The organism is Vogesella urethralis (assembly GCF_007644045.2).
In the GTDB taxonomy this organism is placed as follows: domain Bacteria; phylum Pseudomonadota; class Gammaproteobacteria; order Burkholderiales; family Chromobacteriaceae; genus Vogesella; species Vogesella urethralis.
Genome location: NZ_VMDW02000076.1, coordinates 1 through 113,227 on the forward strand (window position 1 = coordinate 1; position 113,227 = coordinate 113,227).

At 64.5% G+C, this 113,227-nt stretch carries 102 protein-coding genes, 1 tRNA gene and 1 riboswitch (1 of these 104 cut by a window edge); of the genes, 42 read left to right on the top strand and 61 right to left on the bottom strand.

What is annotated here, in order from left to right:
* Positions 1-272 precede the first annotated feature (272 nt).
* From FLQ03_RS08030 to FLQ03_RS08075, 10 genes are all read right to left on the bottom strand, one after another.
* Positions 273-2,615: a heavy metal translocating P-type ATPase gene (locus FLQ03_RS08030; RefSeq protein WP_144372367.1), complete on the bottom strand. Its 2,343-nt coding sequence runs from the start codon at positions 2,613-2,615 to the stop codon at positions 273-275.
* A 61-nt stretch (positions 2,616-2,676) separates the two neighbouring features.
* Positions 2,677-3,690, bottom strand: coding sequence for a magnesium/cobalt transporter CorA (gene corA / locus FLQ03_RS08035; RefSeq protein WP_144372368.1), 1,014 nt, complete (start codon positions 3,688-3,690; stop codon positions 2,677-2,679).
* Between the two features lie 184 nt (positions 3,691-3,874).
* Positions 3,875-5,368 carry an exopolyphosphatase gene (gene ppx, locus FLQ03_RS08040; protein WP_276607763.1) on the bottom strand — a complete coding sequence of 498 codons (1,494 nt, stop codon included), beginning with the start codon at positions 5,366-5,368 and terminating at the stop codon, positions 3,875-3,877.
* A gap of 219 nt (positions 5,369-5,587) precedes the next feature.
* The gene (phoU, locus tag FLQ03_RS08045) at positions 5,588-6,304 is read right to left on the bottom strand and encodes a phosphate signaling complex protein PhoU (protein WP_144372369.1); all 717 of its coding nucleotides are present in this window, start codon (positions 6,302-6,304) and stop codon (positions 5,588-5,590) included.
* A gap of 179 nt (positions 6,305-6,483) precedes the next feature.
* Positions 6,484-7,146 (bottom strand): ribose-5-phosphate isomerase RpiA, encoded by a 663-nt coding sequence (gene rpiA, locus FLQ03_RS08050; RefSeq protein WP_144372370.1) that lies wholly within the window; start codon positions 7,144-7,146, stop codon positions 6,484-6,486.
* A gap of 23 nt (positions 7,147-7,169) precedes the next feature.
* A complete protein-coding gene (ispF, locus tag FLQ03_RS08055; protein WP_144372371.1) occupies positions 7,170-7,655 on the bottom strand; it encodes a 2-C-methyl-D-erythritol 2,4-cyclodiphosphate synthase in 486 nt (161 codons plus the stop codon).
* Entirely contained in the window at positions 7,652-8,338 is a 687-nt protein-coding gene (gene ispD / locus FLQ03_RS08060) for a 2-C-methyl-D-erythritol 4-phosphate cytidylyltransferase (protein ID WP_144372372.1), read from the bottom strand. Before ispD ends, ispF begins: the two co-directional genes overlap by 4 nt.
* Positions 8,335-9,066, bottom strand: a complete 732-nt coding sequence (gene dnaQ / locus FLQ03_RS08065; RefSeq protein WP_144372373.1) for a DNA polymerase III subunit epsilon — start codon at positions 9,064-9,066, stop codon at positions 8,335-8,337. The genes ispD and dnaQ overlap by 4 nt, the downstream gene beginning before the upstream one ends.
* Positions 9,067-9,076: 10 nt before the next feature.
* The gene (gene rnhA, locus FLQ03_RS08070) at positions 9,077-9,526 is read right to left on the bottom strand and encodes a ribonuclease HI (protein ID WP_144372374.1); all 450 of its coding nucleotides are present in this window, start codon (positions 9,524-9,526) and stop codon (positions 9,077-9,079) included.
* Positions 9,519-10,277 (bottom strand): class I SAM-dependent methyltransferase, encoded by a 759-nt coding sequence (locus tag FLQ03_RS08075; protein WP_144372375.1) that lies wholly within the window; start codon positions 10,275-10,277, stop codon positions 9,519-9,521. Before FLQ03_RS08075 ends, rnhA begins: the two co-directional genes overlap by 8 nt.
* Between FLQ03_RS08075 and gloB the strand changes: the two genes are divergently transcribed.
* The 3 genes from gloB to FLQ03_RS08090 all read left to right on the top strand — a co-directional run bounded on the left by gloB (position 10,276) and on the right by FLQ03_RS08090 (position 13,699).
* Complete coding sequence (gene gloB / locus FLQ03_RS08080; RefSeq protein WP_338116358.1) at positions 10,276-11,040, top strand: hydroxyacylglutathione hydrolase; 765 nt, start codon at positions 10,276-10,278, stop codon at positions 11,038-11,040. The two genes, FLQ03_RS08075 and gloB, sit on opposite strands and share 2 nt — an antisense overlap.
* Before the next feature lie 152 nt (positions 11,041-11,192).
* Entirely contained in the window at positions 11,193-13,169 is a 1,977-nt protein-coding gene (locus FLQ03_RS08085; protein WP_144372376.1) for a lytic transglycosylase, read from the top strand.
* Positions 13,169-13,699: a GNAT family N-acetyltransferase gene (locus tag FLQ03_RS08090; protein WP_144372377.1), complete on the top strand. Its 531-nt coding sequence runs from the start codon at positions 13,169-13,171 to the stop codon at positions 13,697-13,699. The genes FLQ03_RS08085 and FLQ03_RS08090 overlap by 1 nt, the downstream gene beginning before the upstream one ends.
* A gap of 104 nt (positions 13,700-13,803) precedes the next feature.
* Here the strand turns inward: FLQ03_RS08090 and FLQ03_RS08095 are convergent, their stop codons facing one another.
* The 15 genes from FLQ03_RS08095 to ndk all read right to left on the bottom strand — a co-directional run bounded on the left by FLQ03_RS08095 (position 13,804) and on the right by ndk (position 29,007).
* On the bottom strand, positions 13,804-15,099 hold the full coding sequence (locus FLQ03_RS08095) for an adenylosuccinate synthase (RefSeq protein ID WP_144372378.1): 1,296 nt from the start codon (positions 15,097-15,099) through the stop codon (positions 13,804-13,806).
* 28 nt (positions 15,100-15,127) lie between these two features.
* Positions 15,128-16,279, bottom strand: a complete 1,152-nt coding sequence (locus tag FLQ03_RS08100; RefSeq protein WP_144372379.1) for an ATP phosphoribosyltransferase regulatory subunit — start codon at positions 16,277-16,279, stop codon at positions 15,128-15,130.
* 96 nt (positions 16,280-16,375) lie between these two features.
* Positions 16,376-17,251, bottom strand: coding sequence for a protease modulator HflC (gene hflC, locus FLQ03_RS08105; protein ID WP_144372380.1), 876 nt, complete (start codon positions 17,249-17,251; stop codon positions 16,376-16,378).
* Positions 17,252-17,263: 12 nt separating this feature from the next.
* Entirely contained in the window at positions 17,264-18,487 is a 1,224-nt protein-coding gene (hflK, locus tag FLQ03_RS08110) for an FtsH protease activity modulator HflK (RefSeq protein WP_144372381.1), read from the bottom strand.
* Positions 18,474-19,610, bottom strand: coding sequence for a GTPase HflX (gene hflX / locus FLQ03_RS08115; protein WP_144372382.1), 1,137 nt, complete (start codon positions 19,608-19,610; stop codon positions 18,474-18,476). The genes hflK and hflX overlap by 14 nt, the downstream gene beginning before the upstream one ends.
* 65 nt (positions 19,611-19,675) lie before the next feature.
* Positions 19,676-19,933, bottom strand: a complete 258-nt coding sequence (gene hfq / locus FLQ03_RS08120; protein ID WP_017508502.1) for an RNA chaperone Hfq — start codon at positions 19,931-19,933, stop codon at positions 19,676-19,678.
* Positions 19,934-20,021: 88 nt separating this feature from the next.
* Positions 20,022-21,386, bottom strand: a complete 1,365-nt coding sequence (gene der, locus FLQ03_RS08125) for a ribosome biogenesis GTPase Der (protein ID WP_144372383.1) — start codon at positions 21,384-21,386, stop codon at positions 20,022-20,024.
* 10 nt (positions 21,387-21,396) lie between these two features.
* Positions 21,397-22,536 carry an outer membrane protein assembly factor BamB gene (gene bamB / locus FLQ03_RS08130; protein ID WP_144372384.1) on the bottom strand — a complete coding sequence of 380 codons (1,140 nt, stop codon included), beginning with the start codon at positions 22,534-22,536 and terminating at the stop codon, positions 21,397-21,399.
* A 2-nt stretch (positions 22,537-22,538) separates the two neighbouring features.
* Positions 22,539-23,171: a YfgM family protein gene (locus FLQ03_RS08135; RefSeq protein ID WP_144372385.1), complete on the bottom strand. Its 633-nt coding sequence runs from the start codon at positions 23,169-23,171 to the stop codon at positions 22,539-22,541.
* A 15-nt stretch (positions 23,172-23,186) separates the two neighbouring features.
* Positions 23,187-24,458, bottom strand: coding sequence for a histidine--tRNA ligase (hisS, locus tag FLQ03_RS08140; RefSeq protein WP_144372386.1), 1,272 nt, complete (start codon positions 24,456-24,458; stop codon positions 23,187-23,189).
* Positions 24,459-24,515: 57 nt separating this feature from the next.
* A complete protein-coding gene (gene ispG, locus FLQ03_RS08145; RefSeq protein WP_144372387.1) occupies positions 24,516-25,790 on the bottom strand; it encodes a flavodoxin-dependent (E)-4-hydroxy-3-methylbut-2-enyl-diphosphate synthase in 1,275 nt (424 codons plus the stop codon).
* Between the two features lie 6 nt (positions 25,791-25,796).
* Entirely contained in the window at positions 25,797-26,639 is an 843-nt protein-coding gene (locus FLQ03_RS08150) for a helix-turn-helix domain-containing protein (RefSeq protein ID WP_144372388.1), read from the bottom strand.
* A gap of 22 nt (positions 26,640-26,661) precedes the next feature.
* Positions 26,662-27,402, bottom strand: coding sequence for a type IV pilus biogenesis/stability protein PilW (gene pilW / locus FLQ03_RS08155; protein WP_144372389.1), 741 nt, complete (start codon positions 27,400-27,402; stop codon positions 26,662-26,664).
* Positions 27,402-28,493, bottom strand: coding sequence for a dual-specificity RNA methyltransferase RlmN (gene rlmN, locus FLQ03_RS08160; RefSeq protein ID WP_144372390.1), 1,092 nt, complete (start codon positions 28,491-28,493; stop codon positions 27,402-27,404). Before rlmN ends, pilW begins: the two co-directional genes overlap by 1 nt.
* An 88-nt stretch (positions 28,494-28,581) precedes the next feature.
* A complete protein-coding gene (ndk, locus tag FLQ03_RS08165; RefSeq protein ID WP_144372391.1) occupies positions 28,582-29,007 on the bottom strand; it encodes a nucleoside-diphosphate kinase in 426 nt (141 codons plus the stop codon).
* 135 nt (positions 29,008-29,142) lie between these two features.
* Between ndk and FLQ03_RS08170 the strand changes: the two genes are divergently transcribed.
* On the top strand, positions 29,143-30,039 hold the full coding sequence (locus tag FLQ03_RS08170) for an SPOR domain-containing protein (protein WP_144372392.1): 897 nt from the start codon (positions 29,143-29,145) through the stop codon (positions 30,037-30,039).
* 68 nt (positions 30,040-30,107) lie between these two features.
* Here the strand turns inward: FLQ03_RS08170 and zapE are convergent, their stop codons facing one another.
* The 5 genes from zapE to FLQ03_RS08195 all read right to left on the bottom strand — a co-directional run bounded on the left by zapE (position 30,108) and on the right by FLQ03_RS08195 (position 36,430).
* Positions 30,108-31,265 carry a cell division protein ZapE gene (zapE, locus tag FLQ03_RS08175; protein ID WP_144372393.1) on the bottom strand — a complete coding sequence of 386 codons (1,158 nt, stop codon included), beginning with the start codon at positions 31,263-31,265 and terminating at the stop codon, positions 30,108-30,110.
* Positions 31,266-31,305: 40 nt separating this feature from the next.
* Positions 31,306-32,202 (bottom strand): cysteine synthase CysM, encoded by an 897-nt coding sequence (cysM, locus tag FLQ03_RS08180; protein ID WP_144372394.1) that lies wholly within the window; start codon positions 32,200-32,202, stop codon positions 31,306-31,308.
* 227 nt (positions 32,203-32,429) lie between these two features.
* The gene (locus FLQ03_RS08185; protein ID WP_170252349.1) at positions 32,430-33,803 is read right to left on the bottom strand and encodes an esterase-like activity of phytase family protein; all 1,374 of its coding nucleotides are present in this window, start codon (positions 33,801-33,803) and stop codon (positions 32,430-32,432) included.
* A gap of 151 nt (positions 33,804-33,954) precedes the next feature.
* Positions 33,955-35,199 (bottom strand): serine hydroxymethyltransferase, encoded by a 1,245-nt coding sequence (glyA, locus tag FLQ03_RS08190; RefSeq protein ID WP_144372396.1) that lies wholly within the window; start codon positions 35,197-35,199, stop codon positions 33,955-33,957.
* Between the two features lie 124 nt (positions 35,200-35,323).
* Positions 35,324-36,430, bottom strand: a complete 1,107-nt coding sequence (locus tag FLQ03_RS08195; protein ID WP_144372397.1) for a hypothetical protein — start codon at positions 36,428-36,430, stop codon at positions 35,324-35,326.
* A gap of 762 nt (positions 36,431-37,192) precedes the next feature.
* On the opposite strand from FLQ03_RS08195, the gene sbcB reads away from it, so the two are divergent.
* The 7 genes from sbcB (at position 37,193) to FLQ03_RS08230 (ending at position 45,455) form a co-directional block, all read left to right on the top strand.
* A complete protein-coding gene (gene sbcB / locus FLQ03_RS08200; RefSeq protein WP_144372398.1) occupies positions 37,193-38,623 on the top strand; it encodes an exodeoxyribonuclease I in 1,431 nt (476 codons plus the stop codon).
* A gap of 114 nt (positions 38,624-38,737) precedes the next feature.
* Positions 38,738-39,508, top strand: coding sequence for a sulfite exporter TauE/SafE family protein (locus FLQ03_RS08205; RefSeq protein WP_144372399.1), 771 nt, complete (start codon positions 38,738-38,740; stop codon positions 39,506-39,508).
* A gap of 97 nt (positions 39,509-39,605) precedes the next feature.
* Entirely contained in the window at positions 39,606-40,556 is a 951-nt protein-coding gene (miaA, locus tag FLQ03_RS08210) for a tRNA (adenosine(37)-N6)-dimethylallyltransferase MiaA (RefSeq protein ID WP_144372400.1), read from the top strand.
* A 22-nt stretch (positions 40,557-40,578) separates the two neighbouring features.
* Positions 40,579-41,091: a transcriptional repressor MprA gene (gene mprA / locus FLQ03_RS08215; protein ID WP_144372401.1), complete on the top strand. Its 513-nt coding sequence runs from the start codon at positions 40,579-40,581 to the stop codon at positions 41,089-41,091.
* Positions 41,092-41,205: 114 nt separating this feature from the next.
* Positions 41,206-42,609 (top strand): efflux transporter outer membrane subunit, encoded by a 1,404-nt coding sequence (locus tag FLQ03_RS08220; RefSeq protein ID WP_144372402.1) that lies wholly within the window; start codon positions 41,206-41,208, stop codon positions 42,607-42,609.
* Between the two features lie 98 nt (positions 42,610-42,707).
* Positions 42,708-43,901, top strand: a complete 1,194-nt coding sequence (locus FLQ03_RS08225; RefSeq protein WP_206210895.1) for an HlyD/EmrA/EmrK family protein — start codon at positions 42,708-42,710, stop codon at positions 43,899-43,901.
* A 9-nt stretch (positions 43,902-43,910) separates the two neighbouring features.
* Positions 43,911-45,455 (top strand): DHA2 family efflux MFS transporter permease subunit, encoded by a 1,545-nt coding sequence (locus FLQ03_RS08230; RefSeq protein WP_144372403.1) that lies wholly within the window; start codon positions 43,911-43,913, stop codon positions 45,453-45,455.
* A gap of 88 nt (positions 45,456-45,543) precedes the next feature.
* On the opposite strand, the gene FLQ03_RS08235 is transcribed toward FLQ03_RS08230, so the two are convergent.
* Entirely contained in the window at positions 45,544-45,888 is a 345-nt protein-coding gene (locus tag FLQ03_RS08235) for a RidA family protein (RefSeq protein ID WP_170252350.1), read from the bottom strand.
* A gap of 129 nt (positions 45,889-46,017) precedes the next feature.
* Positions 46,018-47,199: a DesA family fatty acid desaturase gene (locus FLQ03_RS08240; RefSeq protein ID WP_144372404.1), complete on the bottom strand. Its 1,182-nt coding sequence runs from the start codon at positions 47,197-47,199 to the stop codon at positions 46,018-46,020.
* Positions 47,200-47,398: 199 nt separating this feature from the next.
* Between FLQ03_RS08240 and FLQ03_RS08245 the strand changes: the two genes are divergently transcribed.
* Positions 47,399-48,979, top strand: a complete 1,581-nt coding sequence (locus FLQ03_RS08245; protein WP_144372405.1) for a YdgA family protein — start codon at positions 47,399-47,401, stop codon at positions 48,977-48,979.
* 113 nt (positions 48,980-49,092) lie between these two features.
* Here FLQ03_RS08245 and bfr read toward each other — a convergent pair whose 3' ends face one another.
* Positions 49,093-49,563, bottom strand: coding sequence for a bacterioferritin (gene bfr, locus FLQ03_RS08250; RefSeq protein ID WP_144372406.1), 471 nt, complete (start codon positions 49,561-49,563; stop codon positions 49,093-49,095).
* A 115-nt stretch (positions 49,564-49,678) separates the two neighbouring features.
* Complete coding sequence (locus tag FLQ03_RS08255) at positions 49,679-49,873, bottom strand: (2Fe-2S)-binding protein (RefSeq protein ID WP_144372407.1); 195 nt, start codon at positions 49,871-49,873, stop codon at positions 49,679-49,681.
* Between the two features lie 77 nt (positions 49,874-49,950).
* Here FLQ03_RS08255 and FLQ03_RS08260 point away from each other — a divergent pair, with 77 nt between their 5' ends.
* The 4 genes from FLQ03_RS08260 (at position 49,951) to FLQ03_RS08275 (ending at position 52,993) form a co-directional block, all read left to right on the top strand.
* The gene (locus tag FLQ03_RS08260) at positions 49,951-50,424 is read left to right on the top strand and encodes an NUDIX hydrolase (RefSeq protein WP_144372408.1); all 474 of its coding nucleotides are present in this window, start codon (positions 49,951-49,953) and stop codon (positions 50,422-50,424) included.
* A gap of 2 nt (positions 50,425-50,426) precedes the next feature.
* Positions 50,427-50,972 (top strand): hypothetical protein, encoded by a 546-nt coding sequence (locus tag FLQ03_RS08265; protein WP_144372409.1) that lies wholly within the window; start codon positions 50,427-50,429, stop codon positions 50,970-50,972.
* Positions 50,969-52,045 (top strand): tRNA 2-thiouridine(34) synthase MnmA, encoded by a 1,077-nt coding sequence (gene mnmA, locus FLQ03_RS08270; protein ID WP_144372410.1) that lies wholly within the window; start codon positions 50,969-50,971, stop codon positions 52,043-52,045. Before FLQ03_RS08265 ends, mnmA begins: the two co-directional genes overlap by 4 nt.
* A 102-nt stretch (positions 52,046-52,147) precedes the next feature.
* The gene (locus tag FLQ03_RS08275) at positions 52,148-52,993 is read left to right on the top strand and encodes a type 2 periplasmic-binding domain-containing protein (protein ID WP_206210896.1); all 846 of its coding nucleotides are present in this window, start codon (positions 52,148-52,150) and stop codon (positions 52,991-52,993) included.
* A gap of 89 nt (positions 52,994-53,082) precedes the next feature.
* Here the strand turns inward: FLQ03_RS08275 and FLQ03_RS08280 are convergent, their stop codons facing one another.
* From FLQ03_RS08280 to FLQ03_RS08290, 3 genes are all read right to left on the bottom strand, one after another.
* The gene (locus FLQ03_RS08280; protein WP_144372411.1) at positions 53,083-53,628 is read right to left on the bottom strand and encodes an NADPH-dependent FMN reductase; all 546 of its coding nucleotides are present in this window, start codon (positions 53,626-53,628) and stop codon (positions 53,083-53,085) included.
* A gap of 65 nt (positions 53,629-53,693) precedes the next feature.
* Positions 53,694-54,164: a RidA family protein gene (locus FLQ03_RS08285; RefSeq protein ID WP_144372412.1), complete on the bottom strand. Its 471-nt coding sequence runs from the start codon at positions 54,162-54,164 to the stop codon at positions 53,694-53,696.
* Positions 54,165-54,177: 13 nt separating this feature from the next.
* Positions 54,178-55,425: an MFS transporter gene (locus FLQ03_RS08290; RefSeq protein WP_206210897.1), complete on the bottom strand. Its 1,248-nt coding sequence runs from the start codon at positions 55,423-55,425 to the stop codon at positions 54,178-54,180.
* Positions 55,426-55,524: 99 nt separating this feature from the next.
* Between FLQ03_RS08290 and FLQ03_RS08295 the strand changes: the two genes are divergently transcribed.
* On the top strand, positions 55,525-56,424 hold the full coding sequence (locus FLQ03_RS08295) for a LysR substrate-binding domain-containing protein (protein ID WP_144372413.1): 900 nt from the start codon (positions 55,525-55,527) through the stop codon (positions 56,422-56,424).
* 69 nt (positions 56,425-56,493) lie between these two features.
* Here FLQ03_RS08295 and yiaY read toward each other — a convergent pair whose 3' ends face one another.
* The 6 genes from yiaY to FLQ03_RS08325 all read right to left on the bottom strand — a co-directional run bounded on the left by yiaY (position 56,494) and on the right by FLQ03_RS08325 (position 67,610).
* The gene (yiaY, locus tag FLQ03_RS08300; protein WP_144372414.1) at positions 56,494-57,624 is read right to left on the bottom strand and encodes an L-threonine dehydrogenase; all 1,131 of its coding nucleotides are present in this window, start codon (positions 57,622-57,624) and stop codon (positions 56,494-56,496) included.
* Positions 57,625-57,914: 290 nt separating this feature from the next.
* Positions 57,915-60,767: an adenosylcobalamin-dependent ribonucleoside-diphosphate reductase gene (locus FLQ03_RS08305; protein WP_240802229.1), complete on the bottom strand. Its 2,853-nt coding sequence runs from the start codon at positions 60,765-60,767 to the stop codon at positions 57,915-57,917.
* 107 nt (positions 60,768-60,874) lie between these two features.
* Positions 60,875-61,453: a substrate-binding periplasmic protein gene (locus FLQ03_RS08310; protein WP_170252351.1), complete on the bottom strand. Its 579-nt coding sequence runs from the start codon at positions 61,451-61,453 to the stop codon at positions 60,875-60,877.
* Between the two features lie 216 nt (positions 61,454-61,669).
* Positions 61,670-62,419 carry a substrate-binding periplasmic protein gene (locus tag FLQ03_RS08315; protein ID WP_144372417.1) on the bottom strand — a complete coding sequence of 250 codons (750 nt, stop codon included), beginning with the start codon at positions 62,417-62,419 and terminating at the stop codon, positions 61,670-61,672.
* Positions 62,416-64,026 (bottom strand): methyl-accepting chemotaxis protein, encoded by a 1,611-nt coding sequence (locus FLQ03_RS08320; RefSeq protein WP_144372418.1) that lies wholly within the window; start codon positions 64,024-64,026, stop codon positions 62,416-62,418. Before FLQ03_RS08320 ends, FLQ03_RS08315 begins: the two co-directional genes overlap by 4 nt.
* Positions 64,027-64,283: 257 nt before the next feature.
* Positions 64,284-67,610 (bottom strand): DUF748 domain-containing protein, encoded by a 3,327-nt coding sequence (locus FLQ03_RS08325; RefSeq protein ID WP_144372419.1) that lies wholly within the window; start codon positions 67,608-67,610, stop codon positions 64,284-64,286.
* Between the two features lie 143 nt (positions 67,611-67,753).
* On the opposite strand from FLQ03_RS08325, the gene FLQ03_RS08330 reads away from it, so the two are divergent.
* The 3 genes from FLQ03_RS08330 (at position 67,754) to FLQ03_RS08340 (ending at position 71,616) form a co-directional block, all read left to right on the top strand.
* Positions 67,754-69,094 carry a glutamine synthetase family protein gene (locus FLQ03_RS08330; protein WP_144372420.1) on the top strand — a complete coding sequence of 447 codons (1,341 nt, stop codon included), beginning with the start codon at positions 67,754-67,756 and terminating at the stop codon, positions 69,092-69,094.
* Between the two features lie 314 nt (positions 69,095-69,408).
* Complete coding sequence (locus FLQ03_RS08335; RefSeq protein ID WP_144372421.1) at positions 69,409-70,980, top strand: 2Fe-2S iron-sulfur cluster-binding protein; 1,572 nt, start codon at positions 69,409-69,411, stop codon at positions 70,978-70,980.
* Between the two features lie 12 nt (positions 70,981-70,992).
* Positions 70,993-71,616 (top strand): glutathione S-transferase family protein, encoded by a 624-nt coding sequence (locus FLQ03_RS08340; protein WP_206210898.1) that lies wholly within the window; start codon positions 70,993-70,995, stop codon positions 71,614-71,616.
* 45 nt (positions 71,617-71,661) lie between these two features.
* Here FLQ03_RS08340 and FLQ03_RS08345 read toward each other — a convergent pair whose 3' ends face one another.
* Positions 71,662-72,561 carry a LysR family transcriptional regulator gene (locus tag FLQ03_RS08345; protein WP_144372422.1) on the bottom strand — a complete coding sequence of 300 codons (900 nt, stop codon included), beginning with the start codon at positions 72,559-72,561 and terminating at the stop codon, positions 71,662-71,664.
* Between the two features lie 121 nt (positions 72,562-72,682).
* On the opposite strand from FLQ03_RS08345, the gene FLQ03_RS08350 reads away from it, so the two are divergent.
* From FLQ03_RS08350 to FLQ03_RS08360, 3 genes are all read left to right on the top strand, one after another.
* A complete protein-coding gene (locus tag FLQ03_RS08350; protein ID WP_144372423.1) occupies positions 72,683-73,222 on the top strand; it encodes a carboxymuconolactone decarboxylase family protein in 540 nt (179 codons plus the stop codon).
* A 36-nt stretch (positions 73,223-73,258) separates the two neighbouring features.
* On the top strand, positions 73,259-73,747 hold the full coding sequence (locus FLQ03_RS08355) for a YHS domain-containing (seleno)protein (protein ID WP_144372424.1): 489 nt from the start codon (positions 73,259-73,261) through the stop codon (positions 73,745-73,747).
* A 329-nt stretch (positions 73,748-74,076) separates the two neighbouring features.
* The gene (locus FLQ03_RS08360) at positions 74,077-74,637 is read left to right on the top strand and encodes a PEP-CTERM sorting domain-containing protein (protein ID WP_170252352.1); all 561 of its coding nucleotides are present in this window, start codon (positions 74,077-74,079) and stop codon (positions 74,635-74,637) included.
* A 68-nt stretch (positions 74,638-74,705) separates the two neighbouring features.
* Here FLQ03_RS08360 and FLQ03_RS08365 read toward each other — a convergent pair whose 3' ends face one another.
* The 5 genes from FLQ03_RS08365 to FLQ03_RS08385 all read right to left on the bottom strand — a co-directional run bounded on the left by FLQ03_RS08365 (position 74,706) and on the right by FLQ03_RS08385 (position 79,870).
* Complete coding sequence (locus FLQ03_RS08365; protein WP_144372426.1) at positions 74,706-75,896, bottom strand: glycoside hydrolase family 5 protein; 1,191 nt, start codon at positions 75,894-75,896, stop codon at positions 74,706-74,708.
* A gap of 67 nt (positions 75,897-75,963) precedes the next feature.
* Positions 75,964-76,977, bottom strand: a complete 1,014-nt coding sequence (locus FLQ03_RS08370; protein WP_144372427.1) for a transporter — start codon at positions 76,975-76,977, stop codon at positions 75,964-75,966.
* A gap of 99 nt (positions 76,978-77,076) precedes the next feature.
* Positions 77,077-77,850, bottom strand: coding sequence for a DUF2861 family protein (locus FLQ03_RS08375; protein ID WP_206210899.1), 774 nt, complete (start codon positions 77,848-77,850; stop codon positions 77,077-77,079).
* On the bottom strand, positions 77,847-78,491 hold the full coding sequence (locus tag FLQ03_RS08380) for a response regulator transcription factor (RefSeq protein ID WP_144372428.1): 645 nt from the start codon (positions 78,489-78,491) through the stop codon (positions 77,847-77,849). The genes FLQ03_RS08375 and FLQ03_RS08380 overlap by 4 nt, the downstream gene beginning before the upstream one ends.
* On the bottom strand, positions 78,488-79,870 hold the full coding sequence (locus tag FLQ03_RS08385; RefSeq protein WP_144372429.1) for an ATP-binding protein: 1,383 nt from the start codon (positions 79,868-79,870) through the stop codon (positions 78,488-78,490). Before FLQ03_RS08385 ends, FLQ03_RS08380 begins: the two co-directional genes overlap by 4 nt.
* A gap of 96 nt (positions 79,871-79,966) precedes the next feature.
* Here FLQ03_RS08385 and earP point away from each other — a divergent pair, with 96 nt between their 5' ends.
* The 3 genes from earP (at position 79,967) to FLQ03_RS08400 (ending at position 82,545) form a co-directional block, all read left to right on the top strand.
* Positions 79,967-81,109: an elongation factor P maturation arginine rhamnosyltransferase EarP gene (gene earP / locus FLQ03_RS08390; RefSeq protein WP_170252353.1), complete on the top strand. Its 1,143-nt coding sequence runs from the start codon at positions 79,967-79,969 to the stop codon at positions 81,107-81,109.
* Positions 81,110-81,165: 56 nt separating this feature from the next.
* Positions 81,166-81,729 (top strand): elongation factor P, encoded by a 564-nt coding sequence (gene efp / locus FLQ03_RS08395; protein WP_144372431.1) that lies wholly within the window; start codon positions 81,166-81,168, stop codon positions 81,727-81,729.
* Positions 81,730-81,814: 85 nt separating this feature from the next.
* Positions 81,815-81,983: riboswitch (yybP-ykoY riboswitch) on the top strand.
* Between the two features lies 1 nt (position 81,984).
* Entirely contained in the window at positions 81,985-82,545 is a 561-nt protein-coding gene (locus tag FLQ03_RS08400) for a TMEM165/GDT1 family protein (protein ID WP_144372432.1), read from the top strand.
* Between the two features lie 57 nt (positions 82,546-82,602).
* Here FLQ03_RS08400 and FLQ03_RS08405 read toward each other — a convergent pair whose 3' ends face one another.
* The 3 genes from FLQ03_RS08405 to rnr form a co-directional block, all read right to left on the bottom strand.
* Complete coding sequence (locus tag FLQ03_RS08405; protein WP_170252354.1) at positions 82,603-84,405, bottom strand: DUF3857 domain-containing protein; 1,803 nt, start codon at positions 84,403-84,405, stop codon at positions 82,603-82,605.
* Positions 84,406-84,722: 317 nt separating this feature from the next.
* Positions 84,723-86,573, bottom strand: a complete 1,851-nt coding sequence (locus FLQ03_RS08410) for a DUF3857 domain-containing protein (protein WP_170252355.1) — start codon at positions 86,571-86,573, stop codon at positions 84,723-84,725.
* A gap of 122 nt (positions 86,574-86,695) precedes the next feature.
* Entirely contained in the window at positions 86,696-89,698 is a 3,003-nt protein-coding gene (rnr, locus tag FLQ03_RS08415; protein WP_144372435.1) for a ribonuclease R, read from the bottom strand.
* Between the two features lie 89 nt (positions 89,699-89,787).
* On the opposite strand from rnr, the gene FLQ03_RS08420 reads away from it, so the two are divergent.
* A tRNA-Leu gene (locus FLQ03_RS08420) sits at positions 89,788-89,874 on the top strand.
* 123 nt (positions 89,875-89,997) lie between these two features.
* Here FLQ03_RS08420 and dtd read toward each other — a convergent pair.
* Positions 89,998-90,450, bottom strand: coding sequence for a D-aminoacyl-tRNA deacylase (gene dtd, locus FLQ03_RS08425; protein WP_144372436.1), 453 nt, complete (start codon positions 90,448-90,450; stop codon positions 89,998-90,000).
* Positions 90,451-90,532: 82 nt separating this feature from the next.
* Here dtd and yaaA point away from each other — a divergent pair, with 82 nt between their 5' ends.
* Complete coding sequence (gene yaaA / locus FLQ03_RS08430) at positions 90,533-91,312, top strand: peroxide stress protein YaaA (RefSeq protein ID WP_144372437.1); 780 nt, start codon at positions 90,533-90,535, stop codon at positions 91,310-91,312.
* A gap of 64 nt (positions 91,313-91,376) precedes the next feature.
* Here yaaA and FLQ03_RS08435 read toward each other — a convergent pair whose 3' ends face one another.
* The gene (locus FLQ03_RS08435; protein ID WP_144372438.1) at positions 91,377-92,375 is read right to left on the bottom strand and encodes a 2-hydroxyacid dehydrogenase; all 999 of its coding nucleotides are present in this window, start codon (positions 92,373-92,375) and stop codon (positions 91,377-91,379) included.
* Positions 92,376-92,433: 58 nt separating this feature from the next.
* Positions 92,434-94,023: an EAL domain-containing protein gene (locus FLQ03_RS08440; protein ID WP_206210900.1), complete on the bottom strand. Its 1,590-nt coding sequence runs from the start codon at positions 94,021-94,023 to the stop codon at positions 92,434-92,436.
* A 174-nt stretch (positions 94,024-94,197) separates the two neighbouring features.
* Here FLQ03_RS08440 and FLQ03_RS08445 point away from each other — a divergent pair, with 174 nt between their 5' ends.
* The 3 genes from FLQ03_RS08445 to FLQ03_RS08455 all read left to right on the top strand — a co-directional run bounded on the left by FLQ03_RS08445 (position 94,198) and on the right by FLQ03_RS08455 (position 97,717).
* On the top strand, positions 94,198-94,716 hold the full coding sequence (locus FLQ03_RS08445) for a hypothetical protein (protein WP_144372439.1): 519 nt from the start codon (positions 94,198-94,200) through the stop codon (positions 94,714-94,716).
* A gap of 184 nt (positions 94,717-94,900) precedes the next feature.
* Positions 94,901-95,761, top strand: coding sequence for a MurR/RpiR family transcriptional regulator (locus FLQ03_RS08450; RefSeq protein ID WP_206210901.1), 861 nt, complete (start codon positions 94,901-94,903; stop codon positions 95,759-95,761).
* Between the two features lie 198 nt (positions 95,762-95,959).
* Positions 95,960-97,717 carry an S-layer homology domain-containing protein gene (locus tag FLQ03_RS08455; protein ID WP_206210902.1) on the top strand — a complete coding sequence of 586 codons (1,758 nt, stop codon included), beginning with the start codon at positions 95,960-95,962 and terminating at the stop codon, positions 97,715-97,717.
* 90 nt (positions 97,718-97,807) lie between these two features.
* On the opposite strand, the gene FLQ03_RS08460 is transcribed toward FLQ03_RS08455, so the two are convergent.
* From FLQ03_RS08460 to FLQ03_RS08475, 4 genes are read right to left on the bottom strand one after another with little or no spacing between them, the layout of a single operon-like run.
* The gene (locus tag FLQ03_RS08460) at positions 97,808-98,821 is read right to left on the bottom strand and encodes a TRAP transporter substrate-binding protein (protein ID WP_144372441.1); all 1,014 of its coding nucleotides are present in this window, start codon (positions 98,819-98,821) and stop codon (positions 97,808-97,810) included.
* A 49-nt stretch (positions 98,822-98,870) separates the two neighbouring features.
* Positions 98,871-100,148, bottom strand: coding sequence for a TRAP transporter large permease subunit (locus FLQ03_RS08465; RefSeq protein ID WP_144372442.1), 1,278 nt, complete (start codon positions 100,146-100,148; stop codon positions 98,871-98,873).
* Between the two features lie 10 nt (positions 100,149-100,158).
* Entirely contained in the window at positions 100,159-100,674 is a 516-nt protein-coding gene (locus tag FLQ03_RS08470; RefSeq protein ID WP_144372443.1) for a TRAP transporter small permease, read from the bottom strand.
* Positions 100,667-101,194 carry a gluconokinase gene (locus FLQ03_RS08475; protein ID WP_240802230.1) on the bottom strand — a complete coding sequence of 176 codons (528 nt, stop codon included), beginning with the start codon at positions 101,192-101,194 and terminating at the stop codon, positions 100,667-100,669. Before FLQ03_RS08475 ends, FLQ03_RS08470 begins: the two co-directional genes overlap by 8 nt.
* A 187-nt stretch (positions 101,195-101,381) precedes the next feature.
* Here FLQ03_RS08475 and gntR point away from each other — a divergent pair, with 187 nt between their 5' ends.
* The 4 genes from gntR (at position 101,382) to FLQ03_RS08495 (ending at position 106,073) form a co-directional block, all read left to right on the top strand.
* Entirely contained in the window at positions 101,382-102,401 is a 1,020-nt protein-coding gene (gene gntR / locus FLQ03_RS08480) for an HTH-type transcriptional regulator GntR (protein ID WP_144372444.1), read from the top strand.
* A 159-nt stretch (positions 102,402-102,560) separates the two neighbouring features.
* Positions 102,561-103,124, top strand: a complete 564-nt coding sequence (ahpC, locus tag FLQ03_RS08485; RefSeq protein ID WP_144372445.1) for an alkyl hydroperoxide reductase subunit C — start codon at positions 102,561-102,563, stop codon at positions 103,122-103,124.
* Between the two features lie 183 nt (positions 103,125-103,307).
* Positions 103,308-104,882: an alkyl hydroperoxide reductase subunit F gene (ahpF, locus tag FLQ03_RS08490; RefSeq protein ID WP_144372446.1), complete on the top strand. Its 1,575-nt coding sequence runs from the start codon at positions 103,308-103,310 to the stop codon at positions 104,880-104,882.
* A 192-nt stretch (positions 104,883-105,074) separates the two neighbouring features.
* Complete coding sequence (locus FLQ03_RS08495) at positions 105,075-106,073, top strand: sulfate ABC transporter substrate-binding protein (RefSeq protein WP_144372447.1); 999 nt, start codon at positions 105,075-105,077, stop codon at positions 106,071-106,073.
* 91 nt (positions 106,074-106,164) lie between these two features.
* Here the strand turns inward: FLQ03_RS08495 and FLQ03_RS08500 are convergent, their stop codons facing one another.
* The gene (locus FLQ03_RS08500; RefSeq protein WP_144372448.1) at positions 106,165-107,061 is read right to left on the bottom strand and encodes an EAL domain-containing protein; all 897 of its coding nucleotides are present in this window, start codon (positions 107,059-107,061) and stop codon (positions 106,165-106,167) included.
* A gap of 258 nt (positions 107,062-107,319) precedes the next feature.
* On the opposite strand from FLQ03_RS08500, the gene tauA reads away from it, so the two are divergent.
* The 4 genes from tauA to tauD are packed head-to-tail and all read left to right on the top strand — an operon-like array spanning position 107,320 to position 110,775.
* On the top strand, positions 107,320-108,300 hold the full coding sequence (gene tauA / locus FLQ03_RS08505; RefSeq protein ID WP_144372449.1) for a taurine ABC transporter substrate-binding protein: 981 nt from the start codon (positions 107,320-107,322) through the stop codon (positions 108,298-108,300).
* 13 nt (positions 108,301-108,313) lie between these two features.
* Positions 108,314-109,096: a taurine ABC transporter ATP-binding subunit gene (gene tauB, locus FLQ03_RS08510; RefSeq protein ID WP_144372450.1), complete on the top strand. Its 783-nt coding sequence runs from the start codon at positions 108,314-108,316 to the stop codon at positions 109,094-109,096.
* Entirely contained in the window at positions 109,096-109,932 is an 837-nt protein-coding gene (tauC, locus tag FLQ03_RS08515) for a taurine ABC transporter permease TauC (protein ID WP_144372451.1), read from the top strand. Before tauB ends, tauC begins: the two co-directional genes overlap by 1 nt.
* 9 nt (positions 109,933-109,941) lie before the next feature.
* Positions 109,942-110,775 (top strand): taurine dioxygenase, encoded by an 834-nt coding sequence (gene tauD, locus FLQ03_RS08520; protein ID WP_144372452.1) that lies wholly within the window; start codon positions 109,942-109,944, stop codon positions 110,773-110,775.
* Between the two features lie 12 nt (positions 110,776-110,787).
* Here the strand turns inward: tauD and FLQ03_RS08525 are convergent, their stop codons facing one another.
* The gene (locus FLQ03_RS08525; RefSeq protein ID WP_144372453.1) at positions 110,788-111,345 is read right to left on the bottom strand and encodes a lipocalin family protein; all 558 of its coding nucleotides are present in this window, start codon (positions 111,343-111,345) and stop codon (positions 110,788-110,790) included.
* A 180-nt stretch (positions 111,346-111,525) separates the two neighbouring features.
* On the opposite strand from FLQ03_RS08525, the gene FLQ03_RS08530 reads away from it, so the two are divergent.
* The 3 genes from FLQ03_RS08530 to aptA form a co-directional block, all read left to right on the top strand.
* Positions 111,526-111,729 carry a hypothetical protein gene (locus FLQ03_RS08530; RefSeq protein WP_144372454.1) on the top strand — a complete coding sequence of 68 codons (204 nt, stop codon included), beginning with the start codon at positions 111,526-111,528 and terminating at the stop codon, positions 111,727-111,729.
* An 88-nt stretch (positions 111,730-111,817) separates the two neighbouring features.
* Positions 111,818-112,567, top strand: a complete 750-nt coding sequence (locus tag FLQ03_RS08535; RefSeq protein ID WP_144372455.1) for an SDR family oxidoreductase — start codon at positions 111,818-111,820, stop codon at positions 112,565-112,567.
* 163 nt (positions 112,568-112,730) lie between these two features.
* Positions 112,731-113,227, top strand: the 5' end (the start) of a protein-coding gene (gene aptA / locus FLQ03_RS08540) for an omega-aminotransferase AptA (RefSeq protein ID WP_144372456.1). It continues 844 nt past the right edge of the window; only the first 497 of its 1,341 coding nucleotides appear in the window; it begins with the start codon at positions 112,731-112,733; its stop codon lies beyond the right edge, outside the window.

Here is a 113,227-nt window from a genome sequence, read left to right on the forward strand (position 1 = left end):
CGCTGCACCCATCCTACATCTCCGCTACAAAGTGGCTCACCGCCAGCTCGTAGGATGGGTGCAGGCGCTTGCGCCGTAACCCATCGCCTCAATCGCATCATACTGATGGGTTACGCTGCGCTGCACCCATCCTACATCTCCGCTACAAAGTGGCTCACCGCCAGCTCGTAGGATGGGTGCAGGCGCTTGCGCCATAACCCATCACCTCAATCGCAGCATACTGATGGGTTACGCTGCGCTGCACCCATCCTACATCTCCGCTACGAAGCGGTTCACCGCCAGCGCCGTAACAGCAGCGCGTTGCTGACCACCGACACCGAACTCAGCGCCATCGCCGCGCCGGCCAGCACCGGGTTGAGCAAGCCCAATGCGGCCAGCGGGATGCCCAGCACGTTGTAGACAAAAGCAAAGAACAGGTTCTGGCGGATCTTGCCCAGCGTGGCGCGCGCCAGGCGCAGCGCGTCGGCCAGATGCTGCACGTTGCCGTACATCAGCGTGACGTCGGCGGTATCGATAGCAATGTCGGCACCGGCGCCCATGGCAAAGCTGACGTCGGCTACCGCCAGCGCCGGGGCGTCGTTGATGCCGTCGCCCACCATCGCCACGCGGCGGCCAGCGGCTTGCTGGCGCTGGATATAGGCGGCCTTGTCCTGCGGGCGCTGGCTGGCGTGCACCTCGGTAATGCCGGCCTCGGCGGCGATGGCGTCGGCGGTGGCCTGCTTGTCGCCGGTGAGCATCACCACCTGCACACCCAGCGCCTGCAAAGCCGCAACAGCTGCAGCCGACGTTGGCCGCAAACGGTCGGCCAGCGCCAGCAAGGCCAGTGGCGTATCACCAGCGGCCAGCGCCAGTACGGTCTTGCCCTGCGCGTACAGCGCGGCAGCCTGCGGCGGCAGCTGGCCCAGCGCCCATTGCGGCTCGCCCAAACGGTAGGCCTGGCCGGCAATCTGGCCACATACGCCGTGGCCGATCTCGCTATCGAACGCGGCCAGATGCGGCAACACCAGCTGGCGGGCGGCGGCGGCCTGTACGATGGCTTGTGCCAGCGGGTGCTCGGCGCCCTGCTCCAGCGTGGCGGCAAGCGTCAGCACGGCGTCGGGCTGGATGTCGACCAGCGGGATGATGTCGGTAAGCTGCGGCTTGCCTTCGGTGAGGGTGCCAGTTTTGTCCACCACCAGCAGGTCGATGTTGGCCGCGTGCTGCAAGGCAGCGGCGTGGCGGAACAGCATGCCGCGCCGCGCGCCCACACCAACGCCCACCATCACCGCAGTGGGCGTGGCCAGGCCTAGCGCGCACGGGCAGGCAATCACCAGCACGGCCACCGCGTGAATCAGCGCCTGCTGCCAATCGCCCAGCCACCAGTCCGTGGCTAGTAGCGTCAGCGTGGCAATGGCCAGCACCACCGGCACAAAGATGGCCGAAATGCGGTCGGCCAGCGCCTGGATCGGCGCCTTGCTGCCCTGCGCCTGTGCCACGGCGCGCACGATGGCGGCCAACTGCGTGGCCTGGCCGACGCTGGTGGCGCGCACCTTCAGCATGCCGCCGGCGTTCTGGGTACCGGCGTACACGGTATCGCCCTCGCCGCGCGCCACCGGCAGGCTTTCGCCGCTGAGCGCGCTTTCGTCCAGCACCGCGCTGCCGGCCAGCACGGTGCCGTCTACTGCCAGCCGCTCGCCGTGGCGCAGCACCACCACGTCACCGGGCAGCAGCTTGCCAATGGCGACCTCGTGCAGCTGGCCGTCGCGTTCCACATTAGCAGTCTTGGGCGACAGCGCCAGCAACGCTTCGATAGCGCCGGCGGTGCGGCGCTTGGCGCGGCTTTCCAGCAGCTTGCCCAGCAACACCAGCGTGATCACCGACACGCTGGCCTCGAAGTACACGTGCTGGCTGTGGTCGGCGGCCAACGTCACCCACGCCGACAGCAACCACGCCACGCTGGTACCCAGTGCCACCAGTACGTCCATGTTGGCCGCGCCGCTACGCAGCGCGTGGTAAGCGCCACGGTAGAAACGCCAGCCGACGATGAACTGTACTGGCGCCGATAGCAGCAGCTGCCATTCACGGGGTAACCAGCCGTGGTGACCGCCGCCGAACATGGCCACCATCTCGCCGATAAACGGTAGCGTCAGCAGCAATGCCAGCGCGAACCAGGCCAGCTCGCGGCGGTCGTCGTGCTGCGGTGTGGCCGGTGCGGCGTCGTCCAGCACGCTGGCGCCAAAGCCGGCGCCCTGCACCACCGCCAGCAGCTGTTCGGGGGTATACAGGCCGCTGGCAAAGCGCAGCTGTGCGGTTTCGCTGGCCATATTGACGCTGGCCTGCACGCCGGGCTGCCGGTTTAGCACCTTCTCGATACGTTGGCCGCAGGCGGCGCAGCTCATGCCGGTCAGCGCCAGCGTCAGCACCGCGTCCGGCACGGCAAAGCCGGCGCGCGCGATGGCGTCCAGCACCTGCTGCGGGCCGGCTTGCGCCGGGTCGTAATCGACGTCGGCGCTTTCGCTGGCAAAGCTGACGCTGGCGGCCACGCCGGGCAGACGGTTCAGCACTTTTTCGATGCGCAGCGCGCAGGCGGCGCAGCTCATGCCGCTGACGGGCAAGTGTAAACGGGCGGTATTCATCGGGTGTTACCGGTTGACTGACGCCCTTATCGTATACCCCACAGGGGTATAAAACAAGCCACTATAACCAGCGCCGGCGCCAGAACACCAGCAGCAGGCCCAGCGCGATGGCCAGCATCAGCCCCATCACGTAGAAGTAACCGTAGTGCCAGTGCAGCTCGGGCATATTGTCGAAATTCATGCCGTAGATACCGGCAATCAGCGTCAGTGGCATGAAGATGATGGTGATGACGGTCAGCACCCGCATCTGCACGTTCAGCCGGTTCGATTGCGCCGACATGTACAGGTCCAGCATGCCGGAAATGACTTCGCGCGCCGCTTCCAGCGACTCGATCAGGTGCAGGGTGTGGTCGAAGGCGTCGCGCAGGTAGACCAGCGTATCGCGCTGGAAAAAGTCGTAATCGCCACGCACCAGCGTGTTGAGTACCTCGCGCAGCGGCACCAGGGCGCGGCGCAGGCGCATGGCGTCCTGCTTCTGGCGCTGGATGCGCGCCAGGATGAAGCGGTCGTGGCCGCCCAGCACCTGGCGGTCCAGGTCTTCTACCCGCGCGTTGAACTGGTCCAGCACGCCAAAGTAATCGTCGATGATGGCGTCCAGCAGCGAATAACCCAGGTAATCGGCACCCAGCTGCCGCACCAGGCCACGGCCAGCCTGTAGCCGCTCGCGCAGCGCGGCAAATACGCCCAGCGGCCGGGTCTGGAAGCTCAGCACGAAGCCCTGCCCCAGCACCAGAAACACCTGGTCGTGTACCAGACGCTGGCCTTCGTCCTGGTAGCGATACACGCGGGTGGCGATGAACAGGTAGTTACCGTAGTCGTCTACTTTGGGCCGCTGCCGCACGCTGGCGATGTCTTCCAACACCAGCGGGTGCAGACCGAAGCGCTGGCCGATGGCCTGCAGCGCGGCCGGGTCGGTCAGGCCGTACACGTTCAGCCACAGGTTGGGCAGCACCGGCTGGTAAGCGAGGCCGGCGGCCACGCTGTCGAAGCGGGTTTCGCGATAGTCGTCGCGGCTGTATTCCACCAGCGAGATACTGCTGGTGACGGTGTCTGCCACGGCTGCGTGCGGGTTCATACGGGGTCTCCCAACCGGGCAAGGCTGCAGTAGAAGGTACCGGCCGGGGCTTTCGCCACCGAAAGCGCGGGCAGCCGCGGCCTTGCTGTTTACAAGACAAAGCCTGTTTGCGTGGCAAACAGGCTTTGTCATTTATTGCGGCCGCCCGGAAGGCAGCCTGGCGATGTCCGGGCCTTGCCGCCGCTTAGTCGCCGCGCAGCTCCAGCGCCACGCCGATAGCTTTCCACTGCGCGATTTCCTGGCGGAACGCCGCTGTAGTCAGCGGGTTAGCCGCCAGCCAGTCTTTGCCCACGGTCAGCGCGTAACCGTTCATGGTCTGCGTCAGGCCGTGCACGGCGTTGATGTCCAGCTCGTTGCGGCTGCGGTAGAACAGTGCGGCCAATCGCAGCGACAGTACCGCCGGCCACAGGGCCGGGTCAGTCACTTCTTTGACCATCTTGCCCATATCGCCACGATGGCCCAGCACGATGGCTGCCAGCACGCTCTGCTCGCGGCGCGAGAAGCCCGGCATGTCGGCGTTGGTGAGGATGTACGCCGAATGCTTGTGGTAAGCAGTGTGCGCGATGGTGAGGCCGATTTCATGCAGCCGCGCCGCCCACAGCACGCGCTTGAGCATGTCTTCGTCCAGCGCGTCGGCCGACACCATGCGGAACAGGCGCTCGGCCAGGGCAGCGACACGCTGCGCCTGCGGCACGTCCACGTGGTAACGGCGCTTGAACTGGGTGACGGTCGAGTCGCGCATGTCTTTTTCACGCTGGCGGCCCAGCAGGTCGTACAGCACACCGTCGCGCAGCGCGCCGTCGGTGACGATCATCTGCTCGATGGCCAGCGACTCGAAAATGGCGATCATGATGGCCAGACCACCCGGCAGCACCGGTGCGCGGTCGTCTTTCAGGCCCAGGATGCGGATATCGCGGGTGTGACCGCAGGCGATCAGCTCGTCGCGCAGGCGCTTCATGCCGCGCAGGGTGATCTCACCGCCGCTCCAGCCGTTCTGCTCCATGATGTCGCGCAGCGAGCGGGCAGTACCGGAGGTGCCCACCGCCAGTTGCCATTCGCTGGCCGGGTATTCGTGCACGATGCGCTGGATTTCGTTGCGGGCGGCCAGCTCGGCCTCGCGGAAGGCCCCCTTGCTGATCTTGCCATCCACAAAAAAGCGCTTGCTGAACACCACGCAACCCAGCGGCAGGCTTTCGGTAACGTGAGCCTTGTAGCCGCTACCGATGATGAACTCGGTAGAGCCGCCGCCAATGTCCACCACCAGGCGGCGTTCTTTGGTAGCCGGCAGGCTGTGCGCGGCGCCCAGGTAGATCAGGCGGGCCTCTTCGCGGCCGGCGATGATTTCGATGGGGAAGCCCAGCAGGCGCTCGGCTTCCACGATGAATTGGGGCGCATTCTTGGCCACGCGCAGCGTATTGGTGCCTACCACGCGCACCTGCTTCGGGTCCAGGCCGCGCAGGCGTTCGCCAAAGCGGGCCATGCAGGCCAGCGCGCGCTGCAGGGTTTCCTGGTCCAGCGTCTTGTCTTCTTGCAAGCCACCGCCCAAGCGCACGGTGTCTTTCAGCGAATCGAGGGTATACAGCTGGTCGTCCATCACGCGGGAGATCTGCAGCCGGAAGCTGTTGGACCCCATGTCCACGGTAGCCAGGACGTCAAACGGGGGCTTAACGGAGCTCAAATGTCACCCCTTCTTTCATGTTCAGTTGGTCAATAAAAAACGGCGGTAACCGTACAGTTACCGCCGCTGGCTGCCTGCCCCGTCGACAGGGCCTGCTCCGGCAACACCCCGGAGTAAAGTGACAGCAATGGGCCCCATTACGACACACGGCGCTGCAAGGCGGGCCGGCGTCAGGCGGCAAGGTGGAATGTTACCGCCGCTGGCGCCGGCTTGCCATGCTTATTGCGTTGCCGGGCCACCCATGGACTCGCGTTTCTTGTCTTCCAGCGAGGTATGGCGGATGTCCTTGCCGCGCACCAGGTACACCACGTACTCGGAAATGTTCTTGGCGTGGTCGCCGATGCGCTCGATGGCCTTGCAGATGAACATGGTATCGATGGACATGCTGATGGTGCGCGGGTCTTCCATCATGAAGGTAATCTGCGCACGCAGCTCGGACGCGTAGTCCTGGTCCAGCAGCACGTCCTGCTCGGCCAGCTCCACGGCGGCCGTGGCGTCCAGACGGGCAAACGCGTCCAGCGAGCGGTGCAGCATGGCCAGCGCCACTTCGGCCATCTTGGCCGCCTCTCGGAAGCGCGGCGCCGGGTAGCGCCCGGTCTGGTACATGGTGCGGCCAACGCGGGCGATCTTCTGCGCCTCGTCGCCAATGCGCTCCAGGTCGGTAATGGTCTTGATCACGGTAATCACCATGCGCAGGTCGCTGGCGGCCGGCTGGCGACGGGCGATGATGTGCTGGCAGTCTTCGTCGATCTGCACTTCCAGCGCGTTGACCTTGGTATCGTCGGCCACCACCTGGTCCAGACGGTCGACATCGCCGTTCTGCAGCGCGTCCATCGCCGCGCGGATCTGCTGCTCTACCAGGCCGCCCATCTGCAGCACGCGGGTGCGGATGGTTTCAAGCTCCAGGTCAAACTGTTTGGAAATGTGTTCAGGCATGGCGATCTCGTCCGGTAATTGATCCAGCCGTCCATGATATGGCGATCAGATGACAGATTTGTTGCATCGTGACCGCCACCTGCGCCAGCGTGCCCCGCCGGTGCGCAGGGTGTGGCATGCGGCATGAAAAACCCCGCCACTCGGGCGGGGTGTACAGGCCGGCTGCGCGCGATAGCCGCTTAGCGCAGCTCTTTCACGCCTTCCGGCGTACCCAGCAGCAGCACGTCGGCACGGCGGCGGGCAAACAGGCCGTTGGTCACCACGCCGACGATCTGGTTGATTTTCTCTTCCAGCTGCACCGGCTCGGCGATCTGCAAGCCGTGTACGTCCAGGATGATGTTGCCGTTGTCGGTGGTCACCCCCATGCGCCATTCCGGGTGGCCGCCCAGCTTCACCAGCTCGCGCGCCACGTGGCTGCGCGCCATCGGGATCACTTCTACCGGCAGCGGGAAGGTGCCCATCAGCTCGACGTATTTGCTCTGGTCGGCAATGCAGATGAACTGCTGCGCCACCGCAGCCACGATTTTCTCGCGCGTCAGCGCTGCGCCACCACCCTTGATCATGTGCAGGTGATGGTTCACCTCGTCGGCGCCGTCCACGTACACCGGCACTTCGTCCGGGCCGACGGTGTTCAGGTCGAACACCGGAATGCCCAGTTGCTTCAGGCGCTGGGTGGAGGCTTCGGAGCTGGACACGGCGCCTTTCAGGCGGCCCTTGATCTTGGCCAGCTCGTCGATGAAGAAGTTGACGGTGCTGCCGGTGCCGACGCCTACGATGCAGTCATCCGGCACGAATTTCACGGCAGCCTGGGCTACCAGTTGTTTCAGTTGGTTCTGGTCCATGAGTGTCACTCCAGGATGGGGAATCAGTTGGCCGGCACCAGCAGGCACACGGCCTGGGTTTCGATGGCTTCGGCACGGCCAAGGTAGCCGAGCTTTTCGTTGGTCTTGCCCTTCACGTTGACGCAGGCCACGTCGATGTCCAGCAGCGCGGCAATGCGGGCGCGGATGGCGTCGATGTGCGGCGCCAGCTTGGGCGCCTGCGCGATGATGGTGCTGTCCACGTTCACCAGTTGCCAGCCGGCGGCACGCACGCGGCGCATGGCTTCCTGCAGCAGTACGCCGCTGTCGGCCCCCTTGAACGCGGCGTCGGTATCGGGAAAGTGGCGGCCGATATCGCCCAACGCTGCCGCGCCCAGCACCGCGTCGGTGATGGCGTGCAGCAAGGCGTCGGCGTCGGAATGGCCGAGCAGGCCCTTGTCGTGCGGAATGGTGACGCCGCCCAGTATCAGCGGGCGGCCTTCTACCAGGCGGTGGACGTCGTAGCCCTGCCCGATGCGGAATGGCGTCATGCTTGCAATCCTTTGCGGGCCGCGAGGATAGCGCCGGCCAGCGCCAGGTCTCCCGGCCAGGTTACCTTGAAATTCTGGGCCTCCCCCACCACCAGCCGCGGCGCATGGCCCAGCAATTCAATGGCAGAAGCCTCGTCGGTGATGGCCGGGTTGGCCGCGTCCTGTAGCGCCTCGGCCAACAGGCCGGCACGGAACATCTGTGGCGTTTGCGCCAGCCACAGACCATCGCGTGGCACGGTAGCGGCAATGCGGCCAACCTTGCCCTGCTTGACGGTATCGGCCACCGGCTGCGCCAGAATGCCGCCGATGGCGTCGTCGCCCACGTCGTCCAGCAGGCGCTGCAGCGCGTCCGGGCTGAGGCAGCAGCGCGCGGCGTCGTGCACCAGCACCCAGTCGTCTTCGTCGGCGGCCAGCGCCGCCAGGCCGTTGGCCACGCTTTCGGCACGGCTGGCGCCGCCCACGCGCAGCACTTGCACGCGCCCGGGCCAGGCAAAACCATCGAACCATTCGTCGCCGGGCGAGATCACCACGGCCACGTCGTCGATGCCGGCACAGCCGCACAGCACGTCCAGCGTGTGCGCCAGCAACGGGCGGCCATTCAGCAGCAGGTATTGCTTGGGGGTGGCCGAACCGAAACGGCTGCCGTGACCGGCCGCCGGAATCAGCGCGATACGGCGGCTCATGCCGCGGGCTCCGCCGGCGGCGGGTTTTCGATGGCGCGCCACAGGCAGGTACCTTTCACGCTTTTGTCCAGCGTATCGAGGTAGGCCTGGTGCTCGGCCAGTTCGTCGGCGCTGGGCTGCAGCACGGCCAGCGGCTTGCGCTCGAAGGCCATACGCACGCTGCTGCCGGCGCTGGCGCTGTCGTCGCTGCCGGCGTCCATCAGCAGGCTGTCCTGGCCGCGCGTCATCCACAGGTAGACTTCGGCCAGCAGTTCGCAGTCGATCAGCGCGCCGTGGTAGGTACGGTTGCTGCGGTCGATCTCGAAACGGTCACACAGCGCGTCCAGGCTGTTGCGCTTGCCCGGAAAGTTGTCGCGCGCCATCGCCAGCGTGTCGATAACGCCGCCGCAGGTCTTGGCTACCGGCGCGAGACCGACGCGACGGAATTCGGCGTCCATGAAGCCCACGTCGAACGGGGCATTGTGGATGATCAGCTCGGCGCCGGCGATGAAATCCACCAGTTGCTGCGCCACCTCGGCAAAGCGCGGCTTGCCTTCCAGGCTGGCCAGCGAAATACCGTGCACGCGCTCGGCGTCGGGGTCGATGTCGCGTTCCGGGTGGATGTACAGGTGCAGGCTGCGGCCGGTGAGCTTGCGGTCTTCCATTTCCAGACCGGCAAATTCGATGATGCGGTGGCCCTGGTTCGGGTCCAGGCCGGTGGTTTCGGTATCGAGGATGATCTGACGCATGGGAAGCTACCTAGCCGCGCAGACTGTCGACGCCGGCGTTGGCCAGCTGGTCGGCGCGTTCATTGAATTCATGACCGGCGTGGCCTTTTACCCAGCGCCACTCCACATGCGGGTGCTGGTTGCGCAGCGCATCCAGTTGCTGCCACAGGTCGGCATTTTTCACGGGTTCCTTGCTGGCGGTTTTCCAGCCGCGGGCTTTCCAGCCGTGAATCCACTCCGAAATGCCCTTCTGCACGTACTGCGAATCGGTATACACCACGATGTGACAGGGGCGCTTCAGCAGCTGCAGGCCCTGGATAACGGCCATCAGCTCCATACGGTTGTTGGTGGTACCGTGTTCGCCACCGCACAGTTCCTTTTCCTGGCCCTTGTAGCGCAGCAGCACGCCCCAGCCGCCGGGGCCGGGGTTGCCCTTGCAGGCGCCGTCGGGGTAAATCTCGACGATTGCGTCGTCACTCATCGTTTGTCTTGTCACCTTGCGTTCGGTTGAGAAGATGGCGTTCGTTGCCGGCGGCGACCAGCGCCCTCGCCGGCCGTGCCCGCTGCCAGCGCGGCAGAATAAGGCGCATGCCACGCTGGCGCTTGACAGCCACGATGGCGTATACGGCGGCCAGTTGCGGCCAACAGTAACTGCCGGCCTGCTCCAGAAAGCCACACCGCGCCAGCCAGTCGCGGCGCGCGAAAGGGGGCGAGTATGCCATGAACTGGCAGCTCGTGGCTTCGAGCTGCAGCAATTGCAGCCAGTCTTTCACCCGGGGCAAGGACACGAAATTGCCGTTCCACGGCGCCTCGCTGCGGCGGCGCGCCAGGCGGCACAGCCCCCACAGCGAGAACGGGTTGAAACCGGTGATGACCAGCCGCCCTTCCGGCAGCAGCACACGCTCGGCTTCGCGCAACACCTGGTGCGGCTCGCTGGTAAAATCCAGCGCATGCGGCATCAGCAGCAGGTCCAGGCTTTTACTGTCGAACGGCAGATACGCCGGGTCGCACACCACGTCCGGTTCGCCATCCATACCGGCGTAACCGTGCCAGGGAATGCGGCTACAGGCGAGGAAGTCATAATCGCTCAGCCCCAGCTGCACGGCGCGAAAGCCGAAGATATCCGCCACGGCGGCGTCGAAAAAAGCCTGCTCGCGGCACAGCAGATCGTGGCCCAGTTCGGTGCTGGACAGCCAGTCTGCAAACTCTTCCATCGTTTCGGGACACATCATGGCCGACCTGTTTCGCCTCAGCGCAGTAAGCGCGTTCAGTGACAATTATATCTGGGTTTTGCACGACCAAAGCCGCGCCATCGCCGTCGATCCGGGTGACGCAACACCGTTGCTGGCCTTTCTTGCACAACAGCAACTTGCCCTGTCGGCGGTGTGGATCACCCACCACCACGCCGACCACATCGGCGGCCTGCCACAGCTTGGCAGCCACTTTCCCGGCCTGCCCGTGTTCGGCCCGGCTGGCGTCAGCGGCGTGACACAAGCGGTGGGCGAAGGCGATACGCTGACGGCTTTTGGCAGCACGGTGCAGGTATGGGCCATCCCCGGTCACACCGCCAACCACCTGGCCTACCTGGCCGGGCAACACCTGTTCTGCGGCGATACCCTGTTTGGCGCCGGCTGTGGCCGCGTGTTCGACGGCAGCATCGCGCAACTGTTCCACTCGCTGCAACGCTTGGCCACCCTGCCGCCGGAAACGCTGTGCTACCCGGCACACGAATATACGCTGTCCAACCTGGCGTTTGCTGCCGCGGTAGAGCCGGGCAATGCCGCCATTCATGCGCGCCGGGCAGCCGACAGCGCCCGCCGTGCCCAAGGGCTGCCCACCGTGCCCACTCCGCTGGCGGCAGAGCTGGCCAGCAACCCCTTCTTGCGCACGGCCATGCCAGAGGTTGGCCGCAGCGCCAGCCTGCATGCCGGGCAAAACCTGACCGACAACGAGGACATTTTTGCCACACTGCGCAGCTGGAAAAACCAGTTTTAGGCAAAATCATCAAACAAGCGTCACACTCCCCTAGCCAAGCACCATGAAACGCTCTAAAAATCAGCAAAAATCATGGTCTTGGGCGAACTTTAGCCCTTGCCGCCGGTTAAAGCCGTGGTAGCATCGCCCGATACAGAAAACAGACCCCGCCCATGAAAAAGCTCACTCCGCTCGCATTGTCGGTCACCCTCGCACTTACCCTGCCTTCGCTGGCGCACGCGGACGACATCAGCCCGTTTGCCAGTACGCCTGGCCGCAGTGTCGACGATGGCCTGTCGGCAGGCCTGGACATGATGCTGCTGAACGCCACCGCACTGCGTAACGGCGACAGCGTCTGGACCCGCGCCCGCGAAGGCTTCCAGATGGCCGAGGTCAACCCGGAACTGGTGCGCCGCCACGAGCGCAATTTCGCCGGCAAGGCCGCCTACTTCAAGCGCACCATGGACCGGGGCCGCAAATACCTGTTCCATATCATGAACGAAGTCGAGCGCCGCGGCATGCCCACCGAAATCGCCTTTCTGCCGGTGGTGGAAAGCGCCTTCGTGCCGGGAGCGCAATCCCATGTCGGTGCCTCCGGCTTGTGGCAGTTCATGCCGGCCACCGGCCGCCAGTACGGTCTGGAGCAAACCTGGTGGTACGACGGCCGTCGCGACGTGATGGAATCCACCCGCGCCGCGCTCGACTATCTGCAAAACCTGTACACCATGTTCGGCGACTGGAGCCTGGCGCTGGCGGCGTACAACTGGGGTGAAGGCAACCTGTCGCGCGCCATCGCCAAGGTTCGCGCCCGTGGCGAAATGGAAACCTACGAAAACATCCAGATGCCGGCCGAGACACGCAACTACGTGCCCAAGCTACTGGCCGTGCGCAACCTGCTGCTGGAACCGGAAAAGTTCGGCCTCAAGCTGGATGCGTTCCCGAACAAGCCCACCTTTGTGGCCACCAGCAACGGCCGCCACATGAATATCGATGTTGCCGCCAAGCTGGCGGAAATCTCGGTCGCCGAATTCAAGGAACTGAACCCGGCCTTCAACCTGCCGGTGTACGCGCACAAACCCGGCCGCCAGATGCTGCTGCCGGCCAACAAGCTGCACAAATTTGAAACCAATCTGGCCAAATGGGACAAACCGCTGTTGACCTGGCAGGTCTACGTGCCGGTCAGCGACACCACCACCAGCCAGCTGGCCAGCCAGTTCGACATGAACCCCAACGAACTGATCACCGCCAATAGCATCAAGGGCAGCAATTTGCTGCCGGCAGGGCGCCCGGTACTGGTTGCGCTGCGCGGCAACACCCCGGCGCCAGCACTGGACAGCACCGACGTACCAGCCCAACCGGCCGAAGCCGCTACCCTGGTGGCGTTTGCAGCCAACAGTGGCCCGATGGAGGCAGTTACGCCTGCCGCCGCACCGGCCCGCAACGAGCCGGCGCGCGCCGAGGTGGTTCGCAGCGCCGACAGCGCACCGCAACGCGTGCTGCAACGCGCCGAGCCGGCCCGCAGCGAAGGCCAACCGGCCACGCGCCCTGCACCGCGCAGCGAAACGATCGCCGTCACCCGCAATGAAAGCAAGCCAGACATCATCCGCGCGGAACCGGTCAAGGCCGAGCCGGTTCGGATTGAGGTCGCCCGCACCGAAACAGTCCGCAGCGAGCCGCTGCGCCAAGTTGCACTGCGCAGTGACAACGCCGGCGCCCTGGGCGACAACATCCCGGTCAGCAACCCCGACAAGGTGGTAAACGTGGCGGCCGGCCTGCACACAGTGGCCAGTGGCGATACGCTGTACAACATCTCGCGCCGTTACGGCATGACGGTAGCCGACCTGCGCAACCTCAACAGCCTGGTGGACGACACCGTCAAACTGGGCCAGGTGCTGAAAGTGATCGGCAGCAATGTCGCCGCCGCCCCCGCGGCCAGCGCCACCGACAGCAGCGCCCTGCGCCCGGCCAGCTTCAGCCGCCAGGCCGGTAACGTCAGCGTGGATTACGTCGTACAACGCGGCGATACCGTGTTCAGCATCGCGCGCAAGTTCGGCGTCAGCCACACCGACATCCTGCGCTGGAACAACCCGGAACAACTGGCTACCCTGCAACCCGGCCAGAAAGTCCGCGTACAGAGTACCGGCTTGTAATGCTGCTGACGCTCCCCTGCATGCTAGGCGCTACCCAGCTGCGCCAGTTGCAGGTGGCTGATCTGCTTCGCTTCCACGCCTACCGCAGCAACCCGGTGCTGGCCCGCTACCAGGGCTGGCAGCCGATGTCGATCGCCGAAGCCGACGCTTTCCTGGTACAGATGCAGCAGGTATCCCACCTGCAAGCCGGCCACTGGGTACAGCTGGCCATTGCCAGCGCGCCATCCTCGATGCTGGTCGGCGATATCGGGCTCTTCGTCAGCCGTGACGCCAGGCATGCCGAGCTGGGCTTTACCCTGCACCACGCGCATCACGGCCAAGGCCACGCCAGCCGCGCCGTCCAGCTAGCCTTGCAGCTATTGTTCGACATCCCCAGCATCACCCTGGTTGAGGCGGTAAGCGATGCGCGCAATGCCCCGTCGATCAACGTCCTCACCCGCAACGGCTTCCGCCTGGCCAGGCAACAACCGGCTTACTTCAAAGGCGAGCCTTGTACCGAACTGGTCTACCAGTGCCTGCGCGCGGGCTGATAGCCCGCTTGGCCGCCCTCCCCCGCGCCGCATGAAAAAAAGCCCGTCGCAAGCGACGGGCTTTTTGCTGGCACCTAGCCGGCATTGGCCGGCACTTCAGCCTGTTACAGGCCGAACGGGTGACGCAGTACGATGGTTTCTTCGCGATCCGGGCCGGTAGACACGATGTCGATCGGCGCGCCGCAGACTTCTTCGATGCGCTTCAGGTAGGCCTGGGCATTAGCCGGCAGGTCTTCCCAACGCTTGGCACCGACGGAGCTTTCGCTCCAGCCCGGCATGGTTTCGTAGATCGGTTCGCAGCGGGTAACGGCGTCGGAACCGAACGGCAGGATGTCGATCACTTCGCCGTTGAGCTTGTAGCCCACGCACAGCTGGATCTCTTCCAGGCCGTCCATCACGTCCAGTTTCATCACGCACAGACCGGACACACCGTTGATCTGGATGGAACGCTTCAGTGCGGCAGCATCGAACCAGCCACAACGACGCGGACGGCCGGTAACGGAACCGAACTCGTTGCCACGCTTGGCCAGGAAGGCACCGATGTCGTTTTCCTGCTCGGTCGGGAACGGGCCGGAACCCACGCGGGTGGCGTAACCCTTCACGATACCCAGCACGTAGTTCAGCATCTGCGGGGCCACACCAGCGCCCGGCGCAGCCGCACCGGCTACACAGTTGGACGAGGTCACGTACGGGTAGGTACCGTGGTCGATGTCCAGCAGCGTGCCTTGCGCGCCTTCGAACAGGATGGGCACACCGGCTTTGTCCAGGTCGTGCAGGATGCGCGATACGTCAGCCACCATCGGCTTGATGCGCTCGGCCTGCTTCATGGTGTCGGCCAGGATGGTGTCGAAATCTACCGGCTGAGCATTGAACAGCTTGGTCAGCAGGAAGTTGTAGTACTCGACGTTTTCTTTCAGCTTGGTCACGAAGCGGTCGGTATCGAACAGGTCGATCACCTTCAGCGCACGACGCGCCACCTTGTCTTCGTAGCACGGGCCGATACCGCGACCGGTGGTACCGATCTTGGCGTCACCCTTGGCGGCTTCACGCGCTTGGTCCAGAGCAATGTGGTACGGCAGGATCAGCGGGCAGCCTTCGGCGATCTTCAGGCGGGCCGAGGCGTTCACGCCAGCAGCTTCCAGCTCGTCGATCTCCTTCAGCAGGGCTTCGGGGGACAGCACCACACCGTTACCGATGAAGCAGTCCACGCCATCGCGCAGGATGCCGGACGGTACCAGGCGAACCACGGTTTTCTTGCCGTTCACCCACAGGGTGTGGCCAGCGTTGTGGCCGCCCTGGAAGCGAACCACGGCACGCGCGTGGTCGGTCAGCCAGTCAACAATCTTGCCCTTGCCCTCGTCACCCCACTGGGTACCGATTACCACGACATTCTTGGACATTGGAAAAACCTCTTCTCTTCAGAAACAATTACTTGAACGGGACCAGCTGCCATTCGCCACCGACCAGGACCAGTTCGCGGTCGCAGTCCAGTGCCTCGGCAGATTCACCCAGATAGTCAATGATTACCCGCTCGCCAGCGGCGCGCAGGGCCTGCACGCGCTCGGCAGCCTGCGGCAGCAGGCGTGCGGCCAATTTGATACCCTGCACGCTGTCTTTTTGCGGCAGGATGCGCACCAGATCACGCAGATCCAGGCTAAAACCGGTGGCCGGACGAGCGCGGCCAAAGCGGCGGCCAACGTTGTCGTAGCGGCCGCCACGCGCCAGCGCCTCGGACCAGCCCGGGGCGTAGGCCGCAAACATCAGGCCGGTATGGTAGGCGTCGCCGCGCAACTCGGCCAGGTCGAAGCTGACTTGTACACGGTCGCCAACAGCGGCCGCAATGGCGGACAGCTGCATCAGCGCCAGCTCGATTTCCGGCAGCGACGGCAGGCGGGTACGCGCTTTTTCCAGCACGCTGGCCGGGCCGTACAGCTCCGGCAGCGCCAGGAAGGCGCTACGGTACGGTTCGGCCACGCCGGCGACCATCTCGCCGATGGTAGCCACGTCTTTGGCTTGCAGCGCGGCAAACAGCTCGCGCCCCAGCTCGGCCGGCAAGCCGGCGGCAGCCGCCAGGCCACGGAAGATACCAATGTGGCCAACGTCCAGACGCAGGTGTTGCACGCCCACTTGCTGCAGGACGTCCAGCATCAGGCCGATGATCTCCACGTCGGCTTCGATACCGGCGTAACCGTACAGCTCGGCCCCCACTTGCAGCGGCTCGCGCGAGCTGGTGAGGCCGGACGGACGGGCGTGCACCACGCTACCGGCGTAACACAGGCGGGTAACACCGGTACGGGACGACAGCAGGTGGGCATCGATACGGGCAACCTGCGGCGTGATATCGGCGCGCAGACCCAGTTGGCGGCCGGACAGATGGTCGTCCAGCTTGTAGGTTTTCAGGTCCAGCGAGGCGTCGTCGCTGGAAACCAGGGCATCGGCGTACTCCACCAGCGGCGGAAGTACCAGTTCATAGCCGGACAGGCGGAAAAGGTCCAGCATGGCCGCTTTCGCGCTCTCTACCTGACGGGCGGTAGCGGGCAGGATATCGGCAATTTGTTCGGGCAACAGCCAGTTACGCATTGTTTTTTGCACACAAGAAAAGGCGGGATTCTCGATCCCGCCTTGTTTTTATCGCAACCCGGCAGCCGCCGGGCAGTCGCAAGTCACACCATTTTATCAGCGTGGCTTCGGTTGCGCATTCTTGAAATACTTGAAGAATTCTGAACTTGGGTCCAGAACCATCACGTCGCTCTTGTTGCGGAAGGTTTGTTTGTACGCTTCCATGCTTCGCCAGAAGGCGTAGAACTCCGGATTCTTGCCGTATGCCTGCGCGTAGATGGCCGCCGCTTTGGCATCGCCCTCACCCTTGATAGCCTGGGCTTTGCTGTACGCTTGCGCCACGATCACCTCGCGCTGGCGGTCGGCGTCGGCACGGATACGTTCCGCTTCGGCAGACCCTTCGCTACGCAGCTGGTTGGCCACGGTACGACGTTCGGAGTTCATCCGCTCGTAAACGGAGGTGCTGATTTTATCCGGAAAATCGACACGTTTTAAGCGCACATCGAGCACTTCCATGCCGATTTTCTGCGCCTCGCTATTGGCACGCTGGCGTACCACTTCCATCACCTGGTCGCGTTTGCCGGAAATCACGTCCGCAACAGTCTGCTGACCAAACTGCGCGCGCAAGCCGTCATTGATGGTCTGGCGCAAACGTTGCACGGCGACGGTTTCGTTGCCGCCCACGCTCTTGTAGAACTGCTCTACGTCACGCACCCGCCATTTCACGAAACTGTCCACCAGCACGTTTTTCTTTTCGCGGGTGTTGAACAGCTCCGGTGCTTCCGGGTCGATGGTCTGGATACGGCGATCGAAATAGCGCACGTTCTGCAGGAATGGCACCTTGAACTGGATGCCAGGCTCCTTCACCACACGCACCACTTCGCCGAACTGGAACACCATGGCGAACTGGCGCTGATCGACGGTGTACAGCGAGCCGGACGCTACCAGCAGCGCGCCGGCCACACCCAGTACTACAGGGAAAAATCGTTCCATCTGGCTGTCCTCCTAGCGGCCGCGAATCACGTCGCGGTCAACCGGCGGCCGTGCGTTGTTATTAGGCTGTACCGGGCTGGCGGGCGCGGCCTCTGCTGCCGGCGCGGCCGGCTTGGCATCGGCAGCACGGGCGTCGCCAGCGGTCTGTTGCATCAGCTTGTCCAGCGGCAGGTACAGCAGGTTGTTACCGTTTTTCTGGTCCACGTACACCTTGCTGCTATTGCTCAGCACCTGCTGCATCATGTCGAGGTACAGTCGGTCGCGCATCACTTTCGGCGCTTTGTTGTACTCGGCCACCACGCTCTGGAAGCGGGCAGCATCGCCTTCTGCAGTAGAAACAACGCGCTGGCGGTAGCCCTCTGCTTCTTCAAGCAGACGCGACGCCAGACCTTGCGCCTTGGGCACCACTTCGTTGGCGTAAGCCAGGCCTTCATTGCGCAGTTTTTCCTTGTCCTGACCGGCTTTCACCGCGTCGTCAAAGGCTGCAATCACCGGCTCCGGCGGCTGCACATCGTTGATGTTGACCTTGGCCACGCGCACGCCCATGCGGTAGCGGTCGAGAATCTGCTGCATCACGCGCTGGGTATCAGACGCGATCTGGCCACGGCCTTCGTTCAGCACGAAGTCGACCTTGTTGCGGCCAACCACCTCACGGATAGCGGTTTCTGCGGCCTGTTTCACCACGTCCTGGGCACCGTCTTCCTGCGCCAGGTTATTGAACAGGAATTCACGCGCGTCCTTGATGTCGTACTGCACCGACAGTTGCACATCGATGATGTTCTGGTCCTCGGTGAGCATCAGCGACTCTTCCAGCACGCGGTTTTTGGCGTTGTTGCGGTAGCCCACTTCAATGCTGCGCAGCTCGGTCAGGTTGACGATCTCTACCTTTTCGAACGGGTAAGGCGCGTGCCACTGCAAGCCGGAATCGCTAATGCGGTCGTAACTGCCCAGGCGCAATACCACGCCTTGCTCGCGCGCATCCACCACGTAAAAGCCGCTTGCCAGCCACAGGCCACCCAGCACCGCCGCGATACCGACCGCGCCGAAGGCCATGCCTCGCTGACTGGGCATGCCGTTGCCGCCCCCGAAACCGTTACCGTTGCCGCCATTACCCGGTTGTTGCGGCTTGCCGCCCAGCAAGCGGGACAGCTTCTGGTTCAGTTGGCGAAAAACCTCTTCAAGGTCCGGCGGCCCGTCGTCGGGACGACGACCGCGGTTATCATCATTCTGTGCCATCGCGTTGGGTTTCTTCTGAAATTGTCGGTTGAGTGATTGCCAGTGCCCGTTCGGCAATGGCCTCGCGCAGGAGTTCCAGACCGGCGCCGTTCAGCGCCGAGATGCGCACGCCTTCGATATCGCCAAACTCATCGTGCAGGATGGCCGGCGGCAAACCGCGCAGGTCGGTCTTGTTCCACACCATCAACTGCGGCACGTGTTCGGCGCCGATTTCCTTCAATACCTTGTTCACTTCTTCCACCTGGCGCTCGCGCATCGGGTTGGCCGCATCCACCACGTGCAACAGCAGGTCGGCGGAAATGGTTTCTTCCAGCGTGGCACGGAACGACGCCACCAGCGAGTGCGGCAAATCGCGGATGAAACCCACGGTATCGGACAGCACGATGGACACGTCCTGGTTGATGTACAAACGGCGGCTGGTGGTGTCGAGCGTGGCAAAGAGCTGGTCTGCCGCGTAGGCACCGGCCTTGGTCAGCGCATTGAACAAGGTGGACTTGCCGGCATTGGTATAGCCGACAATGGAGACCGATGGCAAGCCGGAACGGTCACGGCTACGGCGCTGGGTCTTGCGCTGTTTCTGCACCACAGCCAGGCGGTCTTTCAACGCCTTGACGCGGTTGCCCAGCAAGCGACGGTCGGTTTCCAGCTGCGTCTCGCCCGGGCCGCGCAGGCCGACACCGCCCTTTTGCCGCTCCAGGTGGGTCCAGCCGCGCACCAACCGGGTGGACATGTGGCTGAGCTGGGCCAGTTCCACCTGCAGCTTGCCTTCATGGCTGCGTGCGCGCTGCGCAAAGATGTCCAGAATCAGCGTGACGCGGTCGATGACACGGCACTGCAATGCACGTTCGAGGTTACGCTCCTGACCGGGGCCAAGAGCGTGGTTGAAGATCACCACGTTGGCGTCGGTGGCACGCACCAGCATGGCGATTTCTTCTACCTTGCCCTTGCCGGCAAACAGGGCAGCGTCCGGGCGCTGGCGCTTACCACGGATCACGCCGGTGACACTGACGCCGGCCCCCTTGACCAACTCCAGGCACTCGCTGACGCCATCTTCATAATCGGCCTCGCCAAAATCGAGACACACCAGTACTGCTTGGTCACCTAAGTCGGGACGATCAAACACACGCGGACTTTCAATAAAGAAGGCTGACCGGCATACGCCGGCCAGCCTTGGGCTAACAGCAGGAATTACGCGTCTTGCGAATCCGACTTGGCACCGTGGTGCTCGTGCGGAATGTTCACTGGGCGGGCAGGAACCACGGTGGAGATGGCGTGTTTGTACACCATCTGGGTAACCGTGTTTTTCAGCAACACGACGTACTGGTCAAAGGACTCGATCTGACCCTGCAGCTTGATGCCGTTTACCAGGTAAATGGATACCGGCACGTGCTCCTTGCGCAGGATATTCAGAAACGGGTCTTGTAACATTTGCCCTTTGGCGCTCATTTTTGTTCTCCGATTCGATGCAGTTTTTGTAATTCAGTACATGCGGGCTGGTGCTAAAAGTCTTTTTAGCATAAAAAATTCCAGCAGACTATTTGAACCCCTTGTGGCGTAGCAAACTTACCTTGGTACCTGTCGCTTCGACCTCAAACGGGTTGCTGTTCGACTTGTATTGTACCCGCAACGGCGTGCCTTGCAGGTGGAAAGCCTTGCGGAACATGCCTTCCAGATAACGGGTGTAGCTATCCGGAATCTTGTCCAGCGCGTTACCGTGAATCACGATGATCGGCGGGTTCATGCCGCCCTGGTGCGCGTAGCGCAGCTTGGGCCGTACCTGGCCGGCGCGCGGCGGTTGCTGACGCTCGGTGGCCACCTGCAGGATGCGGGTCAGCTTCGGCGTCGGCAGCTTGCTCATGGCCGCCTTGTACGCTTCATCAATAGATTTGAACAACTCGCCGACACCACGGCCTTGCAAAGCCGAAATGTAGTGGAACTTGGCGAAGTCCAGGAAGCCCAGCTTGCGCAGGATGTCACGTTTGATGGTGTCTTTCTGGTGCAGTTCCAGGTCTTCCCATTTATTCACTGCCACCACCAGCGCACGGCCTGCTTCCAGCGCGAAACCGGCAATGGTCGCATCCTGTTCGGAAATATCGAGCTGCGCGTCCAGCACCAGCACCGCCACGTTGGCGTCTTCCACCGCCTGCATGGTCTTGATCACCGAGAACTTCTCGATGGCCTCGTTCACCTTGCCACGACGGCGCACGCCTGCGGTATCGATAATGGTGTATTTGCGGCCATCGCGCTCGAAATCAATATAGATGCTGTCGCGCGTGGTACCCGCCTGGTCGAAGGCGATAACACGGTCTTCACCCAGTACGGCGTTCACCAGCGTGGACTTGCCCACGTTGGGGCGACCGATCACCACGAATTTCGGGTGATGGGCTTTCTCTTCTTCCTCGGCATCCGGGAAGCCTTCCAGCACCAGCTCGACCAGCTCGCGCACGCCGTCACCGTGCGATGCGGAGATCGCCATCGGCTCGCCCAGTGCCAGCTCGTGGAACTCGGCTGCAGCAATCGCGCTGTTGACGCCTTCGGCCTTGTTCACGGCCAGGAACACGGGCTGGTTGGACTGGCGCAAGCGGTTGGCGATGATCTTGTCCTGCGGCGTAATGCCGACACGACCGTCCACCAGGAAAATGATGGCATCGGCCTCGTCCACAGCCTGCAGCGTCTGCTTGGCCATCTCGAACAGGATGCCCTCGTCCACCACCGGCTCGAAACCACCGGTGTCTACCACCAGGTAAGGCTTGCTGGCACCGCGGCCGTGGCCGTAGTGACGATCGCGGGTCAGACCCGGCTGGTCGGCCACCAGCGCATCGCGCGAGCGGGTCAGGCGGTTGAACAGGGTTGATTTGCCCACATTGGGGCGGCCCACCAGGGCAATAGTCGGTTTCATTGTGTACTACTTACTTGGTCAGCGCAGCCAGTCGGCCTTCGGCATCCAGTACGTAAGCCACGTCGCCGGCAAGCAGCGGGCGGCTCAGCGTACCGTTTACTTTCAGGCTGCTGCGGCCAACGATACGTCCATCAAGCGATGAAAGCAGATGTGCATAGCCTTCACCATCAATTACCAGCAGGTTATCGCCCAGTTTGACCGGGGCGGTGACGTTGCGGTAGCGCAAGTCATCCTGTTTCCACAGGTTGCGGCCGGAGTCGGCATCGTACGCCCACACCACGCCATCATCGGCGGTGACAAACACCGTCTTGCCATCCGAATACAAACCACGGCTGCTACCCAGATCACGCGCCCACAGCTGTTGGCCGCCGCGGGCTTCGTAGCAGGCCACCCGGCCCTGGTAAGCCACCGCGCAAACGCGGCGACCATCAAACATCGGCTGGCTCACCACATCGGTCACGCGTTCCAGCTCGCTGGCACCGCGCGAAGCCGCCACCGTGGCCTGCCACAACAGCTCGCCACGTTCTGCAGCATAGGCAGAGATCTTGCCTGCCGCTTCACCAACCAGCAGTACATCGCTGCCTTCGACGCGGATTTGCGGCGTGGTGGCGCGCACGGTCAACGCCGGCTGCGTTTGCCACTGCGTCCATACCTGGCGCCCGGACTGGGTGTCAAAGCCGGACACACGGCCGTCGGCCGCACGTACGATCAGCACCTTGTCGGCCAGCTGCGGCGCTTCGGCCAGCAGGCTGGTCAGTGTCTGCTTCCACACCAGTTTGCCGTCGGCAGCACTCACCGCCAGCAGCTCGCCGCGATCACTACCAACAAACAGCATGCCTGCATCAGCAGCAATGCCGGATACCAGCGGCTGTTTCAGGTCGAGGCTGGACAGCACGCGGCCACTTTGCGCGTCCAGCTGCTGTACCTTGCCGTTACTGCCGGCCACCCACAGGCGGCCGTCGTCCAGATACGGGGTAAACAGGCCGCGCTCGCCGGCCGGCACGCCGGCCTGCCACAGCACGCGCGGGCCAGACGAAGCCTGCAGCGGCTTCAGCGGGGTCGGTTCGTAGGCAACACTGCCTTCAAACCAGGAAGCGCAGCCCCCCAGGGCCGGCAGCAGTACAGCACACAGCAGCAGTCGGCGCATCATGATCAGCTCCCCAGCGAGTCGAGTTTGGCCTGGATGAATTCGCGCACCTGGGCCTCGGGTGCCGACTTGGCCAGCGCCGCCTTGTAAGCTTCGCGGGCGCCGCCGATATCACCACGCGCTACCAGGACATCGGCCTTCAGGTCGAGGAACATGGCGTCGAAGGTGGCAGGATGCGCCATCGCCAGCTCGGCCAGCGCCGCATCGTACTGTTTCTCGTCCAGCAGCACGCTGGCCAGGCGCAGACGGGCGACCGCCTGCAGGGTTTCATCCTTGCCGGCGTGCTCGATCACCCACTTCAGCTGGGTGCGGGCAAAGCCCAGTTCATTCTTGTCGAACGCCAGCTTGGCCACCAGCAAGGAAGCGTTGGCCGCGTAGGCGGAGCCGGCAAAATCCTTCTGCAGCGCCGCCAGCACGCCCTTGGCCTTCGCCAGGTCACCTGCCTGCAGCGCCGGCTCGAGCTGACCGTACACCACGGCGGCGTTTTCCGCCTGGGTGCGCTGGTAGTACTGCCAGCCTTTGAAGCCGATGAAGCCCAGCGATACGGCCAGCACGGCACCACCAATCAGTTTGCCCCACTGCGCCCAAAAACCCTTGAGCGCGTCAATCTGTTCCTGTTCCTGCAGGTCGTAAGCCATGCGGCCCCCTTGTTATCAAGACTTGAAGCGGGAAACGGCAGCCACCACGTCGGCAGCGGCCACGGTTTCCTGGGTGGCGTCGGCGCGCAGCGGTTTCACCACCACTTGCGCACTGGCCACTTCGTTCTCGCCGATGATCAGCGCCACGGCGGCGCCGCTGCCATCGGCCTTTTTCATTTGCGACTTGAAGCTGCCATCACCCATGTTCTGCACCACGCTGTGGCCGGCAGCGCGCAGCGCCTGGGCCAGTTGCATGGCATAGGCAGCCGCACCGGCGCCCTGGTTGACGATGAACACGTCTACGCCGCGACGGGCGGGCAGCAGGTTTTTCTCGGCCAGCAACAGCAGCACGCGCTCCATGCCCATGCCAAAGCCGATACCCGGCGCCGGCTTGCCGCCCAGCTGCTCGATCAGGCCGTCGTAGCGGCCGCCGGCACACACCGTGCCTTGCGCGCCCAGCTCGGTGGTGACCCACTCGAATACCGACAGGTTGTAGTAATCGAGGCCGCGCACCAGACGCGGGTTTTCCACAAACGGGATGCCCAGCGCGCTGATGGTGGCTTTCCAGCCTTCGTAGTGTGCGCGCGAAACCTCACCCAGGTAATCGGCCAGACGCGGCGCGTTGTTGGCCATCTCCTGCAGGGCGGGGTTTTTGGTATCCAGCACGCGCAGCGGGTTGCTGTACAGGCGGCGCTTGCCGTCTTCGTCCAGGATGTCGACGTGCTTTTCCAGGTAAGCGATCAGCGCTTCACGATGTGCTGCACGCTCTTCCTTGTTGCCCAGCGAGTTGATTTCCAGCTGTACGCAGTCGGCCAGGCCCAGGCGGCGCCACAGGTCGGCAGTCATGGCAATGATTTCGGCGTCGATATCCGGGCCGGCCATGCCCAGTGCTTCCACACCAATCTGGTGGAACTGGCGGTAGCGGCCTTTTTGCGGGCGCTCGTGACGGTACATCGGGCCCATGTACCACAGCTTCTGCGTGGTGTTGTACAGCAGGTTGTGCTCTACCACGGCACGCAGGGTACCGGCCGTGCCTTCGGGGCGCAGCGTCAGCGGGTCGCCGTTGAGTTTGTCTTCGAAGGAATACATTTCCTTCTCGACGATATCGGTTACCTCGCCGATGGAGCGCACAAACAAGGGCGTCGGCTCCACGATGGGGGTACGGATGTTGGCGTAGCCGTAGTCATGCAGCCAGCCGCGCAGGATGTTCTCGAAGTATTCCCACTGTTGCGACTCTGCCGGCAGCACATCGTTCATGCCGCGGACAGCCTGGATTTTCTGAGCCATTGTTATCGATTCTTTCGCTAAATCACGCAGGCGGCGGCCAAGGTTGGCCGCCACACCTCAAAGCTGGCGGATGGGGATGGTACGCGTCACCCCTTCGCGACGCTTGGCACCACCCTCACCGTAACGGGTCTGCACGTAGTTTTCCACGATGGCGCGGAAATCCTGTGCAATGTTGTCGCCCTTCAGGGTAACGTCTTTCTGGCCATCGACATAGACCGGCGCCACCGGCACTTCGCCGGTACCGGGCAGGCTGATGCCGATATCGGCCAGTTTGGACTCGCCCGGGCCGTTGACCACACAGCCCATCACCGCCACTTTCATATCTTCCACGCCCGGGTACTGCAGGCGCCACACCGGCATCTGCTCGCGCAGGAAGGTCTGGATGCTGTCGGCCAGCTCCTGGAAGAACGTGCTGGTGGTGCGGCCACAGCCCGGACAGGCAGTAACCAGCGGCGTGAACGAACGCAGGCCCATGGTTTGCAGCAGCTCTTGCGCCACCACCACTTCCTTGGTACGCGCCTCGCCCGGTTGCGGGGTCAGCGAGATGCGGATGGTGTCGCCGATGCCTTCCTGCAGCAGCACTGCCAGCGCCGCGCTGGACGCCACGATGCCCTTGCTGCCCATGCCGGCCTCGGTCAGCCCCAGGTGCAGCGGAAACGCGCAGCGGCTGCCCAGATCGCGGTAAACGGTGATCAGGTCCTGTACGTTGCTGACCTTGCACGACAGCAGGATCTGGTTGGCCGGCAAACCCAGCTCCATCGCCTTGTCGGCCGATTCCAGCGCCGAGGTAATCAGCGCCTCGCGCATCACCACTTCCAGCGGCTGCGGGTTGGCCGCACGGCTGTTCATGTCCAGCATGCGCGCCAGCAGCGCCTGGTCCAGGCTGCCCCAGTTGACGCCGATGCGCACCGGTTTGCCGTACTCGGCGGCGGCGCGGATCATGTAGGCGAACTTCTCGTCGCCTTTGGCGCCTTTGCCGACATTACCGGGGTTGATACGGTACTTGCCCAGCGCGCGTGCGCAGTCCGGATAGTCCTTCAGCAAACGCTCGCCGTTGAAGTGGAAATCGCCCACCAGCGGCACGTTGCAGCCCATGTCGTCCAGCCGCTGGCGGATCTCGGCCACGCGGGCTGCCGCTTCCGGGCTGTTGACGGTAATGCGCACCACCTCGGAGCCGACCTGCGCCAGCTCGAAAACCTGCTGCGCGGTAGCCACTGCGTCGGTGGTATCGGTATTGGTCATCGACTGCACCATTACCGGGTGCTCGGACCCTACCATCACGTGCCCGACGGCTACCTGCAGGGTCTTACGGCGTTTGATCGTTGCGTCCATCTGCTATCAGTTCAGTTCCAGTTTCGCGGTGGTGCCGCGGGTCTTGTCTTTCAGGTCCACGGCAGCACCCTCATAGCTCAGCGCCATGGCTGGGGCGTTGCCGATCTTGAGCTTGAACGGCGGCACGCCGGCCACATCGCGGGTGGTACCGGCCGCGAGGGTGCCGAACACCAGGCGCTTGCCGGTAGCGTCCACCACCGACACCCAGGAGTCACCGCTGGCGACCAGGCGCAGCTGCTTGCTGCCGGCGGCTTGCGGCGCCGACACCGGAGCTGACGCCGACTTGGCAGCGGCGACCACTGGGGCAGCAGTAGCACTGGCAGCCGCAGCAACTGGCGCCGGTACCGCCACTACGGGCTGGCTGGCCGGCACGGCGGCCGGTACGCTGGCCACGGTAGTCTGCGGGGCGCTGGCCACCGCGGCGCTGGCCGATTGATGCAGCATCGGCGCCAAACCGGCGTCAGCCGGGGCCGCCGGCTGCGACTGCCACCACTGGTAAGCGCCCAGCAGGGCCAGCGGCAGCAGCAACCAGGCAAAGCGGGCCGGGCTACGCCCGCCAGCCACCGCCTGGGCAGGCGGTTCGGCGCGATCTACCGGCTGCGGCGGGTACACCTGATCCAGCAAGGTCATCAGTGGTGCACCATCCAGCGCCAGAAAACGGGTGTAATTGCGCACAAAGCCGCGCACGAAGGTTGCGCCAGGCAGGCGGCTGAAATCACCGGCCTCGATGGCTTCCAGCTGGCGCAAGGACAATTTGAGGCGATCTGCCACGTCATGCAGGCTAAGGCCCTGCGCCTCTCGCGCTGCACGCAGCTGCTGACCGATTTCTTGGGCTACGGAAGAAGTCATAGGGTAATCAGGCTTCCCGGGATCAGGTCCCGCTCAAGAGCTGTTGGGTTTCGCTGCTGTCCGGGTAGCGCTTCTTCAGCGCCTCGCCCAGCCGGAACGCGGTGGCGGCATCCTGTTTCAGCCGCGCCAGGCGCACGCCCAGCAGCAATTCGCCCGGGCCGAAACGCTTTTCGTCCTTGCCCAGGCGGTCAAAATAAAACTGGGCCAGCGTGGCATTACCGGCCTGCACTGCCAGACGGGTCAGTTCCCGCAACGCAGTAGCATCATTGGGCGAACGCCGCAGCACTTCCAGCAATAGCTGGTTGGCTTCGTCGTTGCGGTTCATGCTGGCCAGACACACCGCCTTGTTGGCCATGGCGGTCTGCGGCGAGGCAAAAAACGGGTCGGCCAGCGCAGTGTCGAAATGCTTCAGCGCTTCGTCGTAGCGCTTGCGCTCGCACAGGAACAGGCCGTAGTTATTGTTGACTTCGGGGTTGCCGGCATTGATGGACAGCGCCTTGCGAAAGGCGGCATCCGCCTCGCGGTCTACCCGCAAGGCCATATAAATCAGCGCCTTGGCCAGATAGCCAGGCTGGTAGCTGGGATCGAAAGCAATAGCCTGGTCGGCGTTTTCCATCGCCACACGCATATTGCCGTAGCGCATGTACTCGATGGCCAGCTGCGCACGTGTCTCGGCCTGCTCGCGCGGCGGGGCCGCAGCCAGCGCCAGTTGGGCGCTCAGCACGCCCGTCAGCAAAGCAGCAAGAACACGTGTTTTCAGCATCAGCCTTTCTCCTCGGCAATTCGGATCCACTTCTCCTGGCGGCGGGTCTTGTCCTGCACCTGGCCGGCCAGCTGGCCGCAAGCGGCGTCGATATCGTCACCGCGGGTCTTGCGCACCGTCACCACGAAACCGGCTTCCTGCAGGATCTCGCGGAAAGCGCGGATGGCGTTGTTGCTGGAACGGTCGTAACCGGAGTTCGGGAACGGGTTGAACGGAATCAGGTTGAACTTGCACGGCACGTCGCGCACCAGTGCGATCAGTTCGCGAGCATGTTCCGGTCTGTCGTTCACCCCGTCAAGCATCACATACTCGAAGGTAATGAAGTCGCGCGGCGCTTTCACCAGGTAACGCTGGCACGCCGCCATCAGTTCTTTCAGCGGGTATTTCTTGTTCAGCGGCACGATTTCATCGCGAATGCGGTCGTTGGACGCATGCAGCGACACGGCCAGCGCTACCGGACAGGCCTCTTTCAGGCGGTCCATCTGCGGCACCATGCCCGAGGTGGACACCGTCACGCGGCGACGGCTGAGGCCGTAACCGTGATCGTCCAGCATGATCTGCAGCGCCGACACCACGTTGTCGAAGTTGGCCAGCGGCTCGCCCATGCCCATCATCACCACATTGGAGATGACGCGTTCGTTCTTCGGGGTCACCCCCATGGCCTTGTTGGCCCACCACAGCTGGCCGATGATCTCGGCGGTGCTGAGGTTGCGGTTAAAACCCTGGCGGCCGGTGGAGCAGAAGGTGCACTCCAGCGCACAGCCTACCTGGGATGATATGCACAAGGTGCCGCGATCATCCTCGGGGATGAACACGGTTTCCACACCGTTGCCGGTGCCAACGTCCAGCAGCCACTTGCGGGTACCATCCTCAGACTCCTGCGACACCATCAGGTCCGGCACGCCCACTTGCGCCGTGTCGTGCAGTTTGGCACGCAGGCTCTTGGCAATGTCGGTCATGGCGTCGAAATCGGCTTCGCCCATCTGGTGCATCCAGCGCATGATCTGCTTGGCACGGAACGGTTTTTCGCCCATGGCGGCAAAGTGTTCGGTGAGCTGGGGCAGGTTGAAGTCGAGCAGGTTGGTCTTCATGTCAATCTCTGGTAAAGGCGGCCGCCCGCAAAGGGCAGCCGCCGGGTACAACGGGTCTAGCGTGCGGCCAAGGTTGGCCGCGTCCGCCTTAGCGGGCTACGACTTCGGTAGCAGCGAAGAAGTAAGCCACTTCGATCGCGGCGTTTTCCAGGCTGTCGGAACCGTGAACGGCGTTAGCGTCGATGGAATCGGCGAAGTCAGCACGAATGGTGCCGGCGTCAGCTTTCTTCGGATCGGTCGCGCCCATCAGTTCGCGGTTTTTCAGAACGGCGTTTTCGCCTTCCAGCACCTGGATCATGACCGGGCCGGAGATCATGAAGTTCACCAGATCGTTGAAGAACGGGCGCTCTTTGTGTACGGCGTAGAAGCCTTCGGCTTCAGCGCGGGACAGCTGTTTCAGTTTGGCAGCCACGATCTTCAGACCAGCGGTCTCGAAGCGATCGTAGATCTTGCCGATTACGTTCTTGGCAACAGCGTCCGGCTTGATGATGGACAGGGTGCGTTCGATAGCCATACAAATTCTCCCAGTTTGCAAGTGAATATGGTTACACTTGGCATGCGCTTTTGCGGCCTGCCAGTTACCCAATTTTGAGGAACCCGGCATTTTACCAGTGTTCACCAGCCTTTGCTGCACAGAATTCAAACCGCGATGACTCCCTCCCCCAACGACCCGCACCAAGGTGGCGAATCCGCCACGGCCATGAGCCCCGAACTGAAAAAACGCCTGGCGATGGCCGCCGGCCTGGTAGCCGTTGCCCTGGCCGCCATCCCCATCCTGGACAGCTTTTCCGGCAACAAGCCGGAAACCACCCCCGGCAGCGTACCGGTAAGCTCCGGCCGCATCGTCAACAAGGAAGCCGCCTCCGAACCTACGCTGGTGATTGCCCAACTACCGGAAAGCAGCGCGCCGGCAGCCGCCAGCACTCCGGCCGTGGCCACGCCGTCGCCAGCCACGCCGGACCTGACCCGCACACCGGCGGCCAACCTGGGCAGCACCAGCCCGGCGCCGGCCACGCCGGCACCCGCTGCGGCCAACCCGGCAACGCTAAAACCGGCTACCACGGTAGCACCGGCCGGCAACACCACGGTCACCGCCAAGCCAGCCGGCGGCAATACGGCCGCCACGACCACTGCGGCACCGGCAAAAACACCGGCCGCTACCGCTACCACTGTCCCAGCGCCCGCCGCCAAGCCAGCCGCCCGCCCGGCCACCACGCCGATCGAGCTGCCCCCCGCCACCGCCACCCCAGCGGCACCGGCCGCAGCCGCCCCCAGCACGGCGCCGCGCGTGATGCCCACGCTGCCGGCCAACCGCGCCGCTCCTGGCGGCAGTTCGCTGGGTTACCAGGTGCAGCTTGGCCTGTTTGCCAGCCCGGATAACGCCGAAAAACTGATCGACGATCTGAAAAAGCGCGGCATCAGCGCCCGTACCGAAACCCGCGTCCAGCTAGGGCCGTTCTCTACCCGCGCCGAGGCTGAAGAGGCGATGGCCAAGCTGAAAGCACTGGGCTATCAGCCGCTACTGGTTCCCGCCGGCTCGCATTGAAACGTTGGCCGCAAAAAAGCCGCAGCACTAACGCTGCGGCTTTTTTTATTGACCCGCATCCTGTAGGGTCAGGTTTCGCTGATACCGTCGGCAATACTGAAGTTGTCCACCAGGTGTGGCAGCTCCAGGTAGGCACTGGACTGCATCTCGGTCAGACGGCTGGCGGTACGGAAGAACTCGCTGGCCTGCAGGCCTTCGGTATAGATCTCTTCCGGCGGCACCGCACTGGACGCCACAAACTTGACGCGATGGTCGTAAAACACGTCTACCAGCCAGGTAAAGCGGCGGGCAATGGCCGAGTCCCTGGCCGCCAGTTTCGGGATACCGGACACGAACACAGTGTGGTATTCGCTGGCGATTTCCAGATAGTCGGTTTGCGCGCGCGGGCCGTCGCAGATGGCCATGAAGTCGAACCACACCACGCCCGGCACATGCCGCTTCAGCGGAATCTCGCGCCCCAGCACCGCCAGTGTGTGCGGCGCCTCGGCGGCGGCACCGGCCAGGCGCTCGAACATGGCGGTCATTTTTTGCTCGGCGGCAGCGTCGGCCGGCACATGGAACAGCGGCTCGCGCGTCAGTTCGCGCAAGCGGTAGTCGTTACCGCCATCCACGTTCAACACGTCCAGATTGGCCTTCAGCAGCTCGATGGTAGGCAGGAAGTTGCTGCGCATCAGGCCGTTGGGGTACAGGTTGTCCGGCGGGTAGTTGGAGGTCATCACGCAGATGATGCCGTGATTGAACAGCTCGGTGAACAGGCGGCCCAGCATCATGGCGTCGGCAATGTCGCTGACGTGGAACTCGTCAAAACACAGCAGCCGTACTTCGCGGGCGATGCGCGCCGCCACAATCTTCAGCGGGTCCGGCTCGTTGGTAACCGTGCGCAGCTGCTTGTGGATTTCGGCCATGAAATGGTGGAAGTGCACGCGGCGCTTGCGCTCGTACGGCACGCAACCATAAAAAGCATCCATCAGGAAGCTCTTGCCGCGCCCTACCCCACCCCAGAAATACAGGCCACGCGGCACCGGCGGTTTACGCAGGCTGCGACCGAGAAAACGGTTGCGCTTGTCCTTGAAGTCCACCAGCGCCTGCCACAGCGCGTCGAGGCGCTCGATGGCGGCGGCCTGGGCGGCGTCGTGAATGAAACCGGGCTGCTGGCTGGCGGCCTGGTACCAGGCCTTGGGGCTGAGGCTGCCGTCGCTGGGCGGCGAAAAGACGTGTTGGGACATGGTGTTCGGTTAAGGTTGGCCGCCGGCGGCCAACCCGTGCTCAGGAGAATAGACCGGTGGAAAGATAACGGTCGCCGCGGTCGCAGACAATAGAAACAATCACCGCATTTTCCAGTTGCTCGTTAAGACGCAGCGCCACCGCCAGCGCACCACCGGACGATGGACCGGCCAGAATGCCTTCTTCGCGCGCCAGACGGCGGGCGGTATCTTCGGCGGTTTGCTGGTCTACCAGCAGCAACTGGTCGATGCGATCAAAGTCGCAAATCTTTGGCAGATACTCGTCTTCCCACTTGCGGATACCGGGAATCTGGCTGCCTGCCTGCGGCTGCACACCGACAATCTGGATGGCCGGGTTCTGCTGTTTCAGATAGGTGCTGGTGCCCATCACGGTGCCGGTAGTGCCCATGCTGGACACAAAATGCGTAACGGTGCCGGCGGTATCGCGCCAGATTTCCGGGCCGGTACCTTCGATATGGGCACGCGGGTTATCCGGGTTGCCAAACTGATCCAGGATGCGGCCAACCCCGGCCGCCTGCAGCCGGCGTGCCTCGTCGATGGCACCAGGCATCGACGCTTCTTTGGGCGTCAGCACCACCTCGGCGCCGTAAGCGCGCATGGTATCGACGCGCTCCTGGCTGGAGTTTTCGGGCATCACCAGAATCATCTTGTAGCCCATCATGGTGGCGGCCATCGCCAGCGCGATGCCGGTATTGCCACTGGTGGGCTCGATCAGCGTGTCGCCGGGGCGGATGTCGCCGCGCGCTTCGGCCTGGCGGATCATCGACAGCGCCGGGCGGTCTTTGACCGATCCGGCCGGGTTATTGCCTTCCAGCTTCACCAGCACAACGTTGCTGCTGTTGCCGGGCATGCGCTTCAGGCGCACCAGCGGGGTATTGCCGACGAAGTCTTCCAGGTATTTGAATTCAGGCTGGGTCATGATCCTCTCCTCGTTGGCCGCATTATACGGGCGCCGCGCCGGCACTTCGCCACCCCGCCGGCCGCCCCCAACGGCCACAGCGACATTTATGCCTTTAAATCAGCCACTTGGCGAGAAAACATGCTTTGTAATATTAAGCTCTGTTCTTATAACCGGATTGCAACACGCTACACATGACAAGGCCCGCTTGCCGAGGCAAGCGGGCCTTGTTGCGGCGCAGCCGGTGTTTACTGCAGCAGCGCTTTCAACGGCTTTTGCAGCGTAATCAGCCACAGCTGCGTGCTTTCACCGTTGGCCGCCACCCCCAGGCTGGCGCCGGCTTGCAGCTGGCCCTGCTTGTCCACCAGCTTGCCATCGGCTACGCGCAACTCGTCCAGCTTCAGGCTGCTGCCGCGCAGCTCGCTCGCCACGCCAAAATCGTTATCGTTGATCACCGCCAGCGTGCTGCCGTCCACCAAGGCCAGGCCTTCGGCCTTTTCGGCCGTCCAACCCAGCGCACGCAAGTCCAGCGCCAACTGCTTCTTCACCGGCTGCACGCCAGCGGCAGCCAGCGCCGCGGTGTCGCCGTATTCCAGCGCACGGCCGTCGGCCAGCTGCTTGCCGTCCAGCGCACTGGCCTTGGCCAGATCGATCAGCATGATGTCGTTGTGCATGCGCTTGTCTTTGTCCTTGCCCTGCTCGATCACCGCAAACTGAGTTTCGGACAGCGCCACGATGTCACCCAGCTTCATGTCGCCGGTTTTCTTGAAGTGGACCGATACCGGGTAGGCAAACTGCTGCACGGCGCCGCTTTTCGGGTCCAGCACTACCACGCGGGTAAACAGCGCATCGTTGCGGGTCTTGCCATCTACATCCAGCGTGCTCTGCACGATGGCCACCACCTTGCCGGCCGGCGTTACCGCTACGCCCTCGAAACCGCGATTGGGCTGGCGTGCGGCCAACTCCAGCGGCAAGCCCTGGCCGGGCGCGTAGCGTTGCAGGATCTCGCCGCTCTTGCCGTCCACCTTCACGATGAAGGGGCCGTACTCGTCCACAATCCATAGATTGCCGGCAGCGTCGGCGTCGATGCCTTCCGGGTCCAGCCCGTTGGCGTCATATGGCAGCGCGGCCAACTGCTCACTCAGGCCCAGCTCACCACTGGCGCCCACCTGCCCCGGCGCTATCGGGCGGCCGCTGATCGGCTTGCCGTCCTGCTTCAGCGGCAGCGTCTTGATGACCTCGGCCTTTTCGGCCAGCGATACGCGCAGCTGGGTGATGGTGGGCGTGTAGTCCGGCACCGCAAACACCTTGCTGGCGCGCTTGCCCTTGCCATCCGCCACATCGGGCGAATCGACGTTGGGGCCACGGTCGGTCAGCGACCAGAACTCCAGCGCCGAGGTGGCTTTCTCGTAGCCCTTGAAGCGCAGGCCAGACCCCACCGCCAGCGGCAAACCCTGCGGGAAGGCGGCCTTGGCCATGCCAGCATAGGGCACCCTGGGCGTGGCCACTTCGTAACGCTCCAGCGCGGCGATGTTCGGCTCACGGGTTTCCAGCAGGGCAAACGGTTCAGCCAGCGCCGGCAGCGCGGCGGCAAGCAACAGGGGCAGCAGCAAACGGGTCATGGTGTCTTCCATCGAAATGTGAACGCGATGCGGCCAACGTATAACAGCCGGGTGACAGCACCATGACAGCGCGACAGCACATAAAAAAACACCGCCCTTCTTGCGAAGGCGCGGTGTTTTTTGCATCACGACCGCCAGCTGGCGGCGGCGATTACTTGGCGTAAACCGGGAAGCGGCGTGCCAGTGCGGTGGCCTGTTCAGCCACGCGCGCCAGTACGGCGTCGTCGTTCGGGTTGTCCAGCACGTCAGCCACCAGGTTGGCCACGATGCGGGCTTCGTCTTCCTTGAAGCCGCGGGTGGTGATGGCCGGGGAGCCGATGCGGATACCGGAGGTCACGAACGGGCTTTCCGGGTCGTTCGGGATGGCGTTCTTGTTCACGGTGATGTGCGCTTTGCTCAGGGCGGCATCGGCAGCCTTGCCGGTCAGGCCTTTCGGGCGCAGGTCTACCAGGAACACGTGGCTCTCGGTACGGCCGGAGATGATGCGCACGCCGCGAGCAGCCAGGGTTTCGGCCATGGCGGCAGCGTTCTTCAGCACTTGCTCCTGGTAGGCTTTGAATTCCGGCTGCAGCGCTTCTTTGAAGGCCACGGCTTTACCGGCGATGACGTGCATCAGCGGGCCGCCTTGCAGGGTCGGGAACACGTTGCTGTTCAGCGACTTCTCGAACTCGGCCTTGGCCAGGATGATGCCGCCGCGCGGGCCGCGCAGGGTCTTGTGGGTGGTGGAGGTCACGAAGTGGGCGTGCGGTACCGGGTTCGGGTACACACCGGCAGCCACCAAGCCAGCGTAGTGGGCCATGTCGACCATGAAGTAGGCACCCACCTTGTCGGCGATTTCGCGCATGCGGGCCCAGTCAAAGCGCAGGGCGTAAGCGGAAGCGCCGCCGATGATCAGCTTCGGCTTGGTTTCCAGCGCTACGCGCTCCATGTCGTCGTAGTCGATCTCTTCGTTTTCGTTCAGACCGTAGGCCACGATGTTGAACATCTTGCCGGACAGGTTGGCCGGGGAACCGTGGGTCAGGTGACCGCCGTGGCCCAGGTTCATGCCCATGATGGTGTCGCCCGGCTTCAGGATGGAGAAGTACACCGCCTGGTTGGCTTGCGAACCGGAGTGCGGCTGCACGTTGGCGTACTCGGCGCCGAACAGCTGCTTCACGCGGTCGATGGCCAGCTGCTCTACCACGTCAACGTGCTCGCAACCACCGTAGAAACGCTTGCCCGGGTAGCCTTCGGCGTACTTGTTGGTCAGCTGGGAGCCCTGGGCTTCCATGACGGCCGGGCTGGTGTAGTTTTCCGAGGCGATCAGCTCGATGTGATCTTCCTGGCGAACGACTTCTTCGCTGATGGCGGCAGCGAGTTCCGGGTCGTACTGGGCAATTTTGATATCTGCAAACATCGTCGACTATTCCATCAAAGGGTTATGGATAAGGAAATCTTAACGCATTCCGGCGCCGGGCCGAAATGAACAAATGGCGAAGAAACAATGAATTGCATTCATGTTCCTTCGCCATTTTCGTGTCTTACTGCAGGGTCTGGCTGACCGGCCAGTCGTCTGCGGTGTAGAACAGCGGGATGCCGTCGCGGCTTTCCGGCTGCACCTGCGGCACCACCCGCACGTCGCGCACATGGCACTCGGCCATCAGCATGCGGAAATTGGTTTCGATCTGCGCCACCACGTCCTGCGCGGCCAACGGCCACACGAAACCACCCCAGTCCTTGGCATTGCCTTCGGCCGAGATGGTGAAGTGCAGCTCGCCGTTATCGTGCGATGACACAATCGCCACCGGCTCCTGGCCCTGATCGCGCAGCTGGCGGATCTGGGTACTGGCAAACACCTGCAGCGCCACTTCCAGACGGGCAAAGTTGCCCGCCACGATGGCCTGCATCAGCGCCATCGGCGGGCGCGGAATCGGGAACAGCGTCACGCCGTCGGTTTTCAGCTGCTCGCCGAGGAACTTCATCAGCGGCACGCCCCAGGCGCCCACGCTGCCACCCAGTTTTACCGATGCCGGCGCGCCTTCCTGCTGGATGGCCACCCCCAGCAGGTAGCGCAGGAACACGCCTTCGTCCTTGGCGGTTACCGCCGCCGGCGGCAAGTCCAGCGGCACGCCACTGGCGGCGTCCTGCAGCTCGCGGGTCAGGCGGAAAATCTGGGTAGACGGAATGCCCACCACCGAGTCGGGGTGCAGCAGCTTGCCGGACAACCACGCTTCCGCGCCTTCGGTAAACAGGCCATGCTGGCGGAACAGCGCATTCAGGCCATCCACGTCGGCCAGCGTGGCCGGCAGCGTGACCTGGGTACGGCTACCGACGACCAGCACCACCGGCACGGCGAACACCACCGCATAACGGCCGCTGTCCGGGCGCTCGGCCACGTCGCGCAGCGCATCCCACAGCACCTGGTACAGCGCCTGCGAGGTCACCATTGCCAGCGCTACCGACACCGGCAGCAGCTCGTTACGCTCCAGCATTTCCGCCAGCGTGGCGCGCAGCGATTCCTGCCACATGGCGCGGTCGTTCTGGCTGGGCGCATTGGCAATCGACTGCGCGTAATGGATCAGCATATTGGTGGGGGACGACTCGGGGTACTGGCGCGGATCGGGCAGGACTGGGCTCAAATCACTCATTGCTGACAACCGTCTGGATGGGCAAAGGCGGTATTTTCGCACAGGCCACGCCGCAGGGCGAGTGCGTGATGTGCGGAATCGCACCTAGTGGCACCTTGGCCGCTGCCAAGTTATGGCTTATTAAAGGTTTGCCACTATTCAATAGGCTTATGGCCAGCAACGAGCAAGCGCTCAATTTTCACGTCCGAACATTTTCGAGTGTTCGATGCGCGACAATTTGTTATGTTTTTTCGCTTTTGTAAATTGTATACATTGACACCCCAGGCCACGATCTGGATAATCCGACCTCGTTGAGATGCAGCAATTGCTTCTTGATAGTTTCTCCTCTATTTCTCCTTTGTAGACTTGGCGCGGGCTTCAAACCCCGCGCATTTTTTTTGCCCGCTCGCCGGCAATCAGCGAAATCAGTCACTTAGCTTGACCTTTTTGCCGACCTCGCCTCACTCGCTCCAACGCACCGCTCGTTACCCTGCCCCACGCCCTGCCATCAACGCACGGCAACATCTGCCATCCAATCGCAGCATCATGCCACCGCACATCCTGCCTGGATGTTCGAATGAGTGAAATATTGCGTTCGATATTGTTAGAAAGCGAAAAAGAAAGCCAGCGCCGCAAACGCGGGGCTGGCCACAAGGGATATCCAAACAATCAGGGGAGGCGTGGCACGCAGGTACCACCCGCTGTCAGGCCACCGCGACGCACAAAAGTTCCAGCCAGGCGCTGCTGGTGCGACAATCGCGTTTTGCGCCCCTGCCATCGACCATGAGCCAAACCACTTTCTTCTGGCACGACTACGAAACCTTCGGTGCGGTGCCACGCAGCGATCGCCCGGCCCAGTTTGCCGGCATCCGCACCGACAGCGAGCTGAACGAGATCGGCGAACCGGTCATGCTGTACTGCCAGCCAACGCCGGACTACCTGCCGTCGCCGGAAGCCTGCCTGATTACCGGCATCACCCCGCAGCACTGTGCGGCACACGGCGTGCCCGAGCACCAGTTTGCTGCCGCCATCGAACGCGAACTGGGCCAGCCCGGCACCATTGGCGTCGGCTACAACTCGATCCGCTTCGACGACGAAGTTACCCGCTACCTGCTGTGGCGCAACCTGAAAGACCCGTACGCGCGCGAGTGGCAGCAGGGCTGCAGCCGCTGGGACCTGCTGGACGTGGTACGCACCACCTACGCCCTGCGCCCGGAGGGCATTACCTGGCCGCGCCACGATAACGGCCTGCCCAGTTTCAAGCTGGAGCACCTGAGCGCGGCCAACGGCCTGGCGCACGAGGCGGCCCACGACGCGCTGTCCGACGTGCGCGCCACCATCGCGCTGGCGCGGCTGATCCGCACGCGCCAGCCGCGGCTGTTCCAGTTCTGCCTCGACCTGCGCAAGAAAGACGCGGTACGCCACCAGTTAAGCCTGCACGCGCCGCAGCCACTGGTGCACGTGTCCGGCATGTTCGGCAGCGAACGTGGCAACGTCGCCATCGTCTGGCCGCTGGCCGAGCACCCTACCAATAAAAATGAAGTACTGGTCTGGGACCTGGCGCACGACCCGCGCGAACTGAGCGGCCAGACTGCCGAGCAGGTACGCGAACGGCTGTTTACCCGCAACGAAGACCTGCCTGAAGGCGTGCAACGGCTGCCGCTGAAGAGCATCCACATCAACAAGTCGCCTTTCGTGTGCAACAAGCTGGCGGTACTGGACGACGCCCGCGCCGAGGAACTGGGCATCGACAAGGCGCTGGCGCTACAGCACGCGGTGCACGCGGCGGCCCTGCCCGACCTGAGCCTGCTATGGAAAGCCGTGTTTCGCCGCGAGCCCGGCGACACGCCGGATGTAGACGAGAACCTGTACGGCGGCTTTGTCAGCTACAACGACCGCCGCATCCTGAACCGCCTGCAACAGCTGGCGGCGCCGGCATTGGCCGCCGAGCGGCCCGAGTTTGAAGACAGCCAGCTGGCGCGGCTGTTATGGCGCTACCGCGCGCGCAATTTCCCGCACAGCCTGAATGCCGAAGAGGCCCGCCACTGGCGGCAATGGTGTCTGGAAAAGCTGCACAGCGGCCAACCCGGTGGCCGCAGCTACGCCCAGTTTTGCCAGGAGATCGACGCACGGCTGGCCAGCGCCACACCGCAACAGAGCACGGTGCTGCAAGCGCTGCGGCAATGGGGCGAACAGCTCTGCCAAGCGGGTTAGGCGCGCATTCGCTTATTCATTTTCTGAATAACTAACCATGAAATACGTCTAAAGGCGCATAAGCCCTTCGGTTAGCATGGCCACCTGTCTTGCTTAACGTGAAGGGTGCGCCCCATGGATCTGGGCTACGTCGTTGCCGGTCTGGTAGTCGGTTTTATCGTTGGCCTCACCGGCGTGGGTGGCGGCTCGCTGATGACGCCCATCCTGCTGTGGTTCGGCATCAACCCGGCCACCGCCGTCGGCACCGACCTGCTGTACGCCTGTATCACCAAGATGGGCGGCGTCTGGGTGCACCACAAGCAAAAGCATATCGACTGGCGCATTACCCGCCTGCTGGCCATGGGCAGCGTACCGGCCGCGCTGCTTACCGTGGCGGTGCTGCATTTCCTGCACCTGGAAACCGCGCACGTCAACAAGATCATCAAGGTGACGCTGGGCTTCGCGCTGATGCTGACCGCCGTTGCCATCCTGTTCAAGCCGTTCATCCTGCGCCAGCTGGCCCGCATCCGCCCCACGCCGGCGCCGGACCATCTGCCGGTGAACGCCACCATCGCCACCGGCGTGGTGCTGGGCGTCATCGTCACCCTCAGCTCGATCGGCGCCGGCGCACTCGGCACGCTGGCCATCTTTGCCTTGTACCCGCTGCTGCCTACCGCCCGCTTGGTGGGCACCGAAATCGCCCACGCCGTGCCGCTGACGCTGGTGGCCGGCCTGGGCCACGCCAGCATGGGCAATATGGACTACGGCCTGCTGGGCCAGCTGCTGGTAGGCTCGCTGCCGGGCATCTGGCTGGGCAGCCACATGACCCGCCGCGTGGCCGAACAATGGCTGCGCCCGGCCCTGGCCATCATGATGGTGGTGATCGGTGCCAAACTGGTGGCATAACCCGTACCTCATGCTGCGAAAAGCCGCCAATGGCGGCTTTTTCTTCGCCCGCCTTGTGCGACAATAGCCGCCTCGTTTTGCACCCAGTACCCGTACGATGAAGCCACAACACCGCGCCATCCTGCTGATGGGCCCCACCGCTTCCGGCAAGACCGGGCTGGCGCTGGCGCTGGCGCAACGCTTTCCGGTGGAAATCGTCAGCGTCGACTCTGCGCTGGTTTACCGCGATATGGATATCGGCACCGCCAAGCCCACCGCGGAAGAAATGGCGACCTGCCCGCACCACCTGATCGACATCATTCCGCCGACCGAGTCGTACTCGGCGGCGCAGTTCCACGCCGACGCCAACCGACTGATCGCCGACATCTGCCAGCGTGGCCGCATTCCGCTGCTGGTAGGCGGCACCATGCTGTACTTCAAAGCGCTGCTGGAAGGCTTGTCCGACCTGCCGCAAGCCGACGCCGAGGTGCGCGCCCGGCTGGAAGCCGACGGCGAACAGCTGGGCTGGCCCGCCATGCACCAAAGGTTGGCCGCGGTCGACCCGGAAACCGCTGCCCGCCTGGCACCCAACGATTCGCAACGCGTGCAGCGCGCGCTGGAAGTGTACGAGCTCACCGGCCAGCCGATGTCGGCACTGATGCGCCAGGGCCGCGACGATGCGGCCAGCTTTGCCGCGCTGCGCCTGGCGCTGCAGCCGTCCGACCGCGCCTGGCTGCACCAGCGCATCGCTTTGCGCTTCGACCAGATGCTGGCGCAGGGCTTTCTGGACGAAGTCAGCCGCGTGCGCCAACGCTACCCCGAGCTGTCGCTGACGCTGCCGTCAATGCGCTGCGTCGGCTACCGCCAGGCCTGGGAATACCAGGACGGCCTGTTCGATTACGCCGAGCTGCGCGAGCGCGGCATTGCCGCCACCCGCCAGCTGGCCAAGCGCCAGATCACCTGGCTTCGTGGCATGCCGCAGAACACCGAGCTGGATTGCCTGCAACCCGACCTGCTGACGCCGGTAGCCCGCCAGGTCGAAGCCTGGCTGGCAACTTGCCCCAATTAGTAACGCACGTTACCATTTAACCATGAACGAATGCCCCAACACCTGCCATAGCTTTGTTCCCTGTGAACAAGCGGTAGAAAGCATCTCCAGCAAAATGCCCGGCGCACCGCGGCAGGAAGTACTGCTGACCCGGCTGTACTTTCACCTGCAGCCGTACCTGCTGGGCTACTTCAATGAAACGTTGAAGTGCCACGAGATCAACGAAACCACCTGGATGGCGCTGATGGTGCTGTACTCGCGCCCCGAGCAGCGTGTCAGCCCGTCCGAGCTGTCGGACGCGCTGGCGTTCTCGCGCACCAACGCCACCCGCGTGGTGGACGACCTGTGCCAGCGCGGCCTGATCGAACGCCTGCCGTCGCAAGAAGACCGGCGCAAGACCGAGTTGATCCTCACCGAAAAAGGCTTGGCCTTCATCGCCCAGGTAATGCCGGAGCAGCGCCAGCGCATGCGCGAGCTATGGCAGGACTTCAGCGACGAAGAGCGCACCACGCTGGATGCACTATTGCGCAAGCTGTTGCGACGCGTTGGCGGCTGATACAAACCGTTGCACACGACAACCGGCTTTTTCAATAAGCTGAGGCGTCACGAGGAAACCGGCAGCACACTGCCGGTTTTTTGATAACAAATTAGTAACGCAGGTGATCATTACATGCGTAACAGCCAGCCTCACGCACTGATTCTCTCCACCCTCGCCGCCAGCCTGCTGCTGGCAGGCTGCGCCACGCCCGATGTACTGCCGCCCAGTACCGCGCCGTTGCAAGCCGCCAGTCTGGGCGTACAAGACGGCAGCCAACTGGCCCGGGAAAACTGGTGGCAAGCGCTGAACGATCCGCAGCTGGACCAGCTGGTATCGCAAGCACTGGCGCGCAGCCCGCGCCTGACACTGGCCGACGCCAAGCTGCGCGCCGCGCGCGCCAACAGCGACAGCGTGGCCAGCAGCGACGGTTTGCGCGTCAACGGCAGTGCCAGCTTCGTCCGCGAGCGCAGCTCCGAATACGGCAACAACCCGCCGGCCTACCGTGGCATTTACACCAACCTGGAAACCGTCGGTCTGGATCTATCCTACCGCTTCGATTTCTGGGGCAAGACCCGCGCCCAGTTGGCTGCCGCCCGCGGCCAGGCTTACGCCGCGCAACTGGAAGCCGACGACGCCCGCCAGTGGCTGGCCTGGGCCGTCAGCAGCCAGTACCTGGAATGGCGTACCGCGCAGCACGCCCTGCAACTGCAAGCCGAAGACCAGCAGCAAGCAACGCAATTGCTGCAACTGGGCGAGGTTCGCAGCAAGCAAGGCCTGGCGGCGCCGGACGAATTGGCGCAACTGCAAGCGGCGGCCAACGATGCCCGCCAGCTGGTGCTGCGCGCCGGCTTGCGCGAAACGCAGGCACGTCACGCGCTGGCCGCCCTAGCTGCCCTGCCGCAAACCCAGATCGACGCCATCGCCAAGGCAGCGCTGCCGGAATGGCAGCTGGACCCGGCACGCTACAGCACGGCCATGCTGGGCAAGCGCGCCGACATCCTGGCGGCACGCGAACGGGTGGAAGCCGCCAACGCCGGCATCCGCGCCGCCCGCGCCGACTTCTACCCCGACGTCCGCATTGGCGGCCTGGCCGCGCTGTCGTCGTCCGAGCTGTCCAACCTGCTGGACCCGGGCGCCCGCCTGCTGCGCTTCGCCCCGGCCCTGACACTGCCCATCTTCAGCAACGGCGAGCTCAACGCCCGCCTGTCCGGCCGTACTGCCGACTACGAGCAAGCCGTGGCGGCCTACAACCAGACCTTGCTGGCCGCCATCCAGGAAACCGCCGACCGCAGCAGCCAGCTGGCCAGCCTGACGCAGGCAGAAGCGCAAGCCGACGCCACCTTGCGCGCCCGCCGCGAAGCCAGCCGCGTACTGCAGACCCGGCTGGAGACCGGCCTCGCCTCGCGCAGCCAGTGGCTGAACGAGCGCCGGCGCGATACCCAGGCCCGACTGTCGGCACTGGAGATCCGCGGCCAACGGCTGCAAGTGCAAGCCGCCTTGCTGCGGGCGCTGGGTAGCCCGCAAGCCGGCAACTGAATGCGCCCAACCTGACAACCGCAGGCCTGCCGATACGCCTGCACCAGTTTGTGGCCCGCGCCGGCACAGCCGGCCGCGCCCCACACCCGAGGAAAGACATGGAAAACACAATCGATAACGCCGCGCCCAGCGCCCGCCGCACTGCCCTCACCCGCCTCACCCTGGCCCTGGTCATCGCCGGTATCGCCGGCGGGGCTTACTGGTTCCTGGCGCTGCGCCACCATGAAAGCACCGACGACGCCTACACCGCCGGCAACCTGGTACCGGTATCGGCGCAGATCGCCGGCAACATCCGCAGCATCCACGCCGACGACACCCACAGCGTCAAAGCCGGCGACCTGCTGCTGACGCTGGACGACAACGACGCCCGCCTGGCGTTGGCGCGTGCCGAAGCCGACCTGGCGCAGGCCGTACGCCAGACCCGCCAGCTGATCTCGGTTAGCGGCAAGGCAGACGCCGTGGTGACGCAACGCGAGGCCGATGTCAGCCGTGCCCAGGCCGAAGTAGCCCGCAGCAGTGGCGATCTGGCGCGTCGCGAAGCCGCCGCCAAAGAGCAAGCCATCGCCCAGGAAGACGTGCAGCACGCCCGCGATGCCGTTACCGCCGCCCGCGCCCAGCTGGAAGCCGCCACCGCCGCGCTGAATGCCGCCCGCGAAGAGCAGAAAGCCAGCCGCGCGCTGGTGCTGAGCGACAGCGCCGAGAAACAGCCGGCCGTGGCCCGTGCCGCTGCCGCCGTACGTGAAGCGTGGCTGACGCTGTCGCGTACCGAAGTGCGCGCCCCGATAGCCGGCCAGGTGGCACGCCGCAGCGCCCAGCCCGGCGCCCGCGTGCAGCCTGGCACCCCGCTGCTGGCGGTCGCCGCGCTGGACAGCCTGTGGGTGGACGCCAACTTCAAGGAAGGCCAGCTGAAAGACCTGCGCATCGGCCAACCGGTCGAGCTGCACGCCGACCTGTACGGCGACGACATCACCTACCACGGCAAGGTTGCCGGCCTGGCCGCCGGTACCGGCAGCGTGTTCTCGCTGCTGCCGGCACAGAACGCCACCGGCAACTGGATCAAGGTGGTGCAGCGCGTACCGGTACGCATTGCGCTGGACCCGAAAGAGCTGCAAGCGCACCCGCTGCGCCTGGGCCTGTCGATGAACGTGAGCGTGGATACCAGCCAACAGGACGGCCCGCTGCTGAGCGCCGCCCCGACCGCCCCGCTGCTGGCCACCCGCGTGTTTGACGGCAAGCTGGCCGAGGCCGACCGCCGCGTGGCGCAGATTGTTGCGGCCAACGTAGGCAAGTAAGGAGGCCGCATGGCACACCCTCCCCTACAGGGCCGCTCGCGCACGCTGGTGACGCTGGCGCTGTCGCTGGCCACCTTCATGCAGGTGCTGGATACCACCATCGCCAACGTGGCCATCCCCACCATTGCCGGTGACCTGGGCGCATCTACCAGCCAGGGCACGTGGGTGATTACCTCGTTCGGCGTGGCCAACGCCATCGCGGTGCCCATCACCGGCTGGCTGGCCAAGCGCTTGGGCGAAGTGCGGCTGTTCCTGATCGCCACCATCGGCTTCGTGCTGTCGTCGCTGCTGTGCGGCATCGCCCCCAGCCTGGAACTACTGATCCTGTTCCGCGTACTGCAGGGCGCGCTGGCCGGGCCGATGATTCCGCTGTCGCAAAGCCTGCTGTTGCAGAGCTATCCGCCGGAAAAACGCGCCATCGCGATGGCGCTGTGGACGATGACCATCATCGTGGCGCCGATCTTCGGCCCCATCCTCGGCGGCTGGCTATCGGACAACTGGCACTGGAGCTGGATCTTCTTCATCAACGTGCCGGTGGGCGTGGTGGCGGCGTGGCTGAGCTGGCGCGAGCTGCGTCACCGCGAAACCGCCATCCTGCAGCTGCCCATCGACAAGGTGGGCCTCACACTGCTGGTGCTGGGCGTGGGCTGCCTGCAGATGATGCTGGACCGCGGCAAGGAGCTGGACTGGTTCCATTCCACCGAGATCGTGCTCTACGCCGTGATTGCCCTGCTGAGCCTGTCTTACCTGGTGGTGTGGGAGCTGACCGACAAGCACCCGGTAATCGACCTGTCGCTGTTCCGTGACCGCAACTTCAGCGTGGGCGTGATTTCGGTCAGTGTCGGCTTCATGCTGTACTTCGGCGCCATCGTGCTGATGCCGCTGCTAATGCAAACGCAACTGGGCTACACCGCCACCGAAGCCGGCCTGGCCACCGCACCGATCGGCATCCTGCCGGTGCTGTTGTCGCCGGTGATCGGCAAGAACGCGCAGCGACTGGACATGCGCTGGGTGGTGACGGTGAGCTTCCTGATGTTTGCCTTCTGCTTCTGGTGGCGCTACAGCACGTTCAACCCGGACATGACCTTTGCCGACGTGGCCTGGCCACAGTTTGTGCAGGGCATTGCCATTGCCGGCTTCTTCATGCCGCTGACCACCATCACGCTGTCCAACATGAAGCCGCAGCAACTGGCCAGTGCCTCCAGCCTGTCCAACTTCCTGCGCACGCTGGCCGGCTCCATCGGCGCGTCGCTGACCACCTGGCAGTGGGAGCGGCGCGAAGCCATCCACCACGTGCAGCTGACCGACCACATCAGCCTGTACGACGAAAGTACGCGCCAGACGCTAGCCGGCATGCAGCAACTGGGCCTGAGCCAGGAGCAGGCCGCCGCGGTAATCACCCGCGACATCAGCCGCCAGGGCTTGTTTATCGGCGCCAACGAGATCTTCTGGCTGGCCGCCTGCCTGTTCCTGCTGCTGACCGGCCTGGTGTGGCTGTCGCGTCCGCCCAAGGCAGCGGCCGGTGCGGCACCGGTGGTGGACGCCGGGCACTAGCACGGCACGCCGATGCGGCCAACGTTGGCCGCAGCACGCAAAAAAAGGCAAGGTCGAACGACCTTGCCTTTTTTATATCCGCCAGCGTTTAGCGGGCGGCGACGATACGGATCTCTACCTTCCAGTCCGGGTGCGCCAGCTTGGCACCCACCGTGCAGCGCACCGGGGCGTGGCCTTCGGCCACCCAGGCGTCCCAGGCTTCGTTCATCTGGTCGAACTCGGCCAGGTCCGGCATGAAGATGGTGGCTTCGATGATGCGGGTCTTGTCGCTGCCCAGCTCGGCCAGCACCTTGTCCACCAGCGCCAGCGTCTCGGCGGTCTGCTCGCGCGCATTGCCCTGGCCGCTTTCCGGCACCTGGACGGTGTAGATCAGGCCATTGACGATGACGGCTTCGGACATGCGTTTGCCCGGCAGATGACGGTGGATGCTCATGGCGGCTCCTGTTGCAGATGACGTGGGAAAGCGGCGATTGTAACGCAGCCAGCCGCGCTGCAAGCATTCTGGGGGCATGAAAAAAGCGCCGCAGCAGCGGCGCTTGGTGATAACGGCTAACCGGGCAGCTTAGGCCACGGCGGCCGTGCGCAAGCTCTGCGCAAAGCGCTGCAGCGACTCGATACCGCTGGCCTCCGCGCGGTTGCACCAGTCTTGCAGCTCTTTCAGCAGCTCGTCACGGGTCAGCGACGAACGCTCCCACAGACGGGTCAGCTCCTGACGCATGCTGTAAATGGTGTTCAGCACCTGGCTCTTGGCCAGTACCGCGGCCAACTGCGCGCGTTCGGCCATCGGGGTGTCCTTGGCGTCCTGCTTCAGCCACACCTTCATTTTGCGCGCCAGGTCGGTGTTACCCAGTTCCGGCAGCTGGATGCGAGCGGCTTCGGCACGGTACACGTCCTTCAGCTCGCGGGCGTAGCGGGCGGCAATGGCGTAGCGGTTGGCAATGATGGCCTGCAGGTGGTCGAGGTCCAGCTGCGCGCTGGATGCCGACTGCGCCAGACGCGGCGCCACCTTGCGTACCTTGGCCAGGCCCAGGATTTCCATGATGCGGATGTACATCCAGCCGATATCGAACTCGAACCACTTGTACGACAGCTTGGCCGAGGTACCGAAGGTATGGTGGTTGTTGTGCAGCTCTTCACCACCGATCAAGATGCCCCACGGGAACACGTTGGTAGACGCGTCTTCGTTTTCGAAGTTGCGGTAGCCCCAGAAGTGGCCGATGCCGTTGATGACGCCGGCTGCGAAGAACGGAATCCACGCCATCTGGATCGCCCAGATTGCCAGGCCGGCGGCGCCGAACAGCACCAGGTCGATGGCCAGCATCAGCAGAATGCCCTTGCCGGTGTGCAGGGTGTAGACGTTGCGTTCCAGCCAGTCATCTGGGGTGCCGTGGCCGAATTTTTCCATGATGCTGCGGTCTTTGCAGGCGGCACGGTACAGCTCGGCGCCTTCCCACAGCACTTTCTTGATGCCCAGCACTTGCGGGCTGTGCGGGTCTTCTGCGGTTTCGCAGCGGGCGTGGTGCTTGCGGTGGATGGCCGCCCACTCCTTGGTTACCTGGCCGGTAGTGAGCCACAGCCAGAAACGGAAGAAGTGACTGGGAATCGGGTGCAGATCCAGCGCACGGTGTGCCTGGTGACGATGCAGGAAAATGGTGACGGAAGCGATGGTGATGTGGGTGAGCACCAGCGTTACCACGATATAGCCCCACCAGGGCAGATCGATCAGACCGTTAAGCCATGCCATTGCGCTTCAAACCTCGTGGTTCGTAAAAATCAATTCTCCATTTTACACTTTTTGACCTATAGAAACCGACAACATTGCAGCAAGACCTGCTTACTGCAGCGAAAAACCCCGCCGGGATAGCGCCGGCGCCCGCTTGCCGATTCATAAGCAGGCGCAGGTAGGGTAAGATGCCCCTTCGTTTCCCTATTCAGGCCGGATCGTGAACCTCAACAAGCAACACCTCAAACTGACCGCCGCGGCTGTCGCCGGGGCTTTTGTCCTGTACGGCGGCTTTGCCTTCTGGGCCGGCAGCAAAGCCGAAGAAACCCTGCTGGAGCAACACCAGATGATCGCCAACATGGCGGTGTTCACGGTGAAATCGCACCAGTACGACCGAGGCTGGTTCTCGTCCGAGGAAACCACCGAGCTGGAACTGAACAAGCAACTGCTGGGCCCCTACATCGGCCTGCTGCCGGAAAACCTGCGCCCGCTGATGAACGGCACACTGCGTTACCGCCACCACATCCGCCACGGCCTGCTGCCCGGCCTGTTTGATCTGGACTTCCGTCCGGCGCGTGCCATTGTGCGCACCGAGTTCGACATGAGCGACGGCACCCGCAAGACGCTGCAACGCTTCTTTGGCGACGCCGAGCCCATCACCGTGGTGAACCGTCTGGGCCTGACCGGCGGTGGCGAACTGAGCGTCACCATTCCCAAGTTCGACTACGAAGAAACGCTGGCCGGCGTGAAAATGAACTGGCGCGGTTTCGATCTGAAAGTGAACTACCAGTCCGGCTACAAGGAATACACCGTCAACGCCAACACCCCGGGCTTTGCCATGGAAGCCGGCCCGAAAGGCCGCTTCGTGTTTGACGGCGTCAAGTACGTGTCCGAAGTACGCCCCGGCGCCAGCGGCGTCAAACTGGGCAATAGCGAGCTGAATGTCGGCGACATCAAGCTGAACTGGAACGAAGCCATCCCGTACAGCATCAAGCTGAACGAACTGATCTACCTGGTTGGCCGCGTGCGCGTGGGCGAGTTCATCAACCCGTCCGGCGAGTTCCGCCCGTCTAACGTCAGCCTGTCCGGCCTGAAGTACCAGATCGTCACCAGCGAGCAGGACGACTTCGTCAATACCCGCGGCAAGCTGGATTTCGAACGCTTTGCCTACAACGACAGCGTCTACGGCCCGTTCAAGCTGGACGTCTCCGCCAACCATCTGCACGGCCCGACGCTGGTGAAACTGGACGAAGCGCTGGCCAAGGTACCGTTCCAGGGCACCGACCCCAGCCTGCTGCGCAAGAAGTACCTGGACACCGTGATCAAGGAAGGCCTGCCGCTGCTGCAGAACGACCCGAAACTAGTGGTCAACACCTTCTACCTGAAGCTGCCGGCCGGCGTGGCCCAGCTGAACGGCAGCCTGTCGCTCAAAGGCTTCCAGCAGAGCGACCTGAAAAACACCTTGCTGTTCCTGCAGCGTTTCACTGCCCAGTTCAACCTGGAGCTGCCGCAACAGACGCTGGAAAACCTGGTGGTAACACAGGCACGCAACCTGTTTACCGTGGACGCCAGCGCCGAAGAGCAGCCTAACGTGGAAGAGATCGACGCCCTGGCGCGCAGCCTGCTGTCTGCCCAGCTGGACGAATGGGCGGCGCAGAAGCTGATCCGCCGCGAAGGCTCGCAAATTGCCACCAGCGTGCTGTTCAGCGGCGGCAACCTGAAGATCAACAACACCGCGGTGCCGCTACCGTGGCAGGAGCAGGAAGAGCCGGCCCCGGCCGACGCCTCCGCCGCCCAGTAAGGTTGGCCGCACACAACAAACCCCGCCACTCGGCGGGGTTTGTTTTTAGCTGAAGCCAGCAAAAAGCCCGTCATCAGACGGGCTTTTTTTTGCGGCAAAACGGCTGAAGAGGCTCAGTCTTCGATCATGCTTTGCTGGTAGTTGGCCAGGCCCAGCTTTTCGATCAGGCCCAGCTGGGTTTCCAGCCAGTCGATGTGCTCTTCTTCGCTTTCAAGCATCTCAGTCAGCAGGTCGCGGGTAACGTAGTCTTTGACCGATTCGCAGTAGGCGATGGCGTCTTTCAGCAGCGGCAGGCCTTCGGTATCCAGCTTCAGGTCGCATTCCAGGATTTCCTGGGTGTTCTCGCCGATGTACAGTTTGCCCAGGTCTTGCAGATTGGGCAGGCCTTCCAGAAACAGGATGCGTTCGATCAGCTTGTCGGCATTTTTCATTTCCACGATGGATTCGTGGTATTCGTGCTCGTTCAGCTCTTTCAGGCCCCAGTTCTTGAAGATGCGGGCGTGCAGGAAGTACTGGTTGATGGCGGTAAGCTGGGTTTTGAGAATCTGGTTCAGAAACTTGATGACTTTCTTGTCGCCTTGCATGGCCGTGACCTCCTGCTATATCGAATTGCACGGATTATGGCACAGATTTATGCAATGACAAGCTTGGCGCCACGCGCCAAAATGCAATGGGAATGCGATTGATTCTGCAGAAGAATCAGGCAGCGACCAGTTCCGGCTCGCTGATCTGGAGCAGGGTTTGCTTGCGTACCTGGTTGGCGCTGCAGGCGCAGCGGCCGCACTCGGTGGCAACGCCCAGCTCACGCGCCAGATCGCGCATGGTGACGGCGCCGTCAAAGACAGCCTGGCGAATGTCGCGGTCGGTTACACCGTGGCAAAGGCAAACGTACATGTCGACACCTGTTGATGATTAAGAATAAGTCGCAGTACGTGTATATTAGAAACAAATGATAACGATTGTCAATTAATATGAGCAGCCCTACCCCCGATACGCAGTGGAAACCCAACACCACCGTCGCCGCCCTCATCGAACGCGAAGGCCGCCTGCTGATGGTGCGCGAACAGACCGAGCACGGCCTGCGCCTGAACCAGCCCGCCGGCCACCTGGAATACGGCGAAACGCTGTTGCAGGCAGTAAGGCGCGAAGCATTGGAAGAAACCGGCTACGCGGCCCAGCCGGTGGCGCTGTGCGGCATCTACCTGGCCGACAAGGATGACGACAGCGACATCACTTACCTGCGCTTTGCCTTCGTGTGCGACGCCGGCGCGGCGCCGATCCGCAGCCAGCTGGACGACGGCATTGTCGAGGCAGTGTGGCTGACGCCCGCCGAAATCCGCGCCCAGCAAGCCATCTGGCGCAGCCCGCTGGTGGGCCGCTGTATCGATGACTATCTGGCCGGGCAGCGTTTGCCGCTGTCCTGCATCTACCATATGGGCCACTGAGCATGCGCCGGGCCGGCCTGATCTGCGCGCTTTGGCTGGCCCTGTGGCTGGCGCAGGCCGGTGCAGAGCCGCTAACCCTCTGTTACCATTACGGATGCGATCGCAGCAGCACTATTGATTTGCCGGATGATGCCCTGATCTGGATGACTGGCCGTTTGAGGCAGGCTGACAACGCAGGCGCGGAACGCGCCGCGTTGCAAGACGTGGCACTGGCGTTTTACCAGATCGCAGCCCAGACACTGCCGTTGGCGGAAGACCGCGGCGGCAATCAGGAAGACGCCCGGCTGCTTGGGCGCATGGACTGCATCGACCACACCCACAACTTGCACCAGTTGCTGGCCTTGCTGCAGTCGCTGCACTTATTGCGGTATCACCAGCCGGCAGCAGACGCGTTTCGCGCGCCGTGGCTGTTTAACGAACACCATGCCGCTACCGTGCAGGACATCGACACTGGCGACGTCTGGGTAGTGGATGGCTGGTTCAGGGATTTCGGGGCACCACCTGTCGTGGTGCCTCTTGCACTTTGGAAGGAAGGATTTTCCCCGTGACGGGTAAAAAACGGATTGTTGTCGGCATGTCCGGCGGTGTGGATTCGTCGGTAACGGCCTGGCTGCTGAAGCAGCAGGGGCATGAAGTGATCGGCGTGTTCATGCAAAACTGGGAAGACGACAACGACGACGAATACTGCTCCATCAAGCAGGACGCGCTGGACGCGATGAGCGTGGCCGACATTGTCGGCATCGACATGGAAATCGTGAACTTCGCCAAGGAATACAAGGACCGCGTGTTCGCCTACTTCCTGCAGGAGTACTCGGCCGGCCGCACGCCGAACCCGGACGTGCTGTGCAACGCCGAGATCAAGTTCAAGGCCTTCCTGGACTACGCGATGACGCTGGGGGCCGACTGCATCGCCACCGGCCACTACGCCCGCAAGCTGGAACGCGACGGCGTGCATTACCTGATGAAAGGCGTGGACCACACCAAGGACCAGAGCTACTTCCTGTACCGCCTGCAGCAACACCAGCTATCGCGTGCCATGTTCCCGCTGGGTGATATCCACAAGACCGAGGTGCGCCGCCTGGCCGAAGAAGCCGGCCTGCCCACTGCGGCCAAGAAAGACTCCACCGGCATCTGCTTTATCGGCGAACGCCCGTTCCGCGAGTTCCTGCAGCGTTACCTGCCCACCAAGCCGGGTGAGATGGTCACGCCGGACGGCAAGGTGGTGGGCGAGCACGTCGGCCTGATGTTCTACACGCTGGGCCAGCGCAAGGGCCTGAACATCGGCGGTGCCAAAGATGGCAACGGCGAGCCGTGGTTTGTGGCCGGCAAGGACATGGCGGCCAACCGCCTGGTGGTGGTGCAAGGCCACGACCACCCGCTGCTGCTGAAGCCCACGCTGCAGATGGCCGACCTGTCGTGGACGCTGCCGCAGGCCCCGGCCGCCGGCGACTACGCCGCCAAGAACCGCTACCGCATGGCCGACGCCGCCTGTGCGCTGTCGCCGGTGGTGGATGGCAAAGCCACCCTCACCTTCCGCGACAAGCAATGGGCGGTCACGCCAGGCCAGTCTGCCGTGCTGTACGACGGCGACATCTGCCTGGGTGGCGGCATCATCCAGTAAGCGACTCCCTGCAGCGCTGGCCGACAGGCCCTGTTTTCTGTGATTTATGCATATCAGGACTTAACACCTATCATGCAATATCAAGGAAACAGGGCCTTTCTCATGTCTTCACTACGCCACATCGCCTGCCTTTGGCTGCTGCTGATCGCCAGCACCCAGGCTGCCACGCTCATTCGTTATCCTTTGCTGGCCACCGCCAACGACCCGCAACAGCAATACATGCTGGCCATGCTGCGGCTGGCATGCAGCAAAACCAGCACCGAGTGCAAATTGCAACCGGCGCGTGCCATGGTGCAAAGCCGTGCCATCCAGCTGCTGCAACGGCCGGACAGCAGCATCGACCTGCTTTGGACCATGACCAGCAAGGAGCGCGAGCGGCAACTGCTGCCGGTGCGCATTCCGCTATACAAAGGGCTGATCGGCTGGCGCATTGCCTTGCTTGGCAAAGATCGCAGTCAGCTGCTGGCCAAAGTGCGCACCGTGGAAGAGCTGCGGGCCTTTCGCGCCGGGCAAGGCCACGACTGGCCGGATGTCGACATCCTGCGCGCCGCCGGGCAGACGGTGGTGACTTCCTCCGACTACGAACCGCTGTTCAGCATGCTGAACCAGCAACGCTTTGACTACTTTCCACGCGGGGTTATCGAGATTGAAAGCGAGTACCTAGCGCATCGAGATGACGGTATCAGCATTGACCCGTACGTGCTGATCCACTACCCCACCGCGTTCTACTTTTTTGTGGCACCGGACAACAAGCCGCTAGCCCGGCTGCTGGAAACCGGGCTGGAACGCGCCATCGCTGACGGCAGTTTCGACCGCCTGTTCCGCCAGTTTCATGCCGGGGCTCTGCGCCGGCTGCAGCTAGACAAACGGGTGATCATCCACCTGGGCAACCCGCTGTTGCCGGCGGAAACGCCGCTGCAACGCAAGGAGCTGTGGTACAGCCCCTGAGCGGCGCCACAACCGCCGCCTGACAAAGCAGCAAGGCCGCGCCCAGGGGCGCGGCCTTGCTGCTTTGGCCTTAGGCGATCAAACCGAGGCTAAGCTTGCAAGCGGGCATGCCAAGCCTGCAGTGCGGCCAACTGTTTACGGATGTTGTCCTGGATCGTGCCATCAGTCAGGTTGCCGTTGGCGTCGAAGCCACCGGCAAAGGCATTGGCAAACACCTCCGGCTGGTTCAGCACGTGCAGGTTCAGGTACACGCACACCTGGCGCAGGTGGTACTGCGCGCGCGAAGTGCCCATGCCGCCACCGGCACCCATGATGGCCGCCGGCTTGCCGGCCAGCAGCACATTGCCCGGTTCGCGCGAGGCCCAGTCCAGTGCATTCTTCAACGCCGGGGCGATCGAGTAGTTGTATTCCGGGCAGGCAAACAGCAGTGCGTCGGCACTGGCCAGCTGGCCCAGCAAGCGCTGTACCGCGGCCGGCTTTTCGGTGATGTCGGCGTTGTAAAACGGCATGTCGGACAAGTCGGCAATGGTCAGCTGCATGCCTTCCGGCAGGTTGGCCGCGACGTAGCGCAGCATGCCCATATTGGCGGATTGACGGCGCAGGCTGCCACAGATGGCAACAACATTCAGGCTCATGGTTTACTCCCGGCGGGTAGACAGCTTCCGGTATATGCCATTGGCTGCCGGCGCGCCACCCGCTTTCAGACGGCAATCGCCACCATGTCCAGCTCTACCGCCGCGTTCTTCGGCAACTGGTACACGCCTACCGAGGTGCGAACGTGCACACCAGCCTCGCCCAGCAGCTGATACAGCAGCGCGGACGCGCCATTGGCCACCTCGCTCTGGCGGGTGAAGTCGGCCGCACTCTGCACATACACGTTCAGGCGCAGAATGCGCGCCACCCGGTCAAGCGAGCCCAGATGCTGGTACAGCAGCACCAACGCCCGCAGGCAGGCAATACGGGCGGCGCGCTGGGCAGCAGCCTCGCTGCAAGCTTCGCCAACGCGCCCACACACCACCACCTCGCTGCCCACACGCGGAATCTGGCCGCTGATGTGCAGCTCCTGCCCGTGCTGCAGCAGCGGCACGTACTGGCCACCAATCTGCAGCGCCTCGTTCGGGTCCAGCCCTTCGGCGGCGCAGGCCGCCGCCAGCTGTTGATCGCGTGTCATCGCGTGTCCTTTCTCATTGGGATACCGGCAGCGGCTCGACCGCACGCAGCTGCCAAGTCAGCCACAGGCACAGGCACAGCAAGGCACCGATCAGCCCGGCCACGCCCAGCCAGCCGTCCAGCCGCCACATCAGCCCGGAACCGCTACCGATGAAGGCCGAACCCAGATAATACGACGTCAGGTAAAAAGCCGAGGCCAGCGCGCGGGCGTGCTGCACGCGGCGGCCAACCCAGCTGGCCGCCACCGAATGCGCGGCAAAGAAGCCAAAGGTAAACAGGGCCACGCCCGCCACTACCAGCCACAAGCTCTGGCTCAGCGTCAGCAGCAGCGCCGGCAGCATCAGCGCTACCATTTTCCACAACACCACGCGGCGGCTGTAGCGGTCGGCCCAGCGCCCGCCCAGGTTGGACGACACCATGCCCACCACGTACAGCAAAAAGATCAGGCCGATGGCACTTTGCGACAGCCCGAACGGCGCGGCCTGCAAGCGAAAGCCCAGGTAGTTGTACAGGCTGACAAAGCCGCCCATCAGCATGAAACCCAGAACAAACAAGCGGGACAGGCCGGGGTCGCGCCAGTGGCTGCAGCTATCGGCCAGCACGCTGGCCAGCGACACCGGCCGTGGCGTAAAGCGGCGCGACGGCGGCAGTAACTTCCAGAACAACAACGCCGCCACCGTGCCCAGCGCCGCCAGCGCCAGCAAGCCGCTTTGCAGCCCCCAGGCGTCGGCCACCACCGCGCCCAGGTAACGTCCGCTCATGCCGCCCAGCGCGTTGGCCGCAATGTACAAGCCCACGGCGCGGCCCAGCGACTCCGGCGCCAGCTCTTCCGACAGGTAAGACAGCGCCAGCGCCGGCAGCCCGGCCATCAGCACGCCAAACAACGCCCGCCACAGCAGCAGCCAGCCAAAGCTGCTGCTCCACGCCGCCAGCCACGACAGCAATACGCCACCCGCCAGCGACGCCACCATCAGCGGCGTGCGGCCAACCTTGTCGGCCAGCAGGCTGGCCGGAATCAGCAACAGCGCCATCGGCAGCGTTGCAAACGACAGCACGGCACTGGCACCGGCTGGCGACAAACCGTATTGGGCGGCAAACAACGGCATTAAAGGCTGTACGCCGTACAGCAAGGCAAAGGTGGCAAAGCCGCCGATGGCAGCCGCCCAGGTCGCCCGCCACCAGGCCTTGGAGCCAGCGTGCAGCGGGGCAGTAGCGGTTGGAGATTTGGCTGGCGCGGCCAGCGTAGCAGAGGCACAAGACATAAGACGGCACCCGTTTCAGGCAATGGTGACAGCGTAGGCTTGGCCAATGGCAACGTCCAATATATATTTGGACAGGTTTTAATACTCTGAAAGTATCAAATGGAGCTACGACACCTGCGCTATTTCGTGGCGGTGGCCGAGGAGCTGCACTTCACCCGCGCCGCCGAGCGCCTGCACATGGCGCAACCGCCGCTTAGCCAGCAGATTCGCGCGCTGGAAGACGAGCTGGGCGTCAGCCTGTTCCAGCGCCACCAACGTGCCGTACGGCTGACGCCGGCCGGCGAGCGCTTTCTGCTGCGCGCGCGTGCCTTGCTGGAAGGCGCCAGCCAGGCTGCCGACGAAGCACGCCGTGCCGCCCGTGGCGAAATTGGCGAGCTGAACATAGGCTTCACCTCGTCGCTGCCGCTGATGTCGCTGCTGCCGGCCGCACTGCAGCGCTTTCGCCAGCAACACGGCAACGTCACCCTGCACTTTCACGAAGAATTCACCCGCGAGCAGTTCCAGCTGCTGGGCAGCAACAAGCTGGACGTAGGCGTAGTGCGCTTCAATGGCGAAGAGGACACGCCGGGAATTGCGCTGCGCGAAGTGCGGCGCGACCGTCTGTGCGCGGTGCTGCCGCGCAACCACCCCCTGGCGGCCAGCAGCGGCATTGCCCTGACACAGCTGGCAGGCGAACGCATCATCGGCTACCCGTCCAGCAGTGGCAACTGGCTCACCCGCCGCCTGGAAAAACTGGCACGCGAGGCAGGTTTCGAGTGGCGCGTCCACCAGCTGGCCGGTGAAGCCACCACCCAGATCGGCCTGGTGGACGCCGGGCTGGGCGTAGCGGTACTACCGGCACCGCTGCAGTGCGTGCAGCTGCCCGGCATCTGCTATGTGCCGCTGCTGGATAGCCACGCCTACATGACGCTGACCGTGGCCTGGCGCGAACGCGACACCTCGCCGCTGGTTGCCGCTTTTGTGGACGCCATGCTGGCCGCCGGTGCGGCCGCGCCCTAGCCTTGGCCGGCACGCAAAAAAGCCGGTGCACAGGCACCGGCTTTGGCACTACCCGATAAGGCTACCCGCTTACAAGGCAGCGCGATAAATCGCTTCTACTTCGGCCTGCGTCGGCTGGATCGGGTTGGTCAGGCCGCAGGCGTCTTTCAGCGCGTTGGCCGCCAGCGTAGCGATGTCTTCGTCTTTCACCCCCAGCTGGGTCAGGCCAGCCGGAATGCCGACATCGGCCGCCAGTTGACGAATAGCCGCCAGTGCCGCGTCAGCCGTCGGCTCGGCGCCCAGCGCCACCGCCACGTCGGCCAGGCGAGCCGACGCCACGCGGGCATTGAACGCCTGCACGTGCGGCAGCAGTACCGCGTTGCACACGCCGTGCGGCAGGTCGTAGAAGCCGCCCAGCTGGTGCGCCATCGCGTGCACATAGCCTAGCGACGCATTATTGAACGCCATGCCGGCCAGGAACTGGGCGTAGGCCATCTGCTCGCGCGCAGCCATGTCCTTACCGTTGCTGACAGCGGCACGCAGGTTGGCCGCAATCAGGCTGACCGCTTTCAGCGCGCAGGCGTCGGTAATCGGGTTGGCCGCAGTCGAGACATAGGCTTCCACCGCGTGCGTCAGCGCGTCCATGCCGGTGGCGGCGGTCAGGCTGGCCGGCATGCCGACCATGGTTTCCGGGTCGTTTACCGACAGGATGGGCGTAGTGTGCTTGTCGACGATGGCCATTTTGATGTGGCGCGACTCGTCGGTAATGATGCAGAAGCGGGTCATTTCACTGGCGGTGCCGGCGGTGGTGTTGATCGCCACCAGCGGCAGCTGCGGCTTGGCCGATTTGTCCACGCCTTCGTAATCCTGGATCTTGCCACCGTTCACCGCCACCAGCGCGATGGCTTTGGCGCAGTCATGCGGCGAGCCGCCGCCCAGCGAGATCACGCTGTCACAGGCTTTTTCTTGCAACAAGGCCAAACCGGCGCCCACGTTGGCGGTGGTGGGGTTCGGTTGTACGCCGTCGAACACGAAAGACTGAATGTCGGCAGCGGCCAACTGCTGTTGCAGCTGGGCCACCAGGCCGGCTTTCACCAGGCCGCCGTCGGTCACGATCAGGGTGCGGCGCAGGCCGCGGGATTGCATGGCGTCGACCGCCTTCTGTACGCTACCGGCGCCCATCAGGTTGAGTGCGGGGATGTGGAATTCGCTAACAGCCATTTTCTTGCCCTTTCATGAAAACGATTTCATGCCTTCAGGCTACGCTGTCTGGCCAAGCGTTTTTTGCGCCAAATCAACTGCCGTGCACGCAATAATTTATTGTCATCGGCAATGAACTTGGCGAAGTTTGATCTGTCACGCTGCGAAACACCCCTGCAGTCGAACCGTACTGTTGCCCACAGCGTGCATGCTATTACCGCATTGCAACAAAATACTGGCATCGATACCAACATTAAGGCAGGCATGGAAAAGCCGCCCGCAGGCGGCATTCTCCCTCCCGCCCCACGCCGCTAACCGCACGCCCCCACGTGGCCGCAGGCGGTGCAGAACTCGCAGCCATCTTTCTTGATCAAGGCGCGGTTGCCGCACTCCGGGCAGGCTTTGCCGGCCATGGTGGCGGGGGCCGGCGTTACCACGCTGCTGCCGAACAGCTCGCCCTGCTCCGGCACCATCACCCCCATCTCCTCCACCGGCACACCGTCCTCGCTGAGAATGCCCAGCATCGCGTAACGGTGGATCAGCAGCCGCGCCAGGTAAGCCTCGGTAGACGGCCAGCTTTGCGACTTGTCGCTGCCGGGCACGCGGGCAAAAAAGTCGGCTTGCGGCTCGGCGTAGCTCAAGAGCTTGCGCAACTTCATGCCTATCCACGCCGGGTCGATCACGCGCATGTCCAGGCTCAGCATCTTGCACAGGCCGTCCAGCTCGCGCGGGTAGTGGCCGGCCAGCCACATCGAGTACGGCCGGCGCTGGCCGTTGGGCAATACCAGCTCTTTGACGAACAGCACGAAGTCGTCGCCGGTTTGCGGGTTCACCACGTCCACCGACCAGCTGATGGTACCGTCGGTGCCGGATTTCGGCTCCTTGCGCGCAAACAGCGCGTCCATCACCGGGCTGGCCTCGCCGGCCGCTTGCGCCAGCGCGCCCAGCTGCGCCACGCGGTACTTCACCACCCGCGCCAGCGCGGCGGCAGCGGCGCTGCTTTGCAAGGCTCCATCGGCCAGTTCCAGCCGGTAATGGCGGTCGCCGCGGGTCGCGGCCAACGCGTCCAGCTTGGCCGCCAGCCAGGCGCGGTCGCGGCAACGCATGTCCATCGACAGCGTCTTGGCGATGGCGCCCAGGCCACGCGGCACGTCGCCGTTGACCCAGCATTCAAACGGCAGCGCCGCCTCGCCAGGCTGGCTGCCATCGAGGTGGCCCACCATCACCGCAAAATCGCCCTCAGCGCCTTCTACCATATAGGTCCACGACGGGTTGCCGTGCTTCAGCTTGGGCCGGTGCGGCCACTTCAGGCTGGCCAGCGCCGGGCTGGGGGCGCTGTTCAGCGTGATGCGGCGGTCGGGGTCGCTCTGATTCAGGTCTTGCGGCAGCGTCTGGCTGCCGGGGTTGGCCGCAGACGGCTCCAGCGACAGTACCGAGCCCAGCACGCTGTTGGGGCGGTAGGTGGTAATGCCCTTCAGACCGGCGCGCCAGGCTTCCAGGTACAGGCTTTCAAAATCGTCAAACGGGTAGTCGGCCGGCACGTTCACCGTCTTGGAGATGGCGGTATCGATGAACGGCGCCACCGCCGCCACCATGCGCATGTGGTCCAGCGCGCTCATCTGCAGGGCGCTGACGAAGTAATCGGGCAGCGCGTCGGTATCGCCGCCCTGCATGCGGTACACGCGGTAGGCGTGGTCTTCTACCAGGTATTCCTGCTGGCTGCCGTCGGCCATGCGCTTTTTGCGGGTGTAGAACCAGCTGAACGGCGGCTCGATGCCGTTGGACGCGTTATCGGCAAAAGCCAGCGAGATGGTGCCGGTAGGGGCAATCGACAGCAGGTGCGAGTTGCGGATGCCGTGCTGGCGGATGCGCGCCTGCAACGCCGCCGGCAGCCGGCTGGCGCAGTGCGGTGCCGCCAGGTAGCGCTCGGCGTCAAACAGCGGGAACGGCCCTTTTTCGATGGCCAGGTCCACCGACGCGTCGTAGGCCGCATCGCGCAGGCTTTCGGCAATGCTGGCGGCCAACCTTCTGCCTTCCTCACTGTCGTAGCGCACGCGCAGCATGATCAGCGCGTCGCCCAGACCGGTAAAGCCCAGCCCGACACGGCGCTTGTTGTGCGCTTCCTGCGCCTGCTCCGACAGCGGCCATACGGTGAGGTCCAGCACGTTGTCCAGCATGCGGATGGCGGTGCGCACCACCTGGCGGAAGGCGGCGTCGTCAAAGCTGGCGTGCGCGCTGAACGGCTGGCGTACGAAGCGGCACAGGTTGATCGAGCCCAGGTCGCAGCAGCCGTAATCGGGCAGCGGCTGCTCGCCGCACGGGTTGGTGGACTCGATCACCTCGCAGTACGACAGGTTGTTGTCGGCGTTGATCTTGCTCATGAACAGCACGCCGGGCTCGGCGTGGTCGTAGGTGCTGTGCATGATCTGCTGCCACAGCGCGCGTGCGCGCACGGTGCGGTACACCCACAGGCCGTCGTCGCGCTGATAGCTGTCGGGGAAGGCGCTGCTGTCGGGCGCCACCGCGTGGGTAAGCGGCCAGTCGGCGTCGGCTTCCACCGCCTGCATGAAGGCATCGGACACGCCCACCGACATGTTGAAATTGCGCAGGTCGCCTTGGTCCTTGGCGTGGATGAAGTCTTCGATGTCGGGGTGGCTGATGTCCAGCACCCCCATTTGCGCGCCACGGCGGGCGCCGGCTGACTCCACCGTTTCGCAGCTGCGGTCGAACACCCGCATATACGATACCGGGCCGGAGGCACGGCTGTTGGTGCCTTTCACCCGCGCCCCGCGCGGGCGGATGCGGCTGAAGTTGTAGCCGACGCCGCCGCCACGGCGCATGGTTTCGGCCGACTGCAGCAGCGCCTCGTAAATGCCCACCTTGCCGTTGTCGCGCTGCGATACCGCGTCGCCTACCGGCTGCACGAAGCAGTTGATCAGCGTGGCTTTCAGGTCGGTGCCCGCCGCCGAGTTGATGCGCCCACCGGGGATGAAGCCCTGGTCCAGCGCGTCAAAAAAAGCCTGTTCGAACTGCGCCGGCACCGCCTCTTGCGCGGCCAGCGCCCGTGCCACGCGCCAGCGTACCTCGCTGACGCTCTGCTCGCCGCCCTTGGCGTATTTTTCCAGCAGCACTTCGCGCGAAATGTCTTGTTCCACCCATGCCATTGCCTGCTCTCCGCTCATCGCCTCAACACCATATGTAGCACCCGAAAGTGGCGATTACACATTTTTTTGTGTTTTGCGTGATTGTCCGGGGTCAAGCGCTTACCGGCTTACGGCCAGTAGCGCTGACGCAGACGCTGGTATTCGGCATCGGCCTGCAATTGCTGCCACGCCTGGCGCCAGGCGGCCACATCGGCCGCCGGCGTCGCCAGCGACGCCACCAGAAAACTTTCCAGCGGTACCGCTGGCAGCTGGCTGGCTTGCAAAGCCTCGGCCGATAAACCGGCCTCCTTCAGCTTGGCCGGCAGATCACCGCTGACCAGCGCGGCCAGTTTTACCCGGCCTGCCAGCAGCATGCGCAGACACAAGGCATAACCATTGGTGCGCTCCAGCTGCGTGAAACCGAAGCGGCGCGCATACTCCTCGGGGGCGCTCCCCTGCACCACGCACACCGGTACGTCACGCACTTGTTGCCAGCTACTGGCGGCCACCGGCCGCTGTCTGGCTTCGTAAAACACCAGTTTGTCGCGATACAAGGGCACCAGCCACTGGTAACGCGCCTCTCGCTCGGGGGTGCGAAACAGGCCGACCAGCATGGCCGGCTGCCGCCTGTCCAGCACCATCAGCGCCCTTGCCAGCGGCACCACGCTAATCGGCTGTAGCTGCCCCAAACGGGCCTGCAAAGACATGGCCAGCGCCAGCGAAAAAGCACGCGGCCCGCCACCGGGACGCGGCCGCGGTGACGGACCATCGGGATAAACCGCCCCCTCCAGGCTATGCGCGTACAGCGGCAATGCGGCGGGGGCAGCCGCTGCCGATACGGCGGCAGCCAAACCGCAGAGCACACCAAGCCAGCCCCACCTCGTCATGATGATCGCTCATCCTTTAGCGCATCGGTTACCACGCTATGGCCAGTACAGCTGTCGCAGCTGTTCGTACTCCGGAGAAGCACGCAGGGCGGCCAGGCTGCGGTTCAGTGCCTCTGCCTCAAGCGCAGGCAAGGACAGCGACGCCACGATGTAATTATCGGCGGACAGCAACACCAGCCCGCTGGGTTCGATGCTGCCCGTCCGCAAGCCGGCCTCACGCAAACGGCCAGGGAAGTCGCCGCGCACGACGGCGGCCAACCTTACGCGCCCAGCAGCCAGCATGCGCAAGCAGGTGGCGTAAGACGGCGCCAGCTCGATGTCGGTAAAGCCCAGCGCACGCAGCCGCAGCGCGTGGGTGCCGCCGCGCACGGCGCACACCGGCAGGCCGCTGGCTTCTGCCAGCGAGCGCACCGCCAACGGCCGGCTGGCGGCGCGGTACAGCAGGGTTTGATCGGTGAACAGCGGGCCGATCCAGCGGTACAAGGGTTCGCGCTCCGGCGTGCGGAACTGGCCGATCAGCAGCACCGGCTGCGGCAGCCCCAGTAGCTGGATGCCGCGTGTCATCGGCACTTCACGTACGGTGTAGGGGCGCGGCTGGCCGGCCAGCAGGCGCAGGGTCAGCGCCAGGCTGAACGCGCGCATGCCGCCGCCGGGCAGCGGTTTGAGCTGGCCGTCGTGCAGCTCGGCAGCACCATCCAGGCTATGGGCAAACACTTCCAGCGGTTCGCCTGCCTGGGCCAGGCCTGCCAGAACGTATAGCAGGCCGGCCAGCAATCTTGCGATCATGTACGGAAGCGGTTCACCGCCGCACGCAGCGCTTCCGCCTGCTGGTGAATGGCGTCCACTTCATGGACGGCATGACGTGCCGACGACAGCGCGTCTTCCACCACGCCGGCCACTTGCTCCACACTGCCGGCGATGCTGGTGCCGGCCTTGCTTTGCTCGGCCATGGCCTGCGCTACCGAGCGGATGCGCGACAGCGAATCCTGGGCACGATGGTTGATGGTCTGCAGCGCCGACGACGCTTCCTGCACCCGTGCCACGCCCTGCTCTACCACCGGGGCAATGCTCTGCACCTGGCCAGACACGGTGCCGGTATCGGCCACCACCGCCTGCACAATGGTGCCGATCTCGTCGGTAGCCAGCGCGGTACGCTCGGCCAGCTTGCGCACTTCGTCGGCCACTACGGCAAAACCGCGGCCGGTTTCGCCGGCACGGGCGGCTTCGATGGCGGCGTTCAGTGCCAGCAGGTTGGTCTGGTTGGCAATCTCGCGGATGGTTTCGGCAATGCCGCTGATGTTGCGAGTACGCTCCGACAGCGACTGTACCTGGGTATTCACTTCGCCTACCTGGCTGGCGATCAGTTCGATATGGCGGCTGGCTTCGGCGGTCAGCGTGCTGCCGCTGGCCGCTTCTTCCACCGTGTGTACGGCGTCGTTTTCGTTGTCGCGGGCGCTGGCGGTCACGTGGTCGATACTGACCGACAGCTGCTCGATGGCCGCCGCTGCCGACGAGGTGGACTCGCTGGCATTGTGCGACACGCTTTGCAGGTGGCCCATGTGCTGCTTGAGCTGGTTGCCGGCGTCGGCAATGTCGTGGCTGCCCTGACGGATCTCGCCGATGATCTGCACCAGCTTGTGCTGCATGGTACGCATGCTGCCCAGCAGGCTGTGCTCGGGGCCATTGACGTCAATCTGCTCGGTCAGATCGCCATCGGCGATGCGGCGCACCACCCCGGCAGCGTAGGCCGGGTCGCCGCCCAACGAACGCAGGATGCTGCGCGACAGCAGCCAGGCCAGTACGGCGACTGCGGCGACGCCGATGATGACGAAAGCCAGCATCAGGCGCGCGGCGTGCCAGAACGCCTCGTCGATATCGTCAACAAAAAAGCCGGTACCGATCACCCAGCCCCAGGGCTGGGCACGCACCACACCGTTCAGTTTGGGGATATCGACATCGCTGCCGGGCCGCGCCGCCACCACGTACACCAGGCCATACTGCGCCTTGCTCAGCGCCTCGGCGTACACCTCCACCGAGGTGCGGCCGTCCGGGCCCTTGCCACCGTCGTCATACTTGCCGATACGCGAGGTTTTGGGGTGGTACAGCATCACGTTGCCGCTATCACGGACGAAGTAGTACATCTCCTTGGTGGCCACATGGCCCAGCGCCGTCAGCGCCTGCTTTTTGGCCTCCGCTTCGGACAGTTTGCCTTCCTGCACCAGTTGCGCATTGCGCGCCACAATGTTTTCAGCAATCTGCAGCAGCTGCGTAATCTGCAGTTCTTTCTCGTGCAGCAGGTCCTGTTTCTTGAAATACAGCGACATGCCACCCAGCAGCAGCAAACCGAACAGGCTGACGGCGGTGAGGATGGCAAGGCGGGTGGATAGCTTCATGGTGTACTCCGTGATTATCGTTATGTTGGTCACTGGTCAGGGGGATGTAAGCAGAGGACGTACCGGCACTCAATTGGGGATGTCGGCAGTCACATTTTTATTGCCATTGCTGTGGTATGAACCAGCGCGGTGCATTAGGCAAGCCAGGGGGCACCATGATGAGCACTGTAGCTGTCAGCAAGCTTTCAATAGACAACGCGGGCAGCTGACCGAAAGTGCAGCTGCCCGCGTTGTCTGTGCCGCAGTGTGACGTGGTTTTATTGCAATTTCAGCAGCAGCGGCACGCCGTCGGCGCTGGCGCGGCCCGCCTGCGGCGGCAAGAGCGTGATGCGCTCGGCCAGCGCCGGCTGTGCGGCCAACAAGAGCTGACGGGCGGCGCGGGCGCGGGCGTCGGCCAGCGCTTGCAGCGCCTTGTCGTCTACCTTGCGGGCGGCCAGCAGTTCTGTGCGCATGGCCTGCGCCCGCGCCGGGGTGTCGGCGGTGGTGGCCACACGCTTGAGCCAGGCTATACGACCGAACTGCACACTGTAGGCGTCGCCGACCGCACTGCGCACCGCCGGGTCACCCAGGTCGGGCACCGGTAGCGGCTCGTCGGCGTGCAGCTTGTACGCGGCACGCTGCAGGATGTCGCGGTCCACCTGCTGCCGTACCAGCGCAGCCACGTCGGCGTCGGCATCGTAGCCGCCGCCCAGCGCCAGGCTCAGCTTGGGCCGCTTGGCCAGTACCTCGGCCAGCTTGTGCAGTTTTTCGCGCTCTGGCGGCGGGATGCGGTCGTCGCCAGCGTCGGCATAGATCTCGTCAAAGCCTTCGCCGCCAAACAGCGCCCGGAACGGCGCAGTGGCCACCTTCACCAGCACATTGCGCAGCGCCTGCCACACCAGGTGGCCGTAGCTGAAGTCCGGCGCGTCCAGGCTGCCGGCCACCGGCAGCGACAGGTCGATGCGCCCGTCGCTGTCTTCCAGAATGGCCACGGCCAGCCGCAATGGCAGACGCGTGCCTTGGTAGTCGGCCACTTCCTCGCCCAGCTGGATGTTGTCCACCACCATGCGGTTGTCGCCCTTCAACTGGCGGTCTTGCAGCAGGTAGCGCAGCTCGGTGCCCAGACGGCCGTCGGTAATCTTCCAGCCGGCAAAGGTCATCGCGTACGGGTTGAGGCTGCCCAGCGGGATGTTGCGGAAATTCAGCGCCATGTCCAGATCGCGGGTGACGTCCAGCGGCGACAGGCTGCCGCGGATGCGCACGTCGCCGTATTGGTCGACGCGGCCATCCAGCGCTACCGTGCCACGACGGCCCGGCTGGCTGGACAAGCCCAGCACCGTGCCGGACAGGCTATGGATACGGGTACCGAACGCCGGGTTCAGGCCGCGATCGGCAAAATCCAGCCGCGCGTCACGCACCCGCACCGCCCGCACGTCCACCACAGGTACCGCTGCCGGTTTGGCGGCGGGGTTGGCCGCAACTGGTGCGGTGGCGGTGGCAGGCTTCGGTTTCAGTACGTGGGCAAAGTTGGGTACCCGCTGTTCGTCCAGGATAAAGCGCAGCTGCGGTGCCACCAGCCGCACGTCGCCCACGCTGATGCGCTGCGGCCGCGCGCGGATGCCGTCCAGCTGCAGGCGCTGCCAGCCCAGCAGCGGCTCGCGCTGGCCGGGTTCGTACAAGGCCAAGCGGGCCAGCGCCAGCTGGCCGTCAGCCTGCCAGCGCTGCGCTCGCCAGCTGCCTTTTACTTTTGCCGACAGCTCGCCGCCGCCAAAGCGCAGCGTGGTGGCGTCCAGCGCGTACGGCGCCACGCCTTGTAGCGGCAGGTTGCGGGCGTCCAGCGTGGCGGTAACGTCTTGCAGGTTGGCCGCCAGCCGCGCCTGCAGCGCCAGTTGGCCGCGGCCCAGCCGCGACTGCCAGTCCAGCGCAAAACCCTGCTGCGGGTTGCCTTGCAGCGTGGCCTGGTCGATTGCCAGTTGCAGCGCCACCGGCTGCGCGGTGGTGGCGTCGCGCCAGCGCAGCTGGCTGTCACTCAGCGTCAGTTGCGGGTACTGCAGTTGCCAGGCCGGTGCCGGCGCACTATCCGCGCTGCCGGTTACGGCCACGGCTGCCGGCTGCGGGTGGCGACGCAGCAGGCGTTGCCAATCCAGCTCGCCCTGCTTGTTACGCGCGGCGGCCAGCTGCAAGCCGCGCAGCTGGATGTCGCCGACGACCAGCTGGCGCCGGGCCACATCGGCACTGCTGGCGGCCACGTCCAGCGCTGCCAGGCGGGCCTGGGCCGGTTGGCGGCCGCTAGCCAGCGCCAGATCGCGCAGCGCCAGCGTGGCTTTATCCAGTTTGACGCCGCCAGCGGCGTCGATAGCCAGCGATGCCTGCAAGCGTTGCAGTGTCAGGCTGGCGCTAAGCGGGCTGACAAAGCGCTGGTCGGTAGCTTTCAATTGCCAGTTCTGCAGGGTGATGGCCGGCAGCTGCAGCTGCCAGCCGGGGCCGGCGGCAGGCTTGACGGCCGGCTTGGCAGCAGCGCTGGCCGGTGCGGCGGGCGGCAAGGCGGCCAGCCAGTCGGCGCGGCCGTGGCGGTCCAGCACCGTGGCCAGCTCGGCTCCGCTGAGCGTCAGCTGGCGAAGGGCCAGCCGGCGCGAGGCCAGGTCGAACTGGCCGCCGTCCAGCGTCAGGCTGGCCAGTTTCAGCGGGCTGCCGCTACCCGGCGCCTGTAGCGCCAGCCCTTGTAGCTTGGCAGCAAAACCGTGGCTGGCCAGTTGCAGCGTCTTGCCCTTGAGGTCAAAGCGGTACGGCACGCGCAGGCCCAGCTTGCCGGCCGGCGCGGCCAACTTCAGGTACGGCTGCACATACGGCCACAGGCCGGCCAGCGTCAGGTCGCGCACGGTCAGCACACCGTCGGACTGCAACGGTTGCAGTTGCAGGCTGCCCTGCCAGTCCAGCTGCGTGCCGTCGTCCAGCGCGGCCGCCAGCCGGTAACGGCCGTCGCTGCCGGGCAAGGTGGACAGGTCTTTCAGCTGCAGGTCCAGCGGCAATACCTGGCGGTGCAGGCCGCCGGCCAGCGCGTCCTTCAACTGGACCTCGCCACGGTGGATGGCCAGGCGGGCGATCAGCAGCTTCACCGGCTCGCTGTCTTTGGGCTCGGCCTTGGCCGGGCCGGCAGCGTCGGCGGCAAAGCGCGCCCAGTTCCACTGCCCGGCTGCGTCGCGACGGGCCAGCAGCTGCGGCGCCTCCAGCGTCAGTTCGGCCAGCGATACCCGCCCCAACAACAGCGGCAGCGCGTCGGCGTCTACCACCAGCCGCTTGGCGGCCAGCAAGACGCTGCCGTCGCGGTCGGTCAGGCGGATATCGCCCAGCGTCAGCCGCAGCGCCCACGGCTCGAAGCGCACCTCGCCCAGCGTAAGCTGGCGGCCGATACCCTGCGCCCACTGGGCAGCGTAGTGCTGCACCAGTTTGGGGACGGCGGCCCAGCTGGCCGCAGCCAGCACGGCGACGCTGGCGGTGCTCCACAGCAGGCGGCGCGGCCAGGGCGAGGAAGGGGCAGAGGTGGGCGGCGTGGTTTCGGTCATCGGGTAGCAGGCAGAAAAAGCGGATGGGGCGTCACAAGACATGGCCCCGATCTTGCTGAAAGGGCAATGCGTACAAGCGTTTGCCTCATTCTATAACTTTTCCCGGCTGGAATTGTGTCGGAAGCGTAAGCCCAAACCATAAAGGCTTGCCTCGACGCGGTCCGTCCCCTTGCAGGAGCCCGCCCATGAATGATGCCCAAACCATCCAGCGCTGGCTGGACGAACACCACATCACCGAAGTGGAATGCCTGATACCGGACATGACCGGCCTGGCGCGCGGCAAGATCGTGCCACGCCACAAGTACAACGCCGCCGAAGGCCTGCGCCTGCCGGAGGCGGTACTGATGATGACGGTCACCGGCGACTACCCGGAGCAGGACTTTACCGCCCCCGCCGACCCCGACATGCGGCTGATCCCCGACGCCGGCACGCTGCGCCCGGTGCCGTGGGCCAAGGAACCCACCGCCCAGATCATCCACGACTGCGTCAATTTCGACGGCACGCCGGCAGCGCTGTCGCCGCGCAATGTGCTCAAACGCATCCTCAAGCTGTACGAACAACAAGGCTGGAAGCCGATTGTGGCGCCGGAAATGGAGTTTTACCTGGTGCAGCTGGAGCCGGACGAAGACATGCCGCTCAAGCCGCCGGTGGGCCGCACGCGCCGCACCGAGGCCGGCATGCAAAGCTTCAGCATCGATGCGGTGAACGAATACGACGACATCTTCGACGTGATGTACGACTGGTGCCAGGCGCAGGGGCTGGCGCTGGACACGCTGATCCACGAGATGGGCACCGCGCAGATGGAGATCAACCTGGACCACGGCGACCCGCTGGCGCTGGCCGACCAGGTGTTCCTGTTCAAGCGCACCGTACGCGAGGTAGCCATCCGCAACAATATGTACGCCACCTTCATGGCCAAGCCGATGCAGGGCCAGCCCGGCAGCGCCATGCACATTCACCAGAGCGTGGTGGCGCTGGACGGCGGCCACAATATTTTCAGCCAGCCCGACGGCAACCCGTCGCCGGCGTTTTTCCACTTCATCGGCGGGCTGCAAACCTATCTGCCGGCGGCCATGCCGTTCTTCGCCCCCTACGTCAACAGCTACCGCCGGCTGTCGCGCTTTACCTCGGCGCCGATCAACCTGAGCTGGGGTTACGACAACCGCACCTGCAGCCTGCGCGTGCCGCACAGCGGCCCGGAAGCACGGCGCGTGGAAAACCGCCTGGCCGGCGTGGACGTCAACCCCTATCTGGCACTGGCCGCCAGCCTGGCCTGCGGCTACCTGGGCATGACGCAGGGCCTGCAGCCGGACGCACCGCTGGCCGGCAGCGCCTACGACCAGCCGCACCAGCTGCCGCGTCACCTCGACGACGCCATCGACCTGCTGATGAACTGCCAGCCGCTAGCCGAGCTGTTCGGCGAGCATTTCATCCAGGCCTACAGCGCCATCAAGGAAGCCGAGTACGGTGAGTACTTCAACGTGATCAGCCCGTGGGAGCGGCGCTTTTTGCTGCTGCACGTGTAAAGCGGGCGACCAATGACCCTGCGGCCAACCATGCAGCAAGGTTGGCCGCATGCCTTGGCCCGGCGCCCCTCGGCACCGCAAACCGCTACCCGCCGCCGTTGGCAACAGGGTGCTGCCGTTGACGATCTGCACGTCCTCACAACCTTGCCCTGGCGTGGCGCCACCCGGTGGGCGGCGGGCGGGTACTGCCCGAGCAAGCGCGTTCCCCGGCGCCGATCATTGCGCAGACAGCAATAGTCCCTTGCCCGGCACGACGATTCTGCTGCCGCCCGGCGTGGCACACACTGGCAGGTACACCGTTTCGGGAGACCACCATGCCACGCGCCTTCGCCACCCTCACCTTTACGCCGCACGTGAAAGCGGCGCAAACCCGCTACCACAGCCGCGACGCCAACCACGGTTTCGAGCTGGGGCCGGACAGCGGCGCTACGCTGGGCCCGGCCGAGGCAGAGTTCATCGCCGCCCGCGACAGCTGTTACCAGGCCACCAGCGGCAGTAACGGCTGGCCCTACGTGCAGCACCGCGGCGGCCCGGTCGGCTTTCTGCAGGTACTGGACGCGCACACGCTGGCCTACGCCGACTTTCGCGGCAATCGCCAGTACCTGTCGGTGGGTAACCTCGGTGGCAACCCGCGCATGGCGCTGATCCTGATGGACTACCCCAACCGCCGCCGGCTGAAGCTGTGGTGCGAAGCCCGCGTGGTGGACGCCGCCGACGACCCGGCGCTGATGGCGCAACTGGAAAACCCCGCCTACCGCGCCCGCATCGAGCGCGCCATCGTACTGCAGGTCAACGCTTTCGACTGGAACTGCCCGCAGCACATCACGCCACGCTTCAGCGCAGCCGAGCACCACGCCGAGCTGGCGCCGCTACAGACCGAACTGGCCCGCTTACGCCAGCAGCTGGCCAGCCAGCAGCAGCGCCCCACCACGCTGGGCGACGGTCCGCTGCCGTTGCGGGTGCGCAGCGTCACCCGGCTGGCGCCACGCGTGCTGGGGCTGACGCTGGAACACGCCGATGGCGCCGCGCTGCCTGTTGCCGCCGCCGGCAGCCACCTGTCGCTGCCGGTGCTGCTGCCGGACGGCCGTAGCGGCTGGCGACCGTACTCGCTGACCCGCATCCAGCCACAGCGCTACCAGTTGGCCATCCAACTGGCCGAAGACGGCCGTGGCGGCTCGCGCTACATCCACCAGCATTACGCGCCGGGCCTGCTGCTGCACTGCGCGCCACCGGCCGGCCACTTCCGGCTGCCAGCGGAAGCGGCCAAACCTGTGCTGCTGATTGCCGGCGGCATCGGCATTACGCCGCTCATGGCGATGGCGCGCCAGCTATGCGCGGCCGGCCAGCCGCCGCAGCTTTATTACAGCGGCCGCGGCAGCGACACGCTGGCCTTTATCGATGAACTGACGGCCTTGCTGGGCGAGCGGCTGCACTGCCACGACAGCCGCCACGGCCAGCGGCTGGACCTGGCCGCGCTGCTGGCCGCGCAAAGCGACGATACCGAGGTGTACGCCTGCGGCCCGGCCGGCATGCTGGACGCGCTGCACGCCGCCACGCAGCAGCTGGGCTGGGCACCGGGCCGGCTGCACAGCGAGCGCTTCGAGGCCGACGCCAACCGGCCAGCGGCGCCGTTCACGCTGCAGCTGGCACGCAGCCAGCGCAGCATCGCCGTAGCCGCCGGTCAAAGCGTGCTGGCGGCGCTGGACGCGCACGGCGTGCATCTGCCGCGCAGCTGCGAAAGCGGGCACTGCGGCACCTGCGTGGCCACGGTGCTGGCCGGTGAAGTAGACCACCGCGACAGCGTGCTTGGCCCGCAGCAGCAGCAAACCCGGATGTGCACCTGCGTATCCCGCGCGCAGCACGGCACCCTCACCCTCGACCTGTAAACGGAGACCACCATGCTGACACTGTACGAATTCGCACTCTCGGGTAACTGCCACAAGGTGCGCCTGCTGCTATCGCTGCTGGGCGTACGCTATCAATCGCAGCCGGTAGACGCGGCGGCCCGGCAGCACAAAGCGGCCGGGTTTCTGGCGATGAACCCGCTGGGGCAGGTACCGGTGCTGTGCGATGGCGAACACTGTCTGCGCGACAGCCAGGCCATCCTGTGTTACCTGGCGCGCCGCTACGACGCCAGCGGGCTATGGCTGCCGCAGGACGCACTGGTTCAGGCCCGCATCGTGGGCTGGTTGTCGCTGGCAGCAGGCGAAGTCAGCCGCGGGCCGGCCGCGCTGCGCCTGCATTACAAATGGGGCCGCGCCATCGATACCACCGACGCCGAGGCTGCCACGCAGCAGGTACTGACGCTGCTGGAAGCCCGGCTGGGTGAGCATGACTGGCTGGCAGACACGCGGCCAACCATTGCCGACGTGGCGGTGCAGCCCTACCTGGCGCTGGCCGGCGAAGGGCGGGTAGCACTGGCGGCCTGGCCGGCTACCCGGCGCTGGCTGGCGCGCATGGCGGCGCTACCCGGCTACTGCGCGATGCCGGGTATGACCGACCCGGCAGCGCTGGCCGACTGACCCACGGGCATGACGGGCGGCAGCCATGGCCGTTCGCCCACCCACTCAGGCCAGCGTGGCGTCCTGCCGCAGCGCCGCGCTGATGAAATCGACAAACGCCCGCACCTTGGCCGCGCCGCCGCGTTCCTCGCGGTGCAGCACATGAATGGGCAAGGCCGGCGGCTCGTTGCCGGGTAGCACGCGCTGCAACTCGCCGGCGGCCAACTGTGCCGTCACCTGGTAGGACAGTACGCGGGTAATGCCCATGCCGGCACAGGCGGCGGCAATGGCGCTGTCGTTGCTGGTAACGGTCAGCCGCGGCTGCAGCCGTACCGCACGGTTGCCGTCGGCGGTGGCGAAGTGCCATTCCTGCGTCGGGCTGATGGCGCTGGCGGCCACAATCTGGTGCCGCGCCAGATCGTCGATATCTTGCGGCATACCGTGCTGCGCCAGATAAGCAGGCGCCGCCACCAGCACCCGCCGTACCTGCCCCACCCGCACCGCCCGCAGGCTGGAATCCGGCAGCTCGCCAATGCGGATGCCCACGTCCACCCCCTCTTCCAGCATGTTCACCACCCGGTCCAGAAACAGGCAGCTCATCGCCACCGCCGGGTACTGCTGCATGAATGCCGTCACCTGCGGCATCACGTACAGCTTGCCGAACAGCACCGGCGCGGTCAGCACCAGTTGGCCGCGCGGCTCGGCGTTAATGCCCGCCGCCGCGTCGTCGGCCTCCTGCACCGCCAGCAAGATGCGCCGCACGTCGTCCAGATAACGCTGGCCGGCGTCGGTCAGCCGCACGTGGCGCGTGGTGCGGTAAAACAGCCGCACCCCCAGCGCCTCCTCCAGCGCCGCCACCGCCCGCGTTACCACCGGCGCCGACAGCCCCAGGCGGCGGGCGCCACCGGCAAAGCCTTGCGCGTCGGCCACCGCCTGAAATACCTGCATCTGCTGAAAGCGGTCCATTTGCATCACCAGTCGAAATAATCAATTACCAAACACGGTAATTCTTCTTTTGACCAATAGCAATCACACTGCACTTACCGACTGCACTTCGCCGCCGGCCCCTCGCAAAAGGACACACACCATGAGCCGCATCAGCATCGTCAGCAACGCCCAGGCCAACGCCGAACAACACGCCCTGTTTGACGCCATCCAGGCCAAGCTGGGCACCGTCCCCAACTTCCTGCGGGTGTTTGCCCACTCGCCCGCCGCACTGCAAGCCTTCCTCGGCCTGTATGGCGTAGCAGAAAACGGCGCGCTGGCCCCGGCCACCCGCGAACGCATTGCACTGGCACTGGCGCAACAGAACAGCTGCGAATACTGCGTGTCGGCGCACACCGCCATCGGCCGCAAAGCCGGCCTGGACAACGACGAAATGGCGGCCAACCGTGCCGGTAGCAGCCAGGACGCCCGTGCCGCAGTCGCCGTGCAGCTGGCACGCAGCCTGGTGGAACACACCGGCGACATCACCAGCGCCGAGCTGCACGCGGCCCGCGCCGCCGGCTACAGCGACGCCGAGATCGTGGAAATCATCACCCACGTCGGGCTGAACCTGCTGACCAACATCCTGGGCAAGGCCAGCCAACTGGATATCGACTTCCCGCGTGTGGCCCTGCACGGCTAAGCCACAGACCAGCCCGCTCTGACGAAAGGAAACATCATGCGCCTTACCCGCACCCTGCTGGCCGCCACGCTTGGCGCCGCCCTGCTGCTGGCCGTCGCCCCGGCTGCCCGCGCTTACGACGAAACCTCTACCGCTGCCGTCAATGTGGACGCCCAAGGCGTGGGCTTGCACGGTTACGACCCGGTGGCCTACTTCAGCGACCAGGCCCCGGCGCTGGGCGACGCCCGCTGGCAGGCCAGCTACGACGGCGTGCGTTACCGCTTTGCCAGCCAGGCCCACCTGAAGCAGTTCCAGGCCAACCCGGCGGCCTACGCGCCGCAGTTTGGCGGCTTCTGCGCGATGGGCGTGGCGCTGGGCAAAAAGCTGGACGGCGACCCGCTGGCGTGGAAAGTGGTGGATAACAAGCTGTACCTGAACGTGAACAAGGACGTACAGAAAAAGTGGCTGGAAGACGTACCCGGCCATATCCGCAGCGCGCTGGAAACCTGGCCAGCCATTGCCCACCAGGCACCGAATGCGCTGTAAGCGCAGCCTGGCTGCATACCACCCCCCTGTCTGCCACGCAGCCAGGGGGTGTTTTTATGGACGCGGCCAAGCAGAGCTCGCCGCCACAGGGTTGCACTGATCCGGCAACACCGGGCCGCACCTTGCACAGCCGCAAATTCCACGCCTTGCATTGGCCTCCGTGGCCGGCGGGCTTAAGCCACGTGGGGAGCAAGCCGCCCGTCACGCCAGCCCTTTTCGTGCCATTCACACGACAACGATGCGCTTAACAAGCATATTCAATTGTCAATTTCAAAAAAGCCAATACAATCCAATAAACTAATTTCTAAAGAAAGACCGCACAGATGCGCTTGTCTTCTCCCACTCTGCTACTGGCACTGGCACTCGGCAGCCTCAGCGCCCCGGCGTTGGCAAGTTACAACCTGGTGAGCAATGGCAGCTTTGATAACGGCTTGACGAGCTGGACCCAAAGCGGCAAATGGACTCAATACGACTTTCTCACGCCATCCAAAGCACTGGCTTTGGGCAACTATCCGACGGATGGCGTCGCCGGCGTAGAACAGGCACTGCCTACCCAGAACGGCAAGTGGTACAACGTATCGCTGCTGTGGCAAACCTCGGGCAGCAACCAGTACAGTTCGCCGATGCAAACCCTGCAGGTGCTGTGGAATGGCAGCGTGCTGGGCCGCATCGACAACAGCCCGGCTGCGCACGGCACGCTGTCGTTTTCGGCACTGGCTACCGGCAATGACAAGCTGACCGTGCAGGGTTTCAGTTTTAACGGCTACAACTATGTGGACAATATCTCGGTTACCAGCGCGGTACCGGAACCGGAAAGCTACGCCATGCTGATGCTGGGCCTGGGCCTGAGTACAGCACTGCTGCGCCGCAAGCGCCAGCAAGCCCGCTAACCCGGCACTACCCGATCCTGGCGCCGGCCTGGCAAACACACCAGGCCGGTGCGCTGTTGCCATGCCTCTTACGGCGTGTTGCTAGCCGCCAGCCGGCGCGCAATCGGCTGCCACTGCGGCGTGTTGCCGCGTGGTAGCGCATAAGGCTTGCCCTGTTCTTGCGCCTGCCAGTACTGCCACGGCAGCGCTTTGTCGCCCAGCTCGTAGTCGTAACCGTCGTAGGCGTCTTCGCGCCACGCGTACACCGCCCAGTGCGCCCCCTGCCCTTCCACTAGCTGCAACACGTCTTCCAGATACGCCGCGCAACCCGGGCTGCGACGGTGGCAGCCGAACTCGGCGGCCACCATGCGGCTGGCTGGTACGCCGTGCGCCCGCGCCCAGTCGTGCGCCGGCGCCAGCCAGGCGGCAACGGCAGCTTTATCCCAACGCTGGCCGGCCACCACGCCGGGGTAGCGCCACGGCTGCGGCTGCTTGTGGTTCTTCGGGTTGCTCCAGGCGTAGGGCTCGTACATGTGGTAGGCGTACAGCGTGCGGCTATCGGCGCTGGGCTGCGGCCAGTAGGCCAGGCCGCCGCGGGCGCTGGCGTACCAGCTGCCGTCAAGCATGAGCGGCGTGTTGGCGTCCACGCTGCGGATGGCGGCGGTGAGCTGGCGGTAGAACGCCGGCAGGTCGCGCGTACCGCCCTGCTCGCGGCGGTACCAGGCCTGCAGCGCCGGCAGGCTGGCGTCCTCGGCCACGTCGCTGCCTTTTTCCGGCGCCGGCTCGTTCACCAGGTTGTAGGCGGCCACCGCCGGGTGGTCTTTCAGCTGCTGCGCCAAATCGCGCCAGAAGTCGGCGCTTTGCTGCCAGTAGCGTTTGTCCTGCCACAGACGGCCATCAAAGCGGTTGCCGTTGTTCTGTCGCCAGCGCATGCCGGGCAGGCTGAGCGGAGCGATCACCACCTTGATGCCGGCAGCGTGGGCGGCGTCCAGTGTGCGGCGCAGCGTGGCGAGGTCGGCCGCCACCAGGCCCTGGTAGCGGTCGGCGTTGCCGATCAGGAAATCGCGTTGCGCCGGCTGCCATTTGTCGTACGCCAGCCGCACCCATTCCACGCCCTGGGCGCGGGCGGTGCGGTACAGCGCGGCGTCGGGCACTTGCCGGTTCATGATGTTGACGCCGTGGCGCGGGCGCGCGTCCCAGAAGGTAATCAGGTCGGCGCCGTGGGCCAGGTTGGCCGCCAGCAGCGCGCCGGCCAGGCACAGGCGAAAGGAAAAGGCCATCGTTTGCTCCGTGAGGTCAGATGGCGGCATTACAGCGCAGCGGCGGCGGCGCTGTGTCAGGCGAATGTCAGAACCGCTCGCGCCAGCGGAATGCCCAGCGCCCCACCAGCAGCGTGAAGCCGGCCACCAGCGCCACCAGCAGCCAGAAGCCGTGCGGGTTGGCCGCAAACGGAATGCCGCCCACGTTCATGCCGAAGAAGCCGGCCACCATATTGATGGGCAGCGCCAGCACGGTGACCAGCGTCAGCGTGAACAGCGTGCGGTTGGTCTGCTCGTTCAGCACCGCGGCCAGCTCTTCCTGCAGCAGCTTGATGCGCTCCACCAGCGATTGCAGGTCGCCCAGCACCAGCGAAAAGCCCTCGGTGGCCTCGCGCAGGTCTTGCAGCTCCTGCTCGCCCAGCCAGGCCGGCGGCTTGTTCAGCAGGCGGAACACCGAGCCCGGCTCCGGCGCCAATAGGCGTTGCAGGCGGACCAGCATGCGGCGCAGCGCGGCCAGCTCGGCACGGCGGTCGCCCAGCCGCTGCGCCAGCAGGCGGTCTTCCAGCTCGTCCACCTTGGCGGTGCTGTCGCGGGCGATGCGGATCAGCAAGTCGGCCTGGTCCTGCAGCAGGTGCACCAGCAAGGCCGGCGGCGAGGCAAACCCCTGGCCGCGCTTGACGCTGGCGCGTAGTTGGTCCACCGCGCGCAACGGCTTCAACCGCGCCGTCACCAGCACTTGCGGCGTGGCGCAGGCCCACAGCGTGGCCACGTCGGTCACGCTGTGGTCAAACTCGAAGGTGACGTCGTTCACCACCGCCAGCAGTACTTCGTCCACGTGCTCCAGCCGGGTGGAGCCAGCCACGCTGCCCAGCTGCTCGAAGAACACTTCGGGCAGCGGCAGGCTGTGGCGCAGCCAGCGCTGGCAGGCGCTGTGCGACAGGTTGAGGTGCAGCCACAGAAAGCTGTCGTCGGGCAGGCCGGCGGCCAGCAGCGGCGGCAATGCGTCGGCGGCCAGCGGCTGCCCGGGCTGCGACGGGGTAAAGCGGTAAGCGCAGATCAGGCCGATCTGCTCGCTATCAAAACGGGTATTGCCTGCCGCCATGTCTGCCCTCCCGGCGCTTGCCACACGCCAGTATGCGACAGGCGCGTGACAGCGCGGTGACGGTGGCCAGCAGCGCCCGGACACCGGCAACGCGGGCTGCTAGCGCGGCCCCACCTGGCGCTGCACCACGCGCAACACCAGCGCGCCACGGGCTTCGGCCTGTACCAGTGCCAGGCTCTGCCATTGCTCGCCGTTGGCCGCAGGCCAGCGCAGCGCCTGGCCCGGCGCGCGGCGCTGCCACCACAGCAGGGCAAAATCGCTGCGCCGCAGCAGTGATTGCTCCAGCCACGGCGCCGGGCAGGCGGCACGCGGCGGGGGCAAGCGGGCCACACCCAGCGGTTGCCGCGCCAGCCAGCCCAGGTTGGCCACCGGTGGCAACAGCAGCTGCACCTGCCACTGCTGCTTGCCGGCCTGCAGCAGCAGACGGTAGCGGCCGCCGGCCAGCGGCGCGGCCAGGTCCGGCCCGGTGAGGCGGAAGCGGCGGCCGCCTTCAGCCTCGTAACGAGCGCCGGCTAGCAGATTGCTGCCGTGATCGTCCAGCAACTGCGCGCTGCGGGCGTCGCCTTCGCCGCTGAGCGTGACGCGATAGCTGCGCGCCAGCGGCATGTCGCGCTGCGCCAGCTCCAGCGTCAGCGCCGGTTGCCACGGCGGCAACTGCAACGGCGCGTCCTTGCCGCAATGTTCGGCGGCCAGCGCCGCCAGTGCTGCCTGCCAGCTATCGCGCTGCGCCTGGCTGTCCAGCTGCGGCCAACTGGCGGCCAACGCCTGCCACGCCGCCGCGGCATCACCGCCAAGCAGTGCACGGTTGACGGCGTCCAGCGGCGTGGCCGCCAGGCATGGCGCGGCCAGCATGCTCAGCAGCAGGCGCTTCATGCCGCGTGCAGCCGGTAACCGACGCCGCGCAGCGTCTCGATGGCGATGCCGGGCAGCTTCTGCCGCAGCTGCAGGATGTGGGTGTCCACGGTGCGGGTGCTGGGGAAGTGGTCGTAGCCCCACACCTGGTTCAGCAGCTCGTCGCGGCTCATCACGCGGCCTGCCATGCGCGCCAGCGTGGCCAGCAGCGCAAACTCGGTGGGCGACAGCGCCACCGCCTGCCCCTGCCAGCTGGCGGCCTGCCGCGCGGGGTACAACTGCAAGGCGCCTACCTGCAGGCTGCCGTCGCCCAGCTGGCGCAGCTGGGCACGAATGCGCGCCAGCAACTCCTGATGGGCAAACGGTTTGCTGAGGTAGTCGCGGGCGCCGGCGTCCAGGCCGGCCACGCGGTCGGCCACCTCGACACGGGCGGTCAGCACGATCACCGGCAGCGCCTTGCGCGCCAGCCAGCCCGGCAGGTGGCGCAGGCTGTCGCCGTCGGGCAGGCTGCGGTCCAGGATCACCAGGTCGGCCTGGTGCCAGCAGGCGGCCACACCGTCGGCGGCAGCCTGCCACAGGCAGGTGTAACCCTCGGCTTGCAGGTAGCGCTGCAGGCTGTCGCCCAGCAGCGGGTCGTCCTCGATCAACAACAGGGTACTCATGGTGCGCTTTCGGCCTGCCGCGCCGGCAGGCAAAGGGTGAAGGTGGTGGGCGGGCCGGACAGCCGCAGCCGGCCGCCCATGCGGCGCATGGCGTCGGCGACGATGCCCAGCCCCAGGCCCATGCCGTCGCCGGCGCTGTCGCGTCGTAGCAGGCGGTGCAGCCGGTAATGCGGCAGACGGCCGGCGTCGGTGACGTGCAAGGTCAGCATGCGGCCATCCCAGGCGGCGTGTAGCTGCCACGGCGCGCGGCCGTGGCGGCGGGCGTTGGCCAGCAGGTTGTCCAGACACAGCGTCAGCCAGTACGGGGTGAGCAGCAGGGTAACGTCCTGCTGCAGACAGTAGTGGCACTGGTGGCGTTCGGCCACGCCGTCCAGCCAGTCGGCCAAGGGCACCGGCTGCAGCGCCTGTGCAAAATGGCCGGCGCCCAGGTAGTGGCGGCTGGCCTCCGCCAGCTGGCGCAGGCGCGCCACGCCACCGGCCAGCTGGCCGAAGCTGTGCTGTGCGGCAGGCGGTAGCAGGTCGAACTGGCTGCGCAGCTGCTCTACCACGCCGGCCAGGCCGGTGATGGGCGTGCGCAGTTCGTGGGTCAGCAATTGCAAGGCGCGGCGGCGTTCGCGCTCCAGGCGGCGGCGCTGCCAGGCCAGCCACAGCAGGCTCATCGCCGTGGCCGCTACCAGTACACCACCCAGCAGGCGCCACGGCCACGGGCTGGGTGGCAACGGCTGCAGGCAGTCGCGGCCCAGCCGGGCCTGGCACGCGCTGCTGCCCTCGTGCGCCCACTGCCAGCCCAGCTCGGCCAGCAGCGGCTGCCACTGCACGGCACGGTACTGCCGCCAGTGGCCGTCGTGCAGCCACCACAGGCTGTCGCCCTGCCGCAGCCAGCGCTCGCCGGCCAACAAAGCGTCGAGCTTGTCGTCGGACAACGCGGCCAACGGTGCCAGCGCGTCGCTGCGCTCGCGCAGATGCAGGCCGGCAGCCGGCGCGCCGTGCGGCCAACGCTGGCGCCAGACGCCGGCACTGCTGCCGCCCAGCGGGTGTACCGGGTGCGCGGCCCACCAGGCGGCGGGCAAGGGTTGGCCGCGGCAGTAGGCACGGGCAAATTGCTGCCATGCCACCGCTACCGCGCCCAGGTTGCCCTGGCACTGCTGCTGGTAATGCGCCAGCTGGCGCAAGGCGGTTAGCGGGTAATCGCCCCACGCCGGCAGCAGGCTGCGCGGCTGCAGCAGCGCCTCCGGCAACGCCTGCAAGGCCGCCAGCGGTACCGACGCCACCGGGGCCACCGGCTGCAAGCGGGCGGCCAGCGCGTCGCCAGGGGCGATAACGGGCGAGGCGGCGTGCACGGCAGCGCCGAACAGGCACAGGATAAGCAGGCGTTTCATCTGCTCATTATATGGCGGCGCGGCCAGCCTGCCGGCCGCTGCAACGCCGGCAGCAGCCCGCTATACTGGCGCCCTGTCATCCCGCCGGTATCTGTCATGCATTGCTCCCTGTTCTGTCGCGTCATCGATAACTACGGCGATATCGGCGTCTGCTGGCGGCTGGCGCGCCAGCTGGCGCACGAACACGGCTGGCAGCTGACGCTGTGGGTGGACGACCTGGCCAGCTTTGCCCGCATTGCGCCGGCACTGGACGTGGCGCTGGCCCGCCAGTGGCTGGACGGCATCGAGGTGCGGCACTGGGCGGACACCCTACCGCCAGACGCCGCCGTCGGCGAGGTGGTGATCGAAGCCTTTGCCTGCGAGCTGCCGGACGGTTATCAGCACGCGATGGCGGCACAAGCCAAGCCGCCGCTATGGCTGAACCTGGAATACCTGTCGGCCGAAGACTGGGTGGAAGGCTGCCACGGCCTGCCGTCGCCGCACCCGCGCCTGCCGCTGCAAAAGTACTTTTTCTTCCCCGGCTTTACCCCGCGCACCGGCGGCCTGCTGTGCGAGCAAGCCTTGCAGGCCGAGCGCGACGCGTGGCAGGCCGACATCGCGGCACAGCACGCTTACTGGCAAGCGCGCGGCGTACCGCCCTGCCCGCCCGGCGGCGTGCGCTACAGCCTGTTTGCCTACGACAGCCCGGCGGCGGCGCAATGGGTGCAGCAGTTGGCCGCCGGCAGCCAGCCGGTGCAGCTGCTGCTGCCGATGGGCAAGGTGGTGCCGGACGTGCTGCAGGCGCTGGGCCTGCCAGCAGGCGCCGCCGCCGGCCAGCACTATCAGTGCGGCCAACTGGCGCTCTACCTGCTGCCGATGAGCGACCAGCGCGGCTACGACCGCCTGCTGTGGAGCTGCGATTTCAACGTGGTGCGCGGCGAAGACAGCTTCCTGCGCGCGCAATGGGCCGGCCGGCCGTTTGCCTGGCACATCTACCGCCAGGACGACGACGCCCACCTGGACAAGCTGGCCGCCTTCCTGCAGCACTATTGTCGCGCCATGCCGCCTGCGCTTAGCGAGGCGGTGCAGGCCTTCATGCAGCAATGGAACCGCAACCGGCTGGCCATCGAAGCCTGGCCAGCCTTGCAGGCGCAATGGCCGGCATGGCAGCAGCATGCCAGGGCCTGGCCAGGGCAAATTCTGGCCGGCGGCAGCCTGGCGCAGCGGCTGGTGCAATTTGCCGAATTCAGGCTACAATAGCGGGTTTTCTGGAAATCCGTTTCCATTCCAATTCAAGACATTAGGACTTTATAAGCATGAAAACCGCACAGGAACTCCGCGCTGGTAACGTATTCATGGTTGGCAACGACCCGATGGTGGTGCAGAAAGCCGAATTCTCCAAATCCGGCCGTAACGCTTCCGTTGTGAAGATGAAAATGAAGAACCTGCTGACCGGCGCCGGTACCGAAACCGTCTACAAAGCCGACGACAAGTTCGACGTTGTCGTACTGGAAAAGCGCGAGTGCACCTACTCCTACTTCGCTGACCCGATGTACGTGTTCATGGACACCGAGTTCAACCAGTACGAAGTTGAAGCGGAAAACATGGAAGACGTGATTCCGTTCATCATCGACGGCATGGAAGACCAGTGCGAAGTGACCTTCTACAACGGCAAGGCCATCTCCGTTGAGCTGCCGACCACCGTGGTACGCGAAGTGGAATACACCGAGCCGGCCGTTCGTGGCGACACCTCCGGCAAGGTACTGAAACCGGCCCGTATCAAAGGCACCACCCTGGAAATCCCGGTACCGGCCTTCGTTGAAATCGGCGACCTGATCGAAATCGACACCCGCACCAACGAATTCAAGAAGCGCGCCTAAGCATTCGCGCCTTCCCGCAAACGGCAGCCCTCGGGCTGCCGTTTTTGCTTGTCGGCGCCGCGTGCTGCCGGTATCATGCCGGCTTCCTGAGGGAGTAGCCGCCCTGCGAGACAGCAGGGGCTTGCGTCAACACACTTGGCCGTTCGGCCATGGCGCCAGCGACATTCGGTTTGGCAAGACTCATGATTCGCCATGCACAGCGGGGGCTGCGCCATGGTGGGTCATGACGTATGCGCAGCCCCCTTGGAGTCTTTGATGGAAGCCTTCTTCCTGTCCACCGGCATTGTTTCCCTGGCCGAAATCGGCGATAAAACCCAGCTTCTGGCCCTGCTGCTGGCCGCCCGCTTCAAGAAGCCCGTTCCCATCATCCTGGGCATCTTTGTCGCCACCGTGCTGAACCATGCCGCTGCCGCCTGGCTGGGCCACGTTGCCACCGGTTTTATCGACATGAATATCCTGCGCTGGGTACTGGGCGTGTCGTTCATCGCCATGGCGGTGTGGATGCTGATTCCCGACAAGCTGGACGACGAAACCAATCTGTTCGAGCGCTTTGGCGTGTTTGGTGCCACCTGTATCGCCTTCTTCCTGGCCGAGATGGGCGACAAGACCCAGATCGCCACCGTGGCGCTGTCGGCACGCTACATGGACGCCACCATTGGTGTGGTGATGGGTACCACGCTAGGCATGATGATCGCTAACGTACCGGCGGTATTGCTGGGCGAAGTGGCGGCGCGCAAGCTGCCGGTAGCACTGGTACACAAGATCGCCGCCGGCATTTTTGCCGTGGTGGGCGTACTGACGCTGGTGAGCTTCTAAGCGCGAAACGCGACGATGCGACCAACCTGACAGGTTGGCCGCATGGCCGGGCAGCCGTTACTTTTGCAGAAGAATCTGCGCCTGGCCGTCGCACTCTTCCAGCTGGTCGACAAACCGGCCGAACTCGGCACTCCGCATGGTATCGGCAGACAACCACAACGATTTACGCACCCACTGCTGCGCCAGCCCTACCCCGTTTTTGACCGCTACTGCCTTCAGCGTGTAGTCGGCCCAAGGCGAATGCACTTGGCAACTGGCAGGCTGGGCCAATGGCTTGACGCCATGCACCCGCGTCACGTTGATCTCATTGCCCGCCTCCATCAGGTAATCCGTCACGCCGTTCTTGGCTTGCCATTGTCGCCAGGTGGCAACCCGGCCAGCAGCCTGACGCAAGTCCAGCAAACGGAAGGCCCCCAGCGGCTTGGTGACTTGCGCGACCTTAGCCGCAACCGTGTAACGGTATGGCGTGGTCAGCAACGCTGGCACCGCGGCACGCTGCACCTGATGACTGACCTTGACCATGCCACTGGACAACAAACCCTCGGCCAGCAGTCTGTCCTGCCCCTCTTTACCCAGCACGGTCTCCATCCCCAGCATCTGGCGCGCCATGCTCCCAGCCAGTTCGCCTTCTGCTGCCAGTTGCCAAGTGCGGCCATCCAGCGAACTGAAATCCAGCTGCTGCCGGTTGTAGCTTGTTTCTGCCAGCACCAGCGGTATGCGGTCGGTCTTCACTTGGCCGTCGTCAGTCAATACAAAGACAGTGCGGTCTTGCAACACACGTACCGGGCCGTGCAATACGTTCAGCTTTTGCGTCGGATCCAGCCAGTAAGACTGCCCTGCCACCTGCAGCCTGACGATGGCGTGATTCAGACCATTTTGTGGCGATAGCAGCAATGGCGTGTTATCGGCATCGGCACGCACCAGTGCTACGTCGGCTTGCAAGCCGGCAGCCCGTAACATGGCCGCCAGCGTCAGCGCCATATCCTTGCAGTCACCAAAACCACGCTGCTCGATCTGCGCCAGCGTAAACGGCAAGTAACCATTTTCCGATATCCGCCAGTCGCCCATATAGCGGATGCGGGTATTCACGTCCGCCACCAGGCTGGCTAGCTGCTGCTGCCACGGCTTACCCTGTACCGCTGCCACTGCCGCAGCAGCCTGCGTCGGCAGCGGGGCTGCCAGACGTTGCGCAAAACCGGCGGCAATCGGCGCCAGATAACGCAAGGGGTCGGCCTCGGTACTGACATCAATCACTGGCAGCTTGCGCAAGGCAAAACGGCTACCGGGCTCTGTCACGTCAAAGAACATTGGCTGGAGACTGCGTACGGCTAACGCCTTGCCGTCGGCAGACTGCGTCACCTCGATGCGACCATCCAGATGGCGCCCGGCCCACTGCAGCGGCTGATCGGCGCTGATTTTCCAGTCGAACTCGTCTATGCGCTGACTGCCGGGGGACACCCCCTGCAGCATCGACAAAGCCTTGAAAGGCTCGACTCTCGCAGTTTTACGGCGATACTCCAGCACGATGGTACTACCGGTACGCACCGCCGGAAAAGCAACCGTCAGATAGCTGCTACTCACGAAGCCTTGTTGCCCGGGCATGCTACCGCGCTGGATATCGCCTTCCGGCACAGCAACTTCCTTGCCATCAGGCTGACGGGTATAGGCACGTAACAAGGTAAGCGTTTCGTGCTCCTGAAACACCAGGGTAGTGGTACCAAAAACATCACGGCCACTATCACTCAGAATGGTTACCGCTTGCTCGATGCGGCAGTCACTACCTTCTGCGACTTGCCACTGGCAATCTTGTCGCAAGCGCAAAGCAGAGTTGGCTTCCAGCGGAGATTTGAAAGCAGCCATCGCTGGCATGGACACCGCAAGACACAGTAAAAGCTTGGCAGACTTGATCATGTATCAATAATTATTCTCATTGGCAATTTAGCAAAATACAACAGAGTCATAGGCAAAACAAGCGCAGCAGACCCGACCGGCTCTTGCTACAGCAGTTAATAAAACAAAACCGCAGCACCAGGCTGCGGTTTTGTTTTTGCTTGCTACGCCGGGCTTAACGGCGCGGACTGCGGCGGCTGGTTTGCTCTCGGCCTGCTTCGGCGCTACCGGCTTGGCTTAAACCTGTTTGGTTTCAACCGATTAGGCTGCGTTTTTTGCAGGCGGGCTTATTTCTGCAGCAGGATTTGTGACTGCGCTTCGCACAGTTCCAACTGGTCCAGCATGCCCGCGAACGCCGGGCTGGCCAGTTCTTCCGCGCTTACCCACAGCCGCTTGCGCAGCCACTGCTGACGCAAGCCCACGCCATCAGCCACTTTTAGCGGATCGATGCGGTACTCCAGCCACGGCGAGATGACTTCGCAGCGCTCCGGCTCGGCCACCGCACGAACGCCGTGCAGCCTGACCGTAGCCGAGCCACCGCCGGTTTCCAGCAGATAATCGCTGACACCTGCCTTGGCCTGATACTCGCGCAGTGCCGCCAAGCGGGCATCAAGAAAACGCAGATCCACTAGGCGGAAGCGGGCCAGGGGACGCCAGAAATTGCGGGTACTCCCCGTAGCCGTAAACCGATAGGGCTGATCCAGCAGGCGCGGCAATGGCGAGCGCGCCACCTTGGCATTGCTCAATCTCATCGCACCATAGGTAAAACTATCGGCCAACTCCCGATCGAGCGCCTGCGCCCCCTCTTCCAGCTCGGTATGCAACAGGTTCCGGGCAACAACACCACTGAGAGTGCTGCTGCCAGCTACTTGCCAGACGCCATCCGCCGCTGGCGTGTAATCGATTTGCTGCACTTCCTGGCTTTGCAAGGGATCGTTGGCCGCAATAAGCGCAGCTTGCACCTGGCCATCACGCAGCAGATAGGCAGGGCGGTCCTCCAGCTGCGACAACACCCCACCCAGCGCATTCAGCTTTTGCGTACCGTCCAGCCAGTAATCACGGCCGTCTACCTGCAAGTGCACGATGGCGTGGTTCAAATAGCCGTGCGGGGTCAGCAACGGCGGGGTGTTATCCACACCCGCCTGTACCAGCGCCACCTCGGCCTGCAAACCTGCCGCACGCAACATGGCGGCCAACGTCAGCGCCATGTCCTTGCAATCGCCAAAACCGCGCTGCTCGATCTGCGCCAGCGTAAACGGAATGTAGCCGTTTTCGCTGCGACGCCAGTCGCCCATGTAGCGGATACGCTCGTTGACATCACGCAAGATAGTGGCCACCTGCTGCTGCCACGGTACACCCTTGACGCCATCAACCGTTGCCTGAGCGCGTGGCGGCAAGGCATCGCGCAAGCGTTGGTCGAAAGCCTGCGCTACCGGTGCCAGATAGCGCAACGCATCCGGCTCGGTGCTGATCTCCAGCTGCGGCCCCAGCCGGAAACGGAAGCGGCGGCCACTTTCGGTGGTATCCAGAAACAAAGGCTGGGTCAGGCTGGCCGTAAACACGCGGCCTTCATCCTGCTGCGCTACTTGCAGCAAACCTTCCGTGTATTTGCTGCGCCAGTGCAACGACTGGTCCGATTCGATACGCAGGTTGAGTTGGTCGTAGCGAACGGCATCGGCATCCATCCTGATACGCTCGGACAAGTTGGCAAACGGGGCCACCTGCGCCTCCTGCCGGCGCTGGCGAATCACCAGCGTACTGCCGACCGCCACTTCGGGAAACGCCAGCTTGATGAAGCGATGGCCCTGGAAGCCGTTTTCACCGGGCACGTCCCCCTGCTGGATGTCCCGCGACGGCACCTTGAGCTTGCGCCCATCCGGTTGCAGGGTATACGCCTCCTCGATTTCCACCTTGTCGCCGGCGTTGGCCCACACCGTATAGCTGCCCAATGCCCGCCCGGCATCTTTCAGGATGGTGGTTTGCTGATCGATGGTGCAATCACTACCCTTCTGCACCAGCCAGCGGCACTGCTTGTCCAGCTTGACCGCCACCACCGCTTCGCTTTCCGGTTTAAGCGCAGCCTGACTTACCTGGCTGTAGATACCCGCCAGCAGTAGCGCCATCAGGGTTTTCTTCATGCGGCTCTCCTTGTGCTTCATTTTCTTGTCATTAGAAAGCACATTATGCACAAGTCATTTCCATCGATAAAACAAAACCGCAGCACCAGGCTGCGGTTTTGTTTTTGCTTGCTACGCCGGGCTTAACGGCGCGGGCTGCGGCGGCTACGCGGCTTGGGCGCAGCGCCATCGGCCGCTGGCGCGGCAGGTGCCGGACTGGCCGGCGCCTCACTGGCTGGCGCAGGGTTGGCCGCAGCACTAGCCGCCGGCTTGCGACGGCGCGGCGCTTTGGCGGGGGCGGCATCAGCTGCCGGAGCGGCAGTTTGCGGTGCCGGCTGGCTAGCAGCCTGTTGAGGCTGGGCTGGCTCGGCCTGGCTAGCCGACACCTTGGCAGCAGCCGCTTTGCGCGGTGCACGCGGCGGCTTGGCCGTGACCGGCGCTTCAGCGACGGCCGGCTTGGTCTCAGCCTGCTTCGGTGCGACCGGCTTGGTTTCGACTTGCTTCGGCTCAACCGGCTTGGCTGCGACCTGCTTAGGCGCTAGCGGCTTGGTTTCAACCTGCTTGGCTGCAACCTGTTTGGTTTCGACCGGTTTGGCCTCGACCGTCTTGGCTTCAACCATCTTCGGCTCAACCGGCTTGGTTTCGACCTGCTTAGGCGCTACCGGCTTGGCTGCAACCGGCTTGGTTTCCACAGGTTTGGCAGCCGCTGCCTCTGCCGGCTTGTTGGCCGCATTGCCCTTGCCACGGTGGCGCTTGCGCGACGACGGCTTGGCTGCCGGCACCGGCTCGCTGGCCACCGGCAATACAGCCGGCACCAGCTTGACGCTGACTTCCGCCACCGGCTTGGCCGGGGCCTTCTGCGGCGGCTCGAAACCGCCCTGGCGACGCTTGTCGCGGCGGTGTTTCTGCTGGCGCGAACCGCGATCGTGGTCGCGACCGCCATCCCTGCCACCGTCACGCCCGCCATCGCCCTTGCTGCGGCCAACATCGAGCAGCGCAAAGTCTACCTGCGCGGTTTCCAGATCGGCGCGCATCACCTTGACGGTAACGGCATCGCCCAGCTGGTAACGCAGGCCGCTCTTTTCGCCGATGATGGCTTGCAGGTCCTTGTGGAAGTGGAAGTAGTCCTTGCCCAGCTCGGAAATGTGGATCAGGCCTTCTACGTACAGCTCGTCCAGCAGCACGAAAATGCCGAAACCGGCCACCGCGCTGATCTTGCCGGTGTAGACCTCGCCGACCTTGTCGCGCATGTAGTAGGTTTTGAGCCAGGACTGCACGTCGCGGCTGGCGTCGTCGGCGCGGCGCTCGGCCATCGAGCAGTGCTCGCCGATGGCTTCCCATTTGCCCGGCTTGTACTTCTTGTCGGCCAGGATGGCTTTGATGGTACGGTGTACCAGCAGGTCGGGGTAGCGGCGGATCGGCGAGGTAAAGTGGGTGTACGCCTCGTACGACAGGCCGAAGTGGCCCAGGTTTTCCGGCTGGTACACCGCCTGCTGCATGGAGCGCAGCAGCATGGTCTGGATCATGCTGGCGTCCGGGCGCTCGCGCACGCGTTCGGCCAGCTCCGCGTAATCCTTGGTGGTGGGCTTGTCGCCACCGCCCAGCGTGAGGCCGCTGACGTTCAGGAAACGGCGCAGGTTTTCCAGCTTCTCGGGCGTGGGGCCTTCGTGCACGCGGAACAAACACTTGTGCTCGTGCTTCTGGATAAACTCGGCCGCGCAAACGTTGGCCGCCAGCATGCATTCCTCGATCAGGCGGTGGGCGTCGTTGCGCACCACCGGCACGATCTTGTCGATCTTGCCCTGCTCGTTGAACAGCATCTGTGTTTCGACGGTGTCGAAATCCACCGCGCCGCGCTTGTGGCGTTGCGCCAGCAGCTGCTGGTACAGCGCATACAGTGTTTCCAGCTGCGGGCGCAGTTTGTGCTCGCCGCCTTCGGACAGCAGCTGCCATACCTGGGTATAGGTAAAGCGGTTCTGCGAGCGCATCACGGCCGGGTAGAACTGATATTTCTTCACTTTGCCGCGTGCCGATACCTGCATGTCGCACACCATGCACAGGCGGTCGACGTCGGGGTTCAGCGAGCAGATGCCGTTGGACAGCTCTTCCGGCAGCATGGGGATGACGCGGCGCGGGAAGTACACCGAGGTGCTGCGGGTGCGCGCATCCACGTCCAGCGCGTCGCCGGGGCGTACGTAGTGGCTGACGTCGGCAATGGCCACGATCAGACGGAAGCCTTTGCCGCTCTTTTCGGCGTACACGGCGTCGTCGAAGTCGCGGGCGGTTTCGCCGTCGATGGTCACCAGCGGCAGGTCGCGCAGGTCAACGCGGCCCTTGATGTCTTTCTTGCCCACCTTCTGCGAGGTGGCCACGGCCTGGGCCACGGCTTCGTCGCTGAACACGTGCGGCAGGTCGTGCTTGCGCAGCGCAATTTCGATTTCCATGCCCGGGTCGGCGTAGTCGCCAAGCACTTCGCTGACCTTCACGATGGCCTGACGGTGCGCGTCGGGGTAATCGACGATATCCACCATCACCACCTGGCCGTGCTTGGCGCCGCCGTCACCGCCGGCTTCCACCAGCATTTCCTGGCGCACGCGGCGGTCTTCGGATACCGCGTACCACACGCCGCGCTCGCTATAGATGCGGGCGATCAGGCGGGTGGTGGCGCGTTCCAGTACCTCGACGATGCGGCCTTCGGTACGGCCACGGCGGTCGGTACCGCCCGGACGCACCATGACACGGTCGCCGTGCATCACCTTGTGCATTTCGCGTTCGGACAGGTAAATGTCGTCGCCTTCGCCGCTCTCGCGCACGGCGAAACCGTAACCGTCACGGTGGCCGGAGATGCGGCAGGCAACCAGGTCGAGTTTCTCTGCCACGCAGAGCTCGCCCTTGCGGTTGATCAGGATCTGGCCGGCACGCTCCATCGCGCGCAGGCGTCGCTCGAACAGGTCCAGTTCGTGCTCGTAAATCGGGAAAGCGGCCGCCAGCTCCTCTGCGTGCATCGGCACGCCATTTTTTTCGAGGAGTTCAAGAATGAATTCGCGGCTAGGTAAGGGATTGTCGTATTTGGCTTTTTCGCGACTGAGGAACGGGTCCTGCAGGCGTAGCGCCGATTTATTGCTGTTTTTTCTATTGGAGGCCATTGACACTTCCAGAATCGTCATTATAATGCGTGCTTCTTCGATGCACTGATCGAAACAAGTCAGCGGCATCGATGATACAGCAAAGCAGCGCCCAGGTGGCGGAATTGGTAGACGCACTAGGTTCAGGTCCTAGCGCCCGCAAGGGTGTGGAAGTTCGAGTCTTCTCTTGGGCACCAGTTAAAAAAGCCGTTGACACAGTCAACGGCTTTTTTGCTTTACAGCGCCGGTTTGGCGCCCCCCTCCCCGCCTCGCCACCCGCACAAGGCCTGCCGCCGTGCGGCCAACCCTGTACTACCGGCTTATTCCGGCGCCTTGCTGTCCAGCCAGATGGTGACCGGGCCATCGTTCACCAGCGCCACCTGCATGTCGGCGCCAAACACGCCGGTGGGCACCGGCTTGCCCAGCGCGGTTGCCATTGCCTGCACAAAGCGATCGAACATCGGCTGCGAAATCTCGCCCCGTGCGGCGCGGCTGTAGCCGGGGCGGTTGCCCTTCTTGCAGCTGGCAAACAGCGTGAATTGGCTCACCGCCAGCACTTCGCCCCCTGCGTCCAGCACCGAGCGGTTCATCACCCCCGCGTCGTCATTGAAAATGCGCAACTGGCTTACCTTGCGCACCAGCCAGTCGATATCGGCGGCGCCATCCGCCTCTTCCACCCCCACCAGCAGCAGCAAGCCGGCGCCGATCTGCCCCGTGATGCTGCCGTCTACCGTTACCGACGCCTGGGTAACGCGCTGTACCAATACCCGCATGCCTGCCTTTCCTGCCCGCCCCGTTCACCGCAGGCGGCGCCATGCATTAGAATGGCCGCCGCCTACCGCCAAAGGACGTGACATGTTGATGGTTATTTCGCCAGCCAAAACGCTGGACTACGACACCCCTGCCCACACCGCCCGCCATACGCAGCCCGGCTTCCTGGCCCACAGCGCCGAGCTGATCGCCACGCTGCGCCAGCTTAGCCCGGCCGACATCGGCCAGCTGATGGGCATCAGCGATGCCCTGGCCACGCTGAACGCCGGACGGTTTCACGACTGGGGCGGTGAATTTACACCAGAAAACGCCAAGCAGGCAGTGCTGGCGTTCATGGGCGATGTCTATGAAGGGCTGGACGCCGCCAGCCTGAGCGAGCCGCAGCTGGACTGGCTGCAGCAGCACCTGCGCATTCTGTCCGGCCTGTACGGCCTGCTGCGCCCGCTGGACCTGATGCAGGCCTACCGCCTGGAAATGGGCACCCGCCTGGCCAACCCGCGCGGCGCCAACCTGTACCAGTTCTGGGGCGACATCATCACCGACGCGCTGAACGCCGAACTGGCCAAACAGCCGCTGCCGCAGCTGGTGAACTTGGCCTCGGACGAGTACTTCAAGTCGGTGAAGCCGAAAAAACTGCAGGCCACCGTGATCACGCCGGTGTTCCAGGACCTGAAAAACGGCCACTACAAGATCATCAGTTTTTACGCCAAACGCGCTCGCGGCCTGATGGCGCGCTGGGCGGTAGCACACGCGGTGAGCGATGCCGAGGCACTGAAGGGCTTTAACAGCGAAGGCTACGCTTTCGATGCCAACGCCTCGGACGCCACGCACTGGGTATTCCGTCGCGACCCGCTGGCGCAATAAACACGCTAGTCGCAAACAAAAAGGTTGGCCGCGGCCAACCTTTTTTCATTCGCAACGCCACGCGCTACTGCGGCAATACCTCGTTGGCCAGCGCTGCGCCGGTGGCAAAGGCCGTGGCGTTGCCCAGCGTGGTATCGGCGATATTGGCCAGCGCCTCGCGCGTCAGAAAGCCCTGATGCGAGGTGACCAGCACATTGGGGAAGGTCAGCAGCCGCGCCAGCTGGTCGTCCTGCAGGCCGGTATCGGACAAATCCTCGAAGAACACGCCCTCCTCCATTTCGTACACGTCCAGCCCCACCCCCGCCAGTTGGCCGCGCTTCAGCGCGTCGATGACGGCCGGCGTATCCACCAGCGCACCACGGCTGGTATTGATCAGGATGGCGCCGGGTTTCATCGCCGCCAACGCCGCCGCGTCGATGATGTGGCGCGTGGCCGGCAGCAGCGGCACGTGCAGGCTCAGCACGTCGCTGTGCGCCAGCACCTCCGCCAGCGGCGCGTAGTCGAAGCCCAGCCGCGCCGCCAGCGCCGCGTCCTGCTGCGGGTCGCAGGCCAGCACGCGCATGCCGAAACCGCGGGCAATGCCGATGGCGGCCTCGCCGATACGGCCGGTGCCGATCACGCCAAAGGTCTTGCCATAGAGGTCAAACCCCACCAGCCCGTCCAGCGAAAAGTCCATCTCGCGCACGCGCACATAAGCCTTGTGGATGCGGCGGTTCACCGCCAGCAGCAGTGCAAACGCGTGCTCGGCCACCGCGTGCGGCGAGTAAGCCGGCACCCGCGCCACGCGGATGCCGTGCTGGCGGCAGGCGGCCAGGTCCACCCCGTTAAAACCGGCACAGCGCAGTACCACCAGCTTGACGCCCAGCGCGGCCAACCTGGCCACCACGGCGGCGTCCAGCCGATCGTTGACGAAGGGGCAAACGGCGTCAAAGCCCGCCGCCAGCTCGACGGTATCGGCGTTCAGCCGCGGCTCGAAAAAAGCCAGCTCGTGGCCGAAGCGGGCATTGGCCAGCGTCAGCGCCTGGCGGTCGTAGTGTTTGGTGTCGAATACGGCAATTTTCATGCAGGCTCCCGCGTGTCATCCGGCAAAGCGGCATCATGCCGCAGCGGCTGGCCGCTGGCTAGCGCGAGGGGCTGGGCTGCAGCGCGCGCAGTTGCTGCTCCAGCGCGGCGACGCGCAGCTTCAGCTCGTGCTCGGTGGTCACATCGGAAATGATGCCGTACCAAGCCTGTACCTGGCCGCTGGCGTCCAGTGCCGGGAAAGCCCGGCTGAGCATCCAGCGCCAGCTGCCGTCCGGCCACAAAATGCGAAACTCGATGCGGAACGGCTGCTTGCTGGGCAGATGCGCCAGCCAGGTCTCGCGCACCCGTAGCCTGTCTTCCGGGTGCATGCGTGCCAGCCAACAGGCATGGCGCTCGTGATGGCTGGCATCGGACGGGCAATCCACGTACTCGCCCATATAGTCCACCAACCCGTCCGGGCCGGCGCGCCAGGTCACGTTAGGGCCCAGCTCCAGCACGGTACGGAAGTGGGTTTCGCTTTGTCGCAGCTGGGTTTCGGCTTCCACCCGGCTAGTGATATCGATGACCACCAGCGACACCCCTAGCGGGAGCTGCTGGGCGTCGGCAATCAGCTGGTGCGCGATCAGGAAGATCGTTCCGCTTGGTTGATGACGATACTCGGCCGCTTCGCAGGCCTCACCCGCCATCACCCGCAGCAGTACCGCCATCAGGTCGGGCGTCATTTCGTGGCCGAACAGCTGGCTGGCGGGTTTGCGCAGCATGAAGTCCAGGCCTACCCCCAGATAGCTGGCCAGACGCGGATTGGCACTGACCACACGCATCTGGCAATCGATGAAACACAGGCCGACCGGCGAATCCTGGTACAGCGCCTCCAGCTGGTGCAGGCGCTGAAACGGCGACAAGTCCATCGACGTTTGCGCCGCTTCCTCGCCCCACTGCTGCAGCAGCTGCCAGGCCTGGGCGGCGGGCACTGCCGGCGACCACAGAAAACCCTGACCGACATCGCAGCCCAGCTTGTGCAATAGCGCCGCCTGGCCGGCGGTTTCCACCCCCTCCGCCACCACGGTCAGCCCCAGGCTTTGCCCCAGCCCAAGCACCGCCGTCACGATACGCAAGGATTGCGCGTCCCCCTGCAAGGCGGCCACGAAGCTGGCGTCGATCTTGATTTCGTCAAACGGCAGCGAGTGCAGCCGCGTCAGGCTGGAATACCCGGTGCCGAAGTCGTCCAGCGACAGCGCCATGCCGTGCTGCTTCAGGTCGTCCAGCACCTGCTGTACGGCGGCGTTATCGTGGAACAGCGCATTTTCGGTAATCTCGATCACCACCCTTTGCAGCGGAAAACCGCTGTTGCGCACGGTGCCGATCAGGTCATCCACCAGCGAGGGCAGCAGGAACTGCGCCGGTGCCAGGTTGAAGGCCAGCGAAAAGCGGCCGGGCCAGTTGGCAGCCTGCCGGCAGGCGTCGGCCATCAGTGTCAGCAGCAAGGTATGCAGCACGCCGCAGCGCTCTGCCAGCGGAATGAAGGTCGCCGGCGGCACACGGCCATGCTGCGGCGAATCCCAGCGCGCCAGCACCTCGAAGCCGCATACGTGCCCGCTGGCCAGGTTCAGTTGCGGCTGGAACGCCGGCCAGAACTCGCCGGCAGCCAGGCCGTGCCGCAAGGCGGCTACCCATGCATCGTCGGTCACATCGTCTCCTTATGGGCTGCTGCGGCCTATTGTGTCGCACTTTTAACGATAAGTGACAATCTGCGGTACTGCCACTGTCAGCACCATGTACCGCCAGCGATACAGCCACGACAAGCTGCCGACAAGCGCACGCCGCATGATGTCACCATTGTCACACCCGATGAGGTCAACATCATGCGTTTCGCCCTGATCGCTGCCAGCTGCGCAGCCCTGCTCTCCAGCCTGGCCATGGCCAGCGGCCCGGCCCTGAACGATAACGATGGCCAGCAGCCCCCGCCGCCGCCGCCGGGTGCCGAAAAACCGCTGCCGCCGTCGCTGGGCATGCTGCTCAAACGCGTACTGCCGGCGCTGAAGCTGGATAGCAAGCAAGACGCGCTGTGGGTGAAAGCCGAACAAGCCGACGCCAGCAACCAGATCGAAGCCGGCCATGCCATGATGCGCGCGCAGATGACGCTGCGCGACAAGCTGGCCGACGGCAAAACCAGCCTGTCCGACGCCTTCCGCAGCCTGGAAAGCACCCGCAAGGTGCCGCCGCAGCCGTCCCCGGCCTGGCTGGCTTTCTTTGACAGCCTGAACGCCGAGCAAGGCAAGCTGGTGCGCCAGGCGCTGCTGACGCCGCCGCCGGGCAAACCGCACGGCCGCCCGGGCGACGCGCCGCAAGGCGAAGAACGCCCGCCGCAAGCGCCACGCTAAGCTTCTCGCCTGCGCCTAAACCCACACCCGCCACCGTGGCCGGTGTGGGTTTGTCACGACAGCACCCCGCCATTGCGGGCAGCGCCGGCAGGCAATGCTTGCCGGCCATCGTTTTGATATGTAAATTTTCACAAACAAATTTTTGAAAATTTATATATCAATGCCAAACCCGCCCGTCTCCCCCGTGCTGGACCGCCTCAACGAGGCAATGCCCACGCTGACCCCGGCCCTGCGCAAGGTAGCCGGCTACCTGCTGCGCCACCCGCTGCTGGCCGCCACCCAGGGCATGGAGGCTTTGGCCGAGGCCGCCGACAGCTCGCCCGCCGCCGTCAACCGCCTGGCCAACGTGCTGGGCTACCAGGGTTTTACCGCGCTGCGCGCCGAGCTCACCGCCACCTTGCAAGCCGCGGTTTCGCCGGTAGCCAAACTGCGCCAGCAGCTGGAGCAGAACGAGGCCGGCCAGGCCGCTCCCGGGCTGTTTGCCTTTGCCAGCGACAACCTGCGCGCCGTGTCGCAGCAGATCAGCGCCACCGCCCTGAACGGTCTGGCCAGCCGCCTGTTGGCCGCACGCCGCGTCTACGTGCTGGGCTTTGGCAACAGCAGCTACCTGGCCGGGCTGGCCGCGGCCAACCTGTCGCCGTACTGCGATGCCATCCTGGCCAGCGCAGAGGGTGGCGCCGAGAACGCCGCCTACAAGCTGGCCAGTGCACAGCCGGGCGACGTGGTACTGGCGCTGAGCCTGCCGCGTTACTCGCGCGATACCGTGCAGCTGGCCGCCTTTGCCGCCGAACGCGGCGCCCAGGTGGTGGCGCTGACCGATTCGCCGGCGTCGCCATTGGCTGCGGTGTCCTCGCTGCAGTTCTACGTACCGTCCGAACACCCGGTGCTGTCCTCCTCGTCCACCGCCATGCTGGCGCTGATCGAGTGCCTGCTGGCACAAGTGATGCTGCGCCACGGCACCGCACTCAGCCTGAGCACCGCGCTGACCGAAGGCATGCTGGACTACCTCTACACCGACCTCGGCCCCGGCAACGGCCGCAGGTAAGCGTTCGCCGGTACGCCCGCGCGTGCCGGCAACCCGGGCCCAGCCCGGCGTTTCACCCAGCCACCGGCTGGCATAAAGCACGTGAACAATCACGGCAATGACTCATTGACTCGCAACAAGGTGTCCGCAACACGCCAGCTTGCGCCCCGGCCGACACGCCGGGGCGCCGGGCCGGTGCGCGCGGACGAGGAGAACGCATTGAAAGCAAACAGACTCACCGTGGCGCTGCTGCTGGCGCTGGCGGGTGCCGGCCTCTGCAACCAGGCACAGGCAGAAGGCCACCTGCTGGCCGTGGGCGGCATGCTGCGCGCCAGCAACGTGCCGGTGTACGCCAAGTTCGTGGAACTGGCCGGCGGCGCCCAGCAGGCTCGCATCGCCATCATGCCCACCGCCAGCGGCAGCCTGGGTTCCAGCCGCCGCTTCCGCGCCGAACTGGTAGCGATGGGGGTGCCGGAGGCGCGCATCAGCATCATCGACATCGACCGCAAGAACTACCAGAAAAACATGAACGACCCGGCAGTGCTGCAGCCGCTGGCCGACGCTACCGCGGTGTGGTTTGTCGGCGGCGACCAGTCGCGCATCGCGCGTGCACTGTTCAATACCGACGGCAGCCCGTCGCAAGCCTGGCACGCCATCCACGCCGTGAAGCAACGCGGCGGCGTGATCGGCGGCACCAGCGCCGGCGCCAGCATCCAGGGCAAGCAAATGCCCACCGCCTACGGCGTGGTGATGGATACGCTGGACTTTGGCCTGGGCCAGCGCGCCGACATGCGCGGCGTCAGCATCCTGCCCGGCGCCGGCTTTTTCGACGGCATCATCGACCAGCACCTGGACAAGCTGGAAGAAACCAGCAGCGGCCGGGTTGGCCGCATGGCCGCCTACCTCAGCGCGCGCGGCCTGGCCCGCGGCTACGGGCTGGACACCAATACCGCAATGTGGGTGAAGCCGGACGGTACGCTGGAAGTGCTGGGCGAAGGCTACCTGACGGTGATGGACGCCAGCGCGGCCAGCTATCAGAAAACGCTGTACGGCAGCCGCATCGGCAATGTGCGCCTCAGCATGCTGGGCAGCGGCGACCGCTACGACCCGGCTAACGGCACGCTGCAGCCGCGCGACGGCAAGGCCGCCATCGCTGCCGGCGACGCCTACCTCAACGGCAACAGCCTGATTGCCGACCTGTCGGCGGTCAACGCCGTCGGCCGCGCCGTGCTGTACGGCCTGGCCGACAACACCGCCCAGCGCCAGCAAGGGCTGATGGTGCGCTACAACCCGGCCAACGGTTACCACTACGGCTACCGCTTCAGTTTCAGCAAGGGCGAGCGCTTTGCCGCCTGGAGCAGCTTTGTCGATTCGCAGACCAACTACACCGTACGCGACATCCGGCTGGATATCGAACCGGTAGATGCCCGCCTGGGCGACCCGGCACGCACCACCCCCACCGACATCGCCCGCAGCCGCCAGCCGCAAGCGGTGAAGGCCGTGGTGTTCCGCGGCCTGATGACGACTGACGAGCAAGGCCGTTTCTGGCCGCAGCGGCCGGTAACGCGCGCCGAACTGGCCAATACGCTGCAGATGTTGCTGGGCGGCGAGCTGAACGCGAAGGAAGCGCCGGCGTTGAACGATCTCGCCGCCGACCACCCGCTGCGCGAGCAGATCGCCATCGTGGTGAGCCAGGGCTGGATGGGCGGCAGCGACCGCTTCTGGCCGGACGCGGCCATCACCCGTCAGGAGCTGGCGATAGCCACCCGCGCCATGTACGAAGGCTTCCAGCGCCAGAAACTGAGTGAACGCGCCACGCTGCAAGACGCCGGCGAACTGCAGGCCGGCTACGACGACGCCGCCGCGCAGGTGGTGGCAGCCGGGCTGCTGACGGCACCGGGCGGCCGCTTCAACGGCATGGGCAAGGTGACGCGGGACGAACTGGCGCAGCTGGTAGCGCGCATCGCCGGCCTGTAAGCCACGCCGCCTGCCGCCGTGGCCCCGGCAGGCAAACACCCCCCGTCTGCCAGCAGAACGGGGGGTGCTATGGCCAAGCTGCTGGCGGGTTTAGCGTGCCTGCGCCAGCGCGCCCTGCAGCGCCTTCAGCACCTCGCCGCCACCGTTGGCCGCAAAGCGGTCGAACGCCGGTTTGGCCTTGTCGCGCATGCGCTTGAGCTCGGCGTCGCTCACCTTGTTGATCTGCATGCCCTGCTGCGTCAGGAAGCTGACGCTGCGCATCGCCTCGGCGCGGGTATCCTTGCGCTCGAAGGCGCGCGACACCACGGCGGCATCCTGCAGGATCTTCTGCTCGTCACGCGACAGACCGTCCCACCATTTCTTGCTGACCGTCACCACCCACGGGCTGTAGACGTGCTTGGTAATGGACAGGTATTTCTGCACCTCGTAGAACTTGCTGGACTGGATGGTGTTCACCGGGTTTTCCTGGCCGTCCACCGCCCGCGTTTCCAGCGCGGTAAACAGCTCGGCAAAAGCCAGCGGCACCGCGTTGGCGCCAAAACTGTTGAACATGTCGATGTATACCGGGTTCTGCATCACGCGCAGCTTGATGCCCTGAAAATCCTCGAAGCGGGTAATCGGGCGCTTGGTGTTGGTCACGTTGCGAAAGCCGTTTTCCCAGTACGCCAGCCCCACCATGCCCTTGGCCGGCAGCCGCGCCAGCAACGACTGGCCGAATGCACCGTCCAGCACCTTGTCGGCCTCCTGCTCGTTGCTGAACAGGAACGGCAGGTCGTAGACGCCGAAATCCTTCTCCACGCCCACCAGTGTGGCGGTAGAGCCCACCATCATCTCCTGCGCGCCACCGATCAGCGCGTTCTGCATCTGCACGTCGTTGCCCAGCGTGGCCGAGGCAAAGCCTTTCACCTTCAGCTTGCCGCCGGAGCGCTTGGCCACTTCGTCGGCGAATACCTTCACCGCGCGGCCCTGGTTGCTGTCTTCGGCCAGGCCATAGCCAAAGCGGATCAGGCGCGGCTTGATATCGGCCGCCTGCACCAGCGGTGCGGCCAGGAAACCGGCGGCCAACAGGCCGGCCAGTACGGGTTTGAACAGCAGGGTTGTCATGGGTCTCTCCTTGATTTGTATTGTCACGACAGCAACGTTGGCCAACAGGCTAACGGAAGAACTTGGCCGGCACGGTCACCAGCTCGGGCACCGCCACCAGCAAAGCCAGCAGCGCCAAGTAAACGCCCAGGAAGGGCAGCACGCCACGGGTGGCGGTTTCCAGCGAAATGCGGGCAATGCCGCACACCACGTTCAGCACCGTGCACACCGGCGGGGTAATCAGGCCGATGGAGCCCACCAGGATGAACATCACGCCGAAGTAGGTGGGGTCGATGCCGGCTTGCAGCACCAGCGGCATCATCACCGGGCCCAGCACCAGGATGGTGGGGGTCAGGTCCATCACGATGCCCACGAGCAACAGCAGCAGCATCATGGCGGCCATCAGCAGGCGCGGTTGCTCCATCAACGGCCCCAGCATCTGGCCGATCTGCGCCGGCAGGTCGGCCAGCGTGATCATGTACGACGACACCATGGCCGCCGCACACAAGAACATCACGGTGGCGGTGGTACGGGCGGCGTGCACGAACACCGGCTGCAGCGCCGGCAGCTTCAGCTCGCGGTAAACCAGCAAGCTCACCAGCAGCGAATACACCGCCGCCACCACCGCGGCCTCGGTCGGCGTGAACACGCCGAATTTCAGGCCGCCAATAATGATCACCGGCAACATCAGCGCCCAGATGCCGTCCAGCAAGGCGTGGCGGCGCTGCGCCCAGCTCTGGCGCGGCTGCGGTTTTACCTGCATGCCGCGCGACACCCACAGCCAGGTAATGATCAGCCCCACGCCCATCAGCAGGCCGGGCACGATGCCGGCCAGGAACAGCGCGGTAATCGAGGTATTGGTGGTGACGCCGAAAATGATGAACGGCATGCTGGGCGGAATGATCGGCGCGATGATGCCTCCGGAGGCGATCAGGCCGGAGGCGCGGCCAACCGGGTAGCCGTTGTCGCGCATCATCGGAATCAGCAAGGTGGCCAGCGCGGCGGTATCGGCGATGGCGGAGCCGGACAGGCTGGCCAGCAGTACCGAGGCGGCAATGGCCACAAAGCCCAGCCCGCCCTGGATATGGCCGACAAAGGCCACCGCCAGGTTGATGATGCGGCGCGAAATGCCGCCGGCGTTCATCAGCTCGCCGGCCAATATAAAGAACGGCACCGCCATCAGCGGAAAGCTGTCGGCCCCGGACAGCAGGTTCTGCGCGATCAGCTGGGCGTCGAAAAAGTCCAGGTGAAACATCAGCGCTACCCCGGTCAGGATCAGCGCGAAAGCCACCGGCATGCCCAGGGCCATGCCGGCAAACAGTACAGACAGAAAGATTGCGATGGTCATCGGGTGTCCTTTACAGATCCTGGCCGCCGGCGGCGTCGGGGTTGCCCGGAATATGGGCCTGCGGGTGGCCCAGCAGGATACGCAGCAGGTTCAGGCCCAAGAGCAGCAGCATGGCTACCGCGCACAGCAGGCCGGCGCCGGAAAACAGCGCCATCGGGAAGCCCAGCACCGTGGAATAGGTTTGCAGGCCGATTAAGGTCTGCTGCCAGCTGCCTTGCAGGAACAGCACCAGCACGTACAGCATCAGGCCGTGGCTGAGCAGCGCGCACAGGCGGCGCCAGCGCGGGGCCAGCCTGGCCTGTACCATTTCCACGCCCAGGTGCGCGTGCTGGCGCGTGGCCAGGATGGCGCCCAGAAAGACCAGCCACACGAACATCAGCCGCGACACTTCTTCGGCCGAGGCAATGCCCGAGTCGAACACGTAGCGCAGCACCACATTGCCGAACACCAACAGCACCATGACTGCCAGCGCCAGTGCCAGCAGCCATTCGATCACCCGCTCGCAGCGGGACAGCAGCTTATGCATGGGAACTCCTTGTATGTGCCGTCAGGCGCGCTACCACGCCGGCTACCAGCTCGGCCACCGGCAGACGAATGTCGGCCTCGATGGCGCCCTCTTCCGCCAGCGGCGGCTCCAGGTCGGCCAGCTGGCTGTCGATCAGTGCCAGCGGCATGAAATGGCCCTGACGGGCACGCATGCGGGCCTCAATCAGCGCGCGCTCGCCCTTCAGGTACACAAAGGCCAGGCCGGGGCAGCCGTCGCGCAGCAGGTCGCGGTAGCGGCGCTTCAGCGCCGAACAGGACAACACCACGCCCTCCCCGGCGGCCACCGCCTGCTGCAGCTGGCCGCGCAGCGCCTGCAGCCACTGGCCGCGATCGTCATCGGTCAGCGGGATGCCGGCTTCCATCCGCGCCACATTGGCCGGCGGGTGAAAATCGTCTCCCTCCACAAAGCGCGCGCCCAGCGCGGTGGCCAGCACGCGGCCAACCTCGCTCTTGCCGCTGCCGCATACGCCCATCACTACCAGCATGGTTTGCATTGTCATGTTAGCGTTAACATTTCGAGATCATAAAAATGCCACCGCAGTGGCCCTGCCGCACGTCAGCCGCTGGCTGGCGTTTGGCCGGATGCAAAGTTAGCGCTAACATAACCCCCTGTAAAGCAGATTTGATCGTGCAGCGCAGCAAACTCTGCGCTCCCGACATCCACCACCTCCCGCTAGAATGAGCGCCATGACAGACCGCAAACCCCGCGCCGGCCAGAGCCGCGTCACCCTGAACGATGTTGCCGCCCACGTTGGCGTCAGCGCCATTACCATCTCCCGCGCGCTCAACAAGCCGGCGCTGGTTACCGACAGCCTGCGCCAACGCATAGACGACGCCGTGCGCCAGCTGGGCTACGTGCCCAACCGTGCCGCCCGCTCGCTGGCGTCGGCGCGCTCGCACAGCGTGGTGGTACTGGTACCGTCGCTGTCCAACGCGGTGTTTGTCGATACCCTGGCCGCCATCCACGACACCCTGTACCCGCGCGGCTACCAGACGCTGATCGGCGACACCCGCTACGCGCCGCAAGACGAAGAAACGCTGCTGCGCACCTATCTGGAATACAACCCGGACGGCATCCTGCTGACCGGTTTCGACCAGAACGACGCCGCCAGCACCCTGTTGCGCAGTGCCGACATTCCCACCGTGCACATGATGGAGCTGGACGATAGCGGCCGTTACTGCGTGGGCTTTTCGCAGTTCGACAGCGGCTACGCGCTGACCCGCCAGCTACTGGACAAAGGCTACCGCCGCATCGGTTTTCTGGCTGCGCAGCTGGACCCTCGCACCATCAAGCGCGGCGAAGGCTACCGCGCCGCACTGCGCGAAGCCGGCCTGTACCAGCCGCACCGCGAAATTGCCGAGGCGCAGCCCTCCTCTGTGGGCCAAGGGGCGCGGCTGCTGGACGAGCTGCTACGCCAGGCGCCGGACTGCGACGCCATCTTCTGCAACAACGACGACCTGGCGCTGGGGGTGATGTTCGAGTGCCAGCGCCGCCACATTGCCGTACCGGAGCAACTGGCCATCGCCGGCTTCAACAACCTGGAGATGTCGGCGTGGACCAACCCGGCGCTGACCACCGTGGCCACCCCGCGCTACGCCATCGGCGCCGCAGCGGCCAACATGCTGCTGACGCTGATGGCCGGCGAACAACCGGCACAGCCACAGCAAGACCTGGGTTTCCAACTGCTGCTGCGCGGCAGCACCTGAACGTGGCCGCCCCGTTGGCCGCAGCTTGCTACGGTCGGCGCTCACATCATTGCAAATAACTAACAAAACCAGAAAAACATTCAATTGGATCAATAACAGCAGCTTCGGCACAATCCTGTTCATTGCAGTTCACCCCCTCACTGAACCAAGGAGCCGAGCATGTCCATCATCAATAGCCAGATCAAACCGTTCGCCAGCAAAGCCTTCCACAACGGCCAGTTCATCGACGTGACTGACCAGACCCTGCTGGGCAAATGGTCCGTCGTGTTCTTCTACCCGGCCGACTTCACCTTCGTGTGCCCGACCGAACTGGGCGACCTGGCCGACCTGTACCCGGAATTCCAAAAACTGGGCGTGGAAATCTACTCGGTGTCCACCGACACCCACTTCACCCACAAGGCCTGGCACGACACCTCCGACACCATCAAGAAGATCCAGTACCCGATGCTGGCTGACCCGACCCACCTGATCTCGCGCAACTTCGGCGTGCTGATCGAGGAAGCCGGCCTGGCCGACCGCGGCACCTTCGTGATCGACCCGGAAGGCAAGATCCAGATCGTTGAAATCAACGCCGGTGGCGTGGGCCGCGACGCTGCCGAGCTGCTGCGCAAAGTGAAAGCCGCCCAGTATGTGGCCGCCCACCCGGGCGAAGTGTGCCCGGCCAAGTGGAAAGAAGGCGACGCCACCCTGGCACCGTCGCTGGACCTGGTCGGCAAGATCTAATCGCCCACCACGCTGCCGCCCGCAGGCTGGCAGCTCAGCAGTTTGACGAGGTTGGCCGGCCTCTCCCGGCTAGCCTCGCCCCCACCCGACATTCATTGCCGGGTGCCCCGGAAAGCGGCCTTGCGGCCAACCTTTGCCTCGCCAAAGCCGCTTTCCCGGGTACCCGTTACCAAGGAGCACACCATGCTGGACGCCAACATCAAGACCCAACTGCAAACCTACCTCGCCAACCTGCAACACCCGATCGAGCTGGTCGCCAGCCTGGGCGGCGGCGCCAAAGACGAGGAAGTACGCGGCCTGCTGGCCGACATCGCCAGCCTGTCCGATAAGGTGAGCGCCCGTTTCGACGGCAACAACGCCCGCCAGCCGTCGTTCAGCGTTGGTCGCACCGGCGACGCCGCGCCGCGCGTGCAGTTTGCCGGCGTGCCGATGGGCCACGAGTTCACCTCGCTGGTACTGGCGCTGCTGCAAGTGGGCGGCCACCCGTCCAAAGCCGGCCAGGAACTGATCCAGCAAGTGAAAGACCTGCAGGGTGAGTTCACCTTCGAAACCTACATCTCGCTGTCGTGCCAGAACTGCCCGGACGTAGTACAGGCGCTGAACCTGATGGCGGTGCTGAACCCCGCCATCCGCCACACCATGATCGACGGCGCGCTATTCCAGGCCGAGGTCAACGACCGCCAGATCATGTCGGTGCCCACCGTGTACCTGAACGGTGAGGTGTTCGGCCAGGGCCGCATGGGGCTGGAAGAAATCGTCGCCAAGCTCGACACCGGCGCCGCCGCCCGCGACGCCGAAAAACTGGCACAGAAAGACGCCTTCGACGTGCTGGTGGTCGGCGGTGGCCCGGCCGGCGCCGCTGCCGCCATCTACGCCGCCCGCAAAGGCATCCGCACCGGCGTGGTAGCCGAACGCTTCGGCGGTCAGGTGCTGGACACCCTGGGTATCGAAAACTTCATCTCGGTAAAAGAAACCGAAGGCCCGAAACTGGCGATGGCGCTGGAGCAGCACGTCAAGGAATACGACGTGGACGTGATGAACCTGCAACGCGCCAGCAAGCTGATCGCCGCCAGCGAAAGCAGCAGCGGCCTCACCGAAGTGCAGCTGCACAACGGTGCCACGCTGAAAGCCAAGTCGGTCATCATCGCCACCGGCGCCCGCTGGCGCGAAATGAACGTGCCGGGCGAGCAGCAATACCGCAACAAAGGCGTGGCCTACTGCCCGCACTGCGACGGCCCGCTGTTCAAAGGCAAGCGCGTCGCCGTTATTGGCGGTGGCAACTCCGGCGTGGAAGCCGCCATCGACCTGGCCGGCATCGTGTCGCACGTTACCCTGCTGGAATTCGGCGACGCCATGCGCGCCGACGCCGTGCTGCAGAACAAGCTGCGCAGCCTGCCCAACGTCACCGTGATCCTGCAAGCCCAAACCACCGAAGTCACCGGTGACGGCAGCAAGGTGAACGGCCTGCGCTACACCGACCGCGTCAGCGGCGAAGCACGCCACATCGAGCTGGAAGGCATCTTCGTGCAGATCGGCCTGCTGCCCAATACCGACTGGCTCAAAGGCAGCATCGAGCTGAGCAGCCGCGGCGAGATCATTACCGGCCGCCACCAAGACACCAGTGTGGCCGGCGTATTCGCCGCCGGTGACGTCACCGACGTGCCGTACAAGCAGATCATCATCGCGATGGGTGAAGGCGCCAAAGCCGCGCTGGGCGCGTTCGACCACCTGATCCGCAGCAGCGCACCGGCCGCCTGAGCCCTCACTGTGTAAAGCCTCCTTGGGCGCCCCGTGGTGTGACCACCCGGGGCGTTTTTTTATGGTCTTACGCCCGCGTATCCCGTGGCACAGCGGTCTTTGCCAATCCATCGATATGCAAAGCAGTTTTTCTTGTTTCGAGGCGAGCATGCGCATCCGTAGACTGGTGGTTCACCAATCCAGGAGTACACCATGACGCTACGCCGCTCGCTGGCCAGCCTGCTGCTGGTATCGCTGTTATCGCCACTGGCCGTGGCCGACGTCAGCTTGCTGAACGTGTCTTACGACCCTACCCGCGAGCTATACCAAGACTTCAACGTGGCTTTTGCCAAATACTGGAAAGCCAAAACCGGCGAAACCGTCACCGTCAAGCAGTCGCATGGTGGCTCCGGCAAGCAGGCACGCTCGGTCATTGATGGCCTGGAAGCCGACGTGGTGACGCTGGCGTTGTCCAACGATATCGACGAGCTGCACAAGAATGGCGGCCTGGTGCCGGCCAACTGGCAAAGCCGCCAGCCACATAACAGCACGCCGTACACCTCCACCATCGTACTGCTGGTACGCAAGGGCAACCCGAAAGCGATCAAGGACTGGAACGACCTGGCCCGTCCGGGCGTAGAGGTCATCGCGCCTAACCCGAAAACCGGTGGTGGTGCACGCTGGAACTACCTGGCGGCCTGGGGCTACGCGCTGAAGCAGCCGAGCGGCAATGACGCCAGCGCCCGCGAACTGGTGAAAAAGATCTACCAGAACGTCAAAGTGCTGGATTCTGGCGCCCGCGGCTCGCTGGTGAGCTTTGCACAGCGCGGCATTGGCGACGTACTGATCTCGTGGGAAAACGAAGCCTATCTGGCCACCAAGGAGCTGGGCCCGGACAAGTTCGACATCGTGGTACCGTCCATTTCCATCCTGGCCGAACCGCCGGTGAGCGTGGTGGACAAGGTGGTAGACAAGCGCGGCACGCGCAAGGTGGCCGAGGCCTACCTGCAGTATCTGTACAGCCCGGAAGGCCAAGAGTTGGCCGCAGCCAACTATTACCGCCCGTGCGACCCGAAAGTAGCGGCCAAATACGCTGGCAAGTTTGCCAAAGTGAAACTGTTTACCATCGACCAGGTTTTTGGTGGCTGGGCCAAGGCGCAAAAAGTGCATTTTGACGATGGTGCCATTTTCGATCAGATCATTACCCGCTAATACACCGCGGCAGCCCCTTACCGGGCTGCCGATAAAACAAACCCGTCAGGCCTTTTTATGGCTGACGGGTTTATTTGATTGTGGTGGGGAATTAACCCAGCAGCGCGATATCGCTACTCCCCGGCTCGCGGATAGTGAGGGTAATGGGCGCTTCGTTGGCCGCCAGTTGCTGCGCCACCCACTGCCCGGCATAAAAGCGGGCCCCCATTTGCCGGGCAATGCCCAGCATATTGCCGCAGACGATTTCCTCTACCCCCAGCACATAGCCCTGCTCTACCAGCTGTGGCATCAGCTGCAGCAATTGCTCGCGCACCTGCGGGTACATAATGGCGCGCCGGATGAAACGCGGTGCCAGGCAGACAAAGTCCGGCTCCAGCAACCATAACCGGTGCAGGTCATGCGGGCTTTCGCCAAAGCCGCCCAGCCCTACCTGATGGGCGTGCTCGCGGTAACGCTGCATCAGCGCGCGGCCAACGTCGGTGGTATCGCGGTCGATGAACAGTAAAAACAGCACCTGGCTGCTGGCCAGGCCCAGGCCTTGCAGCAGCTGGGTAGTGAAGTCGACGATGCGGTCGCTGAAGGCGTGGCAGATGCGCGGGTCGAGGTCGATACGTAGCGGTAGCGCCCGACCGTTGCGGCCCAGATGATTGAGCAGATGCAGGATACGGATCAGCTTCAGCAGCGCCACCGCCTTGCTTTCGGCGTAGTTCATGGCGAACAGCCAGTCGGCAGGCAAGGTCTGGCCGAACTGGCCGTGAATGCGCAGCCGTGCCGCCATATACACCGCCTGGTAGCCATCGGCCTGCGGCTGCGCCACCGGGAAAAACTCGCTGGTGAGCCACCAGCCGTCAAAAGCCGCAAACACCTCGCGATCATTCCAGCCCAGCCGATGGCCACCCGGCTGATTGGCCAGCAAGGTCTGACAGTACTGCAGTAATGCCGGATCAAAACCGGCCGGCACCACTTTGCTTTGTTTAAAGCGTTTCATTCTAGGTATTCAATAAGCGCGCAATGCACCCACTGTAGGCGCTTTTATCCATAGCCTATATAAGCAATTCCGATAAGTTCTGCGCCAATAAGAAAATCCGGCATTTTATCTTTGGAAAACAAGCCACTGCACCTTATTCAAATACCTGGATAGCTTTATAAAAAAGCATAGATATCGATTGCCGCATTCCTTATTTCCAGCCGCGCTGGCTTTTCTTTTTAATGGTGCCATCACACCAGCACACACAAGGATATTGCCATGACCCGCCCGACCCTCACCGCGCTATTCGTTTCGCTTGCCTTTGCTTCCGGCCTGGCCGTGGCCGAAGACGTTACCATCGCATACCAGACCGGCGTCGACCCTTCCAAGGTGCCGCAAGCCAATGGCGAGTACGAGAAAGCCACCGGCGCCAAGATCAACTGGCGTAAGTTTGAAAGCGGTGCCGAAGTGGTGGCGGCCGTGGCGTCCGGCGACGTGCCGATCGGCAATATCGGCAGCAGCCCGCTGGCCGCCGCCGCCAGCCGTGGCCTGCCGATCCAGACCTTCCTGATCACCGGCGTCATCGGCGAATCCGAAGCACTGGTGGTACGCAATGGCAGCAATATCAACAAGCCGGCCGACCTGATCGGCAAAAAGGTGGCCGTACCGTACGTATCCACCACCCACTACAGCCTGCTCGCCGCGCTGAAACACTGGAAGGTGGACGCCAGCAAGGTGAACATCCTCAACCTGCGCCCCAGCGAGATTGCTGCCGCCTGGCAGCGTGGCGACATCGACGCCGCCTATGTGTGGGACCCGGCACTGGGCAAGGTGAAAGCCAGCGGCAAGGTGCTGACCAGCTCGGCCGAAGTCAGCAAATGGGGCGCTCCCACTTACGACCTGTGGATCGTGCGCAAGGATTTTGCCGAGAAAAATCCTAACTTCCTGAAGCAGTTCGCCAAGGTCACCGGCGCGGCGTTCGACCGCTACAACAAAGACCCGAAAGCGTTTGCCAATGATGCGGCCAACGTCGAGAAGATCGCCCGCCTCACCGGCAGCAAACCGGAAGAAGTGGCCGCCTTGCTGCCGGGCAACAAATACCCGTCGCTGAAAGAGCAAAGCGCGCTGCTGCAAAAACCGTTCGTGAAAGCGGTGGCCGATACCGCCGCCTTCCTGAAGTCGCAAGGCAAGGTAGACAGCCTGCAGCCGGATTACACCCCGTTTGTGACCAACCAGTTCGTCACTGCGGCGCAAAAGTAAGCGGGGAACCGGCATGAGCCTGCTACAAGCACACAATCTGGGGGTGACCTACCCCGGTCAGGCCAGCCCGGCGCTGCAGCACGTGTCGCTGCAGCTGGGCGAAGGCGATCTGGTGGTGGCGCTGGGGCCGTCCGGCTGCGGCAAGTCCACATTATTGGGCGTGCTGGCAGGCTTTATCGCCCCCAGCGAAGGCAGCGTCAGCTTTGACGGCCAGCCGGTACAGGCGCCAGGGGTAGAGCGCGCCGTGGTATTCCAGCACGACGCGCTGCTGCCGTGGCTGAACGTGGCCGACAACGTGGCCTTTGGCCTGAAGCTGCAAGGCGTGGACAAGGCCCGGCGCGAGCGCGTGGTCGCCGACACACTGCAGCTGGTGGGCCTGGCCGAGGTTGGCCGCAAGCACACCTGGCAGCTGTCTGGCGGCATGCGCCAGCGCGTAGGCATTGCTCGCGCCATTGCCAGCCAGAGCAAGATTTTGCTGATGGACGAGCCGTTCGGCGCGCTGGACGCCTTTACCCGTGAGCAAATGCAGCAACTGCTGCTATCGGTGTGGCAGCACGCCGGGCGCGGCATCTTCCTGATTACCCACGACATCGAGGAAGCGCTGTTTCTGGCCACCGAGCTGGTGCTGATGTCGCCCGGCCCCGGCCGCATCGTGCAGCGCTTGCGCCCCGGTTTCAGCCAGCGCTACCGCGACGGCGAGGACGTGCGCGCCATCAAGTCCGACCCGGCCTTTATCGCCCTGCGCGAGCAACTGCTGCGCAGCCTGTTTGCCCAACGCCAAGCGGAGGCCGCCTGATGTCTGCCAACGACCCTGCCCTGATTCGTATCCCCGATACGCTGCCGGCCGGCCAGCGCCCGCGCCGCCCGCTTTCCCCCACGCAATGGAGCCTGATCAGCATCGGCAGCATTACCCTGCTGTGGTGGGCGATTACCGCCAGTGGCCTGGTGCCGGCGCTGTTCCTGCCGCCCCCCGGCGATGTGTTGGCCAAATTCGGCACCCTGATCAGCAGCGGCTATATGGACGCGACACTGCAGCAACACCTGTGGGCCAGCTTGCAACGCATCGTGCTGGCGCTGTTGGCCGCCGTGGCAGTGGGCATTCCGCTGGGCATCGCCATTGGCACCACCCCGCGCGTACGCCACCTGCTGGACCCGCTGATCGAGTTCTACCGCCCGCTGCCGCCCTTGGCCTACCTGCCGCTGATCGTAATCTGGTTCGGTATTGGCGAGCTGTCGAAGGTATTGCTGATTTTCCTGGCCATTCTGGCGCCGGTGCTGATTGCCACCGCCCACGGTGTGGGCAGCGTCAGCACCGTACGTCAGCAAGCCGCGCTGTCGCTGGGTGCCAGCCGCGGCCAACTGCTGCGCTACGTGATTTTGCCCGGTGCCCTGCCCGATATCCTCACCGGCATCCGCATCGGCCTGGGCGCCGGCTGGAGCACGCTGGTAGCCGCCGAACTGATCGCCGCTACCCGTGGCCTGGGTTTCATGATCCAGTCCGCCGCGCAGTTTCTGGTTACCGACGTGGTGGTGCTGGGCATCATCGTCATCGCCCTGGTGGCCTTTGCGCTGGAGCTGGGCCTGCGCCGCCTGCAGCGTCGCCTTACCCCCTGGCACGGCCAGACCCATTAAGGAGTAGTCATGAGCTTGCGCTTTACCCGCCTCAGCCCGGCGCTGGGGGCCATTGTGGAAGGTTTTGACCTTGCCACCCCGCTAAACGATGAACTGCGCCAGCGCATTAGCGATGCCCTGCTGCAGCACCAGGTGCTGTTCTTCCGTGGCCAGGACGTCAGCCCGCAGCAGCAGCGCGATTTTGCCGCCTGGTTTGGCGACCTGCACATCCACCCGCTGTACCCGAAGATCGACGACACACCGCAGATCATGGTGCTGGACACCGCGCTGAACGACCTGCGTGACAACGCCATCTGGCATACCGACGTTACCTTTATCGACACCCCGCCGCTGGGCTCGGTACTGGTGGCGCGCAAGCTGCCCGAGTACGGCGGCGATACGCTGTGGGCCAGCGGCACCGCCGCCTGGCGCGGGCTGTCGCCCTACTTCCAGCAGCTGCTGGACGGCCTGACCGCCACGCACGATTTCACCAAATCGTTCCCGCTGTCGCGCTTTGGCAATACGCCGGAAGCGCTGGCCAACTACGAGGAAACGCGCCGCAAGACACCGCCGGTGGTGCACCCGGTGATCCGTACCCACCCGGTAAGCGGTGAAAAGGCGCTGTTCGTCAGCGACGGCTTTACCACCCACATCAACGAGCTGGAGCCGGCAGAAAGTCAGGCCGTGCTGCAGTTCCTGTTTGCCCACTTTGCCAAGCCGGAATACAGCGTGCGCTGGCGCTGGCAGCCGGGCGACGTGGCATTCTGGGACAACCGCGTCACCCAGCATTACGCGGTGGACGACTACCGCCCGGCGCACCGCATCATGCACCGCGCCACCATTCTGGGCGACAAGCCGTTCTAGCGTTAGCTGGCCCTAGTTGGCCGCCGCGGCGTCGTCAGCACGCTGCTGGCTGACCCAGATCAGCTTGTCGGTATCAAAACCCAGCCCCCGCGCCTGCGCCAGCAGGCGCGTTTTCACGTCTTGCGGCAGCTGGCGGTCGCGAGCCAGCAGCCATAAATAGCTGCGGTCGTTGCCCGCCACCATCGCCCAGCGGTAGGCAGGGTCTAGCGCCACCACGTGGTAGCCGCCATAAAACGGGCCGAAAAACGACACCTTCAGCGAAGCGGTGGCCGGGTCGGCATTGAAATACGCCCGCCCCAGCGCCTGCTGCCAGCGGCCGCTGGCGGTATCAAAGCCACGGTTCAGCACCGCTACGCTGCCGTCAGCCTGCGGCGTGTAAGTGGCACGCACATCGCTCATGCCGCGCTCGAAGCGGTGGTCTAGCCGCGCAATCTCGTACCACTGCCCGCTGTAACGCTGCAGCTCAAAACCGCTTACCGGCTGGATGCCGGGCGGGGGCAAGGTGCTGCACGCAGTCAGCGTCCAGGCCAGGCTGGCCAGCAGCAGAAAGTGGCGACGTCGGATCGGCATGATGGAGGGCTCCTGTTGGCGATGGTTGGCCGCACCCGGCCAAGCCGGGTACCGCAGCCATGCAGCATGGGGGCAAGGCCGGCAAAGCTCAATGGCTACCAGGCTGACACAATCTGGCTACAAAACCGCACAGCGGTGTGCGTTATGCTTAAACCCTTGATTACATGAAGGAGTGTCAGCATGGTACTGGGTGCTGTCGGATCATTCATCAGTTCGGTAGGCGGCGCGGCGCTGAAAGCCGGTGCCGCCATGGCAGAGGAAGCCGCACTGATCGTGGAGGCCCACCCCACCGCAGCGCTGATTGCGGCGGGGGTAGCCGGTTACGAAATCTACAAGGCCAACAACCCGGATCACCTGGGCAATAACGTCGATACCAAGGCCTGAAACCGCGGCCGCGCAGTGCGCAAGAATCGGGCTGCCCGGCAGCGGGCGGCCCACTACAGTGGCCCTGTCCCTCACCCAGGAGCCACCCATGACATTGCTACAAGACCAGGTTGCCATCATTACCGGCGCCTCTGCCGGTATCGGCGCCGCCACCGCCCGCTTGCTCAGCGCCCACGGCGCCGCCGTGGTGCTGAATGCCCGCCACCCGGCCGCGCTGCACGCGCTGGCCGCCGCCATCGAGGCCGACGGCGGCCGTGCTTGCGTGGTAGCTGGCGACGTCACCGATGCCGATACCCACCAGCGCTGCGTGGACGTCGCGCTGCAACACTTCGGCGGGCTGGACATCGCCGTCAACAACGCCGGCAGTACCGGCGCCATCCGCCCGCTGGCCGAGCTGTCTGCCGCCGAATGGGACGCCACGCTGCAAAGCAACCTCGGCGCCGCCTTTCTGGCGGCACGGGCGCAGATTCCGGCGCTGCTGCAACGCGGCGCCGGCGCGATGGTGTTTACCAGCAGCTTTGTCGGCAGCAGCGTCGGCTTGCCGGGCATGGCGGCCTACGGCGCGGCCAAGGCCGGCTTGATGGGGCTGGTGAAAGGCATTACCGCCGATTACGCGGCGCAGGGCATACGCGCCAACGCGGTGCTGCCCGGCGGCACGCTGACCGCGATGGCCGGCGACGAGGCGCAACAGGCGTGGGCAGCCGGCCTGCACGCGATGAAGCGGCTGGCGCAGCCGGAAGAGATTGCCGCCGCCATCCTGTTCCTGGCCAGCCCGCTGGCCAGCTTTGTGGCCGGCTCGGCACTGTATGCCGACGGTGGCAACGCGGCAGTGAAGTAAGCCTGCGCTGTTCGATGGATAAGGTTGGCCGCAGCGGGCGCGGCCAACCTTGCCTGACTTATACGTTAAAAAAACCAAACGTAAACGCAAAAGAGTTGTTATTTAATTAACGTAAATATTGGTGCATGCTGGTCTCATCCAACCGATGATGCCGGAGAAACCGATGACCACTTACGCCGTGCCCAGCCTCGACACCGAGCTGAAACTCGATAGCCAATGGATGCCGTTTTCGGCCAACCGTGCCTTCCAGCAAGACCCGCGCATCATCGTGGCGGCCGACGGCAACCACTTCATCGACGACAAGGGCCGCCGCATTTTCGATAGCCTGTCCGGCCTGTGGACCTGCGGCGCCGGCCATAACCGCAAGGAAATCCAGGAGGCGGTCGCCCGCCAGCTGGACACGCTGGACTACGCGCCCGGCTTCCAGTACGGCCACCCGCTGGCGTTCAAACTGGCCGAAAAAGTGGCCGACATCATGCCCGCCGGCATGGACCACGTGATGTTTACCGGCTCCGGCTCCGAGTGCGCCGACACCGCCGTCAAACTGGCCAAGGCCTACTGGCGCCTGAAGGGCCAGCCCACCAAAACCCGCATGATCGGCCGCGCCCGTGGCTACCACGGCGTCAACATCGGCGGCACTTCGCTGGGCGGCATCGGCGG

What these genes read in the sequence shown, in the direction of transcription:
- FLQ03_RS08030 (WP_144372367.1), bottom strand. Translation starts at nt 2,615, where the DNA reads ATGAATACCGCCCGTTTACACTTGCCCGTCAGCGGCATGAGCTGCGCC.
- corA (WP_144372368.1), bottom strand. Translation starts at nt 3,690, where the DNA reads ATGAACCCGCACGCAGCCGTGGCAGACACCGTCACCAGCAGTATCTCG.
- phoU (WP_144372369.1), bottom strand. Translation starts at nt 6,304, where the DNA reads ATGCCTGAACACATTTCCAAACAGTTTGACCTGGAGCTTGAAACCATC.
- rpiA (WP_144372370.1), bottom strand. Translation starts at nt 7,146, where the DNA reads ATGGACCAGAACCAACTGAAACAACTGGTAGCCCAGGCTGCCGTGAAA.
- ispF (WP_144372371.1), bottom strand. Translation starts at nt 7,655, where the DNA reads ATGACGCCATTCCGCATCGGGCAGGGCTACGACGTCCACCGCCTGGTA.
- ispD (WP_144372372.1), bottom strand. Translation starts at nt 8,338, where the DNA reads ATGAGCCGCCGTATCGCGCTGATTCCGGCGGCCGGTCACGGCAGCCGT.
- dnaQ (WP_144372373.1), bottom strand. Translation starts at nt 9,066, where the DNA reads ATGCGTCAGATCATCCTCGATACCGAAACCACCGGCCTGGACCCGAAC.
- rnhA (WP_144372374.1), bottom strand. Translation starts at nt 9,526, where the DNA reads ATGAGTGACGACGCAATCGTCGAGATTTACCCCGACGGCGCCTGCAAG.
- gloB (WP_338116358.1), top strand. Translation starts at nt 10,276, where the DNA reads ATGGCCGACCTGTTTCGCCTCAGCGCAGTAAGCGCGTTCAGTGACAAT.
- FLQ03_RS08075 (WP_144372375.1), bottom strand. Translation starts at nt 10,277, where the DNA reads ATGATGTGTCCCGAAACGATGGAAGAGTTTGCAGACTGGCTGTCCAGC.
- FLQ03_RS08085 (WP_144372376.1), top strand. Translation starts at nt 11,193, where the DNA reads ATGAAAAAGCTCACTCCGCTCGCATTGTCGGTCACCCTCGCACTTACC.
- FLQ03_RS08090 (WP_144372377.1), top strand. Translation starts at nt 13,169, where the DNA reads ATGCTGCTGACGCTCCCCTGCATGCTAGGCGCTACCCAGCTGCGCCAG.
- FLQ03_RS08095 (WP_144372378.1), bottom strand. Translation starts at nt 15,099, where the DNA reads ATGTCCAAGAATGTCGTGGTAATCGGTACCCAGTGGGGTGACGAGGGC.
- FLQ03_RS08100 (WP_144372379.1), bottom strand. Translation starts at nt 16,279, where the DNA reads ATGCGTAACTGGCTGTTGCCCGAACAAATTGCCGATATCCTGCCCGCT.
- hflC (WP_144372380.1), bottom strand. Translation starts at nt 17,251, where the DNA reads ATGGAACGATTTTTCCCTGTAGTACTGGGTGTGGCCGGCGCGCTGCTG.
- hflK (WP_144372381.1), bottom strand. Translation starts at nt 18,487, where the DNA reads ATGGCACAGAATGATGATAACCGCGGTCGTCGTCCCGACGACGGGCCG.
- hfq (WP_017508502.1), bottom strand. Translation starts at nt 19,933, where the DNA reads ATGAGCGCCAAAGGGCAAATGTTACAAGACCCGTTTCTGAATATCCTG.
- der (WP_144372383.1), bottom strand. Translation starts at nt 21,386, where the DNA reads ATGAAACCGACTATTGCCCTGGTGGGCCGCCCCAATGTGGGCAAATCA.
- bamB (WP_144372384.1), bottom strand. Translation starts at nt 22,536, where the DNA reads ATGATGCGCCGACTGCTGCTGTGTGCTGTACTGCTGCCGGCCCTGGGG.
- FLQ03_RS08135 (WP_144372385.1), bottom strand. Translation starts at nt 23,171, where the DNA reads ATGGCTTACGACCTGCAGGAACAGGAACAGATTGACGCGCTCAAGGGT.
- hisS (WP_144372386.1), bottom strand. Translation starts at nt 24,458, where the DNA reads ATGGCTCAGAAAATCCAGGCTGTCCGCGGCATGAACGATGTGCTGCCG.
- ispG (WP_144372387.1), bottom strand. Translation starts at nt 25,790, where the DNA reads ATGGACGCAACGATCAAACGCCGTAAGACCCTGCAGGTAGCCGTCGGG.
- FLQ03_RS08150 (WP_144372388.1), bottom strand. Translation starts at nt 26,639, where the DNA reads ATGACTTCTTCCGTAGCCCAAGAAATCGGTCAGCAGCTGCGTGCAGCG.
- pilW (WP_144372389.1), bottom strand. Translation starts at nt 27,402, where the DNA reads ATGCTGAAAACACGTGTTCTTGCTGCTTTGCTGACGGGCGTGCTGAGC.
- rlmN (WP_144372390.1), bottom strand. Translation starts at nt 28,493, where the DNA reads ATGAAGACCAACCTGCTCGACTTCAACCTGCCCCAGCTCACCGAACAC.
- ndk (WP_144372391.1), bottom strand. Translation starts at nt 29,007, where the DNA reads ATGGCTATCGAACGCACCCTGTCCATCATCAAGCCGGACGCTGTTGCC.
- FLQ03_RS08170 (WP_144372392.1), top strand. Translation starts at nt 29,143, where the DNA reads ATGACTCCCTCCCCCAACGACCCGCACCAAGGTGGCGAATCCGCCACG.
- zapE (WP_144372393.1), bottom strand. Translation starts at nt 31,265, where the DNA reads ATGTCCCAACACGTCTTTTCGCCGCCCAGCGACGGCAGCCTCAGCCCC.
- cysM (WP_144372394.1), bottom strand. Translation starts at nt 32,202, where the DNA reads ATGACCCAGCCTGAATTCAAATACCTGGAAGACTTCGTCGGCAATACC.
- FLQ03_RS08185 (WP_170252349.1), bottom strand. Translation starts at nt 33,803, where the DNA reads ATGACCCGTTTGCTGCTGCCCCTGTTGCTTGCCGCCGCGCTGCCGGCG.
- glyA (WP_144372396.1), bottom strand. Translation starts at nt 35,199, where the DNA reads ATGTTTGCAGATATCAAAATTGCCCAGTACGACCCGGAACTCGCTGCC.
- FLQ03_RS08195 (WP_144372397.1), bottom strand. Translation starts at nt 36,430, where the DNA reads ATGAGTGATTTGAGCCCAGTCCTGCCCGATCCGCGCCAGTACCCCGAG.
- sbcB (WP_144372398.1), top strand. Translation starts at nt 37,193, where the DNA reads ATGAGCCAAACCACTTTCTTCTGGCACGACTACGAAACCTTCGGTGCG.
- FLQ03_RS08205 (WP_144372399.1), top strand. Translation starts at nt 38,738, where the DNA reads ATGGATCTGGGCTACGTCGTTGCCGGTCTGGTAGTCGGTTTTATCGTT.
- miaA (WP_144372400.1), top strand. Translation starts at nt 39,606, where the DNA reads ATGAAGCCACAACACCGCGCCATCCTGCTGATGGGCCCCACCGCTTCC.
- mprA (WP_144372401.1), top strand. Translation starts at nt 40,579, where the DNA reads ATGAACGAATGCCCCAACACCTGCCATAGCTTTGTTCCCTGTGAACAA.
- FLQ03_RS08220 (WP_144372402.1), top strand. Translation starts at nt 41,206, where the DNA reads ATGCGTAACAGCCAGCCTCACGCACTGATTCTCTCCACCCTCGCCGCC.
- FLQ03_RS08225 (WP_206210895.1), top strand. Translation starts at nt 42,708, where the DNA reads ATGGAAAACACAATCGATAACGCCGCGCCCAGCGCCCGCCGCACTGCC.
- FLQ03_RS08230 (WP_144372403.1), top strand. Translation starts at nt 43,911, where the DNA reads ATGGCACACCCTCCCCTACAGGGCCGCTCGCGCACGCTGGTGACGCTG.
- FLQ03_RS08235 (WP_170252350.1), bottom strand. Translation starts at nt 45,888, where the DNA reads ATGAGCATCCACCGTCATCTGCCGGGCAAACGCATGTCCGAAGCCGTC.
- FLQ03_RS08240 (WP_144372404.1), bottom strand. Translation starts at nt 47,199, where the DNA reads ATGGCATGGCTTAACGGTCTGATCGATCTGCCCTGGTGGGGCTATATC.
- bfr (WP_144372406.1), bottom strand. Translation starts at nt 49,563, where the DNA reads ATGCAAGGCGACAAGAAAGTCATCAAGTTTCTGAACCAGATTCTCAAA.
- FLQ03_RS08255 (WP_144372407.1), bottom strand. Translation starts at nt 49,873, where the DNA reads ATGTACGTTTGCCTTTGCCACGGTGTAACCGACCGCGACATTCGCCAG.
- FLQ03_RS08260 (WP_144372408.1), top strand. Translation starts at nt 49,951, where the DNA reads ATGAGCAGCCCTACCCCCGATACGCAGTGGAAACCCAACACCACCGTC.
- FLQ03_RS08265 (WP_144372409.1), top strand. Translation starts at nt 50,427, where the DNA reads ATGCGCCGGGCCGGCCTGATCTGCGCGCTTTGGCTGGCCCTGTGGCTG.
- FLQ03_RS08275 (WP_206210896.1), top strand. Translation starts at nt 52,148, where the DNA reads ATGTCTTCACTACGCCACATCGCCTGCCTTTGGCTGCTGCTGATCGCC.
- FLQ03_RS08280 (WP_144372411.1), bottom strand. Translation starts at nt 53,628, where the DNA reads ATGAGCCTGAATGTTGTTGCCATCTGTGGCAGCCTGCGCCGTCAATCC.
- FLQ03_RS08285 (WP_144372412.1), bottom strand. Translation starts at nt 54,164, where the DNA reads ATGACACGCGATCAACAGCTGGCGGCGGCCTGCGCCGCCGAAGGGCTG.
- FLQ03_RS08290 (WP_206210897.1), bottom strand. Translation starts at nt 55,425, where the DNA reads ATGTCTTGTGCCTCTGCTACGCTGGCCGCGCCAGCCAAATCTCCAACC.
- FLQ03_RS08295 (WP_144372413.1), top strand. Translation starts at nt 55,525, where the DNA reads ATGGAGCTACGACACCTGCGCTATTTCGTGGCGGTGGCCGAGGAGCTG.
- yiaY (WP_144372414.1), bottom strand. Translation starts at nt 57,624, where the DNA reads ATGGCTGTTAGCGAATTCCACATCCCCGCACTCAACCTGATGGGCGCC.
- FLQ03_RS08305 (WP_240802229.1), bottom strand. Translation starts at nt 60,767, where the DNA reads ATGGCATGGGTGGAACAAGACATTTCGCGCGAAGTGCTGCTGGAAAAA.
- FLQ03_RS08310 (WP_170252351.1), bottom strand. Translation starts at nt 61,453, where the DNA reads ATGTCTTTGCAGGCCCGTTTGGGGCAGCTACAGCCGATTAGCGTGGTG.
- FLQ03_RS08315 (WP_144372417.1), bottom strand. Translation starts at nt 62,419, where the DNA reads ATGATCGCAAGATTGCTGGCCGGCCTGCTATACGTTCTGGCAGGCCTG.
- FLQ03_RS08320 (WP_144372418.1), bottom strand. Translation starts at nt 64,026, where the DNA reads ATGAAGCTATCCACCCGCCTTGCCATCCTCACCGCCGTCAGCCTGTTC.
- FLQ03_RS08325 (WP_144372419.1), bottom strand. Translation starts at nt 67,610, where the DNA reads ATGTCTTGTGACGCCCCATCCGCTTTTTCTGCCTGCTACCCGATGACC.
- FLQ03_RS08330 (WP_144372420.1), top strand. Translation starts at nt 67,754, where the DNA reads ATGAATGATGCCCAAACCATCCAGCGCTGGCTGGACGAACACCACATC.
- FLQ03_RS08335 (WP_144372421.1), top strand. Translation starts at nt 69,409, where the DNA reads ATGCCACGCGCCTTCGCCACCCTCACCTTTACGCCGCACGTGAAAGCG.
- FLQ03_RS08340 (WP_206210898.1), top strand. Translation starts at nt 70,993, where the DNA reads ATGCTGACACTGTACGAATTCGCACTCTCGGGTAACTGCCACAAGGTG.
- FLQ03_RS08345 (WP_144372422.1), bottom strand. Translation starts at nt 72,561, where the DNA reads ATGGACCGCTTTCAGCAGATGCAGGTATTTCAGGCGGTGGCCGACGCG.
- FLQ03_RS08350 (WP_144372423.1), top strand. Translation starts at nt 72,683, where the DNA reads ATGAGCCGCATCAGCATCGTCAGCAACGCCCAGGCCAACGCCGAACAA.
- FLQ03_RS08355 (WP_144372424.1), top strand. Translation starts at nt 73,259, where the DNA reads ATGCGCCTTACCCGCACCCTGCTGGCCGCCACGCTTGGCGCCGCCCTG.
- FLQ03_RS08365 (WP_144372426.1), bottom strand. Translation starts at nt 75,896, where the DNA reads ATGGCCTTTTCCTTTCGCCTGTGCCTGGCCGGCGCGCTGCTGGCGGCC.
- FLQ03_RS08370 (WP_144372427.1), bottom strand. Translation starts at nt 76,977, where the DNA reads ATGGCGGCAGGCAATACCCGTTTTGATAGCGAGCAGATCGGCCTGATC.
- FLQ03_RS08375 (WP_206210899.1), bottom strand. Translation starts at nt 77,850, where the DNA reads ATGAAGCGCCTGCTGCTGAGCATGCTGGCCGCGCCATGCCTGGCGGCC.
- FLQ03_RS08380 (WP_144372428.1), bottom strand. Translation starts at nt 78,491, where the DNA reads ATGAGTACCCTGTTGTTGATCGAGGACGACCCGCTGCTGGGCGACAGC.
- FLQ03_RS08385 (WP_144372429.1), bottom strand. Translation starts at nt 79,870, where the DNA reads ATGAAACGCCTGCTTATCCTGTGCCTGTTCGGCGCTGCCGTGCACGCC.
- earP (WP_170252353.1), top strand. Translation starts at nt 79,967, where the DNA reads ATGCATTGCTCCCTGTTCTGTCGCGTCATCGATAACTACGGCGATATC.
- efp (WP_144372431.1), top strand. Translation starts at nt 81,166, where the DNA reads ATGAAAACCGCACAGGAACTCCGCGCTGGTAACGTATTCATGGTTGGC.
- FLQ03_RS08400 (WP_144372432.1), top strand. Translation starts at nt 81,985, where the DNA reads ATGGAAGCCTTCTTCCTGTCCACCGGCATTGTTTCCCTGGCCGAAATC.
- FLQ03_RS08405 (WP_170252354.1), bottom strand. Translation starts at nt 84,405, where the DNA reads ATGGCTGCTTTCAAATCTCCGCTGGAAGCCAACTCTGCTTTGCGCTTG.
- FLQ03_RS08410 (WP_170252355.1), bottom strand. Translation starts at nt 86,573, where the DNA reads ATGAAGAAAACCCTGATGGCGCTACTGCTGGCGGGTATCTACAGCCAG.
- rnr (WP_144372435.1), bottom strand. Translation starts at nt 89,698, where the DNA reads ATGGCCTCCAATAGAAAAAACAGCAATAAATCGGCGCTACGCCTGCAG.
- dtd (WP_144372436.1), bottom strand. Translation starts at nt 90,450, where the DNA reads ATGCGGGTATTGGTACAGCGCGTTACCCAGGCGTCGGTAACGGTAGAC.
- yaaA (WP_144372437.1), top strand. Translation starts at nt 90,533, where the DNA reads ATGTTGATGGTTATTTCGCCAGCCAAAACGCTGGACTACGACACCCCT.
- FLQ03_RS08435 (WP_144372438.1), bottom strand. Translation starts at nt 92,375, where the DNA reads ATGAAAATTGCCGTATTCGACACCAAACACTACGACCGCCAGGCGCTG.
- FLQ03_RS08445 (WP_144372439.1), top strand. Translation starts at nt 94,198, where the DNA reads ATGCGTTTCGCCCTGATCGCTGCCAGCTGCGCAGCCCTGCTCTCCAGC.
- FLQ03_RS08460 (WP_144372441.1), bottom strand. Translation starts at nt 98,821, where the DNA reads ATGACAACCCTGCTGTTCAAACCCGTACTGGCCGGCCTGTTGGCCGCC.
- FLQ03_RS08465 (WP_144372442.1), bottom strand. Translation starts at nt 100,148, where the DNA reads ATGACCATCGCAATCTTTCTGTCTGTACTGTTTGCCGGCATGGCCCTG.
- FLQ03_RS08470 (WP_144372443.1), bottom strand. Translation starts at nt 100,674, where the DNA reads ATGCATAAGCTGCTGTCCCGCTGCGAGCGGGTGATCGAATGGCTGCTG.
- FLQ03_RS08475 (WP_240802230.1), bottom strand. Translation starts at nt 101,194, where the DNA reads ATGACAATGCAAACCATGCTGGTAGTGATGGGCGTATGCGGCAGCGGC.
- gntR (WP_144372444.1), top strand. Translation starts at nt 101,382, where the DNA reads ATGACAGACCGCAAACCCCGCGCCGGCCAGAGCCGCGTCACCCTGAAC.
- ahpC (WP_144372445.1), top strand. Translation starts at nt 102,561, where the DNA reads ATGTCCATCATCAATAGCCAGATCAAACCGTTCGCCAGCAAAGCCTTC.
- ahpF (WP_144372446.1), top strand. Translation starts at nt 103,308, where the DNA reads ATGCTGGACGCCAACATCAAGACCCAACTGCAAACCTACCTCGCCAAC.
- FLQ03_RS08495 (WP_144372447.1), top strand. Translation starts at nt 105,075, where the DNA reads ATGACGCTACGCCGCTCGCTGGCCAGCCTGCTGCTGGTATCGCTGTTA.
- FLQ03_RS08500 (WP_144372448.1), bottom strand. Translation starts at nt 107,061, where the DNA reads ATGAAACGCTTTAAACAAAGCAAAGTGGTGCCGGCCGGTTTTGATCCG.
- tauA (WP_144372449.1), top strand. Translation starts at nt 107,320, where the DNA reads ATGACCCGCCCGACCCTCACCGCGCTATTCGTTTCGCTTGCCTTTGCT.
- tauB (WP_144372450.1), top strand. Translation starts at nt 108,314, where the DNA reads ATGAGCCTGCTACAAGCACACAATCTGGGGGTGACCTACCCCGGTCAG.
- tauC (WP_144372451.1), top strand. Translation starts at nt 109,096, where the DNA reads ATGTCTGCCAACGACCCTGCCCTGATTCGTATCCCCGATACGCTGCCG.
- tauD (WP_144372452.1), top strand. Translation starts at nt 109,942, where the DNA reads ATGAGCTTGCGCTTTACCCGCCTCAGCCCGGCGCTGGGGGCCATTGTG.
- FLQ03_RS08525 (WP_144372453.1), bottom strand. Translation starts at nt 111,345, where the DNA reads ATGCCGATCCGACGTCGCCACTTTCTGCTGCTGGCCAGCCTGGCCTGG.
- FLQ03_RS08530 (WP_144372454.1), top strand. Translation starts at nt 111,526, where the DNA reads ATGGTACTGGGTGCTGTCGGATCATTCATCAGTTCGGTAGGCGGCGCG.
- FLQ03_RS08535 (WP_144372455.1), top strand. Translation starts at nt 111,818, where the DNA reads ATGACATTGCTACAAGACCAGGTTGCCATCATTACCGGCGCCTCTGCC.